This window comes from Deefgea piscis (assembly GCF_013284055.1).
GTDB classification, from domain to species: domain Bacteria; phylum Pseudomonadota; class Gammaproteobacteria; order Burkholderiales; family Chitinibacteraceae; genus Deefgea; species Deefgea piscis.
The window spans coordinates 572,486-687,828 of record NZ_CP054143.1 but is presented as its reverse complement, the minus strand read 5'-3'; the positions used below and the strand labels follow the sequence as shown (position 1 = coordinate 687,828).

Here is a 115,343-nt window from a genome sequence, read left to right as displayed (position 1 = left end):
GCCGCCATATAGCGCACATTGGCTTCGAGGCTGGCTTTAGCCAATCCCATTACATTGTAATTGGGGATCGCACGTTCAGCACCAAGATACGACATCGTCACTAACGATGCTTTTTCATTGAGCATTGGACGCGCAGCTTTAGCCAGTGCAGCAAAGCTGTACGAGCTGATATCGTGAGCGATTTTAAAGTTTTCACGTGTCACGGCATCCAGATAGTCGCCTTTTAATGCATCGCGTGGCGCAAAGCCAATTGAGTGCACCAGACCATCAAACGTTGGCCAATATTCAGCCAATGCTGGAAATAGCGCTTCGATTTGCTCATCACTACCCACATCACAGGGCAGAACGATGGTTGAGTCAAAGTCAGCAGCTAAACGAACAACACGATCTTTTAGATCTTCACCCACGTAGGTGAAAGCCAGTTCAGCACCTTCACGGCGGCAAGCTTGGGCAATGCCGTAGGCGATAGAGCGATCTGAAAGTAGACCGCAAATTAAGATTTTTTTATTAGCGAGAAACCCCATGGGGTGACATCCTTGCTTGTGCGAATTTCGCGATTATATGATGAAATTGCTGTTTTGGCTTCAGTTGAGTGCATATGGCAGATTTAATTGCGTCAATAGCGGACCATTGGCGTCAATTAAATGCAATCCCAGCGGTAAACTGGCAATTTGCGCGACAACGAGTACTTCTGAGCCGCCGGCTGGGCTGGGGGCTGCGAGCATGATCTTGCCGCTGGCTTGGCCATCCGAATCCGAGCTATACACGTCCTGTCCAGCAAGCACATCGCGGCTATCAACATGCATGCGATAGGTTCTGCGTTTAGTTTTGCCTAAGTATTGCATTCTGGCGACAATTTCTTGGCCTGGGTAGCAGCCCTTCTTAAAGTTAACGCCACCAATTAATTCCATATTGGCCATTTGTGGCACAAATTCTTCTTGGGTGGCTGCGGTGACCCATGGGCTACCGGCACGAATTTCGGTGAGCTGCCAAACGCTTGTTCCTGCTGCTTGTGCGCCCTTGCTGATCAATTCAGTCCAAAGTGTCGCCATTGCTTCGGGTGAAGCCATAATTTGAAAGCGATCACCCTCAAGTCCGATGATACTGGCATTGGCGTGATGTTGTACTGTCATTGCTGCCGGTACGCTGCCAAAGAGCGCAGCAATTTGTGCGCTAGCTGCAGGACCGGCCACACCGATTTGTACCCAGTCGGTATTGGCATCGCTAGCCTTGGTTTTGCTACGCATAATAAACATGCTTAAGCGTTTTTGAATGCTGGCTTGTAGCTCGGCGGCGATTTGTAATACATAGTCGTCTTGCTGACGTGAAACTAAAAAGCTCGCGAGCATGCGACCTTTTGGTGTTGAGTAACTCGAGTACTGCGCGGAGTTAACATCTAGCGCTCGAACGTCACTTGAGAGTTGGCCTTGCAAAAACGCTTGGCTGTCTTCGCCACTAAAGCGAATTAAACCGTATTGGCTGAGTGGACAGATGACCCAATTTTGTTCCAGTGCAGCTAATTCAGTCTCAGTCTGTGTAAAGTGGGTAACGAGGTGTGCTTCGAATTGGGCGCCGGCTTGCTGTAAAAATGCTGTCCATGTCATGTGTTTTTCCTTATTGAGGATGCGGCAGGTTGGCTAGGCCGCATATCCAATTGATATTAAGTGATTAGTTTTCAGGTTTAGGCGCATCGGTTTCGGCGATGGTGCTTCGTTCTTCATGATTGGGGCGTAGCGCGCCACGACTGTTTAATTCTGGTGCGGCTAATTGGCCGGAAATACTGAGCTGATTATTGGCCATCATTGCGCCCGCGGCGAGTTGCGTGCCAATTGATCCGCTGATTTTTTGTTGTGAAATGCGTAATTCGCCATTGGCCCGAAATTTACCCGACTGGAGTATTAGGTTGTAGAGGGAGACACTCTTGTCATTGATGGCAATACTCCCAGATAAACTACTAAAATTGGTTTGTCCGCCACGGCGTAATGTCGTTGGATTTTGCGATTTGAGTGGTGTGATCAAATCAAAGTTATGCAAAGTACCATCTTGAATAATAAAGCGGCTTTGGATTTGTGGTTGTTTAAATAATTGTTGCTCAGTGGCGCCTTGATATTTAAAGCTAGCATCGGCATTCATGCGACCGGTGCTGCGTGTAATTGGACTATATAAACTCATTAGTGGCTCGACAGAGATATTCTTGGCAAAAATGTGTCCGGTGAGTTGCCAGTCTGATTGCCAGTTAAGTTGTGCTGAGCCGGTAACGAGGCCACCATAAAGATCTGCTCGAATATCTGAAATGGTCCAGCCATTGGCGTTGGCAGTACCGATGAGTTTAAGAAAATCAAATTTAACTGGCTGACCTAAAGGTAGCTCCCAGTTTCGGGCGTTAAATTGTACTTTGAATTGCCCCGGCTCTGTGGGTTGGACTTGAATTTCTGCGCGGTCTTGATCGGTGCGAATAACCAGATCTTCGATATTGCCATTGGATCGAAAGCGTAATTCACCATCAATTGGGCCAACAGTACGGCGATCGAGCTTGATTGAGACTTTTTCTAGCGCCAGTCGATCGACTCGAAAGCCATTGTGATCGTCAGTTTTGATTCGATTTGGCAGATCAAGCGCGAAGGAACGAGATAAAACAGCGTTGCGAATTAGCACATTTCGCATCGATTTACCCCAATTTAAAAGATTGTAGCTAGTGACTGGAATAATAATCTCTGCAATTTGGGCTGTCTCAGGCCGTTCGATCACCACATCACGTAAAATAAATACCGGCGTAGGCTGATAACTAAATTCGATATGCGCAATCTGCGTCTTGCCGCCATTCATTTGAGAGAGCTTTGTTTCTAAACTGTTTTTGAAGGCGTCATAGGGCATAATCAACGGCAGGGAAGCGGCAAAGCCAAGAAATAGAGTGCTGCCGATGAGGATTTTTTTTGGGCTAGTCATCATTTTATCGATTATTTTATTAGGATGTTCTTGACTAAACGGTCGAGAGTGTCTATTATACGCCCCATACCAATTCCTCGATAGCTCAGTTGGTAGAGCAACGGACTGTTAATCCGTGTGTCCCTGGTTCGAGCCCAGGTCGAGGAGCCAAGAATTCTGTGGTTTTTTGCCTTTCGTAGCAATTCACCCGTAACGATCTTATCGATCAATTCCTCGATAGCTCAGTTGGTAGAGCAACGGACTGTTAATCCGTGTGTCCCTGGTTCGAGCCCAGGTCGAGGAGCCAAATTAAAAGGGCTAGCTGAAAAGCTAGCCCTTTTTTTATCAATTTAATTTCTTCTCATTTGTGCTTTTTCACGATTATGCTGTCTCTATTACCCCTCATATCAAGAAGGATGTAGAGATGTCTGCTGAAGAGCATGCCATTGACTTACCCCAGCCTGAAGTACCTGCTCATTCTGTTAGCTTTTTTTCGCGCTATCGTTTAATTATTTTCGGCTTGAGTGGTTTTTTTTTGGTGCTGATTTTTTTAATGATCGGCATTGCGCTGGGTATGGCGAAAAAAAACTTCGAAAAAAGTTTTTACCTCACCCAAATTGAAAAATTAAAAGATGCACTATCGGGCTCTCTGGAGAAACGAACAGAATTAGAGCGCGACATTACCGAGCTAAAAGTCGAGCTGCGCGCTAAAAAAGACCATATTGCTGAGTTAGAAGACAAGCTTGCTGAGCAAGAGCACGCTAAGCGCCGACAGGAATTAAAAGCTAAAGATGAAGGTAGTGCGGCGCTCACAACAGAAGCTCATCTTGCTGAGAGTACTGCAGATCAACAAAGTGAAAATTATTTACGTTTAAAAGCGGGTGATTGCTTGGTTGAAGGCAGTGCCGGGGCAACGGCAGCAAATTGGCGGGAATGTTTGAAAAAAGGAAAAAAAGTCAGTACAGAGAAACCATCAGCAGCGCATTAATTGAGCAGCGCAGCAAAAAAGCCCACGCAATGGCGTGGGCTTTTTCATGGCTAAGCGCTAATTAGAGCACTTTGGCAATCGCATCTGCGACATAGTCGATGTTTTTATTATTCAGCGCGGCCAAGCAGATCCGGCCCGTCGATACGGCATAGATACCGTATTCAGTTTGGAGCTTTTCAACTTGAGCGACTGTCAAACCGGTGTACGAGAACATACCGCGTTGTTCAGTGACAAAACTGAAGTCTTGCGCAACACCGCGTGCCGCCAGTTTTTCAACTAAGCCTGAGCGCATGCTGCGAATACGCACGCGCATGCCACCGAGTTCTTCTTCCCACATGCTACGCAATTCTGGGCTGGCTAGCACTGCCGCAACCACTGCACCGCCGTGGATAGGTGGGTTTGAATAGTTGGTACGAATCACGCGTTTTACTTGCGAGAGCACACGGCCAGATTCTTCTTTGCTTGACGTGATGATCGACAGCGCGCCAACACGTTCACCGTATAAAGAGAAGCTTTTTGAGAAAGAGCTCGAAATCAAAAATTGCAGACCTGAAGTAGCAAAAGCATTGACTGCAACTGAGTCTTCAGCAATCCCTTCTGCAAAACCTTGGTAAGCCATGTCAAGGAAAGGCACTAAGCCGCGTTCACGACACACTTCAACCACTTCAGTCCATTGTGCATCTGATAAATCAGCGCCAGTTGGGTTATGGCAGCAAGCATGTAAGATAATCACCGAGCCCGGTTGCAAGGTGAGTAGATTTGCTTTCATTGCCGCAAAATCAACGCCACGTGTTGCTGCATCATAGTAAGGATAGTCAGCAACTTTAAAGCCAGCGGCTTCAAAAATAGCGCGGTGATTTTCCCAGCTTGGATTGCTGATATATACAGTGGCATTAGGATTGAGGCGATATAAGAAATCACCACCAATGCGCAGTGCACCGGTGCCGCCAAGTGCTTGTGCAGTCACAACACGACCTGCAGCAGTTAATTCGCTGTCGGTACCAAATAGCAAGTTTTGCACGCCGGCATTGTAGGCTGGATTGCCTTCAATTGCCTGATAGCCGCGTGGTGGTTGCGTTTCAAGGCGGGCTTTCTCTGCCGCTTTTACTGCAGCCAATAAAGGAATTTTGCCTTCGTCATTAAAATAAACGCCGACCCCAAGGTTGACTTTAAAGTCACGGGTATCGGCATTAAAAGATTCATTCAGACCCAAAATTGGATCGCGTGGCGCCATTTCAACGGCGGCAAAAATCGAGGACGACATGCAGTGCTCCATTCAAATAAAGAGAAAAGGCCAGTTCTGCCTTAAATTGCTATCAATTTAAAGGTGATTTTAGCATGACTCTGGCAAGTGGGGCTGTCGACATCGGTGGAATAATCTCGATTTTCTTTCGAGATCAGTATTAATATGATATTTAGTATTTCGTCCGATTTAATATTGCAGAAAGAATAAAAAGAGGGGACTTGCTGGTATGAGCGCGCAGTTACAAAGGTCGAAACATATCCCATTTCATTTGCATCTTGGTTATTTCTTTGTCGGCTTAATGGTGTTATTTGCTGCGGTAACAACTTGGTTCTTTCAAAGCTCAACAGAAAAAATATTAATGCTCAATGCGCAAAATAGAGTGAACAATTTTGCGCGAGTGGCGACCGATCACTTGGATAATCTCTATCGTAATGCCGCCGTGACGGCAGAATTAATGGCCGATCAACGCATTGTCCATGCAACAACGCTGGAGCAAAGACTGGAAAGCATGCCGTATTTATTGACTGCATTGCGAACACGGCCGGCTTTGGCTGCGGTATATGTGGGCTATCAAAATGGCGACTTTTTTTTATTACGGCCTTGGCGCAATGAGGTTGCACTGATTCAACGATTTAATCCACCTAAAAATACGGCGTGGGTAGTGCAAAGTATTGAAGTTACTGATGATCATGCTGTTGGGCGTTATTTATTTTTTGATCAGAAATTTCGTTTAATTGAAAATCGAATTAATCCTGATTATCAATTTGATCCGCGAACGCGCCCTTGGTTTAAGGCGGCTATATCGACAATTGGCGTGCAAAGCAGTTTGCCTTATGTTTTTTATGCCACCGATAAAGCAGGGGTGACGATTTCCACTGCGGCAAACCAGCAAACTGCCGTTGTCGGGGTGGATGTTCGCTTAGAAACGATTGAAGAAGTCCTATCGTATTATCAGGAAACGCCGGGATCAAAATTTCTATTGATGACGGCAGAGCAAGGGGTGATGCTGACCCAAGATGGGCTACCTCAAATGAAACAAGCAGAGCAAGGGCAATTGCGGCTGCCATTGCTGACGGAATTTGATGGTCATTTGCTAAGCCAATTAAAAGAGGACCATTTTAAGCGTGCCCCTGGCCAAAGCACGACGATGACGGTGGATAATGAGCATTGGGAGGCCTCCAAGCAATCCATTACGGTGCTTGGCGGTGTGCCGTTGCAATTATGGTTAGCTTCGCCGCATTCAGAATTACTTGGCCCAGCAATTGAAATTCGCAATCATGCTTTATTGATTTCTGCCCTACTTTTAGCCTTTGGTGTGAGTTTGGCTTTGTGGTTAGCGCGTATGGCGTCGCGACCATTAATTCAGCTCAATAGCGAAGCACAAAGAATTGCGCGCTTTGATTTTAGTGAGCCCATTCAGGTGGATGCGCGGATCACTGAGATTATTGCGCTAGCTAAATCGATGGATCAAATGAAGGGCACGATTGAAGACTTTTTACATCTATCTAATGCATTGGCTGCGGAAACGAATTTCCAGCGTTTACTGGTGTTGATTGTCAGTGAGATGCGTAAAGCCGCTTTAGCGCCTTGCGGTATTTTATATTTAGCGGAGCCCAAGCAAGGCACACTGGAAGTAGTACAAGCTCAATATAACGATCAAATTCGTGAAGCCTTTGGCGAATTGGCCACCCTTAAACTCGATGCCGATCAGACGCATCCGGTATTGCAATTATTGCAGCAACAAGCCAGCTCTATGCTTTTGACTCGCGAGCAGGTGCAACTGTATTTTAATTTTGTGATTACTGAGCCCGCCGCTTATCAATTGGTTTGCGTGCCGCTTAAAGATAAAACGGGGCAATTGCTTGGGGTGTTGGCGTTATTGCTGAACGCCGAGACCGCAATAAGTGCCAAACGCTTGTCGTTTGTGACTGCTCTGTCTGGCACCGCGGCAGTAGCGCTCAATACGCAGCGTTTAATCGAAGAGCAAAAAGTATTACTTGAAGCGTTTATTCAATTAATTGCTGGTGCGATTGATGCCAAAAGTCCGTATACCGGCGGCCATTGCCAGCGCGTTCCTGAGCTCACCAAAATGCTGGCTAATGCGGCATGTGAAACTCAAAATGGCCCATATGCAGATTTCAATTTAAGTGAAACCGAGCGCGAAGCTTTGCATATTGCGTGTTGGTTGCACGATTGTGGCAAGGTGACGACACCAGAATATGTGGTTGATAAAGCGACTAAATTAGAAACGCTCTACGATAGGCTGCATGAAGTGCGGATGCGCTTTGAAGTCTTAAAGCGCGACGCGCAAATTCAGGCGCTACAAGCACAAATTGACGGTGAAGATCCGCAACAATTAGCACCGCAATTGGCCCAAACATTGGCACAGCTTGACGATGACTTTGCTTTTATCGCCCAATGTAATCAGGGCGGTGAATTTATGGCCGAGGATAAAATCACGCGATTAAATGCCATTGCCAAGCGCCAATGGCTACGTACTTTGGACGATAGAATCGGTATTTCGCATGAAGAAAAAAGTCGTAAAGCGCGTGAGCCAGCCGCTGAACTGCCGGTTGTTGAGTCGCTATTGGCCGATAAAGTTGAGCATCAATTTAGCCGCTCGCTGCGCGAGCAAATGCCAGACATTAACCCTTGGGGTTTTCAGCTCAATGTGCCTGAACTCTTATACAACCGAGGTGAAATTTATAATCTATCGGTAGCGCGTGGCACCTTAAGCGAAGAAGAGCGCTATAAAATCAACGAGCACATTGTGCAAACCATCATTATGTTAGAAAAACTGCCGTTTCCTCGGCATTTGCAGCAAGTGCCAGAAATTGCCGGTGGTCATCATGAAAAAATGGATGGTACGGGTTATCCACGCAAACTCACGCAACAACAAATGAGCCCATTGGCGCGAATGATGGCGATTGCCGATATTTTTGAAGCGCTCACGGCGGTGGATCGACCGTATAAAAAAGGTAAATTACTCTCGGAAGCGATCCGCATTATGCATAGCATGGTGGAAAATCAGCATATTGATCGTGAGTTATTCCAATTGTTTTTATCGTCGGGGGTGTATTTGAAATACGCCAAACAATTTATGCAAGCTGAGCAAATTGACATGGTAGCGATAGAAGTTTATTTGCCAACGCCAGCGAGTGCGGCGTTATAAACAAGAGGGTATTTGTTTGCAATGCTTTAATATAAAAGCCAAGCAGCAAATACCCTGTGTATATTTTAAACGCTACGGCGAGAGAATTGCCGTGGTCTAAATCCCAGTAAACCCAGTACGGCAAAATACACGACGATGCCTACGACGACTAAGCCTGAGAGGCGCAGTAATCGTAATGGCATATTACCCTGCGCCCATTCTGGCATAATTTGCATTACGCCAAATAAAGCCAATGCCATTAAGCTCACTGCAATAATCAGTTTCAACAAAAAGCCCAGCCAGCCCGCTTCAGGTTGATATAAATCTTGTTTTCTTAACTGGTAATACAGCAAACCGGCGTTGGCGATGGCCGCCAAACTAATCGATAACGCGAGGCCGGCATGTTGCAAATAAGGCACTAAAATCAGGTTTAAGCCTTGGGTCACAATTAAAGAAAACACCGCAATCTTAACTGGGGTTTTAATATTTTTACGTGCGTAAAATGCCGGTGCTAAGGGCTTAATCAAAATCAAACCGGGAATACCGACTGCATACGCCATTAACGCCAATTGCGTCATCTGCGCATCATGAGCAGTAAATTTACCGTATTGAAATAATGAAATCGTTAGCGGCTCGGCAATCACCGCCAAAGCGACTGCTGAGGGTAGCGCCAATAAGAGCGCCAATCGTAAACCCCAATCGAGAAGTTTGGAATATTCCACGCTGTCGTTATTGGCCAAGGTTTTAGATAGCGACGGCAATAAAATCGTCCCGAGCGCCACGCCCAATAAGCCGGTAGGCAGCTCCATTAAGCGATCGGCGTAGTAAATCCACGACATCGAACCCACGACCAGCAATGACGCCAAGCTTTGATTAATAATTTGTGAAATCTGGCTGACCGAAACACCCAAAATCGCCGGACCCATTTGCTTAACCACGCGCCAAACGCCGGGGTCTTTAAAATCCAATCTCGGCCGAACCAACATGCCAATTTTTTTGAGATAAGGCAGTTGATACGCCAGCTGAGCAACGCCCCCCACCAGCAAGGCCCAAGCGAGTGCCATAATCGGCGGATTAAAATAGGGGGCAAAAAACAACGCAAAAATAATAAATGAAATATTCAATAGCGTGGGTGTAAAGGCCGGAACAGAGAAATGATTCCACGTATTGAGCACTGCGCCGGCGAGTGACGACAATGAAATCAGCAAAATATAAGGAAAGGTAATGCGCAATAAATCGGTGGTAACGGCAAATTGATTGGCATTATTGGTTAAACCATTGGCGGTAGTCCAAATAATCCATGGTGCAGCCAAAATCCCGATTAAGGTGATCGCCGCTAAAATTAAAGTTAATAAACCGGCCACATGCGCAATAAATATTTTTGCCGCTTCATCACCTTCGCGAGTTTTTTTATCGGCCAGTATTGGCACAAACGCTTGTGAGAATGCGCCTTCGGCGAAGATACGTCGCAGTAAATTTGGTAAGCGAAAGGCAACCACCCACGCATCCATCATGGCGCCTGCACCAAAAATAGTGGCCATAATCGCGTCACGGGCAAAGCCGAGAACTCGCGAAACCATCGTCATCGAGCTGACTGCGGCCAGTGCTTTGAGTAGATTCATTGTTATTTTTCCGTCCCTGGTAGCGCGTATGATAACGCCTACTTGCACTTGCCGTGAAGAAGGCATAAAATTGCCCCCTTTCTAGGGTGTGTGTGCTGCCGAAAGTCCGTGTCTCCGGCGAAGCAGTAGACCCGTTTATACCTTTGGAGAATTACCATGGCAAATACCGCACAAGCACGCAAACGCGCTCGTCAAGCTGAAGCTGCACGTTTACACAACGGCGCGCAACGTTCAGAATTCCGTACTGCAGTTAAAAAAGTATTGAAAGCGATCGCGGCTGGCGACAAAGCGGCTGCTGCAGCTGTTTACCAAGAATCTGTTAGCACTATCGACAGCTTGGCTGACAAAAAGATCTACCATAAGAACAAAGCAGCTCGTCATAAGAGCCGTTTGTCTGCTGCGATCAAAGCAATGGCTGCTGCCTAAGCTTTGTAAGTAACAGGTTCTAAAGCAAAAAAACCCGTGTAAACGGGTTTTTTTGTGTCTGCTGTTTGCGCACCGCTGCGTTGGTACGCCTTATATTTGCGCTGTGTTAGGAATGAAAGCGCGGTGATGACAGGCGAAAGCTTTGCATAATCCGCCAATATGCCGCTTCATCGAGAATAATCAGTTGTCCATCAGCGGCTTCATCTGCAGCGATATCAATGGCAATGCGCACAAACCGGCCGGTTTCTTGCCAGATGGCAGCGGCGATGCGCTCTACAAACCAATCGGCGCTTTCTCCGAGCTTGATTTCTGCTTCGTGTCCCACTTCGAGTAATAAAATCTCATGCCCTAGCGATTGCTTATTCGCCCATGATGGCGTGCACCATGCTCGTTGAATTGCGCCAAGGGTATAGTCGGCTTCACGGCAGGTGACAGGAGAGACGCTGAGCTGTAAACGATAGGTCTTGGACATGATCACATCCTAAGCAAGCGAGTAAGCTGTTAGCTTACATGACATTCGGGTCGTTGTAGACTGATTTCTTGCGTCCTATTTCTGCCTCTCGTCGTTTAATTTCATGTGCTAGGCTAAAGCCTGCGTTGGATGAAGTGAAATTGACAATGATTGACAGTGAAGAATTAAATCCGCGGCCTCAAATCTTGATTGTTGATGATTCTCGCATCGTCCGTGCGACGGTGCGTAAGCATTTAAGCGCGCATTTTGATTTATTTGAGGCGGCCGATGGTGAAGCGGGCTGGAAGCTGCTATTGGCTGAGCCGAAGATTAATTTATTGATTTCAGATTTAACCATGCCCGAGCTCGATGGCTTGGGTTTATTAGCACGCGTACGCAGCTCAGGCGATGCACATTTGCATTATTTGCCAGTGATTATTATTTCGGGTGAAGAAGATGAAGCGACTAAATTGCGCTGTGTTGAATGTGGCGCCAATGATTTTATAAGCAAATCCACCGATCGCACCGAAATGTTGGCGCGGGTTCAGGCCAATCTTGAATTGGCCGCAGCGCGTCAAGAACTGGCCGCAGCGCGGGGCATGCAAGTTCATAGCGCGAATGATCAATTGACTGGTGTCGCGAGTTCTTATTTATTAAATTTACAGTTGGAACAAGCACTGGCCTTTGCGCTGCGGCATCATAGCCAAGTGAGCGTCTTGCTATTAGAGGTAAATCATTTTCAGTTGTTGACCGACAAGTTGGGCGGGCGCGTTTGCGATCAAATGTTGGCCATGTTAGCCAAATTACTGGAAAGCACTTTACGCAAAGAAGATACCTTGGCGCATTTAACTGGCGCACTGTTTGCGATTATTTCCCCAGCCACGCCATTAACTGAAGCGCGCATTGTGGCCGAGCGTTTGCGTCTTCGGGTTGCGAATGCGCGAATAAATTATCGTGAGCAAGTGTTACGAGTGACGGCGAGTATTGCGGTAGCGAACTCTTGGCATGATGATGAGCATTCTTGTGAGCGGATTTTACAAATCGCACAAGATCGCCTGTATGCGACGCCAATAGAAAATCACGTCTTTATGCCCGAGACGACTGGCGTGCCTCACACGCCGCTGATCGCCGAGGCCTTGGTGATGTTGCACAAAGGCATGCTGACGGAGCTGCGACCACACCTGCGCGCTTTGCTTAAAAATTTACAGCCATTATTAGCCCAAGCCAATCAAGATTTGGCCTTGGGTTGGGATCTTTCGCAAATTGATGCCGCGGAAAACCCACCCCATAACGATGGGTATTGAGCGCAGTCCTTTATCTAAAAAGGGTCGGCATTCAATACCTATTCAGCCTGCCTTAGGCGCTTTATGGCGCTGCTGCTGATGCAATAAATAAAGAATTACCAATTTGAGTCTTGGCCATATGTTTGGCGCTTGAGGCATGGCTGGCTACTTCGTGGTGGCTTTGATAATCGCTAGCGACAATCTCTACTGCACCTAAAGACATCGAAACCAGTGGGTGACGCTGCAATTGATGTTGTCGGTTGTGCGCCACATAGCTTTGCGCTTGCCAGTGCGCCGGTTTAAAAAATGCGGCTAGTTGCCGCTGAAAATCACTGAGTATTTGCTCGCAATGCGAGCGCCAATGCGGCGATCGCAATAATAAAATAAAATCATCACCACCGACATGCCCAACAAAATCAAGCTGAGGATCAACGCTATTTTGTAACAGTTGGCCGCAAAACTGCAGAAGCTCATCGCCTCGGGCGTAACCATAAATGTCGTTATAAGGTTTGAAATGATCGAGGTCGACGTACACCACGGTGAAGTTGCATTCGGTTTGTAAATATTGGCTGATCGCGTCTTGAATGGGCACATTGCCGGGTAAGCCAGTTAAAGGGTTGGCATGGCGTGCCGCGCTAATTTGCAACTCAGTCATTGCGCGAATTAAATCCCGGCCAGTGCCCATACCTAAATAACGCCCTTGCTCGGTAATGATAAAACCATCATTGAGATCGCCACGCTCACAGCAAGTCAGTAAACGCGCGAGCTCGGTTAGACTCGTTGCTTGCTCAACAATTAAAGGGTGGCAATCCATTTGAGTACTGCAACTGCGCGCGCCAAACAGTTCACGGCTATACGGTCGAGAAAACAATTCGAGTAAATCACTGCGTTTAATCAGCCCGATGGGGCGTTCATTGTCGACCACCGGAATCGCGCTTAAATCGGCTTGCTGCGTCAAGCGTCGCCAAACGGTTTCGTTGCTATCGGTTTGGCTGGCGCTGGGTACGATTTGCAGTAAAGCACCCGCGTGGCTACTGCCTTGGCCGATTTGTAGTGGTGTTTCGGTTTGGCTTTTGGGGAAATCTAGCAAGGGCTTGGGTTTGGTTTCGGGACGGCCGATTAAAAACCCTTGGATTAAATTAATCCCTAATCGCTGAATCACCGCCAGTTCGGCATGATTTTCAATGCCTTCGGCAATCACGTTGCAGACGGTACTGAGTGCGATATGTTGGATGGAGCGAACAAATTGGCGTTTTTGTCGATCGCGACTAATGCCTTGAATAAAGTATTTATCAATTTTAACAAAATCAGGTTTGAGTTCCGACCAGAGCCGCAAGCTAGCATATCCCTCTCCCAAATCATCTAGCGCAATTTGAAAACCCAGGTCTCGATAGTGTTGCAATGTATGAGCCATGAGGGCGTAATCGCGAGTGGCTTGCGTTTCGGTGAGCTCAATAACGACTCGGCTAGGGTCTAATCCCACGGCGTGCATAAAATCGAGCATTGCATCGGCGCGAAAGGTGGCGTGCATTAGGCTAAGTGGACAAACATTGAGAAATAACTTTCCAGGCAGCTGCTGCTCGATAAAAGCTTGAATAATGACTTGGTGGCAAGCCCTGTCTAATTGAGGAAGACATTGGCTTTGCTCTGCGGCTTGAAACAGTTGTTGTGGTTCATGCAAGGGATGGCCGCTTGGCCCACGAATCAATCCTTCAAAGCCATAGGCTGTGGCTTGATTGAGTGCGGCAATCGGCTGAAAGACTGCGCTAAGCTGTTGCTGTTGAATGATGTCGGCGAGTTCGGCGCAATAGCGCTCATTGCTGCTGTGGCGGATCATACAAACTCAATGGTTTGGTGTGAGGCGGTAAGGTAACAGTGAAAGATGAATGTTTTGTTACAAAATACGGCATCGGCATATTTATTGCGGTTTTTTGAAACAGCACATCGTTTGGCGCAAGAAAAAGCCCAAGCATGCATGCTTGGGCTAACCGCAAATAGAAAAAACGATTTAACGCGTAAAGCGCTGGGTAATCGGCATTCGCCAATCTTTACCAAACGAGCGCTGGGTAATGCGGGGGCCAACTGGTGCTTGGCGACGTTTGTACTCGTTGATTTTGAGTAAACGCACCACCTTATTCACATCGGCTTCGGAATAGCCTTGCGCAATAATTTCGGCGATGCTCAGATTATCTTCAACGTAGGCGGCCAAAATGGCATCAAGCACTTCGTACTCAGGCAGGCTGTCTTGGTCTTTTTGATCTGGGCGCAGTTCGGCTGAAGGAGGGCGAGTAATAATGCGTTCAGGAATCACCACGCCTTGCGTGTTACGCCAGTTGGATAGGCGATACACCAGCGTTTTGGCAATATCTTTTAATACCGCAAAGCCGCCGGCCATGTCGCCATACAAGGTGGCATAACCGGTAGTCATTTCTGATTTATTACCCGTAGTAAGTACCAGCTTGCCGCCTTTATTAGACATAGCCATCAACAGCATACCCCTGATACGGCTTTGCAAGTTTTCTTCGGTGGTATCCATTTCGCGGCCAGCAAATTCGTCTTTTAATCCGGCCATCATACTTTCGTACATCGGCCAAATTTCGATTTCTGAATATTGGCAGCCGAGAATTTCAATCATTTCGCGGGAATCATTCACCGAAATATCAGCGGTATAGCGCGATGGCATCATCACCGCGTGGACTTTATCAGCGCCCAGTGCATCCACGGCAATGGCCAAAGTGAGTGCCGAATCAATGCCACCCGAGAGACCGAGTAGCACGCCAGGGAAGCGATTTTTGCCAATATAATCTTGTACGCCTAGCACCAAAGCGCCGTAAATACTGGCTTCGATCGACTCATCAGCAGCAATCGATGCGGTTTGAATATCACCATTGATAAAATCGCAGTAGCCAATTTGGCTGTGATACGCCGGTAATTGCAGGGCCAATTCACCGGATTTATTTAGCGCAAAGGAGTGGCCGTCAAAAACCAGCTCGTCTTGGCCGCCAACTAAATTGCAATACACAATCGGTAAGTCGTTTTCTTCTACGCGTTGCTGGGCAATCTCGCGGCGCGTGCTTTGTTTGGCTTGGTGGTACGGCGAGGCATTCAGCACCAATAACACCTCGGCACCTTCGTCTTTGGCGGCGGCAGCTGGCTCGGTATCCCATAAGTCTTCGCAAATGGCGATACCGACTTGAACGCCATTTTGTTCAAATACGAATGGCGTGCAGCCTGGCGTGAAGTAACGCACTTCGTCAAAAACCGCGTTATTTGGCAAGAGTAATTTGTCGTAACGGCCAAGAAAATTGCCATCGCGAATGGCGCATGCTGAGTTAAAAATTTCGTCGCCACTCCTTGATGGGTAGCCCAGTACCAAGGTAATGCCGTCAAGCTCATCAATGAAACGCGCAATTTTTTCGCGACATTGCTGTAAAAACGCTGGGCGCAGTAATAAATCTTCCGGTGGATAGCCAGTGAGGGCTAATTCCGGGGTGAGCAAAATATCAGCACCAGCAGCGGCAGCTTCGCGAGCCGCAGCAAAAATAAGCTCGGTGTTGCCATCAATATCACCAACAATAGGGTTGATTTGAGCAAGGGCGATTTTCATGAGCAGCAAATTGGGCAAGGTAAAAACGCTATTTTAGCGGGATGCTGGTCAGTGTGGGCGCAAATTGCGATGGGATGCGTCGCGTGTATTGATTTCTACCGAGATCAGCTGTCGATGAGGCGGCTGCTCAATTGGTTTTGGGTGAAGGGTTTGTTTCGTTGTTTGTCAGTGAGTGCTTGCTATTTCATAAGCGAAACGCTAAAAAAACGAAAGAAGAGAATGAATTAGCCGATGCAGTGGGTGCATCAAGCCATTCATTTTCAATTTGCTTGAGTGAGTTGATGATGCCATTTGATGAAGTATTCCCAACGCATTTTAATACCTTATCGCGTAATCCATTCCCCCATGTGCTGATCGAACAAGCCTTGTTGCAATTGGGCGGCGGCGGTATCGAGGGTAGTAAATTTGCCAAGCAGACGCTAACGGCGGCGGGATGGCGACACGCCAGCGTCGTGTCGTATGGCAAATATCCAGAAGAGGCCGCCACTGCCTTTAATAAAATCAGGCTGGTGCTGGCGGACGATCCCAATGCCGAACAATTAATGCAGCGACTCGCGGTGGCTTAATTAGCGCGACGATAAGCCCGCAAAAAAACGTTCACTGCACTATTCACATGCAGCTCAATCTGGTTTGAACTGGGATTGCTGACCGAGAGTTGCATTTGTCGTGTGATGCCGGCATCGCTGAGCGCTAATAATTGTTCAGCAGCCAATCTGGCATCATCGATCTGTAGTATTTCATCTTGATTTAATTGGGCCAAATACTCACTCAGCCGTTGCACCACCTGCGCCGGCCCTGATGACTCGATTAATTGTCCGAGCGCCGGGAACTGCATTACTTCTGCTAATACAATCCGAAACAATGCCGCTTGCTCTTCTTGTAATAAACTACTCAGCCATTGATGAGCAAAGCGGTTTAATACCGCTTCAATCGGTGCGTCCAGTAATTGGGTTAGCGCAGGCAAGTGTGTTTCGCCGCCGCACTCGCCAGCAATCAAGGCGACAAATAGCGCTTCTTTGCTGTCGAAATAATTATAAATCGTGCCTTTGGCAACGCCGGCTGCTTTAGCGATTTTTTCTACGCTGCTGCTGGCAAAACCCAATTCAATAAAGATGCGTCGCGCGCCGTCGAGGATTTGCTGACGTTTGGCTTGATTTAGCGGGCTGGAACTTGGCATATCGATACCCAAAATAAATATTCATTGGTCATTGACCGAACCGTTCGGTCAGTTTAGCATTTCTTCGCTTGGCCTCAATGAATTTCACTTTCGCGCTGCTTGTATTTGTCGTTGAAATGCATTTCTACTGACTTAGGGAACTGCCGCCTGTATGCGTCACTGTTTAAATTTGCTCTTGCTGAGTCTGCTCGGCACCGTTAGTGGTTGTGCCGTTACCTTGCCGCAGCCTGAGTCTGCGCAGCTGGCGCCCAAAGCGAGCGCTTGGCAGACGCCATTGCCGACCACCAGCCACCTCGCCGAGCAGCAAGTGTGGTGGCAATCTTGGCAAGATCCGGTACTCAACACCTTACTCAATGCTGCGCAACAAGCGAACCCCACTTTAGAACTGGCCGAAGCGCGGATTCGTGAAGCGCGCGCCAAAGCCTACGCCACTAAAGCCTATTTATGGCCCACCGTGGGCGCAACGGCGAGTGGCTCGCGCAGTCACAACACGATGATCGCCCCTGCGCAGCCCATCAATGCGGGCAGCGTTGGACTCGATGCCAGCTGGGAGATCGATCTATGGGGTGGGGTGCGCACGGCAGAAAAAAATCTACTGGCCAATTTATCGGCCAGAACCATCGAATGGCAAGATGCGCGAGCGAGCGTGGCGGCCGAAGTCGCCAATGCCTATGTGGCATTACGCGCATATCAAGCTTTGGCTGAGATTGTGGCGCTGGATTTAAAGTCGCGAAATCACAGTTTGCAATTAACGCAGGAAAAAGAACAAGTCGGCCTTGCTAGCCCAGTGGACGTGGCTTTACTCGATGCCAGTAGCGCTGATGCCTTGGCGCAGTGGGTCGAAACGCAAGAAGGCATTGGCATGGCCAAGCAAGCCTTAGTGGCTTTAACCGGTTGGTCTGCCCAGCAAGTGAACGCTCAGCTTGAGCAAGGCGCACCGCGCTTGCCGCAGCCGGTGGGTTTTGCGATGAATGCTGTGCCAGCGATTGTGATTACGCAACGCTTCGACATTCGCGTGGCTGCTGAAAACGTCAATATGGCGGCGGCCGAAGTCGGGATTAGTAAAGTGGCACAATTGCCGTCGCTGAGTTTGTTTGGTGTGATTAGCTTGGGTCAGCAAGAGGTCGGCAGTCTGTCGATCAATGGCAATGCTTGGTCGTTTGGCCCCACATTGAAACTGCCCATATTTAACGCTGGACGCTTAAAGTCCGAAGAAGCCGCCGCGGTGGCGCGCTACGATCAGGCGCTAGCGGCTTATCAGCAAAAGGTGCGGTTTGCGGTACGTGAAGTTGAGCAGACCTTGCAGCAGCTCGATGGCAATCAACGCCGCATTGCCGCCATGCAGCGATCGGTGGCGGGTTATCAGCAGCAGCAAGATGCTAGCAACGCCATGTGGCAAGCCGGCAGTGCCAGCTTATTGGATTTGGAAGTCTCGCGGCGTTTTTTACTGGGCGCACAAGTGAAACAAATGGCTTTGCAGCGCGATCAATTGTCCTTATGGATTGCGCTCTACAAAGCGGTGGGTGGTCAATGGCCAGTCGATGGCATTCGTGAAGAAGCGATCGTCAAGTAGGGTATTGCTTGCAAATTCAATCTAGATAATGAGTATGAACTTATACTGGAGTAGGGTAATGAAGGATGTATTAAAGCGATTCCCAGTGCGACGTGGCATGGTATTGAGTATCAGCATGTTTGCGCTGCTCGCGGGTTTGACATTGACCGCTGCGATGGTGCGTGCCGATTCAGCCGACAAAAAAACCGTGGGTAGTAAACCGGTATTGACGGTGCGGATGATTCAACCCAAATCGATGGAGTGGGCGCAAACGATTGCCGCTAATGGCAATGTTTTGCCATGGCAAGAGTCATCCATTGGTACTGAATTGGGCGGCTTACGCTTAACTCAACTGAATGCCGCCATTGGTGATCGGGTCAAAAAAGGCCAAGTACTCGCTCGATACAATGATGCAACGATTCAGGCCGAAGTAGCCCAAGCCAAAGCCGCGTTAGCTGAAACCGAGGCCGCATTAGGCGAAGCACAGCAAAATGCCAATCGGGTGCGGCAACTGGGCAATACCGGCGCCATGTCAGAACAACAAAAAACCGAAGCTTTTACTAAAGAAATGATGGCCAAAGCGCGAGTGCAATCGGCTAAAGCGCAAGTGGCCAGTGCGCAAGTTCGCTTGAGTCAAACGCGCATTGTGGCACCCGATGATGGGGTGATCTCGGCACGCAGCGCTAGCTTGGGGGCGGTGAGCCAGCCAGGGCAAGAGTTGTTTCGTTTAGTACGGCAAGCTCGCTTGGAATGGCAGGCAGAGGTAACGGCTGCTGAAAGTAACCGCATTAAAGCCGGGCAAACGGTGTCTTTGCTGCTACCTACGGGCAAAACGGTGCAAGGTACGGTACGAAATATTGCGCCCACGATTGATATGAAAACCCGCAATGTGCTGGTGTATGTCGATCTAAAAACAGCGGCCGATCCTTTGGCTGAAGCCAAACCTGGGATGTTTGCGAAAGGCCAGATTGCGATTGGCCAAACTCGGGCCTTGGCGCTACCGGGCAGTGCGATCTTATTACGCGATGGTTTTGCCAATGTGTTTGTGTTGCAAGCCGATCATAAAGTGAAGCAAGTGCGTGTGAAATTGGGGCGTCAGGCTGACGGCATGATGGAAGTCGAAGGTTTGGCTCCGAATACCTCGGTGGTGGCCAGCGGTGCCGGCTTTTTAGCTGATGGTGATGTGGTACGGGTTGTTAAGTAAGCCAAGCCAGTGAGATTAAGCGCCTTAATCGATTGGCAGTATGTCGCCAATTTATATTGTGTCTTGTCTATTAGGTATTAGCTTGTAGACTTTAATTTGAAAGCTTTTCGTTGATATACCCAGGGATGCACAATGAATTTTTCTGCTTGGTCGATTAAAAATCCGATACCGGCCATTATGCTATTTGTACTGCTTTCATTGGGCGGTTTGTGGTCGTTTAGCCAAATGAAGGTGCAAGACTTTCCAGATATCGAATTGCCGATGGTAACGGTGACTGCGGTTTTGGAGGGCGCAGCCCCCGCTCAGCTAGAAACCGAGGTGGCGCGAAAGCTAGAAAATTCAGTCTCAGCCTTGCAAGGCGTGAAACACGTGTACAGTAATATCAGCGATGGCGTGGTTGGCATGACCGTCGAGTTTGAGCTGGAAAAACCCATTAATGAAGCCGTTGACGATGTGCGAGACGCGGTTTCCAATGTGCGTAGTGATTTACCGGCGGATTTAAAAGATCCGATTATTGGTAAGGTCGAGTTTTCTGGCGTGCCATTTCTGGTGTATACCGTTGCCGATCCACAGCTTGATGAAGAGCAGCTGTCTTGGTTGGTCGACAACAAAATCACGCGCGTGATTCGGGCGATTCCTGGCGTGGGGAAGGTTTCTCGCGTTGGCGGGGTCACGCGGCAAGTGCAAATTGAGCTCGATCCAGCGCGCATGGCTGCGCTTGGCGTGAGTAGTAGCGATATTTCACGGCAATTGGCGCGAACGCAAAAAGACGCTTCTGGTGGCCGTGCCGATTTGGGTGGCTCAGAGCAAGCTTTACGCACCATTATTGCGGCCACGACGGCGGCCGAGTTGGCACAAACCGAGCTGTCTTTACCTGATGGCCGTCGGATTCGTCTCGATCAAATTGCCAGCATCCACGACACCATTGCCGAGCGCCGTTCTATCGCTCAGCTCGATGGCCAGCCGGTAGTTGGCTTTGAAATCACCCGTGCGCGCGGCGCCAGTGAGACCGAAGTGGCTGCTGCAGTTAAAAAGGCCCTCGCGCAATTACAGCTTGAGCATCCTGCCCTGATACTCAACCCCGCTTATGATATGGCGGCCCCAGTGCAAGACGAGTTTGATGGCTCGATGGGCTTATTGTATGAAGGCGCGTTGCTGGCCGTGATTGTTGTATGGTTCTTTTTGCGTGATTGGCGCGCGACTTTAGTTTCGGCCGCCGCTTTGCCCCTATCGATTTTGCCGACTTTTATCGGCATGTATTTATTCGGCTTTACCCTTAATACCGTGACCTTATTGTCGCTGGCCTTGGTGGTCGGGATTTTGGTCGACGATGCGATTGTTGAAATTGAAAACATCGTGCGCCATTTGCGCATGGGTAAATCGCCGTACCAAGCGGCGATGGAAGCGGCCGATGAAATTGGTCTAGCGGTGGTGGCGACAACGTTTGCTTTGGTGGCGGTGTTTTTGCCAACAGCGTTTATGAGCGGTATTCCGGGTAAATTCTTTAAACCCTTTGGCTGGACCGCTGCGCTAGCGGTGATGGCATCGTTGGTCGTTGCCCGTTTACTCACGCCAATGATGGCGGCGTATTTACTTAAACCGATGCCGCATGCTGAGCAAGAAGGGCGTTTAAAATTGGCGTATCTGCGCTGCGCGGCGTGGTGCTTGCGACATCGTAAAATCACCGCGATTTGCTCGATTGTGTTTTTTATTGCGTCTTTAGCTTTGGTGCCATTATTGCCAACGGGTTTTGTTCCGCCAGATGATCGCTCGCAAACCTTGGTCAAAATCGAGTTACCGCCCGGCGCCACATTGAACGACACTTATTTAGCCGCCGATCAAGCGCGAAAAATCTTAGCCCCATTGCCGTTTATTACCCGAATTTATACCGCAGTAGGCGATGGCAAGGCCGGATCTGACCCTTTTGCTGGTGGCAGTAGCGGCGTGAATAAAGCCAGCTTAACGTTGACGTTGGTGTCACGCTCTGAGCGCGCGAAAAAAACCGTGCTGGAGCAAGAGTTGCGTGAGTTATTGCGAGTGATTCCTGGGGCGAGGGTCACGGTCGGGCTAGGGCAAAATGGTGAAAAGCTACAAATGATTATTAAGTCGGACGATCCTGAAGCTTTAGCTGTTGCTGCCAAAGCGGTGGAAAAAGACTTACGCACTTTAAACGGCATTGGTGCGGTTACGTCGAGCGCCAGTTTGGTTCGCCCTGAATTAATTATCCGTCCTGATATGAGTAAAGCCGCCGAGATGGGCGTCACCGCGTTGGCGATTGCCGACACCATTCGGGTGGCGACAGTGGGCGACTTTGATACGGCGCTGGCCAAGCTCAATCTACCCGAACGACAAATACCGATTGTGGTGCGCTTACCGGATTCATTTCGTAGCGATCTTGAGCAAATCAAGCGTTTGCGTGTGCCGTCCACGCAGGGTGATGTGATGCTCGGGCAGGTGGCCACGGTGGAGATTGGTAGCGGCCCCAGTGTGATTAGCCGTTACGATAGAGCGCGTAATGTGATTTTTGACGTTGAACTCAATGGCCGAACTTTAGGTGAAGCCAGTGCGGAGGCCGATCAGTTACCGAGCTTAAAAAACCTGCCAGCTGGGGTCACCCGAGCGGTGTTTGGCGATGCGGAAGAAATGAAAAAACTGTTTGCCAGCTTTGGTTTGGCGATGCTCACAGGGGTGTTGTGTATTTATATGGTGCTGGTGCTGTTGTTCCGCGATTTTATGCAGCCAGTGACTATTTTAGCGGCGCTGCCTTTATCGATTGGTGGTGCTTTTGTGGCCTTATTGCTGACCCACAGTTCGTTTTCAATGCCGACCTTAATTGGCTTGATTATGTTGATGGGGGTCGCGACTAAAAATTCGATTTTATTGGTTGAATACGCCATTGTTGCCCGTCGAGAAGGGATGGCGCGCTTTGATGCCTTGATGGATGCAGGGCGTAAACGCGCGCGGCCGATTGTGATGACGACGATTGCGATGGGCGCGGGGATGTTGCCGATTGCGATGGGTTGGGGCGTGGATTCGAGTTTTCGTGCCCCGATGGCGATTGCCGTCATTGGCGGCTTAATTACCTCGACCTTTTTGAGCTTATTGGTGATTCCGGTGGTGTTTACTTTTGTCGATGATTTTGTGCAATGGATGAGTAGCAAGCGTAAAAAAGTGCAGCATTAAACCTCGGCAATTCAAAAAGAACGGCGCATTGCGCCGTTTTTTTATATTGAGGCTCTAGGGACACTTTTAAGTTTTAGGTTCAGTACCAAGGCTGACGGTTGCCCCACTTGGAATGCCTTCTTGCTGCCAGCGATCAAATTCGGCCATGATGGTGTCGTGGGTTTTTTGGCTGATGTCCGGTAGGGTGCCACCTAAGATGGCTTTGGCCTGTGTAAATCCTAATTCAACCGCATCGCGGATTTTTTGCAATTTGGCTGGATCGTCGCCCATGGCAAATTTGGCAAACCCCAAAATGCGCTCGGCGACTTTTTTGACGCCAAATTCACCGTCTTCAGCCAAATCTGCTTGGGCTTTATCAATGGTGGTTTGATCGACACTGAGTTTTTGTTCGCCACGAACGACTTTGGCTAAATTCAAACCTTGCCCTTCAATAAGCGGCCGAATCAAGCTCATTAATTCATCGACTTTACGATTTGATTCTTCGAGCATGGCTGATAGATTTTCGGGGAGTGCGCGTGGCTTGCTATAGGTGAGTGATTCATTGCCACTGGTACTTAGACTCACCGTTTCTTGTGCGTTTTCTGTATTCGATTCATTCCGAGCGTTGTTGTTTTGCGGCAGCTGCGGGCGGTTAGCTAGCGGCGGTATGCTGCTCAGACTAGAGACGCTGATGGACATAATGAATCTCCTCAATAAGACACAATCTGTGTTTTATATCGACAGCGGACGCAAAACACGTAGTGAAATGTTTACTTTTTGGGTGCAGACGGTTAGTTTTCGCTTAATGCTCACCTCATAAATTGTTTTGTTCTTGTCATCTTTCTTTGAATGTATCTAGTATTTATTTTACAGTTATTGTTTTTTTATGAAAGCATGGTGAAAATTAGAATGATGCTTTTCGAGCTGATTGATGCACTACATTTTGAGGCCTACGCCATTGCAACTGAGGATGACCCTGGGTTGAAGCGATGGCGTGTTAGATTTTATTGCTAGGTAGATGATTGAAATGGCCTTAAACCAGTTAAAACCCGATGATTTTGATTTTTTTCGCGAATTTTTAGATGCGTTGCCGCTGCAATGCTTTGTTAAAAATGCGCACGGCCAAATTATCTTGAGCAATACCGCTTATCAAAATGCGAGCGCTGAAGCGGTGGTGCCGCTAAAAGTGATAGAACTTGGCGAGAATGAGACATGCAGGCAACTGGTGTCGCTAACACCGTTCGCGCAAGCGAATGAAAAAATAGCTACGCATGAAGAAACACGCTGGAATAGCCAGTTGGGTCGCTATCAAACGGATTATGTGATTCAAAAAACCATTGCTGATGAGGCGGGGCAGCCTTTATATATTGTCGGCTCGATTTTAGATATTTCCGAGCAAAAGCAATTTCAGCTGCAAATTGATACCGAATTAAAGCTACTGGAAATGCACGCTGCGGATGTCCCTTTTATGCAGTTATTAACGCAATTTGTGCATAGTTTTGAGTCTAATTTTCCCGGCGTTTTGTGCTCTATTTTATTGCTCGATGATCAGGGCGAACGTTTATTGCATACCATTGCCCCGAGTTTACCCGAGGCGTATTGCCAAGCGATTCATGGTGTGGCGATTGGCCCAAATATTGGCTCTTGTGGCACAGCGGCGTATACCGGGCAAGACACCATTGTCGCCGATATTGCGAGTGATCCTTTATGGCGTAATTTTGCTGAGCTGGCCTTGTCGCATGATTTACGCTCGTGTTGGTCTATCCCGATTTTATCTACCAAAGGCCGTGTTCTGGGGACGTTTGCCAATTACCATCGCTACCCGTGTTCGCCTTCGAGTAAGGAATTACAAGCCATTAAGCGCGGCGCTTATTTGGTGGGCTTAGTGATTGAGCATGAATTGGCGGAAACTCAATTATCCAAAGACAAAATGATTTTGCAAGAGTCGGTACAGCACACGCAGACCATTCTCGACAATATGGCTGATGGGGTGATTACGATCGATATCACCGGGCGGATTGAAAGTTTTAACTCGGCGGCGAGCCGTATTTTTGGCTATTCGCCTGAAGAAGTGTTGTTTAAAAATGTTTCGATGTTGATGCCAGAGCCGCATGCCGGCCTGCATGACGGTTATTTATTGCATCATCAATCAACAGGTAACGCCAGTATTGTCGGCGTGCCGCGTGAGGTAGAAGGCTTACGTAAAGATGGTAGTTTGTTTCCGATGCGCTTATCGGTGTCCAAAATTTTGCGGGCTGGTCAGCCGATTTTTATTGGCCTAGTGAGCGACAATACTTTAGATCATCAGCGGCGAGAAGAAATCTATCGTTTGGCTTTTTTTGATGCTTTAACGGGCCTGCCTAATCGTCGTTTATTAATGGATCAAATCAAAAAAGCCATGCTGACTTCAGCCCGCAGTGGTTTACATGGCGCGGTGATGTTTCTCGATCTCGATCACTTTAAACATTTGAATGACAATTATGGTCATCATATGGGGGATTTATTACTGCAACAGGTGTCGGCACGCTTGCAATCTTGTGTTAGAGAAAATGACAGCGTGGCGCGTTTGGGCGGTGATGAGTTTGTGGTCTTGCTCGAAACGTTAAGTGAGCAAGCAGAACAAGCATTCGAGCAAGCAAAAACAGTCGCCAATAAAATTTTGGAGCGCCTGCGCCAGCCGTATGATTTATCTGGGCATACCCATGTGAGTACGCCTAGTATTGGTGTGGCTTTATTTTTGGCTGAGCAAATCTCCATTGATGATTTACTGAAACACGCTGATGTGGCGATGTATCAGGCCAAGGCCGCCGGTCGAAATACCGTCTTATTTTATAATTCGGCGTTGCAAGGTGTGACGCAAGCGCATTAATTGCCGCTGAAATGATCATGACGCACATCGATCGCGGCGGCTGCCGCGTTGATGTGATTGATCGATGCGGTGTTTTTACGCTTGGATGATAAATACCGTTGGCCGTTTATGGATTTGTGGTTCAGGTTTTTTCTTCCATTGACCGATTTCTAGCGTCAAAATTTCTTGGCTTGGCAAACTAATATCGCAGGCCACAGTTAATCGTGTATGGGCTTTGAGATTGTCGCGTAAGGCTTGAAACAGCGCGCCATTGCGGTATGGGGTTTCAATAAATAACTCTGCCTGACTTTCTTTGCTTGAGCTCGCTTCCAGTTGCCGAATGGCCTGCACTCGTCCCGTGGCATCAGAGGGCAAGTAGCCATTAAAGCGAAATTTTTGCCCATTGGCCCCTGAGGCCATTAACGCCATCAATAACGAGGATGGTCCAACCAGCGGTACCACTTGGATGCCGCGTTGATGGGCCAGTTGTACTAGCCGTGCGCCGGGATCGGCAACGCCCGGACAACCCGCTTCTGACATTAAGCCCACATCAAAACCATCGAGTAACGGCTGTAATAGCGCTGTGACTTCATGCTCTTTGGTGTGCTCAGATAACTCACTCATGCTCAAGCTACGTAGCTCATGAGGCGTGCCGAGCATTTTTAAATGCGCGCGGGTTGTTTTGGCATTTTCAACGACAAAATGCGTCAGCCGTTTGGCGGTTTCAATCACGTCGAGCGGCAAAATATCGTTGATGGTATCGCCACCCATTGGCGCGGGGATTAAATACAAGATGCCCGTCATGGTCATTTATCCAAATAAGGAGTGAGTACATTATTAATGGGTATGTCTGGCTAATTCTTTATTTAAAAGAGCTAGCTAAATATACCCAGTGGTGTTTGGTTTTGATTACAAAATTGGATAGCTTTCGCGATTGAGCATGCTAACGAGCTCGATTAAAGGCAAACCAATAATCGCCGCTGGATCGGTGCTGTTAATCGCGGCGATCATCACAATCCCGAGACCTTCGGTTTTGGCGCTGCCGGCGCAGTTGTAAGGCTGCTCACGGCGTAAATAGGTTTCGATTTGTGCATCACTGTAATCGCGCATGGTCACCGTGGTGATGTCGACATGGCTTTGCACTTGTTGGGTTGCCGTATTGTAAAGGCAGAGCGCAGTATGAAACGCAATGCTTTGTCCACGCATGGCCGCCAATTGCACAACGGCACGCTCATGATTACCGGGCTTGCCTAATTGCACACCGTTAAGTAGCGCCACTTGGTCTGAGCCAATAATTAAACTATTTGGATATTGATCGGCCAGCACCTTGGCTTTGGCAATGGCCAAACGCTCGCTGGTTTGGGCCGCAGTCTCACCGATCAGTGGCGATTCATCCAGATTGGGGGCCGCAGTGACAAACGGTAGACCCAAGCGTTCTAAAAGTTCTTTTCGATACAGCGATGTAGACGCCAGAACCAGTTGGCGTGACTCGCAGGAGGTAGAAGTGGTTCGCATATGAATTTCACCGTGCTTAAAAGCGCAAAATACTTTGACAGAGGATAGTAGGAGATTATATCATGCGCGGTTTCCGGTTCTACGCGGCAACCCCATGACGGTGATTCACAGCGCGGAATTTGCGCAAGAAGGTCGAGAACTCAAAGGTTCTATCCCACTTTCGCAGCTCTCACGTTTGAGTGACCTGTTGGCAGATACATCAGGCGAAATCGCTTGGCATATCGAAAGTGGCGTAGATGATCGTACGCAACGCCCTTGGCTTTATTTAGAAGTAAAAGGTGATTTGCAACTGATTTGCCAGCGCTGCCTATTGGGTATGCCTTGGTCATTTCATAACGAAACCGTGTTGACCCAGTTTGCTACTGAGGAAGAAATCGATGAAGCGGAAGCCTTCGATGAGGACCTTGATGGCATTTTGATCGATCCGGAGCTGGATATTGAAGCACTGGTCGAAGACGAATTGTTACTCGCTTTGCCAGTGGCACCAGTACACGATGTGTGTGGTGGTGACGATGCACTGGCCAAATTGGCGAGTAAAAAACCGAATCCGTTTGCAGTCCTGGCTCAGTTGAAAACCAGGAAAGCGGAATAAACAACTGAGTTATTAGGAGTATTTCACATGGCAGTTCAGCAAAATAAAAAATCACCTTCGAAACGTGGCATGCACCGCGCTCATGACTTCTTGTCAGCACCAGCTTTGTCTGTAGATGCTGCAACTGGTGAAGTTCATCGCCCGCACCACATTTCTCCAAACGGCTTTTACAATGGCCGTCGTGTGATCAAAGCTAAGGGCGAATAATCGCCGCCTTGCTGTTTTAGCTAAGCGGGTTAATTTTTAGCCATGCTGGCTAGCTTTACGGCGCAAGTGAGTGTCTCTCTGAGAATAACTCCCTTGCGCCGTTCGTCATTTTAGGTGTTTGAATGGATATCACTGTCGCAGTAGATGCAATGGGCGGCGATCACGGCGCGCACATTACAGTGCCAGCCGCATTGCGCTTTTTGCGAGACAATCCCGATGTCAATATCGTTTTAGTCGGTTTAGCCGATGCGATTGCGGCTGAATTAGCGGCTCAGCATGCCGCAACGAGTCCGCGTTTGCGAATTCATCCTGCCACCGAGGTGGTGACGATGGATGAGTCCCCGCAATCGGCAATGAAAAATAAAAAAGATTCATCGATGCGTGTCGCCATTAATTTGGTGAAGTCCGGTGAGGCCAATGCGTGTGTGTCAGCGGGTAATACCGGCGCATTGATGGCGACGGCACGGTTTGTATTAAAAACGATCCCAGGTATTGATCGCCCCGCGATTGCAAAGCTGATGCCCACAATGAAGGGACAAACGGCAATGCTCGATTTGGGCGCGAATGTGGATTCAACGCCTTTGCAGCTCACGCAATTTGCCATTATGGGTTCGGCGATGTTTTCGGCGCTCAAGCATGTTGATGCACCCACCGTAGGTTTGCTCAATATTGGTTCGGAAGACATCAAAGGCAATGAAGCGGTGAAAGAAGCGGCTGAAATGCTGCGTAAAACCCGTTTGAATTTCCAAGGTAATATCGAAGGTGATGATATTTACCGCGGTACAGTAGATGTGGTGGCTTGTGATGGATTTACCGGTAATGTGGCATTAAAAACTTCAGAAGGTTTAGTCAAAATGATTACCACCTTCTTGAAGGAAGAGTTTACTCGTAATATTCTGACACGTTGTGTGGCATTACTGGCCTTACCATTAATGAATCGTTTTAAAAAGCGACTAGATCCACGTCGTTTTAATGGTGCGTCATTTCTTGGCTTGCGTGGCATTGTGGTAAAAAGCCATGGCGGAGCGGATGAAATTGCGTTTTACTGGGCATTGTCTCAGGCCGTTGAGGAAGCACGCTCCGGCATGATTCAACGCATTACAGAGCAGGTGCAACAAGAGTTGGTGCATCTTAACGCTGCGGTAGAAGCTGCCGAGTCCTGATCTAATTCAGAGGTGTTCATGTATTCCCGTATTGCAGGAACTGGCTCTTATTTGCCAGAAAAAATTCTTACTAATGCCGAGCTGGCGCAACGTGTCGACACCACTGATGAATGGATCGTTTCACGCACCGGTATCCGTCAGCGTCATATTGCTGCAGAAGATCAGCGGACTTCTGATTTGGCGTTGATTGCGGTTGAACGTGCGCTTGAAGCGGCGGGTGTTGATAAAAGCGAAGTCGATTTATTGATTGTCGCAACGACGACGCCAGACAGTATTTTTCCGTCAACGGCGTGTACTTTGCAAAACAAACTCGGGGTACATGGCTTCCCTGCCTTTGATATACAGGCCGTCTGTGCTGGGTTTATTTATGCCTTAAGTACTGCGGATCAATTTGTAAAAAGCGGCGCAGCCAAATGTGCGGTTGTCGTTGGCGCTGAAACCGTCAGCAATCTCATTAATTGGGAAGATCGTGGCACGTGTATTTTGTTTGGCGATGGTGCCGGTGCTGTGGTGCTGACTGCATCAGAAGAGCCTGGTATTTTAGCGACACAACTGCATGCAGATGGTCGTTATAGTGGTATTTTAAAAACCGATGCACGCCCAAAACAAGGCGAGTTAGTCGGTGATCCTTATGTGTATATGGAAGGCAATGCGGTGTTTAAATTCGCCGTTAAAGCCTTGGCAGAAGTCGCTGAAAGCACATTGGCAAAAGCCGGTTTGCAAAAAAGTGATGTGGATTGGTTGGTACCACATCAAGCCAATATTCGCATTATTGAATCAACGGCCAAGCACTTACATATGTCGATGGACAATGTGATTGTGACGGTGGATATGCACGGCAACACTTCGGCAGCATCGATTCCATTGGCTTTGGATGCGGGCGTTCGCAGCGGCAAGATTCAACGCGGCCAAACCTTGTTGATGGAAGGGATTGGTGGTGGCTTTGCTTGGGGCTCGGCGCTGGTTAAATATTGATTTTAATGGTTTGTAAACGGCGCTTAGAAGCGCCGTTTTACTGTTGGATGGTTTGAAAGGGGTGGTAATATGTCTTTAGCATTTGTGTTTCCAGGTCAAGGCTCGCAATCCATCGGCATGATGAATGGTTGGGCTGATTTAGCCGTGGTGAAGGCCACATTTGACGAAGCTTCTAGCGTGCTCGGTTTTGATTTATGGGCGATGGCCAATGAAGGCCCACTCGAAGCGATCAATGCCACAGTGAATACGCAGCCATTGATGTTGACCGCCGGTGTTGCCGTTTGGCGTGCATGGCAGTCGCAAGGTGGCGCTATGCCTGCGGTAATGGCTGGGCATAGCTTGGGTGAATATACCGCCTTAGTGGCTGCTGAAGCTTTGAGTTTTGGCGATGCTTTGCAATTGGTGCGCTTACGTGCAGAAGCAATGCAAGAAGCCGTTCCAGCGGGCACCGGCGCAATGGCTGCAGTGCTTGGCTTGAGCGATGAATTGATTATTGAAGCTTGCGCCGAAGCCGCGCAGGGCGACGTGGTGCAGGCGGTGAATTTTAATTCACCCGGTCAAGTGGTGATTGCTGGTAGCAAAGCAGCGGTAGAGCGTGCCTGCGAAGGCTGTAAAGCCCGTGGCGCTAAACGTGCGATGCTGTTATCGGTTTCGGTGCCATCGCATTGCGATTTGATGAAACCTGCTGCAGAAAAATTAGCCGCTAAATTGGCTGTGGTAGAAATTCATACACCTATCGTTCCTGTCTTGCACAATGCTGACGTTGCCGCGTATAACAATGCCGAGCAGATCCGTGAGGCTTTAGTTCGCCAGTTGTATCAGCCAGTACGTTGGGTTGAAACCATTCAAAAAATGGCTGCCGATGGCGTGACTGTTGTTGCTGAATGTGGCCCGGGTAAAGTGCTTGCTGGTTTAACCAAACGCATTTCAAGTGATCTGCAAGGCGTCGCTTTAGTCGACGTAGCCAGTATGGATCAATTAAAATCAGCCGTGTAATCTGCTGATTTATTACGGGTATATGCTGCAATACGTTTGTGGCTATATCTTAGCAATGTATACCTAGATTAGGGGTGAGGAATGAGTTTGCAAGGTAAAGTTGCGCTAGTGACTGGCGCTTCACGCGGGATCGGTCAAGCGATTGCTTTAGAGCTGGCAGCGCAAGGCGCAACCGTGATTGGTACGGCCACCAGCGATTCAGGCGCAACAGCGATTGCCGATTATCTGCAAGCAGCAGGTGCCGCAGGTTCTGGTTTACGTTTGCAAGTGACCGAAGACGGTGCTTGTGAAGCCATCGTGGCACAAATTGAAAAAGAATTTGGCCCGATTGCGATTTTGGTCAATAACGCCGGGATTACCCGTGATAACTTATTGATGCGCATGAAGGATGAAGAATGGGATGCCATTATGGATACCAATCTGAAGCCAGTTTACAAATTATCTAAAGCCGTGATGCGCGGCATGATGAAAGCGCGTTGGGGACGGATTATCAATATTGCGTCGGTAGTAGGCGCGACTGGCAACGCCGGTCAAACCAATTATTCGGCAGCCAAAGCGGCGTTATTTGGTTTTACCAAATCGCTAGCTAAAGAAATCGGTAGTCGTGGTGTGACAGTGAATGCCGTCGCACCAGGCTTTATTGATACCGATATGACCCGTAATTTACCTGATGAGCAAAAAGCCCACCTAGTTGCTAATATTGCACTGGGACGTTTGGGTGATCCAAAAGACATCGCCGATGCGGTTGGATTCTTGGCGTCAGATAAGGCTGGTTATATTACGGGTAATACCATTCATGTGAATGGTGGCATGTTTATGAATTAATCGAGTAAAATAGCAGCGATACTGCATTTTGCTAGATTGACCAATTTTTGTAGTCTTTATTAACGATGTGAATTGCAGGTATTTTTGCAATAAAACATCACCAAACTGTTTGCTTCACCATTTTTTTGGTAGAATGCGGACGTTTTTTTCGAAATTTGCTTTTTAATAGGCTTGGGATAAATCCATGGAAAACATCGAACAGCGCGTGAAGAAGATTGTTGCTGAGCAACTGGGCGTGCCAGAAACTGACGTTAAGATTGATTCATCATTCGTAAACGACCTCGGCGCCGACTCTCTCGACACCGTTGAACTCGTTATGGCGCTTGAAGAAGAATTTGAGTGCGAAATCCCTGACGAAGATGCAGAAAAGATCACTACTGTTCAGCAAGCAGTTGACTACGTCAGCGCTCATTTGAGCAAGTAAGAAGGAACATCCAACCTCCGCTGCGGCACTACAGTGTCGTCGCGGGGGTTTTTTCATATTTAGCGCGATGAAGCAGTGTTTAAGATCGTGTTTTAAGGCTAGGCGCGGCATAGTTTTAAAACACGCTCTTGAATTGGTTTATGGCGCAACCGGCACAGTCCGGTTTTAAGCGGAGTCACCCCGTGTCTAAACGCAGAGTAGTTGTCACCGGCTTGGGCCAAGTTTCCCCAGTTGGCAATGATGTTGCCACTGGCTGGGCCAACCTGCTTGCTGGTCAATCCGGTATTGATTTAATCACCCGTTTTGACCCGAGCGATATGGGTTGCCATATCGCCGGCCAAGTAAAAGATTTTGATATTAGCCAGTACGTGAGCCCGAAAGATGCGCGCCGAATGGATGACTTCATTCATTACGGTATCGCTGCTGCAATGCAAGCGATTAACGACGCTGGCTTGGATGATGTGAGCGATCTGGATAAAACCCGCGTTGGTGTGAATATCGGTTCGGGTATTGGTGGCTTGCAGCTGATTGAGCAAACCAATGCAGCTTATCTGGAAGGCGGCACGCGTAAAATCGGTCCGTTCTTTATTCCTGGTTCATTGATCAATATGATCGCTGGCCATGTTTCCATTATGAAAGGCTATCAAGGCCCGAGTTATGGCATCGTTTCTGCGTGTACCACTGGTGCCCATAGTATCGGTGATGCGGCGCGGATTATTCAGTACGGCGATGCTGATGTGATGGTTGCGGGCGGTGCTGAAGGCACAATTTGCAAAATGGCCATCGGTGGCTTTGGCGCAATGAAGGCGCTTTCAACGCGCAATGACGATCCAAAAACCGCGTCACGCCCTTGGGATAAAGGCCGTGATGGTTTCGTGATGGGTGAAGGCGCTGGGGTCTTGGTACTCGAAGAGTACGAGCACGCTAAAAAGCGTGGCGCAACCATTTATGCCGAACTCGTTGGTTTTGGCATGAGCTCGGACGCGCATCACATCACCGCTCCAAGCGCTGAAGGCCCTGCACGTGGCGTTGCCAATGCATTGCGCGATGCCGGTGTGAATCCGGATCAAGTGCAATACGTGAATGCACACGGCACATCAACACCGCTGGGTGATGCCAATGAAACCAATGCCTTGAAGATTGCTTTTGGTGATCATGCGAAGAAATTAGTTGTTAACTCAACCAAATCAATGACTGGCCATTTATTGGGCGGCGCGGGTGGCGTTGAAGCGATTTACTCGATCTTGGCCTTGCACCATCAAGTGTCACCACCGACGATTAACTTGCATGAGCAAGATTTTGAATCCGGTTGCGACCTTGATTATTGCGCTAATACCGCGCGTGATATGAAGATTGAAGTGGCGATTTCCAATTCATTTGGCTTTGGCGGCACCAACGGTACGCTGGTGTTCAAAAAGATTTAAGCGACTCGCATCTATAGAATAGCCACCCTCGGGTGGCTTTTTTTGCGCTGTCGCGACCGAACATCTGTTGGCAAAAAACACAGTACGAGCTAGCAATTTCTCTTTATGATGGTTTTTTTGGGGTGAAGAAATTCGATGCTACATACGCTGGCCATTGCCAATTATCGCTCGCTACGTGATTTGATCATGCCGCTGGCCCAACTGAATGTGATTAGTGGCGCCAATGGCAGTGGCAAATCCAGTTTGTATCGCGCTTTGCGGTTAACTGCTGAAGCCGCCGAAGGGCGCTTGATTGCGCATTTAGCGCAAGAGGGGGGCTTTGCATCCACCTTATGGGCGGGGCCAGAAAAAATCAGCCCAGCGATGCGGCGCGGTGAGGTGACGATTCAAGGGACGATTCGCCAAACAACGGTGGCGTTGAAGCTGGGTTTTGCCGGTGATGATTTTTCGTACGCCATTGATTTGGGCCTGCCAATGCCAAGCCTGTCGTTGTTTTGCGCCGATCCAGAAATCAAGCGCGAACAGATTTGGGCGGGGCAGCTACAGCGCGATGCGACACTACTACTGGATCGGCGCGGCGCGGTGGCGCGCACTCGTGATGGCCGTGCTTGGCAAGTGCTCAATCAGCATGTGCCAACGTACGATAGTGTTTTTATGCAATGCGCAGATCCGATTAATGCGCCCGAAGTGTTGCAATTACGCGAAGCGATGCGCCGCTGGCGCTTTTATGATCATCTACGCACCGATGCCAGCGCACCTGCGCGGCAGCCGCAAATCGGCACTTACACCCCGATTTTGGCCAACGATGGCGCTAATTTAGCCGCCGCTTTGCAAACCATCATTGAAATTGGTGAGCCCGAAACGTTGGCTGCAGCGATTGATGATGCTTTTCCAGGTTCACGAATTCAAATCGACGTGCAACAAGGCCGATTTAGCGTCTTGCTGTGGCAGCATGGTTTACTGCGGCCATTATCTGCCAGTGAGTTTTCCGATGGCACTTTGCGTTATTTACTCTTGGTCGCGGCTTTGTTGAGCCCACGGCCACCGGAGTTATTGGTGCTCAATGAGCCAGAAACGAGTTTACATCCGGATCTATTACCGGCCTTGGCCCGCTTAATTGCTGCAGCGGCAACGCGTAGCCAGGTGATTGTGGTGAGCCATGCCAGCCGCCTAGTCGCAGCGCTGGAGCGTGAAGTTGATTGCAACTCGATTATTTTGCAAAAAGACTGCGGTGAAACATTGATTGCTGGGCAGCATCACTTAGATAAGCCAGCTTGGTCGTGGCTGAGTCGATAGGTATTGCTAGCTATGCTTTATTAAATATGCTCTAGATGGCAATACCTGCGTTTCATGTTTTGTGCTTGAATTGAAAATATTAAAATTATTGGCCCAATGATTCGGCACGGCATTGGCCGTTTCGCGGGCAGTGTTGTGACTTAATTTGGCATAGATTCGATGATGATTGCTTGTGAATTGCGGCGTTGAACGGTGATGCAAACCGTGTGTGAACAATCGCACAAAGCCTGTTGCAGTCGGGAAGGGGCTTTTAAGATGGCGACATTGCAGGTGCAAAAGCACTTTCCAGCTTAAATTGATCCAAGGAATTCATCATGAAACGACTTTTGCTAACGGTACTTTTTGCGATTACAAGCACGGCTGCGATGGCCAGTAGCGTAGGCCACGAGATGCGTGAAGGCGCGCGTGAAGTTCGCCAAGCCAAAATTGAAGGTGCGCGCGAAGTGATGAGCGAGCGACGCGAAGCGGCGCGCGACTATTACAACGCCAGAACACCGTATGAGCGCCGCCAAGCGATTCGCGAAGGTGCGCGTGAAGTTCGCCAAGCGACACGCAAAGCCGAACGCGAAGTGCGCCAAGAAAAGCGCGAAGCTCGCCGTGAAATTCGCCGTGCCTATTACAAGTAATCGATTAAATAACAGACCCTAGCCAATAAACCATCACCGCAGCTGTATCAGCGCGGTGATTTTTTTATGGCTGCACGCTGGATGAATCACTTGAAATGAGTTGCTTGAGTGAAAAACCTTGTGCGGCAGCACTGGCTTTGGCGAGTGCCAAGTCAGCCGAGCTCAAGGTCGGCGTACGCGATAAAATCCATAAATACTTGCGATTCGGATTACCTACAACCGCCCAGCGATAATCAGGATCAAGGCCAATCACCCAGTAATCACTCTTAAATGGCCAAAAGAAACTGACTTTTAACTGGGCATTACCGGTGTTGGCGACGACTTGGGCGCGGCCTTTGGCTTGGTCAAATTCGCCATTGGCGATGCGGCAGCGGTTAATCACTTGGATATCGCCATTATCTTGCAGCGTGTAATTGGCCGTCACCTCACCGACGCATTGATTTTGAAAATACATCGGAAAACGGGCGATTTCATGCCAAGTGCCCAGATAACGCGCCACATCCAGCTGCGGCACACTGCGAACCGGCGTGCTTTCGGCGTAGGCGCTGCTGAACAAGCTGCATAAAAAAATCAGTAAAAGTTTTGGCATCAGGGTTCTCGGTGGTGTGAGTGTGCTGGGCTCTTGTTACAATAGCGCCATGTCAGAATTTAACTATTTTACCCATAGATTGCCACAAGCTCCGGATTTAGCCGGCTTGTTGGCGCATTCTCGTGCGCATTTTCCCGCGCTATTGCAATCATCGCAAACGCAAGGTTGGGATATTTTATTTGCCTTGCCTAGCGAAATCCGCTGCTATGGCGCCGATGAAGGCGCGGCTTTAGTGCGTGATTTAGCTGCGCTACCACAAGGGCCAACGATAGAGTCTGAGTTGCCATTTCATGGCGGCTGGTTCTTTTATGCCGGGTATGAGCTGCTAGAGATTTTTGAGCCTAGCGTAGCGACTCGTACCCTCGGGCAGTATGCTGATTTTCCTTTGGGCGCTTTAATTCGTTGCCCCGCTGCGGTATTGCTGCACCGTGAAACGCAAGTGGCGACCTTGCTCGCTGAAACCGCCGCAGATTTAGCGCAACTGCAAGCTTTGCTTGCGCAAGCGCCGGTGTGGCAGTCACAAGCGGTGGAGGTGGCAGCAATTTCGGAGGATGAACCACAGCAATTTATCGCCGGCGCTGAGCGCGCCAAGCAATATATTGTCGATGGCGATGTGTTTCAGGTGAATTTATCGCGCGGTTGGGATGTGACGTTAGCGCAAGGTCAGGCCACCGATGTTTATGCGGCATTACGCACCGCCAATCCTGCGCCATTTTCGGCGTATTTAGATTTGGGCGACGCCGGACAAATCATCAGCTCATCGCCAGAGCGCTTGGTGCAAGTCAAAGACGGCATTGTACAAACGCGGCCGATTGCGGGGACCTTTGCCCGATCGAGCGATCCAATCGAAGACGAAAAACTTAAACAACGATTATTAAACACCCCCAAAGAGCGCGCCGAACACATTATGTTGGTCGATTTAGAGCGCAATGACTTGGGGCGGATTGCCGTACCGGGCACGGTGCACGTCGATGAATTAATGGCGGTGGCGACGTATTCTTTTGTGCATCACATTGAATCAAATATCCGCGCGGTATTGCGATCGGGCCTCAATACTGCCGACGTGCTGCGCGCCTTGTTTCCGGGGGGCACCATTACCGGCTGCCCTAAAGTGCGCTGCATGCAAATTATTCGCGAGCTCGAAGATCGGCCTCGTTTAGCCTACACCGGCAGCTTGGGCTACATCAATCGCGACGGCAGTATGGACAGCAATATTTTAATTCGTACTTTTGTGCAACGCGCCGACCAGCTGTATTTCCGCGCTGGTGCCGGTATCGTGGCCGATTCTGATGCTGAGCGTGAATTGCAAGAAACGCGGCATAAAGCGCGTGGTTTATTGCGCGCCCTTGGTGTAGCGGGATGATGGCGTTGCTAGCAGGAAGATCCCAATGCGGTTAGTTAATGGCGTTTTGGCGGACAACTTGAATTTGCGCGATAGGGCGATTCAGTTTGGAGACGGCGTATTTCGCACACTGAAAGTGCGTGCGGGGCAGTTGGAGTTTTGGCCGCAGCAATACGCCAAATTAGTCCAAGACTGCGCACGCATTGGCATTACTGCGCCCAGCGAGGCAACGCTATTGGCCGATATCGCCCAACTTGCACCGTTTGATCACAGCTTAAAAATCATCATCACGCGTGGTGAATCAGCACGCGGTTATGCGCTGCCGGCTGATATCAAACCTAATCGAATTGTGCAATTGGCGGCATTGCCTGCGTATGCTGAGCGCTTATATCTTGCGGGCGCCAAACTGGTGTTGTGTGCGACTCGGGCCAGCTGGCAACCGGCGTTGGCGGGGATAAAACATCTGAATCGCTTAGAAAACGTCTTGGCACGGCAAGAATGGTCCGATCCGGCGGTGTTTGATGGGGTGATGCTCGATCGGGATGGCTGGGTGGTGGAAGGCGTGATGAGCAATTTATTTGCTTTGATCGATGGCGTATGGTGCACGCCCATATTAAATGAATCCGGTGTCTCTGGGGTATATCGCTCTATCCTGTTGAATGATATCGCTTGTGATGAAATACCCATAGTTGAATGCAAAATCAGCTTGGCTCAGCTGTATGCTGCTGAGGCCGTATTTATGTGCAATAGTTTGGCCGCTTGCGTGCCAGTACAACAAATGGGTGAGCAATCGTGGCCGCTTCTTTCTGGCGAGATCGCTGCGCGGCTGGGCCAACGAGCTACGTCGTCATTACTATTCATTGGAAATCAATCGGCATGATGAAGTTTGTTTTGTTCAGCAGCGTGTTATGGCTCGCTAGTTTGGTGCCAGCTCAAGAGTATTATCAAGGTGATCCAGATCAATTACGTGCGCTCGAGGCGCAGCGTTGCGCCAAAATTACGCAAGAGCAGCGACTGATTCAGCGCCGTTTGGGTGGGCCTAATCAGCCGTATGCGGTGCAAAGAATGAAAGACAAGCAACAAGTCTTACAAGCGGACTTTGCTAAATACTGTAGTAAATAATCCTTGCCGTAAGTCGGCGTAGCGTTGTTGTTCAGCGGCGTTTTTTGCTGAATGCCAAGCGCTGGTCTATAGCTGAAATAGACCTGCTTTTGGAGCATCGTAATGGATAGCAAACTGCAAGCTCAGTTGGCCGAATATCTTGGCGAGAATAACTTGCCGCACTTATTGATCGAGCAACATCCACGCATTATGGAAAAAAACACGCTGCTGTGGGGGAGCCCTGAGCTAGCGAATTTTTTAGATGAAATATTATTTGATTCTCGTGGTGATCGAGAAGGTTTTCCCCCCAATGTGGCGCATGAGCTGTTTGTGATTCAAGGTATTCATTCGCAAGCGATGGGGCTGGATAATCAAACGGCGATTTGGGGTTATGACGCATCGTTCAGAACCGAAGACAGTTTTCGCAAATAAGTCTTTACGCCGCACTGTGATTCACTTAATCGCGCCCAATTGGGCGCTATTTTTTTACTTTGCTGATGCGCTGGTAAGACAGTAGCTGGCGTTCGTGTTATCAAGTGCGAATGAAATTCAACCGTGAACGAGAACCAGCATGTCTTTACTTTCTGTGTTGTTAGCGCAGTCGATTGTGCAAAGAACCATGTCGATTTTGCCGCAAAACATCAATGTGATGGATGAGCAGGGCATTATTTTGGGCAGTGGTGACCCAAAGCGTTTAGGCGAGCGACATGAAGGCGCGGTGTTGGCGATTAGTCAGGAGCGAACGGTTGAAATTGACGAGCTGGCGGTGAATCGACTGCAGGGCGTGCGCCCGGGGGTGAATCTGCCGCTGCATCACGATGGTAAAGTGATTGGTGCGATTGGCATTACCGGTCAGCCCGATGAGGTGCGTCAATTTGGTGAGTTGGTGCGAATGACGGCAGAAATGATGCTCGATCAACGACAATTACTGCAAACCATTGAGCGTGATAGCCGTATGAGTGAAGAGCTGGTATTGCAGCTGATTGAGCGCACTAGCGCACCGGATGAGCCATTGCAGCAATGGGCGGCACGGCTGGATGTCGACTTACTTAAACCACGGGTAGCACTGGTGATACAAACCAGTGGCATGGCATTAAATGAAGAGTCGGGGCTAGAAGCATTACAAATTTTGCAGCGGCGTTTGAGCCAAGATCGGCGCGGGCAGTTAACGGCGCGGCGCTCATTAAATGAATTTGTCGTGCTCTACCCCGCACTGGATCGGCGCGGCCAGTGGGATGCCAGCGCTTTAAGTTTGGAATTAAACCGTTGGTTAGAAGATATCCAGCGCGATGGTGTGGCGCAGATTCATGCTGCGCTTGGGCATTATTTTAGTCAGGACGGCAGCATTGCTTTGTCGTATCAAACCGCGCGGGCCACTTTATTGCAGCCGCAAGCTAAGCGCCCTTTACTACAGGCGTTTGAACAACGCCGCTTGCCGGTTTTATTGTCGCCTTTGGCCAGTGGCTGGCAAGCTGAATTATTTCGCCTGCCAGTGAGCCGCTTGGCAGAGCATGATAAAGATCACTTGCTCTATCACACCTTGCTGCGCTGGTTTGAGCACGATTTGCATTACGCGAAAACCGCTGCTGCTTTACATATTCACCGCAATACTCTGGATTATCGCTTGCAAAAAATTGCTGAAATAACGCAGTTAAATTTGGATAAATTAGAAGAGCGAATGCAGCTATATATCGCCGTGCAACTGGATCAGTTACCGCATTAAATCATTTTAAGCGCCTTGTTGATGCCATGACCTCATGTTGCGGCGAAAGTGACGGTTGCTGCAAATAGCCATCAAAAACAACTGGGTTTACGTAAAAATTGTTAAAACGCCTAAAAATTAACCATAAATTGATTTTATGTTAGGGCGATTTCACAATGACTTCAGCTTTAAATCGGCAGAAAATGTAGTCCTTACTGAAGCGCTACATCCGGTTTAAAGGAGTCTTGTTATGGAATTAGTCAGCACACTGGGCGCGATTGTCGCCTTGGCCGTGGCCATTGGCCTGATCCTAAAGAAAGTTTCGCCGACTTACGGCATGGTCGCCGGGGCTTTAATTGGCGGTTTGGTTGGCGGTGCTGATTTGGTGTACACCGTCGAATTGATGATGGGCGGCGCTAAAAATATTATTCCGGCGGTATTACGGATTTTGGCCGCTGGGGTGCTGGCTGGCGTGCTGATCGAATCGGGTGGCGCTGCGCGCATTGCCGATACCATCGTCGGTAAATTGGGTGAAGTGCGCGCTTTATTGGCGTTGGCAGTCGCGACCATGATTCTGACTTCGGTTGGGGTGTTTGTGGATGTGGCGGTGATTACCGTGGCACCGATTGCCTTATTGATTGCAGAGCGGGCCAATATTTCGCGTTTTGCGGTGCTGCTAGCGATGATTGGTGGCGGTAAGGCCGGCAATGTGATGTCGCCCAATCCCAATACCATTGCCGCAGCCGATGCGTTTCACCAATCGCTCACCTCGGTCATGATGGGTGGGGTGATTCCAGGCTTGGTGGGTTTATTCGTTGCCTATCTATTGGCGCGTCGTTTAAGCAATTTTGGCTCGGCGGTCCACGCCAGCGAAGTGCACGACAAAGATCACAACAAAGTGCTGCCAAGTTTTGGCGCCGCCATCGTGGCACCGAGTGTGGCCATTGGTTTGCTGGCACTACGTCCTTTATTTGATATCAAAGTTGATCCATTGATTGCGCTGCCAGTCGGCGGGATTGCCGGTACTTTGGCCATGGGCAAAATTCGCCAATTAAATCACTACAGCACTGCCGGTTTGCAAAGAATGTTGCCGGTGGCGGTGATGCTGCTCGGTACCGGGACTTTGGCCGGGATTGTCGCTAATTCGGAACTCAATAATGTGTTGATTGATGGCATTGCCAACCTAGGTTTACCGGCTTATGTGTTGGCGCCAGTGGCAGGTATTTTGATGTCGATGGCCACTGCGTCGACCACGGCAGGTACGGCGGTGGCTTCGCAAGTCTTTGCTGCAACGCTGACTACTTTAGGCGTAGCGCCTTTGGGTTCTGCGGTGATGATTCACTCAGGGGCGACGGTCTTGGATAGCTTGCCACACGGTAGTTTCTTCCATGCAACGGCCGGTGCGGTTGGTATGCAAATGAAAGAGCGTCTAAAAATGATTCCTTATGAAGCCGCCATTGGTATGGGTATTACCGTCACTGCGACATTGATTTATGGGGTATTTAATCTAGGTTAATGCTGCATAAGCCTTGCATGGTTATACCCATTGTATTTAGACGCTATTCAGATTAGGTGTTGATGGTTTTAAGTGCCTGTGGCACGGCTGTTTACAGTCGCAGTCCGCGACGGGGACCCCATTTTCTTTGTCTCGCCAAAGAAAATGGGGGAAAAGAAAGGCGCCCCGAGCGCGCATCGGTCCCCGATGCCCTCGATCGATCGTGAGCCAAACGATAAAGCTGTTTGTCTCTGACTCACTCGGTGCGCTTGGACGGGTTTTTAAGCCCCAGCCCGACGAGCGTGGCACAGCACCAACATCAAATCTGAACAGTATTTATTGAGACTAAGTTGAAGTAACAGATACGGCGTCGGGTACGACGCTGTGGAGAAATTGAAATGCGTAAAATTGTCATTGCCCCTGATTCATTTAAAGAAACGTTAAGTGCCCAAGCTGTGGCGCACATTATTGCCCAAGCTTTTCGTTCGCAATTGCCCGATGTTGAATTGGTAGAAATTCCGGTTGCCGACGGCGGCGAGGGCACATTGGACGCGCTGATTGATTCATCTAACGGCAGCCGTCATCAATGCACGGTGCACGGTCCTTTGGGTGAGCCGGTGAATGCCACTTGGGGTTTGATGGGCGACGGCATTACCGCTGTGATTGAAATGGCCGCCGCCAGTGGTTTGGCCTTAGTCCCCGCCGCGCAACGTAATCCTTTAATCACATCCAGTAAGGGAACAGGACAACTCATTCGTGCCGCATTAGATGCTGGCGCTCGGCGCTTTATTTTGGCCATTGGTGGCTCGGCGACCAATGACGGCGGTGCCGGCATGATGCGCGCTTTGGGGGTGCAGTTTTTAAATGAACAAGGCCAAGCCCTACCAGCGGGTGGCGCCAGTTTGGCGCATTTGGCCAATATTGATTTAAGTTTGCTCGATCCGCGTTTGGCTGAATGTCAGTTTGAAGTCGCGTGCGATGTGGATAATCCATTGACTGGAGAGAATGGCGCATCCAGTATTTTTGGCCCGCAAAAAGGCGCAACCCCAGAGATGGTGCAAACTTTGGATGCGGCATTGGCGCGGTTTGCACAGGTGATTCGTGAGCAAGTCGGCCGTGATGTTGAGATGATTGCCGGGGCCGGTGCCGCTGGTGGTATGGGCGCAGCCGCGTTGGCGTTTTTCAATAGCCAATTGCGACGTGGGATTGATATTGTGCTCGACGCCGCTAAATTGGCCGATCAGTTGCAAGACGCTGATTTAGTGATTACGGGCGAAGGCCGTTTGGATGGGCAAACCATTTTTGGTAAAACGCCAATTGGCGTGGCGCAACTGGCCAAGCAATTTAATCTGCCGGTCATTGCTATTGGCGGTTGCTTGCGTGAAGACGTAGATATTGTGCATGAATATGGCATTGATGCCGTGTTTGATTGCGTACATAAAGCCATGCCGCTAGAAGAAGCCCTCGCAGGCGCGAGCGACAATTTGTATCGGGTGGCGCGCAATGTGGCGGCGATTGTCGCGATGCAACGCCGATTGGTTTAATTCACCGCGCCACGTATTAGCGAGTGCTGCTTGCAAAAAATACCGCCAAATTTGGCGGTATTTTTTTGGCCTGCGCCGCGACTTTGGTAGGTTTTAATGGGCTTTGTTGTTGCAGTGCATCATAAATTTGTTCTAATGTTACTTTTGATGTTATTTTTTTGAAATTTTGGCGCAATATATTGAGGGGTAAAATCGCCACTGCGATCAGTGTGATGATGGATTCAACTAGACGGAAAACCAGATGAAGACGATAGAAAACCCGACTCCTATTTTGGCTGGCTATAAGGCGCTGGTGGTAGGAGTCGCTAACGAAGACTCGATTGCTTATGGTTGCGCGCAGGCTTTTCGCGCCGTTGGCGCTGATGTGGCGATTACTTATTTGAATGAAAAAGCCAAGCCGCATGTTGAGCCACTGGCGCAAGCCCTTGGCGCTGCGATTTTTGCACCATTGGATGTGTCTAAACCCGGTGAATTAGAAGCGTTGTTTGCGCAGATCGAACAAGAATGGGGCAAGATCGATATCTTGGTGCATTCGATTGCGTCGGCCAAAAAAGAAGATATCAAAGGCGGTTTGCTCGATTGCTCGGCCGATGGCTTTGCATTGGCAATGGATATTTCGGTGCATTCTTTGATTCGCATGGCCAAATTGGCGGCGCCTTTAATGACCGATGGCGGCACGATATTTGCCATGACCTACCACGGCGCATGCAAAGTTGTGCCCAACTATAACGTGATGGGCCCAGTAAAAGCCGCACTTGAGGCGTCATGCCGCTATCTGGCGTATGAATTGGGCCCCAAAGGAATTCGCGTGCATTCGATCTCACCGGGGCCACTAAAAACCCGTGCGGCTTCTGGACTAAAAGACTTTGATTTACTGCTCAATGAGGCGGCAGAGCGCGCGCCAGTGGGTGAGTTAGTTGACATTATGGATGTCGGTTATACCTGCGCTTATCTGGCAACACCCTATGCCCGTCGCCTGACTGGCGAAACGATTTATGTCGATGGTGGCGTCAATATCATGGCTTGAGTCGGGCTCGCCCAGTTCAATGCATCGTGATCGGTCGAAAATTCAATCATTGTGGAGTAGTGAGATGTCGAAAGTGGCTAGTCAGAGTTCCCGTCGTCGTGCGACCAGCAGCGTGACCCAGCCTGCTGCGCCCGAGCCGCAGTTGCCATGCGCGCAAAATCCTTGGTTTGAATATTGGCTGGATGCGATGCAGCGAACGGTGTTGTTTGCTGATTTACTGCGCCAGCGTCGTGAACAAAACGAAGCGCAAAAAGCCAAGGCCGTGCCGCATGTGCTGAGTTTTGACGCTGAATTAGTGTTGGATGCGCGCACTTTTGCCACGGCGGTGAATTATTTATTGGTGCGGGTTAAGCCCACTGCGGCGCAGGTCATCGACCCCAAAAAACGCCCCTTTGTGGTGGTCGATCCTCGGGCGGGGCATGGCCCGGGCATTGGTGGTTTTAAAGCTGATAGTGAAATTGGCGTGGCCATGGCGGCAGGGCATCCTTGTTATTTTGTTGGCTTTACGCCCGACCCGATGCCCGGCCAAACGATAGAAGACATCATGCATGCCGAGGCGAAATTTCTTGAAAAAGTCATTGAGCTGCATCCGGATGCCGAAGGCAAGCCGTGCATTATTGGCAATTGCCAAGCGGGCTGGGCAGTGATGATGCTGGCGGCGACGCGACCTGAATTATGTGGCCCGGTGATTGTGCCCGGTGCGCCATTGTCGTACTGGGCCGGCGTTGAGGGTGAAAACCCAATGCGCTATACCGGCGGTTTAAGCGGCGGCAGTTGGATTACCGCACTCACCAGTGATTTGGGGGGGGGATTTTTGATGGCGGTAACTTGGTGAAGAATTTTGAAAACCTCAATCCGGCCAATACCTTGTGGGGCAAAAATTATGATATTTGGTCCAATATCGATCATGGTGGTGCGCGCTTTTTAGAGTTTGAAAAATGGTGGGGCGGGCATGTCAATTTAAATGGCGAAGAAATTCAATGGATTGTTGATCAACTGTTTATTGGCAATCGTCTCTCAAGCGGGCAGATTGTGACGCAAGCTGGCGAGCAAATTGATTTACGCAATATTCATTCGCCGATCATTTGTTTTTGCTCGAAAGGCGACAACATTACTCCGCCACAGCAGGCGTTGGGCTGGATTAATGATGTGTATGCCAGTGATGACGAGCTTCGCTTATGTGGGCAAACCATTGTGTATGCGGTGCACGACCATGTGGGGCATTTAGGTATTTTTGTTTCAGGCAGCGTGGCGAAAAAAGAGCATCAAGAGTTTGCCAGCAATATCGATCTGATTGATGTTTTGCCGCCGGGTTTGTATGAAGCGGTACTCACGCCCAAAACCGCCGAGGTGGTCAACCCAGAATGGGTTGAAGGCGACTGGATTGTACGTTTTGAGCCGCGCACTTTGGCCGATATTCGCCAGATTGTTCAGCCTAATTTAGATGACGCATTGCGCTTTGCCACGGTGGCACGAGTATCAGAAATCAATTTAGAGGGGTATCGACGTTGGGTTCAGCCTTGGATTAAGTTGGCGGTTAATACCCCATTAAATCAATACTTAAAATCATGTTCTGCGGCGCTGGCGCCGGCTTCAGTTTTTTCGAATCAAAATCCAATGCTGTCGCTGTTGCCGCAATGCGCGGAGTGGGTTCGCCAGCATCGCCAGCCGGTGGCTGCGGATAATCCATTTTTAAAATGGCAAAATCTGTTTTCAGAACAGCTGATGAGCGCGCTCAATGCTTACCGAGATCAGCGCGATCGCGCGATGGAGCAGTTGTTTATCTCGATTTATGGCTCGCCGATTTTGCAGCAGATGCTCGGCATCACCGAGGCATCTTGTCCTGCGATCTCCGCGATTTCGCCAGAGCGCCAAGCTTTTATCCAGCAGCGCATCGCTCACTTTAACGCCAATATGGCCGAAGGCGGTTTGCGTGAAGCCGTGATGCGCGCCTTGCTGTATATCGGCATGGCCGGTGACGGCGTGGATGAGCGGGCTTTTAATGCTTTGCGCTTAATTCGTTCGCAAAATGAGGCGCTGCCATTGAGTGAGTTCAAGCAAAAGCTGCGTGAACAGTATTTTTCATTGCGCCTAGATCAAGATCGCGCTTTGGCGACGATGGTCGATATGTTGCCTGCGGATTTAGCCAAAAGGCAGGCGGCATTGGATGTGATTCGGCGCATTGTACAGGCCGCAGGTGAGATGAGCGCGGCGGCAACGGCGCGCTTACATGAGATTGAAGCTTTGTTTGTGGTAGAAAAAAAACCAGTTCATTCATTGCAATAAGCGATTGCTTCTTGCAAGCGGTTTTGGCCTAGCTTTAGGCCAAAATCCGCAGCAAGGCAGCGGGTAAACCCAATATCAATCGACCCTAGAGGCAACAATATGGCGCATGAAAAATATCAAAACTTGATCGCGCGCAGTCAAGCGCTGAGCCCTGTGGCCACGGCGGTGGTGCATCCTTGCGATGAAAGCTCGCTGCGCGGCGCGGTTGAGGCGGCTGAAGCCGGGATTTTGCTGCCGATTTTAGTTGGCCCACGGGGCAAGATTGAGGCGGTGGCCGCGGAGTTTAAATTAGATATCTCGGGTTTTACGCTGGTTGACGTTGCGCATAGCCAAGCCGCAGCCGAAACGGCTGTTCAATTGGTGCATCAAGGTAAGGCCAGAATGCTGATGAAAGGCAGCTTGCATACCGATGAATTGATGGCGGCAGTGGTGCGTACCGCGACGGGTTTGCGCACCGCAAGGCGAATTAGCCATGCATTTATTATGGATGTGCCGAGTTTGGATCACGCCATCATCATTACCGATGCCGCGATTAATATTTTGCCGACGCTTAAAGACAAAGTGCACATTGTACAAAACGCCATCGATTTGGCGCATGCCTTGGGATTTGGTACCCCAAAAGTGGCGATTTTATCGGCAATGGAAACCGTTAACCCTGATATTCCGTCAACGGTTGAAGCTGCGGCGCTGTGCAAAATGGCCGACCGCCAGCAAATTACCGGTGGGATTTTAGATGGGCCATTAGCGCTCGACAATGCCATCAATCTACAGGCAGCACAAATCAAAAAGATCGACTCTCCAGTCGCCGGTATGGCCGATATTTTGGTGGCGCCAGATTTGGAGTCGGGCAATATGCTGGCCAAAAGCTTGACCTTTATGGCGGGGGCGGATGCCGCTGGCATTGTGCTTGGCGCGCGCGTGCCGATTATTTTGACCAGCCGAGCCGATTCTTTATTGACGCGCTTGGCGTCTTGCGCGGTGGCCGCTTTGGTAGCCGAATCGCAGCGGCTCAGTTTAAAGCAAACGCTGGCCGAGTCGCCGCGAGTCAATGTAAAGCAAACGGTGGCGGTATGAGCGAGGCCATTTTAGTTTTGAATGCAGGCTCTTCCAGCCTTAAATTTTCGCTATTTTTGCAGCAAGAAGAGGCGCTCAATGTTGGTTTAACCGGCCAACTTGAGGGGCTGTATACTGCGCCGCGATTTAAAGTGAAAGATGCCTTAGGGGCGTTGATTGCTGAAAAGCAATGGCTTGAAGGGGAGTCACTTGGCCATGAAGGCGCGATCGCCTATTTGGCGGATTTTTTGCGTGAGCAATTGGGGCCGCATCATTTAGTGGCGGTTGGGCATCGGGTGGTGCATGGTGGCATGCGCTATACCGCGCCCGTGGCGCTTAATGCGGCGATTGTGCAAGATTTAGGCGGCCTCACGGCGTTGGCACCATTGCATCAGCCGCATAATCTCAAGCCGATTTCGATCTTGTTGGCGCAGCATGCCGATTTACTACAAGTGGCTTGTTTTGATACGGCATTCCATTGCACGCAAGCGGCGGTAGAACAAAGCTTTGCGTTGCCGCAGCAAATCACTGAATTGGGGGTGCGGCGCTATGGTTTTCATGGTTTGTCTTATGAATATATTACGAGCGTGTTGCCACAATACGCTGCGCAGGCGCGCCGCGTGGTGGTGCTGCATTTAGGCAATGGCGCTAGTCTGTGTGCGATTCAAGATGGAAAAAGTGTCGCCAGTTCTATGGGTTTTACCGCCGTTGATGGCCTGCCCATGGGAACGCGCTGCGGTAATTTAGACCCCGGTGTGGTGCTCTATCTGATTGATGAATTAAAAATGGACGTGCGCGCCATCGAAAAACTGCTGTATCAACAGTCCGGTTTGTTGGGGGTTTCTGGCATATCGAGTGATATGCGCACCTTGCTCGATTCCGATGATCCTCAGGCCAAGTTTGCGGTGGATTTATTTGTGTATCGGATTGCGCGCGAATTGGGCGCGCTGGCGGCAACCATGGGCGGTGTCGATGCCTTGGTCTTTACCGCCGGCATTGGCGAGCATGCCCCGCTGATACGGCAGCGTGTTTGCCAAGCGGCGGCGTGGCTGGGGCTGGATTTGGATGAGGCCGCCAATCAAGCTGGTGCTGCCCGCATTAGCCGCGCAGATAGTGCAGTGAGTGCATGGTTGATTCCAACGCATGAAGAATGGATGATTGCCCAACACACTCGGCAGATTTTACACCGCACTCGCGCTCATGCCGCGTCGGTGCTGACGCACTGAGTTTATTCGTGATTACGGCGCAGTAGTTTGCTCAATTGCGGGTCAATGATTTGCCATTGATTCGCTAATTGGGCAATCACTCGATTTCTTTGCATTTTTTTAAAGCTGCTTTGAATTTGCGAGGCGCTAATGGCTGTGCTTCCGGTTTGTTCCGCGAGCCAAAGCCGGTATTTCAGCTCATAAAATTGCTGCCGACCTTCGGCAATCCCCAGCAATAACAATCGATCTAAACGCGCCAAATCTTCCCAACCCAGTGCCGCAATACTCACTTGCTGTTGCCGCTGCAATTGTCGCTCTAACACTTCCGGTAGTGATTTCACCGGATCGAGCACCAATTCTTCAATCATGGCGCGCATTGCTGCGGGTGAGCGCTGGAGTTTTTCAAAGGCAGGCATGATGCTGGCGCGATCAATTTGCCCCCAAGTAATCCCCGCATAGTTGTCGCTCATGGCGCTGGATTTGCCGATGTTTTGCGTGAGTTGCTTATACAAATTGAGTAAGTGATCTAGATAGCCAGCGCCCATCTCGGGGAGAGTGAGGCAGGCACTATGCTGGGCCAGCAAGCTTGGATACGCGGCGTGGTGTCGTTGCTGGCAGGCGAAAATGATTTTAATGAACTGACCATGCGGCGGCATGGCGTGGAAGATTTCTTCCAGCAAGACCATGCCGCGCTCTTTTTGCAGCAGCAAATCCGCGTCATCAATTAATAGTGCCACTGGTTTTTTCTGGCTATGCAGCTGAGCCAATAAAGCGGCAATTGGGCTGGCACTTTCTTTGGCTGGGTTTTTACGCAATAGGCTTTGTAATTGATGGCTAAGCCAATGCTCATTCATCGCAAAATCGGTCAGTGTTTCGCGTAGGCGCAGCTCAAGAAACTTGCTGGGGACTTGAGCACAAGAAAAATACTGAGTGCGCCAACCTTGTTTTTCTAGCCATGGCACGAGGTCATGCTGCAAAAAATGGCTCTTGCCGCCAGCACGCGGTGCCAGCAAGGTGATGCAGTCAGCCAACTCGTTTTCCCAAAGTTGAAATAGCATTGCAGCCAGCGATTGGCGCGGATAGTGCCATGGGTTTGGATTAGAAATTTTTATGCTCCAATGAATAATTATGCATTAAAGAAATAAATCAATTATGTACGCATAAAAATTTTATGTATTGGTATTAAGTCAATGTTAATACAGTTAATTTTTATTTATGGTATTGATTTTATGCATCGACATTGCGCGCTATGCCCTTGGTTTAAAAATATTAATTATGGGTATTTTGTTGGTTTTATTCATTTTCATTGGGCGTAGCATGAAGTCATTGAATTTTGCTGAATGACTTAACCGAGGAATGCCAGATGTTGAATGAAATTTTAACCCCCGATAGCATCGTATTTAAAACCTCATGCCCAGATTGGCAAACAGCAGTTCGTGAATCATGCGCCCCTTTATTAGCACGAGGAACAATTGAGCCAGCCTATATCGATGCCATTATTGCGAATGTCATTGAATTGGGCCCTTATATTGTGATTGCCCCTGATGTGGCAATTCCACATGCCCGCCCAGAAGCCGGTGCATTAGCGATGGGGATGTCTTTATTAAAACTCACTGAACCGGTGGCCTTTGGTAGCGAGCCCGATGAGCAAGCCAGAATGCTATTTGCATTTTCGGCCATTGATAGCCGCAGCCATCAGCGCGCTTTAAAACAACTCGCCGATTTAATTATGGATGAAGAAAAATTTGCGGCTTTAGCCGCGGCCGATTCAGTAGATGCCGTATTGGCATTAATTAATAGCGTTTCAAATTAAGGAGTATCACCATGAAAATTATGATCGTTTGTGGCAATGGTTTGGGTAGCAGCATGATGCTGGAAATGACGGTGAATTCAGTGCTTAAAGAAATGGGCGTGAATGCTGAAGTGGGTCATACCGATTTATTTTCGGCCAAAGGTGAAGTGGCTGATTTATTTGTCGGTTCACACGAAATCATGAGCCAGCTCGATGATGGTAGCCGCCAATTAGCCGGGGTGCGCAATATTATGGATAAAGCCGAAGTGCGCGCCGCGCTTGAATTAAAACTCAATCAATAAATCTAGGCCAAGCTGATGATTAAATTTCTACTCGATGTTTTATCTGACCCCGCGATTTTGATTGGTATTTTTGCCTTGTCGGGCTTATTGCTGCAAAAAGCCAAAATCTCCGACGTGATTGGCGGAACGATTAAAACCATTCTGGGTTTTGTGATTTTAGGTGCCGGTGCGCAAATCTTAATTGGTTCGCTCGATGTGTTTCGCCAAGTCTTTGATCACGCCTATGGATTAAAGGGCACGATTCCGAATAATGAAGGCATTACCGCGCTGGCATTAAAAGAAGTTGGCTCGCAAACCGCCTATGTGATGATTTTGGGGATGGTGTTTAATTTGTTGTTGGCGCGCTTTACGCCACTCAAATACATCTTTTTAACCGGTCATCACACCTTATTTATGGCGTGTTTGATTGTGGCGGTGCTCAGCACTGGCGGTTATAGCAGCTGGAGTGTGGTGTTATTTGGGGGTGCATATTGGGCTGCTTGATGGTGGTGATGCCGGCCTTGCTGCAACCTTTAACGCGCAAAGTCACTGGCAGTGACAACTTTGCCTTGGGTCATTTTGGTTCATTTGGTTATTTGGCGGCCGGTTGGATCGGTCAGCTAGTGGGCAAAAATGGTCGCTCGACTGAAGACATTAAAGTCCCTGATTCACTGCGGTTTTTGCGTGATACCTCGATTTCAATGGCCTTAACTATGGCGGTGTTATTCTTTGTTGTTTCAATGGCCGCTGGTAGTGATTACATCGAGCAAAATTTATCTGGTGGCGTGAACTTCATCGTATATGGCTTTAAGCAAGCACTGACGTTCTCTGCAGGCGTATACATCATCTTAGCGGGGGTGCGTTTATTGATCTCGGAAATCGTACCGGCCTTTAAAGGCATCTCGGATAAATTAATTCCGAATGCCAAACCGGCGCTCGATTGCCCAGCGATCTTTCCATTTGCCCCTAATGCGGTGGTGATTGGTTTCTTGTTTAGCTTTATCGGCGGCTTGTTGGCGATGTTTATTACGCCAGCTATCGGTTTGGCGGTGATTGTTCCAGGCTTGATCCCGCACTTTTTTACCGGTGCTACGGCAGGCGTTTATGGCAATGCCACCGGTGGACTACGTGGCGCAATCGTTGGCTCATTTGTGAATGGTTTGTTGATTAGCTTCTTGCCGGCCTTGTTATTGGGCAGCTTAGGTGCATTAGGCTTTGCCGGTACCACTTTTGGCGATACTGATTTTGGTGTTGTGGGTTTATTGCTGACTGGTTTTATGTTTATCAGCAATTAAGCAACGCTTGAGCATGAAAAAAGCCCTGATGATTGCATCAGGGCTTTTTGTATTGGGCTTGGAGGAGAGAGGGGGATTCGAACCCCCGATAGTATCGCTACTACGCCTGATTTCGAGTCAGGTACATTCAACCACTCTGCCACCTCTCCAGCAAGAGGGCGAATTTTACGCGCGCAAACTTAATTTGCCAAGTCGCTTGCTTGGCCGCTATCTCTGTGGCGTGAGCGAAATTGAGTTGCTGGTTAATTTGCTTTAAGGCTGATCGGTTGAGTGATTGTCAGCATTGTGTAAGTTTGTCTATGTGGTTTTTGTGTGGTTTGTGCCATTATTTGTAAGGTAGCTGCATTTTCTTGGTGAGCAGCGGCGAAGAAATATTTTTATTTTCTGAATAAAATTCAGAGGTGTTTTTTTGTGCAACGCTTGAATTGACGCTGCTTGGCGGCGTTTTTTTGGGCGCGGGCTTGCAGGTACATTTCACAGATGTGCTTGAATAATTTGTTGTTTTTCAAATATCTTGGCACAATGCGTCCAACTTAACGATCAACAGGCTAGGCATGAAGAGATTCTTAACTGCGCTCTCAGCGTGTTTACTTTTGGGCTGTGGCAACCTTTCGTCAACAGCACAACGTGTATTACCATGGGCGGAGTCAAAAGAATTGACCGTGCTGGTACAAAATGGACCAACCACTTTATACGTGGATGCCGAAGGGCGTTATGCGGGGATTGAATACGATTTAGTCACCCGTTTTGCCGAGGCGCATGGTTTAAAAGTTCGCTTTATTATGGCCGCGACGTATGGCGAAGTGGTGCAGCGTTTAAAGCGTAAAGAAGCGCATATGGCCGTCGGTGTGCATCGTGATATCGATGGTGAGGGCTTGGTGTTTGGTCCGGGCTATCAAACGGTGAAACCGGTTCTGGTTTATCCCGCAGTGCGCAATGAAAGCAATGTTTTGCGTCAGATCGAACAAGGTCAAGGCACGCTCAGTACCTTGCCGCAATACACCGCTTCACTGCAGCAACATAAAATTAAGTTTCCAAATTTACTCTGGAACACCGTTGATCAAGTCGATAACGAAGATTTGATTGAATTGGTGGCGTCCGGCAAACTCGATTACGCCGTCGTGGATTCGCATGCGGCCGATATTGCCCAAAATTATTATCCCAATGTGGCGATCTCCAAGTCTTTTGGCGACAGTGCTCAGCAATTATCGTGGGCCATGATGGAAGGCGACAGCCAACTGCCGACCATGGTGTCAGCGTTTTTCCGCCAAGCGATGGCCGATGGCTCATTAGGCCGGTTGCAAGACCGTTACTACGGCCACATCAACCGAGTCGATCCAGTCGATGCGCTGACTTATCTGAGTCGTATCAAATCGACGTTGCCACAATTTAAAGCGACCTTCTTAAAAGCGGAAGCTGAAACCGGCATTGATTGGCGCTTATTGGCCGCTTTAGCCTACCAAGAATCGCATTGGGACAACGCCTCCGTTTCACCGACTGGCGTGCGCGGCATTATGATGCTGACCAACGATACTGCGTCTTTACTTGGCGTAAATCGTCTTGACCCACAAGAAAGCATCTTGGGCGGCGCGCGTTATGTGCAACTGATGCGTAAAGGCATTCCTGAGCGTGTGCCAGAGCCGGATCGCACTTGGCAAGCTTTGGCCGCGTATAATATTGGCTTGGGCCATGTTGAGGATGCGCGCACCTTGGCGCAGCGTTTAGATAAAAATCCAGATAGCTGGACTGATCTAAAAGGCGTTTTACCTTTGCTGCGTAAAGCCGAGCATTTTAGTACCTTAAAATACGGTTATGCGCGCGGCGGTGCACCGGTGATTTATGTTGAAAGACTGAAAACCTATTACGATATTTTGGTGCGTTTTGAGCAGCCGAGCAAAATCACTGCGCCAGAATTCTCGACTACGGTGATGGTCGACAATCCGGGTAATCTGACCTTAGACATCAATAGCAAGCTCAGTCAGGCTAAACCGCGCCAAGTTGCCGCCTTGTAATTTGTTGCTGTTTGCCGCATTAATTTCCAAAAAATTCAGCCCGCCGTATAGCTTTTGAAAGATGGCTTTGGGGCTGTATTGCTGCGCATTTCCGGTACAATAGTATCTTTGCTTTTCGCCGGATCTGCGCCCATGAAAGTTCGCACTCGTTTTGCCCCTTCTCCAACTGGCCTCTTACACATTGGCGGTGTTCGCACTGCGCTGTTTTCTTGGGCTTTTGCCAAAAAACACGGTGGCCAATTTGTTTTGCGGATTGAAGACACCGATCTAGAGCGCTCAACGCCAGAATCGGTTGCCGCCATTATGGATGGCATGCATTGGGTGGGTTTGGACTACGACGAAGGCCCGTTTTACCAAATGCAAAGAATGGATCGCTACAAAACCGTGATCCAGCATTTACTCGATTCAGGCCATGCTTATTACTGCTATTGCAGTAAAGAAGAGCTCGAAGCGCAACGTGCAGAAGCCGAAAGCCGGGGTGAAAAACCACGTTACAACCGTGCTTGGCGACCAGAAACTGGCAAAACCTTGCCAGCGATTCCGAGCGATATCACCCCAGTCGTGCGTTTTAAAACCCCAATGGGCGGCTCGGTGGTGTGGTACGACCAAGTGAAAGGTCGCATCGAAATCAGCCATGATGAACTGGATGATTTGATCTTGGCGCGCCCGGATGGCACGCCAACGTATAACTTCTGCGTGGTGGTTGACGATTGGGATATGCAAATTACCCACGTTATTCGCGGTGACGACCATGTGAACAACACCCCACGGCAAATTGTGATTTACCAAGCGCTAGATGCAACGGTACCTTTGTTTGCCCATTTACCAATGATTCATAACGATCAAGGCGTTAAATTGTCGAAGCGCCGCGATGCGGTGTCGGTGGTTGATTACGATAAGCAAGGTATTTTGCCTGAAGCGCTGCTCAATTATTTGGCACGCTTGGGTTGGGGCCATGGCGACGATGAGATTTTCTCGTTAACGCAATTTATTGAATGGTTCGATTTAAAAGACGTCAGCGGCAGCCCAAGCCGGATGGACCGCGATAAATTGCTGTGGACCAATGCCCAATACATCAAAGCGGCCGATCCAGCGCAACTCGCGGCGCGCGTTGCTGGCTTTTTGGCCGATAAAGGTGTGTCAACGGAAGGCGGCCCAGCGCTCGCTGACGTGTGCGCCTTGCTGAAAGATCGTTGCCAAACCTTAGTTGAAATGGCCGATCAAGCTGAATATTTCTATCGTGCTTTAACGCCAACACAAGAAATCGCCGATAAACATCTGACGCCGACCGATGAAGAACGCTTGAAGCTATTTGCTGAGGCAGCGGCATCGTTGGCAACATGGGACGCGGCAAGTTTGGGCGCGTTGATTAAAGAGTTTGTGAAGCAACAAGGCGTAAAAATGCCGCAAGTAGGCATGCCAATTCGCGCCAAAGTCTGCGGCATCACCAATACGCCATCGGTGGACGCGGTATTAGCGCTGCTTGGCCGTGAGGAAGTGCTGCGCCGTTTAGTGGCTTAAACTTGCAATGATTTGCTAACTGAGTGTCAAAAGGCCAAGCCCATCTTGGCCTTTTTTTTTGCAGATTAAACAATCGCCATGGGCCGATTGCCAAAGGATATTTTGATGTCTAGTGCTGTTTCGCCGATTCCATTACAGGAACAAATCGGCCAATTGCTGATGGTGGGTTTTGATGGTTTGGTGGTGAATCAAGAGATTGAAAGTCTGATTCGCCAGCAGCGCATTGGCGGCGTGATTTTGTTTCGCCGCAATATTGAATCGCCGGCACAAGTCGCTGCGCTATGTCGTCGACTGCAAGAGATTAACGCCGAAGTCTCGGCAATTCCGCTGTTGATTGGGATTGACCAAGAGGGCGGCATGGTGATGCGGATTGAAAATGGCGTTACGCCGCTGCCATCTGCTATGGCGTACCCGATTGGTGGTAGCGCTGCCGATTGCGCCGCCTTGCATCAGATTGGCGCCGATGAATTGCGGCAGATGGGCATCAATATTAATTTTGCCCCTGATTTGGATATTAATAATAACCGCCAAAATCCAGTGATTGGCGTGCGCTCGTTTGGTGAAAACGTGGCCACAGTCAATGAATATGGTTTGGCGGCGATGCGCGGCATTCAGGCTGCGGGCGTTGCGGCAACGGCCAAGCATTTCCCGGGGCACGGCGATACCGCTGCCGATTCGCATTACGGCTTGCCGTTGGTCGCGCAGGATCAAGCGCGTTTGTTTGAGGTTGAGCTCGCGCCATTTCGCGCGGCGATTGCCGCTGGCGTCGATGCGATTATGACCGCGCACGTGGTTTTCCCTGCGTTTGAACCCGATCCCAATACACCAGCAACCTTGTCGCACGCGGTGTTGACGGGTTTGCTGCGCGATGAAATGGGCTTTGACGGTGTGGTATTTACCGATTGCCTTGAAATGGGCGCGATTGCCGCCGGTGTTGGCACGGTGGCGGGCGCAGTGCAGGCGATTCATGCAGGCGCTGATATTGTGCTGGTGTCGCATACCGTGGCTTGGCAGCGTGCAACGGTGCAAGCCTTGCAAGCCGATGTGCAAAACGGCAGTCTTTCAGTGAAAAGACTTGAGCAATCATTGGCGCGAATTGCGCGGCTTAAGCAGACTGCAGCAGTACAACAGTGGCAAAGCGCGTCGATTCATTCGCTGCGTAGTGCTCAATCGCTTGAGCTGGCGGCGAAGATTCAGCAGCAGGCCGTGTTGGGTGAGGGGCGAGCGTTGGATGCCGCGAAATCGACATTATTGATTACCGTTGAGATTCAAACTCGCACCGAAATCGACGAAGTCGCTTTGGGGCAATCCCAAGCGGCACGCGGCACTTTGCTACCGTTGTTATTGGCAGCAGGGATGGCAGTAAAGGAAGTCATTATTTCGCCGCAAGCTACGCAGGCAGAGCAAGCTGCAGTGTTGGCCATGCTGGCCGATGCTGAGCAAGTGGTGTTGCAAACATATAATGCGTGCTTATCAATCGGGCAGCGCGATTTAGTCGCGAGTTTGCCAGCAGAAAAGCTGTGGTTGATTGCCGGTCGTTTGCCGTATGACATGGACTTAGCACCCGCAGCGGCTGCGACGTATGCCGCATTTGGTAATCGCCCAGCCGCTCTGGCGGCAATAGCCAAACGCTTGATATAAGTGTGGTGTTGAATCTGTAATATTCTAGGTATTGCCTTCTAGGGCTTTAAAGTAGTGTGCTGCACCACAATACCCATTGCGGTGCAGCCGCTATGTCTATCCATCATAGATGGACTGTTTTCTCAAGCTATGCCGCTTTGCTATTGCCCATCAGGCGTTTGCTTACTTTTCATTGGTTATTTCTTTCTGTTTTCCTGTTTTATTTGTAATCTTAAATCGGAAATATCTGCAAGCTTTCTTACCAATCTCTGCGTGTATGTACTAGATTGTAAAAGTGAAAGCGCCGCCGCTCTGTATGCAAATGGCATTGCTTTCTCAGCGCAATTAGCAATTGATTGTCTATTTATTTCCCCAATCGCCACATCTTCGTGCAGGACGAGTGTTAGCTGCACGACGACTAGGCTCCCGCTAGCCACGAATGGCACTGGGTTGGGGCAGGCCATTAGGAGACTTCCATGCTCGTCGATCCAGCCATCATTCCCGCCAATGAAACCCAGCGTATTGCAGCACTGCGTCGCTACGATATTCTGGATACGCCGCCCGATGGCACGTTTGATAGTGTGACTAAATTGGCGGCCAAACTATTTGGCGTGCCGATTGCGATTGTGAGCTTGGTTGATACGGATCGGATTTGGTTTAAATCGCACTATGGTGTTGATGTACCGCAAATCGATCGCGACCCTGGTCTATGCGCTTCTGGGATTCTGGGCGACACGCCTTATGTTTTGACGAATGCAATCAAAGATCCCCGCTCGTTGAGTAACCCGCTGGTGGCGGGGGAGTTTGGCCTGCGTTTTTACGTCGGCGTACCGTTAAAAACGCACGACAATTACAACCTTGGCATGTTGTGCTGTTTGGGCACTCAGCCGCGCGAAGTCACCGAAGCTGAATTAGAAGATTTGGCTTGTCTGGGGCAATTGGTGATGGACCAAATGGAAATCCGTCTTGGTGCTCGGCGTATTGATGATTTGAACCATCAGATTCTGCTGGCGCAGGAGCGCACCAAGTTGGCCGTCCGTGCTGGTAATGTCGGTGTATGGGGGCTGGAGCTAGCGAGCCAGCGTTTTGATTGGGATGAGCAGATGCACAATCTGTATGAACAGCGCCCCAATCGTTTTGCTTATTCCCCAGCCGAATGGCTGGAGCTCATCGTGCCGCAGGATAGAGCGCGGGTGCAAAGCGCTTGGGAAGCAACGGTGAACGAAGGTACGCCATTTGAGCAGGAATTTCGCGTGTCGACCATTAGCGGCTCACCTCGTTATTTAAAAGGATTAGCGCAGGCTTTTAAAGATCAAGCGGGTTGTGTTACGCGGATCTTAGGCACTAACTGGGATGTGACGGCCGAGCGCCTGGCCTCTGAAACTTTGCGTCAAGCAAAAGAAGCCGCCGAAGCCGCCGAGCGTGCCAAAAGTAGTTTTTTGGCCAATATGAGCCACGAATTACGCACGCCGCTCAATGCCGTAATCGGTTTTGCCGAGGTCATGAAGCACGACCATAGCCTATCCAAAGTCAACAAGGAATACGTCAACATCATCAACCACAGTGGTAGTCATCTGCTGTCGCTGATCAATGAAGTGCTGGACATGGCCAAGGTTGAGTCGGGCCGGATGGAACTGCTGGAAAACGATCTCAACCTGCCGATCTTTTTAAAAACCGTGTCGTCAATGATTGGCATGCGCGCCGAAAAGAAAGACCTGCAATTTATCAAAGAATTTGCCAGCGACTTACCTGATTTTATCCGAACCGACGAACTTAAATTCCGTCAGATTTTGCTAAATCTACTGAGTAATGCCATTAAATTTACGACGCAGGGCGAAGTGCGGCTGCTCGCCGGCTTTACTGCCGGGGCAACGCCCGATTTTGGCAGCGTATTTGTAGAAGTGAGCGATACGGGCCCTGGCATGAGCGCTGAAGAGATGGACAAATTATTCACTCCGTTTCAGCAAGGTCAGGCAGGACGACAGTCGCAAGAAGGCACGGGTTTGGGGCTGGTGCTGAGCCAAAAATTTGTGGAGCTGATGGGAGGAACGATGACTGTGCGCTCGACCCCCGGCGCGGGCAGCTCTTTCGGTTTTAATATTCAAGTGCAGGTTGTTCAGTCAGAGGCCATGCAGGAAAGTCTGCGCGAAGTGATCGGGCTAGCACCTGATCAGCCGCGCGTTAAAGTATTGATCGTTGACGATGTATTTTTGATTCGCTCGGTGATTGAAAACCTGCTCGGCGCCATCGGTTTTGATGTACGCAGCGCTGATTGCGGTCAGGAAGCCATTGCGTTATTTAGTAGTTTTCAGCCCGATTTTATCTGGACCGATCTCGTGATGCCCGGCATGAATGGTGATGAAGCCACCCGCGCAATTCGGCAGCTTCCAGGCGGCGACAAAGTAAAAATTGTCTGCATGACCGCCAGCGTGCTGGCCGAAGAGCGTGCCAATATTCTGGATAGTGGCGTGGACGATGTGCTGTTTAAACCAATACGCGAATCGCTGCTGCTGTCGACAATGCAGCGCTTATTGGGTATCAAATACATCTACAGTGATGAAATTCTCAGCGATGGCGATACGATGTCCGACGAAGAGTTGCTCGACAGTGCCAATCTGTCCTATATGGAAATACCGTGGCGTAAAGCCTTTCACGCTGCCACCCTGAGCGGCGAGACTGATCAGGTGCAAACGATGATTCAGACCTTGGCAGCGACCGATCAGGATTTGGCGATGGCCTTGCAAACGCAGCTTGACGAGCTGAATCTGGAACGGCTTGAGTTGTTTGCTCGGCTACAACTCAAACCGCTGGTTGTGGAATGAACGATCAAACCTTGGTTAGCGATTGGGGTAATGAGTCTTTAATTGATGTGCAGATTCTGGCCGTCGACGATAACCCCAATAACTTGAAATTGCTGCGCTCTATTCTGTCAGAAAAAGGCGTGCGTTTCCGGCTGGCTAACAATGGTGAAATGGCTTTGAAATCGGTGCAGGTCAGCCTGCCAGATTTAATTTTGCTCGACATCAATATGCCGGGAATGGATGGTTACGAAACTTGCCAGCAGCTCAAAAAAGATCCCGTGACGCACGATATTCCGGTCATTTTTCTGAGTTCGATTTCGGAAGGCGCAGACATCGTTAAAGCCTACCAGAGTGGCGGGGTTGATTTTGTTAGCAAGCCGTTTCTGGCCGAAGTGCTGTTGGCGCGTGTCACCACCCACATCAAGCTGTCACGAGTGCGTCGGGCATTGCTCAATGAAAACACTGAGCGCAAACGTGCCGAGGCGGCTGCTGATGAAGCCAATCGGATGAAAAGTAATTTTTTGGCCAATATGAGCCACGAAATTCGTACGCCGATGAACGCGATTATTGGTCTCACCTTTTTGGCGCTACGCACCGAGCTTGATGCGCAGCAGCAGGATTATCTGCATAAAATCCAAAGCTCAAGCCACCATTTATTAGGGCTGTTAAATGATATTTTGGATTTTTCCAAGATTGAGGCGGGGCATTTAGCGATTGAGTCGATCCATTTTGAGCTTGGCAAGTTGCTGGACGATATGCTGGTGGTGACCCGAGATAAAGCCAAGGAGAAAGGCTTGGCGATCAGCTGTGAACTCTCTCCCGAGCTACCGCAATCACTGATTGGTGATCCATTACGTCTAGCGCAAATTTTAATCAATTACGTCAATAATGCGATCAAATTCACCCATGCCGGATCGGTCTCTGTGAAAGTGAAACTTCTGGAACGCAAGGAAAGTACCGCCAAACTGTACTTTGAAGTTCAGGATACCGGTATTGGATTGAGCGCCGAACAGATAGGACGGCTGTTTTGCAGCTTTAGTCAGGCCGATGCATCGACTACACGTAAATACGGCGGAACCGGTCTGGGTTTGGCGATTTCAAAAAGTTTGGCTGAACTCATGGGCGGAAGCGTCGGAGTGGAAAGTACAGAAGGGAAGGGCTCTTGCTTCTGGTTTACTGCGAGCATAGGTATTGCCATGCAGCAGTCTGAATTAAATGCCTGTAGAGTTATACCTAGTGCAAATCGATATAGCAATATTCTTGCCGAACTCAGCCGCCATAAAGGCACCCGCTTGTTGTTGGTGGAAGATAACGAACTGAATCAGATGGTTGCCACTGAGTTATTGCGCACTGCAGGTTTTGTCATTGACGTTGCTGAGCATGGTGGCATTGCGATTGAGAAATTGCAGGCTTGCGCGCCAGAATCCCCGTATGCCTTGATTTTGATGGACATGCAAATGCCGGTTATGGATGGCATCGAAACCACACAACATATTCGACAAAATTCAAACTGGTGCCATATTCCGATTGTGGCGATGACCGCCAATACGATGCAAGGTGATAGTGAGCGATGCTTGGCGGCTGGTATGGTCGATTTTGTCGGTAAACCAATCGAACCGGAGACATTGTGGTCAACGCTGCTGCGCTGGCTACCCGAAAAGGGACCCGAGCAATTATTTAGTGCTCCGTTCGCCGCGCTAACTCAGGATTCTATGCTAGATCTGGCGCTGCCCGCACGAATAGAAGGATTGAACATCAAGTCGGGTTTGCGCAGAGTGAACCAAAATACGCAGCTGTATCGCACTCTGCTTAAAACCTTCATTCAATCGCAGGCCGATATTCCTGATTTAATTCGTTCGGCGCTGGATCTGGGGGACGTCAAATCGGCCGAGCGTATGGCGCACACACTGAAAGGTGCTGCCGCCAATATTAGTGCGGAAGGGGTTCAGGCCATTGCAGAACAGCTAGAAATGGCGATTCGCTTAACGCTGCCCCGAGCGCGAATCGACGAAGAAATTACTGCGACCGCAGTGGTACTGAAATCCTTGTTGTTGCAACTGCAGCAGCTCGTTGGCGCAGATAGCCCCACTGCAGCGAGTCATTTTGTCGCGCTGCCTGCTGAGGAAATGTTGTTGGTTTACCAAAATTTGCTGGAATTACTGCAAACCTACGATGCCAGCGCCACCGATTACATTTTGACGTTTGACGCCGCGCTGCGTAGCGGCTTGGGTGCAAACTTTACCGTCATTCAGCATGCAATTGAGAACAGCGATTTTGCCAAAGCATTAACTTTACTGGAAGATATTCTCGCCACTGAATCGTCGTGATGGTTCATTGCTAAAGGTGCTGCATTTGCAGCGTTGAATTGGACATAAAAACGCCCCAAAAAGATGGACGGGTGTCCAATTTTTGGGGCGTAGTTTACTTGCTGGCGTTTGGTTTTGACTGCGGTTTATTGCACTTTAGACACTTGACCAAAACGTGGGTTTTTCTGGTCAGCGTTGCTGGTTCTAACCCAAACGCTGCCAGCGACCGCTGGTTTTTTATTAGCATCGTAAACCAGCCATTGTTTGCCATCGGTTGAATACTGAATTTGTACATTTGGAATTTCAGTATTGGCATTTAACACGCCATTCACGATTTTAGCGCCGACTTTTGGCAAACGATATTGAATGTGATGCGCATCGAGTTTTTCTAAGCCACGTGCGCCAACGGCATTCACAAAACGATTGTAATCATTGTCGAGTGCTTGTTGATCCACATGTTTGCTTTCGCTCGAATAAACCGTGTTGGCGGTAAAGTTTTCCCAGCTTGGTTTATTCCACGCCCGTTCGGCAATCGCAAAAATTCTTGGATAAATCATGTATTCAGCTTGCGCATCGGTTCTTTGCGTTTCTGACCATAAATGACCCGAGATCCCTTTAATGCTTGGTGCTGTGGCGGGTGAGGTAATGCTCATTGCCTTGCCATCGCGATCGACGCTGGTTTCAGCGTTTTGCGCTAAATTACCCGGCGCAAAAGAGAAAATCTTTTTCAATGGGTTCGCCCGCGCCGCCCAGTAATAGCCACGTTCTGCAGGATCGATTTCATTGGGCATATCGAGGTATAAATAATCTGGATTGGATAAAACAATATCAAATCCTTTTTGATTAAATTTAGAAACAACCTCAGTGCCGCCCCAGAATAAAGTATCCCAAACGTTAACGGTTGGTTTAACCGTCATTTCGCTGGCACTCTTTAAATGCGACAAACCATCTTGCCAGCTTTGGAATGAACTAATTTTGTGTGGCACGAGCTCTTTATTAATCTCTTTACCAAACCAAGTGGTTAATTCATCAAATGAGCCGACAGTGCCGTTTTTAACCAAAGCTTGGCAAGCAGGTGATTTCTCATAAGGGAAATTTTGTGCTTTTTTATCAATAATGCCTTGGCCCGGTTTAGCCTCGGCTGCGCTGGCATAACCACCACCAAGCATAATGTTTTTCGCTTCATCGCCACCGTAATGCCAAGTGCTTAATTGCACACCGGCTTCGGTATACATGGCATTGACTTCAGCAATGACTTTTTTCGCAAAGTCTTTTGATGACGGCAGGCAGACATTCATAAAGCCTTTCTTGTCATAAAACTGAACGGTGGTCACTTGCGACGTGTCGCTTGGATCTAATAAACGATATTGTTCGGCCGCTTTTTTATTGCCAGCTTTCATTAGATTATTGTAGCGCGCTTCCATGGAAACCACGGCGGCGCGTGAGTGGCCGGGCATGTCGATTTCTGGAATCACTTCAATATTGCGGGCTTTAGCGTATTTTAAGATTTCAATAAAATCAGCACGAGTATAAAAACCATCGGATTTTTGTGGCTCAGTACCATGGCCCAATTGCGGCAATAATTGAGTTTGTTCATTGCTTGAATTCAAGCCGCGCTGTGCGCCAACACTGGTTAATTCATCCAAGCCATTGATTTGTAAACGCCAGCCTTCATCATCACTTAAATGCAAATGCAGTTTGTTTAATTTTAATTGGCTCATTTGGTCAATTAAACTCAAAACATGCTGTTTAGATTTAAAATTACGTGCCGTATCGAGCATCATGCCACGATATTCGTAGCGTGGTGCATCATTCACCACCATCGCAGAGAGATTGTCTTTCGATTGAATATCGATCAGCGAGAGTAATGAATTAAAACCATTCATGGCACCCGCGGCATCAAAACCATGCACTTGTGCTACGCCGTCTTGAATGATTAATGTATAACCACCGTCTTTTTTCGCTTCAGGCAATTGGATTTTGCTTGGATCAATTGCAATATTGACCAGCAAAGCTTGGTCTTTATTTTTGGCGAGGAGTTTATATTTTTTAAGTGCTTGGGCAAAAACGTCTTTGCTATCCGCAGGCACCTGATTTAAGAACAAACCATGTTGGATTGAAACGCTATTTGCTTTGGTGATTTTTTGTTCAATCGGCGCGGGAATAATTCGATCTTTAGCGGCAGCAGCATCGATTTTTGCGGTGTAAACGTCATAGCGTTTTAGGCTATCTAAAATCAGATTTTGATCTGAGCTGGCACGCTTGCCTTGGGCGGTGGTCAGCGGCGTCGCAAATTGAGTAACGTCTTCGGTATCGGTGTTTTTGATGGTTTTGGTTTGGCCATTGGCGCTCACCATCCAGCGTGGGAAGGTATCAAAATCACTAACGTGCCAATATTCACTGATTAAATTAATTTGGATGCTTTTGCCGGCAGCAATCCCTGCAAATTTATCGGTTGGCGTTAAACGGTTTAAATCACCGGTGATGTGTTCAATTTTAAATTGATCGCCAACCACACTTAAAATTCTTCTTGGTGACGGGATGATGATTGAGAAATCTTTGTCGTTTAATGTTTTGCCGATATTGCTCAATGTAATGGTAGAGCGGTAGCAGGTGGCCCAATCAGCACCAAGTTGCTGACAGGTGTTTTCAGCTTCTGCGCCTTTAATTTCTACATGCACTTGTAATTGTTTGGCTAAAGTTTCTGCGCTAGGGCTGGCAACGGACAAACCTGAAAATAAAGCGCCGACGAGTACTGAAATTATTTTAACTTGAGGTTGCATATCGATTCCATTTAAAACTAATTAATAAAATTCTTATGACGCAAGCAATAAACCAGGGGCAACGAAAGCAATTAAAATCTCGTAGTAAGCCTTGGCTTATTGAGTTGAATTCATTGAATTTTTATTATTTTTTTTTGTGTGTGAATCTTCATTGTAAGGTTGCTTCGACGAAAATTAACAGCCATCGCTCGATGGTGATAATTGCCTAGTCAATTAATGATTTTTACGATATGCGCGATGTAATGCGTTGGAATTGAGTGATTTGTAATTAAATGCGGATGATTAACTGGATAAGCTTTGTTGTTTATCAATAAGGCTCATTTGTCTTTATTTTTTCAATAGTCTGTCTCGTTATAAAGTTGCGAATTGATATTTTTATATATTTTAAATAATTTGGCATTAATGAGGTTAATTAGCTCGAATATCCATATGGAATAATATGCCGCAGGGTTTTAATTAAATACCACAGTAGTGGGCTGGTATTACGCAGGGAATGATGCCTTGTGCCACCCGTGGCTCACCGCGTTGTATATTTAATTCAGGGTTTTGCCATTGGATGTATTTCTGGCCTCGCCGATCTAGTTGAAGCGGCGAGGCGTATGTTTACTCGGCGTTTAAAGTTTGAATTGTTGCACTGCTTGGCTGAGTCGGTTCGATAGGTTTTGCAAATCTTTGGCAGCATGCGCGTTCGATTGCACGTCGAGCGCGCTGGCCTCGGCCATTTGCGCGATTTGCTCGACACTGCGGGCAATCTCGGTAGTGGCCACGCTTTGTTCGCGTATTGCACTACTAATGCTATCGACCACGTCGCGAACTTGCTCAGCCCCTTGGCGAATCTCATCAATGGCCACGCCAGCTTCATTGGCAAAAGCAACGCCGGTATTGGCTTGCTCTACGCCACTTTCCATTTGCGTGATGGCTTGGCGAGTACCGCTTTGAATTTGACCCACCATCTTGGCGATTTCGACGGTGGATTGGCTGGTGCGCTCGGCCAATTTACGCACTTCATCGGCCACCACGGCAAAACCACGGCCTTGCTCGCCAGCGCGTGCTGCTTCAATCGCGGCATTGAGCGCCAATAAATTAGTCTGATCGGCAATGTCTTTAATGGTGCTAACAATCGATGAGATTTCTTGCGATTGCCGACCGAGCTCTTCGATTTTGCTCGATGAATCTTTGACCAAATTGGCGATTTTATGCACTTCACTGGTGGCGCTATGGATCACTTGGGCGCCGCGAGTTGATTGTTGGCCCGCTTGGCGCGCTAGCTCGCTGGCTTCGTCGGTATTGGCGGTGACATGGTCGATTGAGACCGACATTTCTTCTACCGCCGCCGCCATCGACGCCGCTGATTCGCTTTGTTGTTGGGCGCGTAATGCCACGTCGCTCGAGTTTTGCCCTAAATGATTGGCGGCATTGTCAATCTGCGCGGCGCTGGCGTGCACTTCACCAATCACGCTGCGTAGGGCTTGCTGCATATCGCGCATTGCGGCGATTAAGCTGCTTTGATCCCGCGGGTCGCAATGAATCGTTTGTTGTAATTGCCCTTGTGCCACATTGCGCGCCAGATCAACTGCCACTTGTGGCTCACCGCCGAGTAAGCGAAATAGATAAGCCCCCAGTGCCCATAATACATAGCCAATCAACATCAAACTAATGAAGCAGACCGGTAATAAGATTTGCAATACCGACATGAAGTGCTCATGGATATCATCCAAATAAATCCCGGTACCAATCACCCAGCCCCAAGGCTGAAAGCTAGTGACATAGGAGATTTTATCTACTGGCGCGTCGCTACCGGCTTTGGGCCATTGGTATTCAACAAAGCCCGCACCTTGGCTGCGCACCACATTGGCCATTTCAACAAATAGTGCTTTGCCATTGGGGTCTTTGGTATTGCTGAGGTTTTTGCCATCGAGCTCGGGTTTGAGCGGATGCATCAGCATGGTAGGAGTGGTGTCGTTGATCCAGAAATATTCTTGGCCATCGTAGCGAATCGCTTTCACGGCCAGCAATGCGGCCGCTTTGGCGCTGGCTTGATCCATTTTGCCTTGGCGACTGAGGGCCTCATAGTGCGCCACAATCGTTTGTGCTGATTCAGCTAGATTACGGACTTTGTCTTTACGATCGTCCAGCATTTCGCCGCGTAATTGCAGCAGCATCATACAAACCAGCAAGATCACAGTGATGACGGTGATCGCCGCGGCAAAGACTAAACGCGCGCGCAATGAGAAAGGCGTAGCTCGAGCCATATTGTTTATCCCCTGTAGCAATATTATTGTTTTCTGATGTTTTAGCTATTGTGCGGATATGCTCACTAGCTTGCAATTTCTTACTGTAAACTGTTGCGTCATGCGGGAAATTACGGGGTAACGCACGAATGGCAATGACATATTGTAGGTTGGCTAGCGGCGCTGCTGATGATGGCTTTAGTGCGTTGCGTATATCTATATTGATAGGGTATTGCTTAGTAGGCCATTATTTAAATGGCTTACTAAGCAATACCTACTATTAGCTAGCATTGTTTTGATCGAGCATTGATCCAACTAGGGCTTCGCCGCCGCCGGCTTAGCCCGGTTAGTTGAGCACGGCCTCGGTTTCGGCAGCAAAGGCGATGGCTAGACCGCCTGCGCCGATATTGACGCCAGCGGTGGTGCTCATTTCACACAGCAGCAATTGCACCTTGGCGTGCGCGCAGGCGCGTTGTAATTGTTGATACGCTGGCATATCGCTGATCACGCTAGGGTCGCCGCCATAACTCACACAAATGGTGTTGGCGACTAAGCCTTGCTCGATTTGCTTTTCGGCCATGGCAAAGAGTTTTTCAACGCCGGTTTGAAAACCATGAATGCGGCCGACAGGGCTGGTTTCGCCGCGATAGCCGCGGATCACCGGCTTGATGTCGAGCGCACTGCCAAAGGCGTAGGATAAAAATCCGACGCTTTTATCGCCTTTGCGGCGTGCTTGATGGCGCAGTTGGCCAAGATCGGCCGGCATTAAAAAGCTTTGTACGCTGCGACTAAGCCGCTCAATGTGCTGAGTGATGGTCGAGCGGCTGGCTTGTTCACCAATCAGTTGGGCGATTTCAGCGACGATCAGCCCTTGGCCGCAAAATAAATTGGCGCTATCAAAAACGCGAACGGCAAAGGGTTTGCTCAGATTGGCTGCTTCGCGAATCGGCCGGTATTCAGTCAGGATGCTGCGAGCGGCTTGGGTGCAGTGATTATAAATTTGGCTGCGCGATTGCATCACCGTCAAACAGAATACCGAATCAAATTCTAAGATCAGTCGGCTTTTGAATAATTCACGGATTTGCTCGACCGAGAAGGGTTTGGATTCAAAGTCCGACGTACCTAGTTCGGCTTGGCGGCGATAAAAACTACGCGTGGCGACGGGATCGCGGTGGTCAATAAACTGACTATCGCTGCCTTGAATGGTGATCGGCAAGATGACGATTTGATGCTGGTCTAAAAATTCGCGCGGTAAATCGCAGCAAGAGTCTGTTACTAAGCCTACTCGCATGGTGTTCTCCAAGAGGGGGTTTCACCGTCTAATGCGGTGTTGTGCTGGGTAAAACGTGCTGTGTGGGTGTGCTGAAGCTGACATATTAAAAAATGCTAATGTAATTTATCATTCATTTTTAATCGGGATTAATAGGGAAAATACTGATTCAGCAATTAAATAGTCAGACTTGAGTAATTTTTAAGGGCGAAATAGCGCGACAGACGCCGTCGGCGTGCAGGGGGCATGCGGAGAGCGTTGGTAGTGATTTAGTTTTATTGATGGGTATTACGATGCAGCCTATGACTATCAGTACCGAGCGGCCAATACGCCGCGATTATGGTTTTTTTTATATTCAATCGTTTGCATGACTGAGCCATTGCCGACGGTAGCGTTCGGGCGAGAGGCCGGTGTGTTGGCGAAACATCGCAATAAACGCCGAAGGGTGGCTGTAGCCTAATTGCCACGCAATATCTTGAATCGCATGGTGTTCTTTGAGCGCGGCTTGTGCGCGTAACAGCCGCAGGCGATTACGCCATTGAATAAAGCTCAGTCCGAGCTCGCGCTGAAACTGTCGAGCCAGCGTGCGCTCGGTGCTATGCACGTGTTGCGCCCATTGCGCCAGCGTGGTGGTGTCGCCCGGGTGGACGAATAAAGCATCGAGAATCGGGCGCAATTGTCTGTGCGCGGTGTCGGGTAAATAGCTGGTGTGCCGATCGGCGCTGATCAGTCGTTCCAACAGCAAAGTGGCTTGAGCTTGCTCGTTGGCAGGGCGGGTATCGCAGATTTGCCGAGCCGCATAGTCATCAAATAGCGCTCGAATCAATGGGGTTTGGCTGATTAAGCACGCGGTTTGCGGCAGTTGCTGCGCCCATTCATCGCCAAGATACGCTGAGGTATAACTGAGCGCTTGGCGTATATAAGCGGTATGCGGTATTTGGGCCGGTACCCAGACTAAATAATCCGCCGGGGCGATTAAATGCTGCTCGTGGGGTGGCAAGCCGAGGGTGATTTCGATTAGCCCCAGATTAATGCGATTAATTTGTCCCCAAGGATGGCGATGCAATGCGTAGCCAGTGTGGGCTTCGACCGCTTCGTGGCGCAGCTGCAAGAGTTTGGGGGCGTCAAGCAACAGATCGCTAGGGTTGTACGGTGGCGAAGGCGCTGGATCTGGCGGCATAAATGGTCCGAAATGCACGATACGTTTGTCGGGTTTACATTATAGCCATTGAATCAGACAGGATTACACTGCGTCATCAATACCACGTGAGTGAATCAGCGCTGCTGTGGCGTATTGTGGTTTGCATGAGGTGAGGATGAACTGGCTTTTTCCATTGGTGGCCGTGGCGATTTGGGCGGGTAATACCGTGGTTTCTAAAGCGGCGGCAGGGGTGATTGATCCGGCGGCGATTTCGTTTTATCGCTGGCTGATCGCCGGGCTGATTTTAACGCCGGTCATGGCGCCTAAACTCTGGCGGCAACGGCAGGCGATTTGGCCCTATTGGCCCAAGTTTGCCGTATTGGCTTTGCTGGGCATGGTGCTGTATCAATGCTTGGCGTATTTTGCGGCGCACAGTACCACGGCGACCAATATGGGCGTGATTTGTGCTTTGATCCCCTTATTGGGTTTGGTGCTCAACTGGGCGTTTTTTCGCTTTAGGCCCAATGGCAGGGCGATGCTAGGCGTGGGTTTGTCCTTGCTTGGCGTTTTATATTTGCTCGGTCAAGGCCAGCCAAATCGTTTATTGGCCGGAGGGATTAACCGTGGCGATGGCTTGATGTTGATCGGTGCGCTGGCGTATGCGCTGTATGGCATTTTGTTAAAGCGCTGGGCCTTGCCGTTTTCGCCGTGGTTGAATTTATATTTGCAGATTGGATTTGGCGTGCTGTTTTTGATTCCCGTGGCGCTGAGCGCGCAGAGTTTGGCGATTGCGCCGGCGGCGATCAGCATGGTGTTGTTTGCTGGGATTGCCTCGTCGATTGTGGCCGCTTATTGCTGGATGCAGGGCATTGCTCGCATGGGGAGCGAAAAAACGGCGATTTTTATGAATCTACTGCCCTTATTGACCGCCTTGATTGCGGTGCTGGTGTTGGGCGAAACCTTGCATGGTTATCATTATCTTGGGGCCGGATTGATTTTATTCGGGGTATTTTTAGTGCAATTTCGTCAGCCTACCGGGGCAAGTTAAATTAATTACGCTTGCTGACGATACGCTGTGATTTTGCATCACGCAAAGGCGGTGGTTTTGTAGGAAAGTACTGCGAAACTTTATGATTGCTCGTTATATAATGCTTTGCAGCGCATGGGCGCAGTAGTTGAGATTGAATACAAAGGAATGACGTGTTGCGAAAATTATTAGCGGCCATGGTTTCAATGGCACTAGCTACAGTGGTATGGGCTGAAGATGCCCCTTTGCCGTTTGATGATCCTGCTGCTGCAGTGCCGATTGTGCGTAAAGCCCCAGTCAAAAAAGAAGTTTCGACGCCAGCCAAGGTCAGCCAGCAAACAGCGAGCCCAACTCGCTATAGCAAAAATAAGCCATCTAGTCGCAGTAAAGCGGTGAAAAAATCAACGCGCTCATCGGCCAAATCAGCTCAAGTTAAATCGAGCAAAAAATCTGCGCTTAAAAGTAGTAAAACCAATCAGCGTAAAGCAACCCCATCTAAAGCTAAAAATACCAGCGCCAAAGCCAAACCAGCTCGCACTAAAACCACCAAGAAATAAACACCATTGATAAGTACTCGGCGTGAATACGCCGAGGCTGGCTAGACGCGATATTTGCTGGGCGCGACGTGACTGGCTATTGCATCGCGATCGTTTGCTGGAACAGCAACGTTGCTAGAGCATGGCACTGTGTTGCTGCTCTTGGGCGCACTGATGCAGCAATTGATCTAAGGCAGGGTGATTGATTTTTTTGGGGGCGTAGATGACGTAGTAATCGGCATACTGTCCATCAAGATGACCTAGGCTTTGCAGCTGCTCACTAGGTATTGTCTCAGGCGTAATAACAGGAGCAGGGTAGAGGCCAATACCCGCAATACCAAACGCTTGCATCAAAGCGCTATCGGCAAATTCACCGACAATATCTGGCACGATTTGCTGTGCCGAAAACCAAATATCCAATTGAATTCTCAGCGTGCTATCGCGAGTAGGTAGCAGCATCGGCGCGCCATTGAGGCAGGCCGGAAAATTCTCACCATATCGTGCTGCCAGCGCTGGGCTGGCTAAAATCATCACTGGGCATTGCGCCAATCGTTGGCTTTCGAGGCGTAATGCGCCGTGCGCTGCGGGGCGATCGGCCAATACGACATCGAGCTGGTGCAAAGCCAGCTTGGCCATCAGCTCATCGGGCGAGCCTTCGGTACAGCATAGCCGTGTGTGGTCATTGTGCGTCTTGGCCAAAAGTTGCTGGGCAACGGTTTTAGGCAGTGCATCGGCCACCCCAATATTAAACCGTTGTCTGGGCGTGCTATCGCTAGACAGGGCTTGCTGCATTTGCTCGCCAAGCATAAAAATCTGATCAGCAAACGGCAGTACGCTGCGTGCAGCTTCAGTTAATTCCAATTGCCGGCCCACTTGGGTAAATAGCGACTTACCCATTTGCGCTTCTAGGCGTGCTAATTGGCTGCTAATGGTCTGCGGCGTCATCTCAAGTTTACGCGCAGCGGCACTAATACTGCCTTCTTGGCTCACCACCCAAAAATAATACAAATGCCGGTAATTGATTAAATCATGCATGAGCGAGTGTCGAAAAAAACTGATGATGCCGCAATGTAAGCCTGATGTTGGATTCTGTAAAGCCAGTTTAAAATTACGACATAATTAATTGCGATGAGAGCAAACCATGCTGACTGGATTGGGCCTAGTGACCGTTGTCTTACTGGCGGCCTTGTTTTGGTATTACGTGATTTACAACCCCGCAGCACAAACCGATTGGGAGCGCCTGCCGACATTGACGCAATATCGGCAACAGCACCCGCAATGCGCTCGTGGCGAACAAACCTTGTGCTGCCATTGCGGCTCGGCCGAGCATTTGGATTTGGGCTTATTGCAATACACCGATTGGCGGCGGCAGATCATGTGCCGGCAATGCAAAAATCGCTTATGGCGGGAGTCGGACTAATGCGTATTTTGCTATTTCTGATCAGCCTTACGTTGATTTATTTTTTTTGCCTCTTTCATTTGTTTGCTGCTCACCTGCCGTGGGCACGCAACAAGCTGCATCACTTAATAAATAAAAAAAGTTATCAGTTGCTGTATTCGGAGTGGGTTAATGGCGAATGTATTGGCTGCTTTCAGTGTGGTGCCATTGAGCAAGTGGATTTAGATCGGGGGCCATCGACGGTGCGTCGCCACCGCATTGCGTGCGCACGCTGTAAAACGTTGTTATGGCGGCAACAGGAGTCAATCAATAGCTCGAAAGTCACTGATTCAGGTGGTCTTTGAGTCGTTATTTTCGACTTAGTTCGATTTATTTTACGGGTAATTGTATCGAGAAAAGTTGAAGGTTAATCAGTTATGCTCTGATTTTGTCGATAGAAAATATACGTTAAGGTGAATGCACTACCTCACTCACAGCAGCTAGCGCACAGCATCATCGTGAAGTGATTCACATGGCTGTGGTGTGATCTGCGGTGCAATTGGGTAGATATTGAGTTTGGACTAACCAGCAGGAGATCGAGCAATGCGACCACTTATTTTGACTCACAAGCTTTCGATTGATGACACGATGCACAGTTATATTTTGCATCGCTTACGCCTCGCTCTAGATCGAACCTTAAGCCGGATTGGCGCAATTACCGTGCGCTTAAGCGATGAAAATGGTCCCAAAGGGGGCGATGATAAATCGGTACAAGTGAAGTTAATCTTGCCCGGGCATGAATCGGTGATTGTCCACGAGCGCGGTAGTGATTTACGCGCGGTGGTGGATAAAGCAATTCATCGTGCAGCGCAAACCCTGCAGCGTTTAAACGCCAAACGTCAAAAAATAACCCGTAGCGTGGCGAGCCGAAAATTACTCGCCACTGAAATGCAATATGCCGAAGAGGCCAACCATATGCTGGCTACACCAGCCTAAATTGAATGCGCGAATCGCGAGAAGTTAGATGACTTCTCGCGCAGCGAAATGGCTTGATTTATTGCGCCATGATGACGATTAAATTCACCTCACATACCAGTAAGATGTCACCATAAAGGAAGAAGAATGAGTTTTAGTTTAATGTTGATGGCCGTATTCATTGCCGCTGTAACGGTTTACTATTTTGCCCGCACAGCCAAGCGCAAGGAACCAATTCCGATTCGGATTGGTCTAAGCGCCAAACAACACAGGAGATAATGGATGAAAAGAACGCTATTACTGATTGGCACCAATATTGCCATCATGGTGGTCTTAGGTATTTTTGTTAGTATTTTTGGTTTAAATCGTTTTATGAGCGCCAACGGCTTAAATTTGCCGATGTTGCTGATGTTTGCTGCGGTAATGGGGTTTGGTGGGGCGTTTATTTCGCTGGCCATGTCCAAAACCATGGCCAAATGGAGTACCGGCGCCCAAATTATCGCCCAGCCACGTAATGCCGATGAGCAATGGCTGTTTGATACCGTCGCTAAACTGGCACAGCGCGCCCAGATCGCCATGCCTGAAGTGGCGATTTATGAAGGCGAACCCAATGCCTTTGCCACCGGCCCAAGTAAAAATAATTCGCTGGTTGCCGTATCAACAGGCTTGCTGTACAGCATGACGCATCGTGAAATCGAAGCGGTGCTGGCACACGAAGTAGCGCACGTTAAAAACGGCGATATGGTGACGCTCACCTTGATCCAAGGCGTGGTGAATACCTTTGTATTCTTCTTCGCACGCATTGTCGGCTATCTGGTTGACTCGTTCTTAAAGCGCGACAACGAAGAATCTTCTGGCCCGGGCATTGGTTATTACATTACCGTCGTGGTGTGCGATATCGTATTTGGTATTTTGGCCAGCGTGATCGTGATGTATTTCTCGCGCCAACGCGAGTTTCGTGCTGACGCTGGTGCTGCCCAATTATTGGGTGAATCAGCACCAATGGTCGATGCCTTGCGCCGCCTAGGTGGCATGGAGCCTAATGCCTTGCCAAGCAATATGGCCTCATCAGGCATTGCCGATAAAGCAGGATGGTCAGCGATGTTCAGCTCGCACCCGCCGATGGCAGATCGCATCGCCGCTTTGCAAGCCCTGCGCTAATGGGTATTTAAATGTAAGCCATATCAAATATGAGCTACAGCGCAATACATCAAAACGCCGACTTAAAGTCGGCGTTTTTTATGGTTTTTTAATTCGCGCAATGTGGCTGATTTCTATCGTTGCTAGTGGGCAGCTGCCGCTTAGTTTTTATGGGGTATTTTTTCAACATCAGCGGCTTTTTGGCATTGCTGGCTGAGCGTTCACGCTGGTGCTGGGTAAATTAATTGATCGACTTGGTATTAAAATACGGTTTTCGGTTTGCCCGTCTTGCCCCCCACCCGTAGAATTGCGGGTAATTCATTTTTTACGTCGCAGCATTGGTGCGGCGTTGGTTTTTTTCGGAGCTGCCTGTGTCTTTATTACCTTTATTAAATTCTCGCTTTGCAGCGGCCTTGGTTGCGGTCGGTGCGCCTGATGCACAGCCCTTGGTGCAAGCCGCCAGCCGACCTGAGTTTGGCGATTATCAAATGAACGGGGTGATGGGCGCAGCCAAAGTGCTCAAGCTTAATCCACGTGAGTTAGCGCAAAAAATTATTGATGCAGTGGATTTGGCGGGCATCGCCAGCTCGCTTGAAATCGCCGGCCCGGGTTTTATTAATATCAAATTGGATAATGCGTTTTTGGCTGATCGCGTGGCGCGCGCGCTGCAAGATGCGCATCTTGGTGTTGAGCAAAGCCCAGCACAGCATGTGATGGTTGAATATTCATCAGTGAATTTGGCCAAAGAAATGCACGTCGGCCATTTGCGCTCGACGATTATTGGTGACGCTTTGGCGCGCGTGCAAGCCTACGTTGGCATGAATGTGACGCGACAAAATCACGTTGGCGACTGGGGTACGCAGTTTGGGATGTTGGTGGCGTTTTTGATCGAGCAGCAGCAAGAAGGCAATGCCGATATCGCGCTCAAAGATCTAGAGGGTTTTTATCGCCGCGCTAAAGCGCGTTTTGATGAAGACGAAACCTTTGCCAATACCGCGCGGGATTATGTGGTGAAACTGCAAGGTGGCGACGCGGAAGTGCGGGCATTGTGGGCGCGCTTTGTTGAAGTGTCCTTATCGCATTGCAACGCCGTTTACCAAAAACTCAATGTGTTGCTTGATGATGGCGATGTGCGCGGCGAGAGTTTTTATAACGCTGATTTGCCGATTATCGTCGATGAATTGCGTCAGCAAGGCTTGTTGGTGGAGAGCGAAGGCGCGCAAGTGGTGTTTTTGGATGAATTCAAAAACAAAGACGGCGAGCCGCAAGCCAGCATTATTCAAAAGAAAGACGGCGGTTATTTATATTCAACCACCGATTTGGGCGCGATCCGTTTCCGGGTTCGCGAGCTAAAAATCGATCGTTGCTTGTACGTGGTGGATGCGCGCCAAGCGTTGCATTTCCAGCAATTGTTTACCATCGCCAAAAAAGCGCATTTCGCGCCAGACTCGGTGTCGTTAGAGCATATTGCCTTTGGCACCATGATGGGCGAAGACGGTAAACCGTTTAAAACCCGCTCTGGCGACGTGGTGAAATTAGTCGATTTACTCGACGAAGCACAGCAACGTGCGTTTGATCTGGTGTCGGAAAAAAATCCTAATTTGGATGAAGCCACACGCCGTGAGATCGCCAATGCAGTCGGTATCGGTGCTTTGAAATATGCCGATTTGTCGAAAAGCCGCACCACCGATTACATCTTTAACTGGAACTCAATGCTCAGCTTTGAGGGCAATACCGCGCCGTATCTGCAATATGCCTATACCCGTGTGAAGAGTATTTTCCGCAAAGTGGCGCAATACGACCAAAACGCGGCGATTGTGTTGACCGAGCCGGCTGAGCACGCCTTGGCGTTGGAATTAGCGCGCTTTAGCGATGTGGTGCATGCGGTGGCTAAAGACAGCCAGCCGCATTTGTTGTGCGCATATTTGTATAGCGTGGCGACGATGTTCTCGCGCTTTTATGAAAACTGCCCAGTTAATCAAGATGGCGTGACCAATGCATCGCGTTTGAAAGTATGTGATTTAACCGCCAAGGTATTGGCAACAGGTTTGGATTTACTTGGGATTAAAGTCTTGGAAACCATGTAATTGCAATATCATGTTAACGGCATAAATTGCGACTTAAATTGCATTAAACTTACTATTGTTGCTGTAATTTGAGAAAATACCCTGAAGCGGCCTTAGGCCGCTTTTTTATTGTTAAACCTTGGCGTGGTGATCAGCATGAATTTAAAAGATGCCGTGGTATTACAACGCATTACCGCCTTAAGTTATCGCGGAGCGGTGAGCGGACAGTTTGCTGGCATGGTTGCCGCGACTGCTTTACTTGCTTTGCATTTTGATACGCATTCACGTGGTTTTTTGCTGCTGTGGTGGCTCTGTGTTTGTGGGTTTGCACTGTATCGTTTGTCGGTATTTCGGCGTTATCGGCAACATGCGGCGCAGCGTGATGATGCGTACTGGCAAAAAGTTCATTTGCAGGGCGTGACGATAACCAGCGTGTTGTGGGCCATCGGTGGCACCTATTTGATGTTATCTAGTCCGATTCTGCTTTCGGTGTTAACGGCATTGATTTTTTCTGGTCTCACGGTCGGCTCGATGCCCGTGTTGGCGCCGATGCTTAATGCGATGCGAATTTATGCGTTTTTTATGACGCTGCCGATTTGGCTGAATGCGATTTTTGATCCAACGTCGATGAATATGACGCTGGGGATTATGTTTATCTTTTTGTTTATTACCTTGCTTAAAAGTGCTGCAAATTATCGCGATACCATTGTTGAAAGTTTAGAGCTGGAATTAGCGCAAACGCGGTTAGCTGAAGATTTGGCGGTAGCGCGTAATCAAGCCGAGCAAGCTAATCGCGCCAAGACTGAATTTATCGCCAATGTGAGCCATGAAATTCGCACCCCCATGAATGGCATTGTTGGGATGGCGCATTTATTAGCGCAAACCCCGTTAACACCGATGCAACAAGAAAAAGTCGATGTCATTAATCAATCGGCCGATTTGTTATTGGCGCTGGTGAATGACGTATTGGATTTATCCAAAATTGAAGCCAATCGTTTAGATATTGTGGCGCAAACGGTGCATTTGCCGCAGGTACTGGCGGAGGTTGAACAGATGTTTTGCCTGCGCGCCAAAAGCCAAGGTTTACGGTGGCGACTGGATTACCAAGGCGCGGCAGATTTAACGTTATTGGGCGATGCGCTGCGTTTGCGACAGGTTTTGGTCAATTTATTAGGTAATGCGCTGAAGTTTACTGAGCAAGGTGAAGTCACTTTGCAAGTGCATACCCATAGCGAGGCGAGCCATTGCCGGATTGAAATTGCCGTTCAGGATAGTGGCATTGGCATTCCCGCCGAGCAACTGCCGTTTATTTTTGACGCCTTTGTTCAAGCCGATGGCTCGTCAACACGGGCTTATGGTGGTACGGGCTTGGGCTTAACCATTGCACGGCGCTTGGTGCGAGGCATGGGCGGTGAGCTGGAGGCCCGCGGCAATGCTGAAGGTGGCACAACGTTTCAGTTTGATTTGCTATGGCCTTATGCACCAACCACTGAAGTCGTCATTGAGAAACCACAGCCACTCGAAGCCATTCGTCCACTGCAGGTGCTATTGGCCGAAGATAATCCAACCAATCGTTTGGTGGCAACGCGCTTATTAGAAAAACAAGGCCATACCGTCATCAGCGCTGAAAACGGTCAATGGGTGCTGGAGATTTTGGCGCGCCAAGCGGTGGATGTGGTGTTGATGGATATGCAAATGCCCGAAATGGACGGTCTTGAAGCGACACGGCGCATCCGTCAGCAAGAATTAACCCTAGCTCAGCGGTTGCCAATTATTGCCTTAACGGCCAATGCAATGGAAGAAGATCGCCTGCGCTGTCTTGAGGCAGGGATGGATGATTTCTTGGCCAAACCACTCAAGCCTGAGTTGCTCGATCAGGCTTTGCGTGAGTGGGTGATATCGCTTAAACCAGCGCTGATTCAGGATTAAAAATAAGCTTTAAGCTGCAGCGCAATAAAGCCTTCGACTTGAAACGTTTTCACCGTGGGGACAATAAATAAGTTCACCCCAAAATGGTAAGGCGTTTCCAGCGAGGCCAAAAAGCCGCCAGCAGGAACGATGGGATAGCCTTTTTCGGTATTGTGATAACCGGTTAATAAGCCAGCGGCAGCGCCGAGCGAGAGATTGCCTGCGTTGCTAAACTGCCACTGCAGTGGCGTCCAACCGAGCTGAGCGTAAACCGATGTTTGCCGAATTGAGTTGCGGTAAGCGCCGAGCATCCAATGCCAGCGCCCATTGCTGCGCTCAATCCCTAAGCCGGGATTACGTTCATTCAGATTATCGTCAATCACCGCTTGCCGATTAAAATGGCGGGTGAGTACCGGCGTTACGATCCATGTTTTCCACGCTTGCTCGGTATTCATCGCCTGCAAAAAATCGGGGGTATGCGCGCCAAAAGCGCCTGAGTTGAGTTGTTCATCCGCCGCTTGCGCCGAAGCGATGCCAGTCAGCGTCATGATGAGTAGGGGTATTGCTAGCTGGCTGATTGTTTTCATAAAGTAGAGAGATATACCCGAGGATCTAGGGTGGTTTGGTTTTCCGCTGCGTGATTCGTGCCTTGCCTTTGGCCTAAATCCGCACAGAAAACCCAACGTCAACCAGCCCTAATCATGACCAAAAGCGCGTTCGCGAAGTTGTTTCAGTTCATCACGTAATTGCGCCGCTTTTTCAAATTCCAAATTCTGTGCGGCTTTGAGCATATCTTTTTCTAAGCGTTTGAGCTCTTTTGCCAATTGCTTTTGATCCATTTCGGCCACAATGCGGGTTTTTTTCTCTTCCAATCTGGCGGCGACCGCTTCTTCGGCGTTGTACACCCCGTCGATAATGTCCTTAATGCGTTTGACTACGCCGCGCGGGGTGATGCCGTGTTCGACGTTGTAGGCAATTTGTTTTTCGCGGCGGCGCTGCGTTTCGCCGATGGCTTTTTCCATGGAATTGGTGATCCGATCGCCGTATAAAATCGCTTTACCGTTTAGATTTCGCGCTGCGCGGCCAATGGTTTGAATCAGGCTGCGCTCGCTACGCAAAAAGCCTTCTTTATCGGCATCCAAAATCGCCACTAAAGAGACCTCGGGAATATCCAAGCCTTCCCTTAATAAGTTAATCCCGATGAGCACGTCAAACACGCCAAGGCGCAGATCCCGCAAGATTTCAACGCGCTCCACGGTATCAATATCCGAGTGTAAATAACGCACTTTAACGCCATGTTCGGACAAATACTCCGTGAGTTGCTCCGACATTTTTTTAGTCAGCGTGGTGACCAATACCCGCTCGCCAATGGCAGTGCGGATGTTAATTTCAGACAATAAATCATCAACTTGCGTGCCCACTGGACGCACTTCAATCAGCGGATCGACTAGCCCAGTTGGTCGCACCAGTTGCTCGACCACTTGGCCTTGATGCTCAGCTTCATACGCCGCTGGCGTGGCTGAAACAAAAATCGTTTGCGGCATTAAGCGCTCAAATTCTTCAAATTTGAGCGGGCGATTATCCAGCGCAGACGGCATGCGAAAGCCGTAATCAACCAGGTTTTCTTTGCGGGAACGATCGCCCTTATACATCGCGCCAATTTGGCCGATCATCACATGGCTTTCGTCTAAGATCATTAAGCTGTTTTTTGGCAAATAGTCGAGCAAAGTCGGTGGCGCTGATCCTGCTGGTTTACCGGAAAAATGCCTTGAGTAATTCTCGATGCCTTTGCAAAAGCCCATTTCACCGAGCATTTCTAAATCAAAACGCGTGCGTTGCTCGAGCCGCTGCGCTTCGACTAGCTTGTGTTCTTGGTAATAAAACGCTAAACGATCACGCAGCTCTTCTTTAATGGTTTCAATCGCCACCAGCACTTTTTCGCGCGGGGTAACGTAATGGCTCGATGGGAAAATCGTATAACGCCCCATGCGTTGCTTTACATGGCCGGTGAGTGGGTCGAACAGGCTAATACGCTCGATTTCATCGTCGAACATCGACACGCGCACCGCTAAATCGGCGCTCTCGGCCGGGAATATATCAATTACATCGCCGCGAACGCGAAAATGCCCACGGGCAAATTCAATCTCATTACGATCGTATTGCATGGTGGTGAGGCGTTTGATGATGTCGCGCTGGCCGATTTTTTCGCCCTCAGACAGATGCAAAATCATCGCGTGATAATCGGATGGATCGCCAATCCCGTAAATCGCCGATACGGTGGCGACGATAATACAATCGGGGCGCTCGAGCATTGCCTTGGTGGCTGACAGCCGCATTTGTTCGATATGCTCGTTAATCGCGCTGTCTTTTTCGATAAACAGATCGCGGCTGGGCACATAAGCTTCGGGCTGATAGTAGTCGTAATACGAAACGAAATATTCGACGGCGTTTTCAGGGAAAAACTCGCGCATTTCGGAATACAACTGCGCGGCGAGGGTTTTATTGGGCGCCATAATAATTGCCGGCCGCCCAGTGCGCGCAATCACGTTCGCCATGGTAAAGGTTTTACCTGAGCCCGTTACGCCGAGTAAAGTTTGGTACTTGAGCCCATCGTCCAAGCCTTCGATGAGTTGTTCGATGGCTTTGGGTTGATCCCCTGCAGGCGGGAATGGCTGAAATAACTTATACGGCGAATTGGGGTATTCAACAAACATGGCGAACCTGATATCGAGCAAGACGTTACATTGTGGGCTGATGTGGCTTAGGGCTCAAGTTAGAATCTGAATTTTGCTGGCAATGCTTCATTTTCTGCGCTGACTTGCATGCCGGCATGGCTTAGTTTTGACTGGTGTTGATCGATTGCGACTTATTGCCTTGTCATTTGTAGGGTGACTCACATTTATTATTGGCGCGATGGCGGTACAATAGAAACAAGTGAAAGGAGCCCATCATGAAAAAGCGCTTTAAATTTGTGTTGTGTATGGCCAGTCTGTTGCTGGCGACTTCGGTATTAGCGGCGGTAAGTCGTGATGATGCCGCTGCGGCTGCGCAGAAAAAAACCAATGGCGCTCGAGTGATGTCGGCAGAGAAATTTATTGAAGGCGATAAAGCCGTTTGGCGAGTCAAGGTGCTGACTAGCTCTGGTGAAGTACGGACAGTTTTTGTTGATGAGGCCAGCGGCGCAGTGCATTAATGGCTTGACCACAGCATGCGATGGCATGAGGAACAACATCAGCAATCGAAGCGAATCCGCTTCGATTTTTTTATGCCGCTTCACGGTGGGTGGCAGAGAAAATGTCAGCAAAAAAATATACAACAGCGGCAAGAACTGGGTAAAAAATGCTCGTAAAGTTTAGAGCTGTTGGCGATTAGAGAGGGTTAAATGACAGGATTAACGCAGTAATTGCAGTGCCAAACTAGGTAGGTTGTTGGCTTGAGCCAGCATGGCGGTTCCGGCTTGAGTTAGAATTTGCTGCCGAGTTAGGCTCGCTGTTTCTTGGGCAAAATCAGTATCGATGATTCGTGAGCGAGCTGCGCTGAGGTTTTCTCCTGACGTTTGTAGCATCTCTCCTATTGTAGCCAGCCTAGACATGCTGGCCCCAACACGCCCGCGCTCACCATTGACGTATTCAATGGCTTGATCTAGATGCGCTATGGCTAGCGTCGCTTGTTTATTGAGGTCCAAATCACCTAGACCTAGATTCGTGGCGCTCACGCCGCCGATTTGTACCGTCAGTGTTTGATTGCGTTCTGCACCAATTTGCAATGACCATTCTTGTAAACCCGCGCCACCACTAATATCGCTTGGCCATTCGATGGAAAATCCCTTCAATGGCTGATCAGAAAATTGAGTGCCACGGTCTGTCAGAATATCCTTGGCATTTTGGATGGCTTTATTATCGGCATCAAATCCGCCGATTGCGCCGGTGTCGGTATTGGTGAGGTTCATTTTGCTAATAAATGTGCCGGCATTGGCGTTAAATGCGGTATTAAATCCGGCAAGAGTGGCAAAGGCCCCTGAGCTAGCATTGGTTAAGGCTTGGTCTAGCGTACTGCCACTATTGCTACTCAAATAGACCATAATGTCTTTGACGCCTTCGCCGCCGGCCATTTTAATGCGTTCATGCATAAAGCGTAGCGCGGCATAACCTGCGGAATAACCGGCACTGGCGCTCACATCATCGGCATTGAATGCCGCCAGAATAGTTGCTAAACCAGCCCCGCCGTTATAGTCATTAACGATGCGTTCGTCTGCTCCGTGAATTAATTCCGCAGCGCCTTCTTTGAACCATTTTGGCAGCGGCACAAAATTCATTGATCGCCCCATGACCGCATGAACCATTTCATGCGCAATGATGCGGTCATTGTAAAACGGCTCTGAACCGCCATCCGGAAGATTTGGCGGTACAAAATCCGCCATATCAATATTGAGATACTGCTTATCGACTTTGCCTCCCGCTCCGCCAACGCCAGATACTGATGCTAGGGTGCCATTCTTACCGTCGCTGGTTTTGAGGTTGACAATTAATTTTGCGCCATCGCCAATAATGCCAAATTGATCTTTGATTTTGGTCTCTGCTTCTTCTAACCAGCCTAAACGAAGCCCATCAATCACTGAACGGATATTGATGTCGCCGCCAATGCTGCTAGCACTTTGCGCAAATATTTTTTTTCCGTTGAATTCACTCTGCTCAGAAATCCGCGTGAGTTCACTTAACAGTTGATTGGATTCAGCCTGAAGAGCGTCTTTATCTGTCGTGGATAAAGTCCCATTGGCAGCTTGCACTGCCAGCTCACGCAAGCGTTGTAGTGTATTGGTTGCTGTCGTCATTGCCCCGTCGGCAACTTGCAGTAAAGAAACGCCATCATTCACATTGCGGTGAGCTTGGCGATCGCCGCGAATCAGCGACTCCATTCGCGAGCCAATTGCTAAGCCTGCGGCATCATCTTTGGCGCTATTGACGCGAAGCCCTGATGAAAGACGTGCCAAAACTTGGTTCATTCCATTGCTGGACGTCTCCAAGTTTCTTTGCGTATTCAATGACATCAGGTTGCTTGCGATTTGCACTCTGCTTCCTTTGCTTGCAATCGTAGTTTGCGTAAACTTTTATCGGAATACATGGCTAAAACTTTAATTGTTTTTATGTTTGCTGTAAGTTTGCGTTGGGGTTTTCGTTTTGATCTAATTTTGTGAGCAAAAAAAACCCCGCCACAAGGACGGGGTGTTCAACTCTCGTAATCGAATTAGCTTAATGTATTAAATTGCGCTTTGGCGTAATTGCTCAAGAATCGCTGGATTTTCTAGTGTTGAAGTATCCGCAGTGATTTCTTGGCCTTTGGCGATGTCACGCAACAGACGACGCATGATTTTACCTGAGCGGGTTTTCGGTAGATTGTCACCGAAACGAATTTCATCCGGTTGGGCGATCTTACCGATTTCATGTGCGACCCATTCACGTAGCTCTTTGGCGATGCGTTTGGCGTCGTCGCCTTCTGGGCGCTGACCTTTGAGCACCACATAAGCCACCACAGCTTCGCCTTTAATATCGTGTGGTTTACCCACTACGGCAGCTTCAGCAACCAATGGATTGGCGGCGAGAGCCGATTCAATTTCCATGGTGCCAAGGCGGTGACCAGAAACGTTCAGTACGTCGTCAATGCGGCCCATGATCCAGATGTAGCCGTTTTCGTCGTAATGCGCTGAGTCGCCAGCGAGGTACAATTTACCGTTGTAGTCTTCTGGGAAATAGGTTTTGGCAAAACGCTCAGAGTCGCCCCAGATATTACGTACCATCGATGGCCATGGCTTGCTAATCACCAAGAAGCCGCCTTTGCCGGTTGATACTGGCGCGCCAGATTCATCGACGATATCGGCCATAATGCCTGGAATTGGCAAGGTGCAAGAGCCCGGTTTGATCGCAACTGCGCCTGGCAACGGTGCAATCATATTGCAACCGGTTTCGGTTTGCCACCAAGTATCAACGATAGGGCAGCGGCCACCACCGATGGTTTCGTAGTACCACATCCATGCATCTGGATTGATCGGCTCACCTACCGTGCCCAATAGGCGCAATGATGAAAGATCATATTGTTTTGGCAAATCGCCACCGAGTTTGATCAATGAACGAATCGCAGTCGGTGCGGTGTAGAACGTGGTGACTTCGTGTTTTTCAATCATTTGCCAGAAGCGTGATGCATCTGGATACGTCGGAACACCTTCAAACACCACTTGTGTTGCGCCAATGCCCAGTGGGCCGTAGGCGATATAGCTGTGACCCGTAATCCAGCCCACGTCGGCAGTGCACCAATAAACGTCGGTTTCTTTGTAATCGAATACCCATTTCATCGTCACTTGCGTGCCGAGCAGGTAACCGGCTGATGAGTGTTGCACGCCTTTTGGCTTACCGGTTGAGCCTGAGGTGTAAAGGATAAACAGTGGGTGTTCCGATTCAACCCATTCTGGTTCGCACACGTCAGCTTGGTCTTGAACCAATTTGTGCCACCAAACATTACGCTCAGCATTCCAGTGTTCTGGTTTATTGCTAGTGCGTTGGAAAACAATGACTTTTTCGACTGAATCGCAGCCACCTAAGCCCAAGGCTTCGTCGACCATTGATTTAAGTGGCGTTGGTTTGCCACCACGTATTGATTCATTGGCCGTAATCACCAGTTTGGCTGCGGCATCTTGGATGCGATCACGCAATGCGCCGGCGGAGAAGCCACCGAATACCACCGAGTGAATCGCGCCGATACGAGCGCAAGCTTGCATGGCAATCACGGCTTCAACGGTGTGTGGCATATAGATGACAACGCGGTCACCTTTGACCACACCAAGGCTTTTCAGGCCATTGGCAAATTGGCAAACGCGGTGATACAGCTCACGGTAAGTTACGCGAGTCACTGAGCCATCGTCGGCTTCAAAAATAATCGCGACTTTATTGGCTTTGCTTTCTAAATGGCGATCAAGGCAGTTGTACGACACATTAATCAAGCCATCTTCAAACCATTTAAAAAACGGTGGATTGTCTTGATTTAAAATTTGAGTAAAGGGTTTTTTCCAGCTCAGTAGATTGCGGCCTAAATCAGCCCAAAAGCCTTCATAGTCGGCTGTGGCTTTCTCGCACAGCGCGTTGTAGCCTTCCATGCCTGAGACCGTCGCATTGGTGCGAAATTCATCAGAGGGTTGGAATAAACGGTTTTCTTTTAATACTGAATCGATACCACTCATGAGTGAACCCCTTAGGAAAGAAACTGAGTTGGAAATAATCTGAGATCAAATTTATGGGATTACAGTGCTGAAAGCTAATTGTCTTTTTTGATGCGGTAAATCAGTCAGGCTGATGTGCTGGGCAATGAGTTGAATTACTTGGTGTTTTCGCCCTTAATCCCGTGGACAGATTGAGAGCAAGAACGCGTAATGTGAGTCAATCGGTGTTGGCTTTGAGTTTTAAGAAAATCAGCGCGGCAATCACGGCGTCGTTGAGCGGGTTGTGGCGAGGGAGCGTGGGAATATCTAACTCGGTGAGTATTGTCTCTAAGCTCAAATCCACATCCGGTCGATAAGCACTGACTTTTTTGTCGTAATACAAGCTCGATACTTCAATGCCTTGATTGGGTAGCGTTATACCTAGCCATGGCTTGAGCTGTCGATTAATCACCGCTAAATCAAATTCAAGGTAATACCCAACAATGGGTCGGCTGCCGATGAAATGCAGTAATTGGCTCAGCGCTTCGTGGAGTGTTAAACCTTGGGCGACGTCTTGCTGGCGTAGGCCATGAATCGGAATCGTTTTGGGATCAATCGCGCCGCTGGGCTTAACGAGCCACTGCTGGCTGCTGGATCTTAAAATGCAATTGCCGCGAATAATCACCGCAGCAATGGAGAGGATTTCGGCCTGCTTTGGATTGAGGCTGGTGGTTTCGCAATCAATACTGACCCATTCATTATGCGGTGGTTTGGCAAATAAAAACTCAAACTGTGGATCGCGTAAACGTCGCTTGGCCTGCCAGTATTTGAATGTTTGGATCATAGCGTATTCAATTTAAATTGATGGGCAATGGTCTGTTTAAAGCGCTTCACTACGGTGAGCGTATCTTTGAGTAGGTCGCGCTCGAGTGTTGTGAGCTGGGCCAGTTCAATGCCGTAGTCGAGTAATTTGCCTTGCTGTGCTTTGATTAAGCCATATTTCAATTGCAAACTTTGCAGGTAGGCCAGTGACTCTCGAATGTCGCTAGCTAGCGTTGGCGAGAGGATTTCTTTTTGTTTGAGTATTTCTATTCTTCGGTAGGTATTGCGCTCTGAGAGCTTCGCCTTCAAGGCTAAGCTGCGTATACCATGCACTAAAGTAAAGATGCCGCCCTTTTTTAAATCGAGTAAGCCCCCCTTGCTACGCAATTGGGAGAAAAACCCCAGCGGCGTATCAAACTGTTCGATTGGCAAAGCAAAGTGCGCCAGTAGGCTGTCATTTTCAACCAGGCTTTGATAAAGGTAATCGCGTAATCGGGCAAACAGCGCTTTATTGCCATACACCGGATAGGCATCGAGCCAAATTGCCAGATGTAGCATGTTTTCACGATGCGTTTGTACCTGCCATTCATCGAGTAAAATTTTAAATTCACTTTCACTACGCCGCCAATACGGATTGTTGACCATGATTTGCCCAGGGCAGGGCGGGTAACCAAAGCGAATCAGCGCTTGATTAAATGCCGCGCAGATGGCGGCTAAATCGGGGTGGCTAAAGCCATCAGCGATAATCAAGGCATTGTCTTGATCGTTGGCCAGAATTTGTTCGCCGCGTCCTTCTGAGCCCAAGCACAGCAAACAGACATTGGCGCTGATCTCTGCTGGCGCGAGCAGTTGCCAAGTTTTGGCGAGTAATTTGCGGTGTAGCTCACGCATCGTATCGGCAATCAGCGTGACTTTAACGCCTTGACGCTGTTGCTGGCGTATCAATTGATCGACGTGCGACCACGCTTGTGCCAATTCATCAATCGACACCGCGCGCTCAATTTGACTTTGAATTAAGTGTGAATGCTGCGTGAGAAAAGCCAGCAAATCGACTTGCTCTAAAATCCCCAGTGCCCCATCTGCGCGGCGCACAATCACCCGGCTAATGGTGTGCTTAGTCATTAACAGCATGGCGGCATGGATCGGTTCGTCATCGGCCACGCTATGCAAACGATAGTGAGCATAGTTGGCGATCGCGGTGCTGCGCGCTGGCAATTCGCTGATCACAAAGTCGCGTAAATCTCGTTGAGTAAAGATGCCAATGTGCTCGGCATTTTTAATCAGCACCGCAGTGCAGTGCTCACTTTGCATGCGCTGGGCGGCATCTAGGATGCTGGCATCGGCGCTCAGCCATTTCACTGGCTGAATATAGGCGGCCGTAACGGGGGCCAGTAGCAAAGCTTGTAATTCATTTTCTTCGGGGGCTTGATGCGCTAAGGACGTCATCCGTACGGCAATATCTTGATAAAAATAGGCGCCAAACTGTGGGTTGCTACGGATGAGCTCTAAAATTAATTCGCGTGGAATGCTAAAGACAATGCTGTCGTCAATCGCCACCCATTGCTGTTGGGCGGTTTCATTGAGCAGCGCTTTACTGTTAATGGTTTCTAGCTCGCTGTAGACGGTTAATACCTCGCTGTTTTCTTCTTCAGCAATCAGTCCTTTATTTAAAATCAGCAGTGCATGATGGGGGGCGCCAGCCGCAATAACGGTGTGGCCACTGGCAAAGTATTGAATATCGAGCGCGTTTTCAAAGCGTTCGCGTTCACTGGGCTTTAGGCTGCGATAAGGGAGAGCAGAAAACTCAAATAGCGTCGACATAATGTACCTTGCATCAAAAACGCCCTACATCGCGAAGCGTGTAGGGCGTGTTGCGATGTATCTACTCTTAATGCTTATCAGTTGCGCCTTCTGCGCCAATACCTGTCATAGAGCGGATAAATTGTGGCATGAATTTAGCTTTTTCTTCTGCCGCTTGCTTGCTGGTATCGAGTACTGAAACCAACCAAATCACAATGAAGGCCAGCGTCATTGAGAAGATTGTTGGGTTTTTGTACGGGAACCATTCGCTGCCTTTTTCGTGACCGAGCACTTCAACCCAAACCGATGGGCCAAGGATAATCAGTGCCAGCGCGCTGATTAAGCCAACAAAACCACCCACCACTGCGCCACGGGTTGTCAGACCTTTCCAGAACATCGACAAGAACAGCACTGGGAAGTTAGCCGATGCCGCAATCGAGAACGCTAGACCGACCATGAACGCGATGTTTTGCTTTTCAAAGGCAATCCCCAAGAACATCGCCAATACGCCAAGCGCGATGGTAGTGATTTTTGAAACGCGAATCTCATCGGCTTCATTGGCTTTGCCTTTCTTGATGACCGAGGCGTAAATATCATGCGAAACCGCTGATGCGCCCGACAAGGTCAAACCGGCTACCACTGCCAGAATGGTTGCAAAAGCGACGGCCGAGATAAAGCCTAGGAAGTAATCACCACCGACTGCGTCAGACAAGTGAATCGCCGCCATATTCGAGCCGCCAATCAAGGCGCCAGAGACTTCTTTAAATTTCATCCCCGCTTCGCCCGACAACAGCACAATCGCACCAAAGCCAATGATGAAGGTCAAAATATAGAAGTAACCGATAAAGCCAGTCGCATAAAACACGGATTTACGGGCTTCTTTGGCGTTCGATACGGTAAAGAAACGCATCAAGATGTGTGGCAAACCTGCAGTACCAAACATCAAGGCCATACCCAGAGAAATCGCATCGATAGGATTCGATACCAAGCCACCTGGTGCCATGATATTGGCTTTAGCAGCAGCAACCGCAGCTTTTGAAGCCGCAGCAGCACTAGCAACCGCCGCAGAGGCGTTCGGTGCATTGCTAGCAACCGCCGCCGCCGCTGCTTCTGCCGCAACGTTGGCCTTGAGTGCCAAGGCTTCAGCGCCTGCATGTTTTACCGCAACAGCTTGTTGGAATAGCGTTTCAAAGCTAAAGCCAACGTGTTTCATGACCATAAAGGCCATAAATGATGCGCCTGACAGCAACAAGATGGCTTTAATGATTTGCACCCAAGTGGTGGCTAACATGCCGCCGAAGGTGACATACATAATCATCAAAATACCGACCAAGATGACGGCATAGGTGTAATCCATGCCAAATAGCACTTGAATCAATTTACCTGCGCCGACCATTTGTGCGATCAAATACAGCGCCACCACAACTAAAGTGCCGGTTGCCGCAAAAATACGCACGGGTATTTGCGATAAGCGATACGAAGCCACGTCAGCAAAGGTGTATTTACCCAAGTTACGCAAGCGTTCGGCAATCAGGAAGGTAATCAAAGGCCAGCCGACCAAAAAGCCGATCGAGTAAATCAAGCCATCGTAACCAACACCAAACACCATCGCGGAAATACCGAGGAACGATGCAGCCGACATATAGTCACCCGCAATCGCCAAACCGTTTTGAAAACCGCTAATCCCTCCGCCCGCCGCGTAGAAATCTTTGGCTGATTTAGTGCGGCGTGCTGCCCAGTAGGTAATACCTAAGGTAAAGGCAACGAAAATCAAGAACATCACAATCGCAGGAATATTGAGGTCGTGACGTTTTTCGACTGCGCCGTCAATACTGCCAGCAGCCCAAGCCGGTAGGCTGCTGGCGAGCATCAAGCTAGCGAGTGACAGGCGTTGCAAAGTAGATTTGATCATTTTTTCGCGTCCTCAACGACTTCACGGGTCAATTGGTCGAATTCTGTGTTGGCTCGACGTACATAAATACCGGTAATCACAAACACTGACAAAATAATCATGATGCCAATTGGGATACCAATCGTGGTGACGCCACCAGAAAGTGATTGACCTAGGGTTGCGGGTGAGAATGCAATCACCAAAATAAAACCGTAATAAATCACCAGCATCACAAAAGAGAGAAGCCAAGAGAGACCGGATTTTTTCCGTACTAACTCTTGAAATTTGGGGTTCTGCTGAATGCGTTCAATCGTATGATCTTGCATGCGTTGCCTCCTCGGATAAATCAATCGTCAAACCCAGATGGGTGTTGTGCCGCTAATTTATGTGAGAGTGGCTAACTTAAGCTAATTGCATTTTTTGATGCTCTAAATCAGTTCGACTTATGTTGCATTGCGTACACCTTACGAAAGTGTTTGTAATTGCTGATTTTAAAGCTACATAACTAGTGTAATTAGTTCACAAAAAGGCAAGGAGTAGGTGATAATCGGCAGATGGAAATCTATCAACTTCGCACATTTGTTACCGTGGCGCAGCAGGGGCATCTCACGCAAGCCGCTGAATTGCTGCATTTATCCCAGCCGGCAGTGACGGCGCAGATTAAGGCGTTGGAAGAAGAATTTGGCGTGGCGTTATTTGAACGCTACCCCGGCGGCGTTCAATTGACTGAGGCGGGGAAATTAATCCTGCCTGATGCACAGCAGATCTTGGCGCAAGCCCGCAGCCTGCTCTATCGAGCTAAAGCGTTGCAAAATGAACCCAAAGGTAAAGTCAGAATTGGTACGATAGGCGTGCCAGGACGTTTAAAGCTCGGCCCTTGGTTAGCGCAATTGCGAGAAAGTTATCCTTTATTGACTGTGCAGACCACGCATGGGATTTCGGTTGGGGTCTTGAACGAAGTTCGCAAAAAAATGTTGGATGCTGGATTTTATTTAGGACGAAATCCGTACCAAAATGTTAACACTGTGCCATTGAGCGAAATTGGTTTTTGCGTGGCATTGCCGCCGACCATGGCGCATTTGCAAGATGCAGATTGGAAGACTTTGGGCTCGGCTTTGTGGTTGGGTCTATCGCAATTCACTAGTTTGGCCGATATTTCGCAAGAGCTGTGGCGCAGTCAAAATATTGCCCCTAAATTAGTCGGTGAATTTGATGAAGAGGCCACGCTGCTCGAATTGATTAAATCTGGTGTTGGCATTGCGATTTTGGCTGAGCGTACGGCGCATCGCTATGCGGCGGATGGCTCGATTGTGTTGTGGCGCAATGGTGAGGTGGCTACGCGCGCTTTATTGCAGTTTATTTATTCCAGCGATCGAGAAAAAGACCCCATGATTGATATGCTGATCAAAGCTTTGCGTACCACATGGCAGGAAGAATCGGCGTGTCTTATCCAATAATGGGTATTGAGCTAGGGTCTAATTAGGCCTTAGCTTTGGGGTATATACCGTCTATTTTTAGCGCTAACACCCTGCGAGTTGTGAGTTGCTTGTTCCGCTGATCAAAAACAAAAACCCCGCTGAGGTAGCGGGGTTCTCGAGTATGGCGTCACTGCCCTGAATTACTTCAGTTTAGTTTCTTTGTAGATCACATGTTTACGAACAACAGGATCGAACTTCTTGATTTCCATTTTTTCTGGCATGGTACGTTTGTTCTTGGTCGTGGTGTAGAAATGACCAGTACCAGCAGAAGATTCTAGCTTGATTTTATCACGCATGATTTATAGTCCTTAGCTTACAGTTCGCCGCGCGCGCGCAGATCTGCCAAAACCACATCGATGCCGTTCTTATCGATGGTGCGCAGAGCTGCGGTCGAAACGCGCAAGCGGATAAAGCAGTTTTCGCTCTCAACCCAAAACCGGCGGGATTGCAGGTTCGGTAGGAAGCGGCGTTTAGTTCTGTTATTGGCGTGGGAAACATTATTCCCTGTCATTGGGCCTTTGCCCGTGACTACACATACTCGTGCCATGATTCTGTCCTGACGTTCGGAACTGGAAAAGTCCACGTTTATATCACAAAGTGAAGATTCGATTCAAGTCCATTAATGAAAAAACTCCAGACTTTAGTCGCTGAAGTGACTGATTTACAACATAATGCATCGCGAAAATGCTCAGGCGACATTATTCACTGATTGGTGGCGCAAGTACAGTCCGGTTGCCATTTGTTTCCATAGAACTGACTAATCCGGCACTTTCCATTTGCTCAATCAAGCGAGCTGCGCGGTTGTAGCCAATACGCAGTTGCCGCTGTACCGATGAAATCGATGCACGGCGGCTTTTAAGTACAAAAGCCACCGCCTCATCATACAATGCGTCGCCTTCACCAGCATCTGCATTCCCGCTACTGCCTGCGGCGGCTTCAGCATCAAAGCCACCGTTTAAAATGCCATCAATATAATTGGGTTCACCTAAAGATTTTAGGTAATCAACCACATGGTGGACTTCATCATCGGCGACAAATGCGCCGTGAATTCGGAGTGGATAGCCTGAACCGGGTGGTAAAAATAACATATCACCTTGGCCGAGCAAGGCTTCGGCCCCCATTTGATCCAAAATGGTTCGACTATCGATTTTACTTGAAACTTGAAACGCCAATCGAGTTGGAATATTGGCCTTGATTAAACCGGTAATCACGTCGACCGACGGGCGCTGGGTCGCCAAAATCAAATGTATCCCGGCAGCACGGGCTTTTTGCGCTAAGCGGGCAATGAGCTCTTCGATTTTCTTGCCTGCGACCATCATTAAATCGGCAAATTCATCAACCACGACGACGATAAACGGTAAATGTTCCAGCCGCTCAGGATCATCGGGTGTGAGACTAAACGGATTAGTGAGGTGCTTGCCGGCTTTTTCAGCGTCTTTGATCTTTTGATTGTAACCCGCTAGATTGCGCACGCCCATCGCACTGAGTAAGCGGTAACGTTTTTCCATTTCAGCAACACACCAATTGAGCGCATTGGCAGCGAGCTTCATATCGGTCACCACTGGCGCCAGTAAATGCGGAATGCCTTCGTAGATGGATAACTCCAGCATTTTGGGGTCGATCATAATAAAGCGCACTTCGTCTGGCGTAGCTTTATAGACCAATGACAAAATCATCGCATTTACGCCGACCGATTTGCCCGATCCCGTCGTACCGGCAACCAACATATGCGGTGCTTTACCCAGATCGGTGACAATCGGTTTGCCGGTAATGTCTTTACCGAGCGCGATCGTTAATTTGCTACCCATGTCGTGATACGGCTCGCTGGATAAAATCTCAGAAAGACGAATCATTTGCCGTGTTGGATTAGGTAACTCCAAGCCCATATAGGTTTTGCCGGGAATGGTTTCCACTACACGAATTGATACCAAGCCCAGTGCTCGCGCCAAATCTTTCATTAAATTCACGATTTGTGAGCCTTTTACGCCAACAGCAGGCTCAATCTCATATCGGGTAATCACGGGGCCAGGGTAAGCGGCGACAATTTTCACCTCGACATTAAAATCGGCCAATTTGCGTTCAATCAGCCGCGAGGTAAATTCCAGCGTTTCTTTGCTAATGGTTTCTTGCGACTGCTGTGCAGGAGCAAGCAAACCCAGCGCGGGGAGTGATTCATCGGTTTTGTTGCTGATATTGGCGCGTTTGATGGGGGCTGGCGGCAGATCATCTTCAGCAAATAACAAGGGCTGCGCGGCTTGCTTAGCCACTTCGACTTGTTGTTTTTCGAGTTCTTTCTTTTCTCGCACAATGCGCTTTTCAACTTGCCGCGCAACGGGGATATCCAGTTGTGCTGGCTCGATAATCAGTGGCTCTTTGCCCGCCTGTTTTTGTTTGGCGGCGACCACTTGTTCATTGCGAACTTTTTTGGTTTCGCGGCCGATACGCCGATCTTTTGCCGCTTGAATGGCATTGAGTACGTTGAAAAAACTGTTTTCAACCACAGTACCGATGTTTTCCATCACATTGAACCAAGACAGCCCGGTAAATAATGAAACACCAAAACCAAACAGGGTAATTAAAAATAAGGTGGCACCGCTAAAGCCAAGGCTAAGCGACATCCAGCTGGCCACAGTTAAACCCAACATGCCGCCTGGCACATAAGGCAACGGGGCAGTTAGGGAATGCAGTCGTAAAGCTTCAAAAGCACTACTGGCGACGAGCATCAGGAAAAAACCGCTACACGCTAAAAAAACCACCGGACGTGATGATTCGGCGACACGATCAATGCGGCGATAGCCCCATAAAATGGCGGCCAAGCAAAATACCGTCCACCACCAAGCCGAAAAACCAAAGGTATACAGCAGCACATCCGATAACCAAGCACCAAAACTGCCACCACGATTATAAATTCGGGCTTCAGTGGCGCTATGCGACCAGCCTGGATCGGCCTGATGGTAGCTAGAGAGCACGAGGACTAAGTAGGCGAGCAAAACGACTAAAATTAACCACCAAGATTCGCGCAGCAAATTGGCCATGCCTGGCGGTAAGGCGGCACGGGTCGAAACATTGGCGACGTTTTTCTTGCGAAATAAGGGCATATATATATCAAGGAACAAGAAGCTGAGGCGATTATAAGGGCAAGCTTGCGCTTTGAGTGCTGTAAATGAATCGCATTGTGTTGGCAATCATCACAATTGAAACATTTAAATTAAAAAACGTTTCTGCCAAGTTAGGTAATGTTGATAGCAGGTTTCACAAAAGATTTCTTTATTCTCAAAGTCAGCCGGATAAAGCGCCGGAAAAACATGGTAGTGAATGACAGGATTGGGGCTGGTAAAAATGGCGAATATTTTTTGCAATAAGCTTTCATTGGCCCGCCACTCAAAACTGATTTGTGCTTCATGATGTAAAAACACCGGCACAATCGGCGTGTTGGTGGCGAAGGCGACTGAAAACGCGCCAAACTGAAAACGCTCGGCCAATAGCCTGCCGTGACAACCGCCTTCAGGATAAATGGCGATATTATCACCGGCGTTGACAGCCTCAATCAGCTCAGCCAAAGCCGCTTGCCGTGAGGCCTTATCTTCTCGGCGTACAAATAAAGTGCCTGCCGCAGTGGCAATTTTGCCAACTAAAAACCAATCGCGAACTTCAATTTTGGCTAAGCTGCGCACCTTAAAGAAGGAAGGGATGCCAACGTCTTCGAGTGCCGAAGGATGGTTGGCGATCAAAATATACTGCTCAGGTAAGGGCGCGTGCTGGTGTATGCGCAGCTGCACGCCTAAGGCGCGAACAAAGCAGCGACACCATGCTTGAAATAAACGCGGATAAATGGCGTGAATGAGGGCGTGTGGTAATGCGGCAAGCAACAGCATCAGTAATGTAAATAGCAGTAAATCCAACACCGCAATGCTGCGTATCAGGACGCGAATCAGCCAAAGCATGGCATACCTTAAATCAATAACTGGATTTAACTATAGGTGATAGTAAGGTATGGGTAAAAGGCGTGTTTTGATTGCTGAGGATGAGTTTGCTTGATTGATGGGTATATCTTGCTAGGTCTTTTCTAATAGCAATTAGCGAGATATACCTATTGGATGTATCAATCAATGATGCAAGAAACCAGAGAGTTTATTCTCAAGTAAACGGGGATTTTCGCCATTGGCGATGGTGACCAGCCCTTCGGCAACCATTTCGCGGCGACGTACTTCGAGCAAAATATAGTGCTTTAATTTATTGGCCACGGGTAAGAAAAACATATTGGCGGCGCCAACGCCATAAATTGTTGCCACAAAAGCCACGGCAATGCCGGCACCTAATTTGGACGGATCAGATAGATTTTCCATCACATGAATCAGGCCTAAAACGGCACCTAAAATGCCAAACGTCGGAGAATAACCGCCAGCAGCTTCCCAAATTTTAGCTGCGGCGCGAGCTTGATCTTCGTAGGCGTCAATATCGAGCTCCATTGCACGGCGTATGGTTTCCGGTTCGGCACCATCGACGACCATTTGTAAGCCACGGCGCACAAAGGGATCTTTTTCGCTATTAAAAAAAGCTTCTAATGCCAGCAATCCACCACGACGAGCTTGTGTTGCCCAGTTCACTAAGGTTGCCAGTAGCTTTTTGAAATCCATTGTCGGCGGGAAGAAAATCCAGCGCAGCATTTTGATGCCAGCAATAAAGTGGCGCATTTGCGTTTGTAGCATGACCGCACCAATGGTGCCGCCCATCACAATTAAAAAGGCAGTAAATTGCAGCAATGAGCTGATATGGCCGCCTTCTAGCCATTGGCCGAGAACAATGGCAACAAGCCCTAAAATAACGCCAAGTACGCTGATTTTATCCATTAGCCCAGCCAATCCTTTAATTTGCCGCGCAGGCGGGCAATTGCCTGGCTATGCAGCTGGCAAACGCGTGATTCTGAAACGCCGAGTACCGCGCCGATTTCTTTTAAATTGAGTTCTTCGTCGTAATACAGTGCCATCAACAGCTTTTCTCGCTCGGGTAGCAAGGCAATGCCGGCAATCAGTTGATCGCGAAAATGGGCATCGGTGAGCACTTGTGCCGGGTTATTGTGCGTGTCCGCCGCATATTGATCGAGTTGATCATTATCGCCATCTTGTTCGAAATCTTCATAATGCAATAACTGATGGCCACGCGCATCGCCAAGCATGTCTTGGTATTCAGTGAGCGGCAGATTCATTTTTTGCGCAATTTCAGACTCTAGCGCAGCACGGCCTAAAACTTGCTCTAACTGCACTGTAGCGCGTTCAATTTCACGCATATTGCGCCGTGCTTGGCGTGGTAACCAATCGGCATTGCGCAATTCATCGAGCATGGCACCGCGAATGCGTTGACTGGCAAAGGTTTCAAATTGCACACCCGCATCAGGATCAAAATTGCGCGCTGCTTCCATTAAGCCAATTAAACCGACTTGAATTAAATCATCGACGTCCACGCTGGCCGGCAGCCGGCTCATCATGTGATAGGCGATTTTACGCACCAAAGGCGCGTGCTTTTCAACACGAAGATCTTCGCTGCTATTTTGGGTGCGACGATAAAGAGAGAGCGCGCGATGGGCTGACATGGCATTCAATTAAGTGGCGTCTTGCTTAGTGTAGCTCACTACGGTGTGTTTACGGTAAGCAGAGACGATTCTAGTTGCAATAAAATAGTGTTTAAAGCGCGATTAAAGCCAATTACAGCTTGCTCGGGGCTGGCGTCAACAATGGCTTCGGTTTGCGTGAACGCAAAAATACGCGGTGTATTGTGCTCGATTTGGCTTAAAGCATAACGAATGCTCAGGCTAACTCGGGGCTGCGCAGGGTTGGTTACATCCACAAACAGCTGCTGTAATTCACCCTCCAAGCGCCAGCTTGGCAATAGGCTAGAGCCTACCGGCAAGATGGCGGTAAACAAACCGCTCGCTGCCAAGGCTTGTCGCGTCAAGTTGCTTATTTGCTGGGCTGGCGGCGCGAGAAAACCATTGTAGGGGTCGAGTACAAATCGCTGCGCGCTTTCGCGATAAATCAATGATGTGCTGCGGTAGGGCGAGAGTGCATGTAAATCTGCGACTTGCAAACTGCCTTTAAAGTGCGGAGTCGCCAAGCGGTCTGTGCTGGTTTGGCTGGTTGGCAAATTCGACAGTAAAAAATCCTTACGCGGCGGCGTGGTGCTGCTACAGCCGAATAACAAGGCACTGATACAGCAAAGAGTCAGGATAGTTTTCATGGTTTTGGCGGTGTATACACTGGCGGCGGGTTAGAGAATAGCAGCTGGCTGGGCTGTTGCTCGGCTGTGTTGAGTAATTGCTGCAGGCTCAAACTGGCGCTGCTGAGTTGTTCAATCAAGGCGTCTACATCGGCTTCGCGATTGCTGCTCAGACGATCGAGGCGTTGGCTCACCCGGTCAATCCGTTGTAGCGTGCTGGCGATTTGTGGGTCGGTAGCGATTTTTTTAGCGCTTTCAGCGGCAATGGCTAAATCGGCAGGCGCACTGCGCCAACCGGGTTGCTTTAAAATTTCTTGCAAAGCTTGATTACTTTGCCGTGCTTCAAGCAGTAAAGCTTGGGTTTCTTTGGCCATACTGGCCATTGGCAATTGGGCGACATGATCTAAAACGGTATTCATTTTCTCGCTCATGCTCAATAAAGGCAGTGGCGCGAGTTTTTGCTCTGCGGTGAGCAGTAATTGATCGAGTCTGGCCATGGTTTGTTCAATATCGACGTGCTGCATTTTGGCGATTAAATTTTGCGTGGCAGTGACAATTTGATTGACGGTGCTGGGGCTGGACGGGATATATAGTTGTTCTGGCGTCCATGCAATCGGTAAGGGTCGGCCGGCGTTGGCGCCCATATAGTCGATTTCTAAATAACTGGTGCCAGTGACGCCTTGCGGGGCGATTTTAACGCGTAAGCCCTTGGAAATTTCAGCATTGAGTGCCGCTTGCGTCGGGGCTGGCAGACCTTTGCCGCTCATCATTTCGGTATTTAACCGCGACTCGATCAAGACGTATTGATAGCGCTGCGCGCTCGGGAGTGCTTGTTGGTAACGCGTATAAGTAAACGTAATCGCGCTGACTTCGCCAACGACCACGCCGCGATAGCGCACTTTGGAGCCAATATCTAAGCCTTGTACCGACTCATTAAAGTAGGTTTCGAGCATGAATTGCTGGCGAAACCATTTGCCACTGCCCAGCGCGATCATTAGTCCCGCTGCGAGGGTAATGGCAACGAGAATAAATAGGCCTAAGCGAAAATTAGATCTTTGTTCCATGGTTTAGCCTTGATGGGTTGGCTCGCTGGCGGCGCAATCGGGTGGCGCGATCACTTGGCCACGGTTAAAAAAGCGACTGACGCGTGCATCGCTCGATTGTGCCAGCGCCTGCGGTGTATCAATGGCGATAATGCCTTGTGTTGATTGATCTAACATAATGGCGCGATCAGCAATGGCATAAATACTGGCCAATTCATGGCTCACTAACACACAGGTCACGTGTTGGGTTTCGGCGATGCGGCGAATTAGTGCATCCAGCTCGGCCGAGGTGAGCGGATCTAAACCGGCAGAGGGCTCGTCTAAAAATAATATTTCCGGATCCAGAGCCATGGCCCGCGCAATCGCTGCGCGTTTTTGCATCCCGCCCGATAGTGCGGCGGGGGCATAGTCAGCAAAAGCTTCTAGCCCAACGAGGCGTAATTTAAGGCGAGCAATGATTTCAATCGCGTGTGCATCAAGTTGGCTAAAGCTTTGCAAAGGCAGCATTACATTGTCGAGTACGCTCATTGAGCCAAATAAAGCGCCGGCTTGAAACATTGCGCCAAAATGACGCAGTATTGCCTCGCGATCCGCACCCGTAGTGCCCACCAGCTCATTACCTGCTATGCGTATACTGCCAGCTTGTGGCGAATAAAGACCAATCAGGTGTTTGAGTAAGGTGGATTTACCACAACCTGAGCCGCCTAAAATCGCCACCACTTCACCGCGTTCAATGCTGAAGGTGACGTCTTTTAAAATGGTTTTGCTGCCATAGCCGCAACTTAAACCTTGCACTTCAATTAAGGCGCTCATTTTACCAGCCCATATGGTAAGCCACTACGGCAAATAAACCATCGGCGATGACCAATAACACCAAAATTTGTACCACCGCTTGGGTGGTGGCGGCGCCGACGGCACTCGCGCCATTCCCCGTCGAAAGACCCCGAAAACAACCGACGGCGGCGACAATAAAGCCAAAAATAGCCGCTTTACTCAGACCCGACAGCAAATCGATTAAGTCCACTTGCCCGGCAATTTGCGAATAATACGTAGCAAACGGAATTCCAAAGCCTTTCATGACTAAAGCACCGCCAAATAGACCGATAACTTCAGCAAATAAGGTCAGCAGTGGCGCCATCAATACGCCAGCTAATAAACGCGGCAAGACTAAAAAGCGAATGGGATCAAAACCAAAAGTGACTAGAGCATTGATTTCTTCGTTCACCTTCATTGTGCCTAGTTCGGCGGCAAAAGCGGCGCCCGTGCGGCCAGCCAGTAAAATGGCGGTAATTAACGGCCCGAGTTCACGAACTAATGACAGGCCGAGCAAATTGGCGACAAAGAGCTCAGCACCAAATTGCCGCATCGGAATCGCCGATTGAAACGCGAGGATGACGCCAAATAAGATGGAGATTAAGGCGATAATCGGCACGGCATTTGCACCGACGAGTTCGCATTGCAAGAAAAATTCGCGCCAACGAAAGCGTCTCAGCGAGTGCAGGCTATGCCATAGCGCAGCGCAAATCCCACCTAAAAAGCTGATCTGCTGATAAAAATCGGCGCTGCTGCGCCGAACTTGTGATCCCAGCTGGGCGATGGGTGCAATAGATTGTTTGGGCGCAGGCTTTAAGAGTGGCAATTCTGGAGATAGGGCACTGAGTAAACGTTGCCCTTGTGCTGGTAAGCCTAAAATCTGCGCGCCGCGTTGCTGTAATTCAAATAATAACGCGGCTCCTGCGCCATCAATGATTTGTACGGCACTGGCATCAATCTCAATCTCTGCCCATTGCTGTTGCTGAATACGCTGCCATAGCGCTGCGGTGGTTGATAAGGTTAAATCACCGCAAAGTTCAAAGTGAGTGGCTGTGGTGCTAGGGCGTAATTGGGCTTCAATAGGGCGCATGATCGATTCGATTGGCCAGTAAACGCGATGACTCGATTAAACGATATATAAAGCTGGCCATATTGCCTTGTGCTTGGCGTGGTGGCGCCCAGCGTAATAAGGCATCCGCCAGCTGGCGAATTGCCGCGCTGGCCTCGGCATCGGGAAAGGCTTCTAGCACCGGCCGACCAAGGCGTGTGGCGCGGTTAAGCCATTCATCTTCTGGGACATAGCCAATCAATTTGAGTTGAATTTCTTCCCCCAAATATTGCTGGGCCACCACGCGAACCCGGTCAAACAAAGTCATGGCTTCGCCTAAGCTGGCGACGCGATTGACCAGCACTCGAAAATCACGACGAGCATATTCAGTCGCCAATTGCTTAATGGTGGCATAAGCATCGGTGAGCGATTCTGCTCGGTTCGATAGCACAATGACGACATCATCGGCGGCAAGCGATAGGCTAGGTACACCTTGCGCCACCGCAGGGCGTGTGTCGAGTAAGAGATAGTCTAGCGATTCGGTCAGTTGCGCAAATTCACTCGCTAACCTGCGTTGCTCATTGTCGTTGAGCTGGGCGAGTAAATGCGGCGGGGCGGCAATCGGTAAAATACCAAAGCCGTATTGGCTTTCGATTAAGGTATCGAGCAGGCGTGCTTCACGCCGTATCACCTGTTCCAACTCAAAGCGAGGCGTTAAATGCAAGCGATGCGCAATATTGTGTAAACCGGTAAATTCATCCAATACCACGACCTGTCTTTGTCGATCGGCCAAGGCGGCGGCTAAATTAATCACCAAGCTGGTGGTACCGGCATCGCCACGGCCACCCGATAAACTAATGGTGCGGCAGCTGGGCGTGGCAACAAGTTGCCGTAAACCTGCGGCTTGGTCTGGCCAGCGTTTAGGCACGATGTGGTCCTAATGGGGAATAACTGAATGGCAAATTCATCGTGGTGAAGTGGCAAGGCTAAAATCAGTCGGAATATCTTGGGTACTCATAAAGAGTGGATATTCGTCTTTATGCAATTGAAATACGCTATTTTCTTGTGGGTTGCGAAAAGCGCGATCAACCAGATAGGCCAAATTTGCCCGATGCAGATCTTCCGGAACACGCTGGCCATTGGTCACAAAGTGCAGTGGCAATTTATGGCGAATCGCCACATCAAGGCAACCCCCCAGCGCCATGGTTTCATCCAGCTTGGTTAAAATGCAACCGACTAAATGGCTGTTTTTATAGCGTCGAGCCACATCATCGAGTGTGCTCGCTTGCGCATTGGCCGACAATAACAACACTGTGCCGACATTATCATGCCCAAACATCGCTAATTGTTCACCGATGCGCTGATCGCGCTGCCCCATGCCCACGGTATCGATCAGTACTAAATGTCGATCGGTGAGCTCGCCGAGCGTGAGTTGTAAATCGGTTTCATCTTTGACTTCATGCACCGGCACACCCAAAATTCGGCCATAAATTCGCAGTTGATCGTGAGCGCCAATTCGGTAGCTATCGGTGGTCAATAAGGCGACCGATTGTGGGCCGTAGGTGAGCGCACAACGCGCAGCCAGCTTGGCAACGGTGGTGGTTTTGCCAACGCCAGTTGGGCCGATTAAGGCATACACGCCGCCACGTTCAACGATATCGTCTTTGGCGCTAACGGTGGGTAAATTATGGGTGAGCGCGGCTTTGACCCACTTCATTCCGGTATCCAAACTCATCGCCGCCGGCATTTTATCAATGAGCTGACGCGACAGTGCGGCGCAAAATCCAGCGCCGAGTAGTTGGCGCAAAATTTCTAATTTTTCAGGGGCGTGTTTGGATAATTCACCCCACGCCATTCCCGCCATTTGGCTTTCTAACAAGCCGCGTAGCATACGAATTTCACGCGCAATATCTTGCATTGCCGCTTGATCGGCAACAGGCACGGCGTTTTTAGCGGACGCATCGTCAAAACTGAACGTCGGCAATGGTTTTTCCGCCACCACTGGACGACGTGGTGGGATTGGACGGCGTTCTGCTTCGTGACTTAACTCCGGTTCGCGTGGTGCAGATGGCGCGGGTTTGTCTTGTACTCGCGGCTGTGGCGCGATTGTTTCGGGCCGATTGATGTAATCGGTAAATGGTACTTCATTGGGGGTTTCATTGCGTAGGGTGCTGGCTTTGGGCGCACGGTTACTGCGCAACACCGACGGAATTTCATAAGGTACATCGTCGAGCGTTGGCTCTTGTTCATCGTCTGGAATAGCGTATGAACGCGCCAAGGCTTTGGAGAGGTGCGGTGTGACTGGGGTTTGTTGCGCGGAGCTCATTAAGCGCGCGCCATTTTGCGCCGCGCGCGTTGCCGGTTTGGGCGCTGCTGCGACGGTTTGAATGCTTGTGAGTGCGGCGACGTCTGCGTCGGCCACCGCCATGATTTCGATCCCGCCACCCGCGACTTGCCGGTTGGACAGAATCAACGCATCTGGGCCAAGTTCATCGCGAACTTGGCGCAGCGCGTCACGGGTGGTAGCACCAAAGAATTTTTTAACCAGCATAAGAAACGATGATCACCGCATTTGCGCTTTAAAGTGCATCAACAAAGTTAGCCTCAAAAAAATAAGCTCGCAACGAGGGGCAATATCTAGCTTATTTTTGCCTCTGGTGCGCGCCAGAAAAGGGGTCGAGCAATGATTATCACTGTTCCTGTGCTTCTGCACAATTGAATAGCGTGCTGACGACAAGGGATTGTTGGCGTTTTGCCGAGACATCACGCCGTGGTTTTATGCACCTAAGACGTTAATAATGCGTAAAGTTTTGCTGTCAGGAATCTCGGTATGCGCGATGACGCGTAATCCGGGAATTGAACGGCGTAAAAAGCGCGATAACATCGGTCTTAATTGAGCTGGGGTAATTAAAACGGGATTAATGCCTTGCATTTCCAGTTGTTCGGTCATTGCTGCAGCTTGTTTGAGTAAGCGTTCGGCAAGGCCGGGCTCTAAGCCGCCTTGGGATTTGCCACTGGCTGCGGAGAGTAAAATGCTTTCTAGTTGTGGTTCTAATGCGACAACTTGTAGCTCTTGTTCCCCAGCAAATAATTGATGAACAATCGAGCGGCCCAATGCGACCCGCACTGTCGAGGTTAAGTCGTCGATATCTGCAGTCCGTAATATCTGTTCGCTCAGCGTTTCGATAATGGTGCGTAAATCCCGAATATGTAGTCCATCCTCGAGTAGCGCTTGCAATATTTTTTGCAGCGTACCAATTGGCACCACTTTAGGGACTAGCTCTTCAATCAACTTGGGCGATTCTTTGGCAAAGTGATCGACCAGCGCTTGGGTTTCTTCGCGGCCGAGTAATTCAGCGGCATTCGATTGCAAAATATTTGAGATATGCGTGCCGATAACGGTTGATGCATCGACCACAGTGTAGCCCATCGCTTGTGCTTGATCGCGTAAGCTGGTGTCAACCCACGTCGCAGGCAGACCAAAAGTCGGGTCGGTGGTGGCTGGGCCAGGTAAAGAGCCGGCGGCATTGCCCGGATTAATCGCCAGCCATTGCCCGACAAACGCTTCGCCAGCGCCAACGTCGACGCCTTTGAGCTGAATCCGGTATTGATTGGGGCGAAGTTCGAGATTGTCGCGAATATGCACTGCCGGCACTAAAAATCCTAATTCCTGGGCGATTTTTTTTCTAATCCCGCGAATGCGGCGCAATAGTTCACCATCTTGGTTGCGATCGACCAAAGGAATCAGCCGATAACCAACTTCCAGCCCTACCGGATCGACTGTTTGCACATCATTCCAACTGACTTCTTGTAATGGCGCATCCACCGGTGGCGGAGGGGCTGCACCTGCTGGCAGTGCGCCACCTGTGGCGGTGGCGGTCGCCGCTTTGAGGATATTTTGTTCGGCAAACCAAGCTAAACCGCCGGCCAGTGCCGCCATCATTAAAAACGCAATGTGCGGCATGCCCGGAATAATACCGAGGATGGCTAACACGCCTGCTGTAACGTAGAGCACCTGCGGGCGAGCAAACAATTGACCCAAAATTTGATCAGATAAATCTTGGTCAGTACCGACCCGAGAAACGACGATACCGGCGGCTACCGAAATAATCAGCGCCGGCACTTGCGCCACCAAACCGTCACCGATGGTGAGTAGGGTGTAGGTTTTGGCCGCATCGGCAAACAACATATCATGTTGCAACATACCAACCAGCAAGCCACCAACGAGGTTAATCACCATCACTAAAATACCCGCGACAGCGTCTCCTCGAACAAACTTACTAGCACCATCCATCGAGCCGAAAAAATTGGCTTCGTCAGAAATTTGCGCGCGTCGAGTTCGGGCTTCTTCTTCACCAATCAAACCGGCATTCAAATCGGCGTCAATCGCCATTTGTTTACCGGGCATGGCATCTAAGGTAAAGCGCGCTGACACCTCGGCAATACGCCCAGCACCTTTGGTAATCACGACAAAGTTAATAATGGTCAGAATAATAAACGCCACAATCCCGACAGCGATATTGTCGCCAATCAGCACGTGACCAAAAGATTCAATAACTTTACCGGCAGCATCGCCGCCAGCATGACCTTCGGTGAGGACCAGCTTGGTCGACGCCACATTGAGTGACAAACGCAGTAACGTGGTCATCAACAGTACGGTCGGAAAGCTAGAGAATTCCAGCGGTTTATGGGTATATAAGCTGACCATCAACACGATGATCGAAAGTGCAATATTGAAAGTAAAAAAGAAGTCGAGCACGGCCGGTGGTAAGGGGAGGATCATCATCCCCAAAACCATTAAGACCAACGCAGGCATGGCCAGTGCGGTGAGTTTGCTACGCCACATCTAAGATACCTAGTGTATGTATTTTAATAAGCATTATGTTATCTATTGCTTGCAGTTATATACCCTGTTTTTCTGACTCAGGGTCGAGTTCGGCAGGAACGGGTAAATCGGTATTGAGTGTTGGCGCTAAGCCGCCTTCTTTTTGATATTGATTGAGCTGGTAGATGTAGGCTAAAACCTCAGCAGCGGCAGTATACAACGCAGCGGGAATTTCTTCGCCCAATTGGGCGTGGTGATACAGTGCGCGCGCAAAAGGTGGCGTGCGTACAACGGTGACTTTGTGCTCCTTGGCCAATTCAATAATGCGCTCGGCCAATAAAAAAGACCCTTTAGCCACCACTTTGGGCGCGCGCATGGCTTCATCGTATTGAATCGCGACCGCGTAGTGCGTTGGGTTGGTGACCACTACATTGGCCTTGGGGATCTCGGCCATCATGCGTTTACGCGCCGCTTCTCTTTGTAATTGGCGAATACGCCCTTTGACATGCGGATCGCCTTCAGACTCTTTACTTTCTTGGCGAACGTCCTCTTTAGTCATTCTGAGGCCTTTGTAATAATCCCAAAGTTGATACGGCACATCGATTAAGACAATGATCGCCATCCCGCTAACCGTCATTAGCAAGGTGTATTTGAGCATCTGCCACAGCATATAAAAGCCAACATCCGGTGGCATGGCAATCAAACTAATAAATTGCTCTTTTTCATCCCATAAAATCCAGCCTGCAATGCCACCGATTAATCCCGATTTTAAAATCGTCTTGAGCGTTTCAATAATGGTACGCATCGAGAAAATCCGGCCAATACCCGCGATGGGACTGAGTTTTTCAAAGTTGGGGCCCAGTGCTTCAGTACTAAAGATCCAGCCACCAATGGCAATGGGGATCATGATGGCCACTAAGGCGCAGGCAGCAAAAATAGGCAATAAGGCAATCAGTGCTATGCGCATTGCCGCCATTAAGGCTTCGGGCATTTGCTTGGCGCTGATTAAATCTGTGCGATCAAAGCTGAGGTTGTCGACCATGATTTCGCGGATTGAATGAAAAATATCCGGTGCGAGCGTAAACACCGCAACTAGCCCTGCCATGAGGGTTGCAAAAGTGGTGAGCTCGTGTGAACGCGGGACCTGCCCCTTTTTTCGCGCATCTTCAATGCGCTTGGGGGAGGCCGGTTCGGTTTTTTCTAGGTCTGAATCTTCTGCCATGGCGCAAGTTTACCTGCAGTTTTCAGTGGCTGGCATTGTCTTTGCTTATTACTAGGCAAAGTCTTCTTATTGGGTGTAATTATGGCAACAACTTCTGCTGTGCCAGTGCAAGTTCAAGCTCCTGTGAGCCGTGCAGTTGAGTCGCGTACTGCGCGCGAAGCGAGTCAAGCAAGTGACTTTAAAGATGAATTTAAGCGTGAATTAGGCCGAGATCGGGCAGAAGCGTCTGCGCCAACGCCGAATAATAAAGTTGCAGCAAAATCGGACAAAAAAGAAGAGACCCCTGCGAGCGAATCACCGCAAACGCAAGCGGCAGTACTTGATCCTTGGTTAGCCATGCTACAAAACACCTTAGTTGCGCCTACGAGCACGAGCGTTGCGCTGACTGAGGAAGCGGCGCCACTGAGTGATATTGCCACTGATCCTGAAGCGGAAAATCCAGCAGTATTCAATCCATTGACTGCCCTGATGGTAAAAAATCCAGCAAGCAGTAGCGAAAATACCGATAGCGCCAAACTGGGCACTGATAAGCAACCCAATCAAGCCGCATCTTCTGCACTAGCGGCAATGCCACAGCCTAAAGTGGATGTCGCTGAAACGGCAAACCTTGCCGTCGATACGGCAAAATTAAACGCCACTGAAATGATCGAAACCCCATTAGAGTTAATACCCAATACCGACTTTAAAACGCAATTAACTGCGCTGCATGAGCAGCGAAGCCTTGCTGCGAACAATCCGGTGAGTAGCGCTTTGCCGAATAAGGAAATCGCGGTGCCAGTGCATCACTTGGCTGAACCAGTTGGGCAAATGCGCTGGGGTGATGCATTGGCTCAGCGAGTTGGGCTGATGCTAGGCCGGCAAGAGCAACAAATTCAAATGCAATTGAACCCCGCGCATTTGGGGCCAATGGAAGTGCAGTTGAGTGTGGCGCAAGATCAAGCGAGTGTGGTGTTTAGTTCGCAAAATGCGGCGGTTCGCGATGCGCTGGCTGCGGCCATGCCGCGCTTGACCGCTTTATTGGCTGAACAAGGTTTTACCTTAAGTAATGTGCAGGTGGCTTCAGATACTTTGCAGCAGCATCAACAACAGCAAGCACAACAAAACCAATCACAATGGGGGGGGATGAACCAAGGTCAGCAGCAAGCCCAGAATGGTCGAGAGCTGGGATTAACTTACGGAATAGCGGCGGGCATGGTCGATGAAAATCCGCTGGAATCATCGATGGTGCGACTACCTATTCAAAAAGGGGGCTTGAATTTATTTGTCTGATTTCATATCCTCTGCCGCAATAATGCTTGCTTAGCGCTTGTTTTATAGTATCTTTCGCTATATTGGCAAAGTTTTACGCCCTAGCTACGCTGGGGTATAGTTATTTCAAGTTGATCATGAAAGATTGTCTGTTCATGAGCTTTCATTTTTAAGGATGTAATATGTCGGATGCAAAAGCAGAAGCAAAAGCAGAAGCCGCTCCAAAATCTAAAAAAAATATTCTGCTTATTATCGTTGCTGCTGTATTAGTTTTAATTTTAATTTTGGGTGGTGCACTGGCCTTTTTCTTATTGAAAAGCCCGGCTGAAGGTAATGCCGAAGAAGCAACCGCAGAAGCTGCAGCGCATGGGGAAGAAAAGAAAAAGGAAAAGAAAAAAGAAAAGAAACCCGATGAACACGCTAAACCCGTATTTGCTAAATTACAAGATCAGCCATTTACAGTTAATTTAAGCGGAGAGCCCGAGTCGGTATTGCAAGTTGAAATTATGGTTGAACTCGCAGAAGAGGCTGATAAAGAACGAATTACCTCCGTGCAGCCTAAAATATTAGATGTGGTGAATCGTTTATTGCGAGCAAAAACTTTAGAAGAAGTTAAAACCCCGCAGGGCCAAGAAGAATTAGCGAGACAAATTAGAGAAAAAATTAATGCAATTTTAGAAGTTGAAGCAAAAGACGAGGGCGTATTAAGCGTTAATTTTACTAAGTATTTTTATCAGTAGATTGTTAAAAATTAGAACATCAGAGTTATAAAAAGAGATAATGGCTGACGATATTCTTTCTCAAGAAGAGGTCGATGCGCTTCTGCGCGGTGTGACTGGTGAAGAGGACGATGGTGCCGATGACGTCGATCAGTCGGCTGTCCGCAATTATGATATTGGTCGACAAGAGCGCATTGTGCGTGGGCGGATGCCGACGCTGGAAATTATCAATGAAAGGTTTGCCCGTAACTTACGTATTGCCTTGTATAATTTTATGCGCCGCAATGCTGAAATTAGCGTTGGCCCTATTCGGGTGCAAAAATACAGCGAATTTATTCGCAATTTGGTGGTGCCAACCAATTTGAATATGGTTCAAATGAAGCCATTGCGTGGTACTGGCTTATTTATTTTTGATCCAAATTTTGTTTTTTTAGTGGTGGATAATTTATTTGGCTCTGATGGTCGTTACCACGTCAGGGTTGAGGGGCGAGACTTTACTCCGACTGAGCAAAGGATTATTCAGCGCTTGCTTGAGGTTGTGTTTGAAGAATATCAAAAAGCGTGGAAGCCGGTTTTTGAGTGTGAATTTAGCTATATGCGCTCAGAAATGAATACGCAATTTGCCAATATTGCGACACCGACGGAAGTCGTGGTGGCGTATACCTTTAAAATTGAATTGGGCGCTGGCGGCGGTGATTTTCACATTTGCTTACCGTATTCAATGATCGAACCGATTCGAGATATGTTGTATAGCTCGATGCAAACGGATCGAATCGAATCGGATAATCGCTGGTCATCGTTACTACGCAAACAATTACATCATGCGGATGTCAATCTGGTGGCAACCTTGGGTAACGCTAAAATTACTTTGGGCGATATTTTGAATTTAAAAACGGGTGATGTGATTTCTTTGGATATTCCAGAAGCCATTATTGCATCCGTGGATAGCGTGCCAGTGCTTGAGTGTAAGTATGGTATTCTTAACGGTCAATATGCATTAAAAGTCGACAAGGTACTGGGCTCAGCTGAGGCTTTGAACGGCGTGCAAGACGAAGAGAATAGCGGAGAAGGTAATGGCTGAAGAAACCACGGGTGCAGCAGAAAATCCTGATGATATTATGGACGATTGGGCGGCGGCTCTCGCTGAGCAAGAGGTAACTGACGCCGCTAGTGATACTGCCAGTACAGTACAAGCGGCTGATATTTTTCAGCGTTTTGATACTGCCGCTGCACCGAGCAATACGCCGAATAATATTGATATGATTTTAGATATTCCGGTCAATTTGACGGTGGAATTAGGGCGCACTAAGATCGCAATTCGTAGTTTATTACAGCTGGCACAAGGCTCCGTGGTTGAGCTCGATGGGATGGCGGGTGAGCCGATGGATGTGTTGGTCAATGGTTGTTTGATTGCTCAGGGTGAGGTTGTGGTGGTGAATGATAAATTTGGTATTCGACTCACTGATATTATTACCCCTGCAGAGCGCATTCGTCGCTTGCATAAATAATCCAATCATATGAATCTAATTCGATTGCTTTGCGGCAGCCTTGTGGGGCTGCCGTTCTCCGTTATGGCTGCAACGGCAGCGCAAACTGCACCGGGACCAGGTGTTGGGCAGCTGATTCAAGTGATTTTGGCTTTGTTGCTGGTGCTGGCGTGTATTGTTGGCGGTGCTTGGCTGATGCGCCGTTATGCCTTAGTGCCGGGGGCTGGCAATACGCATTTGCGGGTTGTTTCTGGGGTGATGGTGGGCACCAAAGAGCGGGTGGTGATTGTTGAGGTTGAAGGTACTTGGTTGGTTGTTGGCGTCACTCACCAGCAAGTCAATTTGCTGCATACGCTAGATAAGCCCGCTGATGTGGTGACAACACCAGCAACCCCTGCATTTGCACAATGGCTGCAAGCGGCAATGGCTAAACGGAATACCTCATCATGAAGAAAATCATCCTACTCGCTGGGGTATTGCTTAGTCCTGTATTGTTGGCTGCCGAGCCTGCGGGTATACCCTTTATGAGTTCCTCACAAACGGCGGCGGGAACGGCGTATTCTTTGCCGATTCAAACCTTGCTGTTTATGACTGCGCTGGGCTTTATTCCGGCGATGTTGTTGATGATGACGTCGTTTACGCGAATTATCATTGTGCTGTCGTTGTTGCGACAAGCCTTGGGTACGATGCAAAGTCCACCCAATCAAGTGATTGTCGGTTTGTCGCTGTTTTTGACGCTGTTTATTATGGCGCCGACTTTTGACAAAATTTACGCCACGGCTTATCAGCCTTTTTCGGAACAAAAAATCACCTTTAATCAAGCCTTAGAACAGGGCGCCGTGCCGCTTAAAGATTTTATGCTCAAGCAAACACGGCAAAAGGATTTGGCGTTTTTTATTGAGGTGTCCGGCGCAAAAGCACCCAATGGACCAGAAGACGTGAGTTTGCGGGTGTTGGTGCCGGCCTTTGTGACTAGTGAGTTGAAAACTGCTTTTCAGATTGGCTTTTTGGTCATTATTCCATTTTTAATTATTGATTTAGTCATTGCCAGTATTTTGATGGCGATGGGGATGATGATGGTGTCGCCGGTGATTATTTCTTTGCCATTTAAAATTATGCTGTTTGTACTGGTTGATGGCTGGACGCTCTTGATGGGCTCCTTGGTGCAAAGTTTTTATATTCCGAGTTAATTCATGACACCAGAAACGGTAGTGACTTTATTACAAAGAGCGATGGAATTAATGATTTTGCTCGGTGCGCCAGTGTTACTCACTGCGCTCATTGCCGGTTTGATTGTGAGTATTTTTCAGGCGGCAACACAGATTAATGAGGCGACGCTTTCTTTTATCCCTAAAATCCTCGCTTGTTTTTTGGTGCTGGTGCTCGCTTTGCCGTGGATGATTGAAACGATGAGCGATTACACTATCCGTCTGTACCAAAGCATTCCTCAGTTGATTGGATGATTACGGTTACTCAAGTCCAAATTGAAATTTGGCTGGCATTATTCTGGTGGCCATTCTTGCGTATTTTGGGTCTGTTATTGGCGGATCCATTTTTTTCTAGTCGCGCGATCCCGATTAAAGTGCGTGTTGGCTTGGCATTGTTACTCACCGTGCTGGTCGCGCCCTTATTGCCGACAATGCCAAGCGTTGCCGTAGGTTCTCCCGAAGGCGTGCTGATTGCATTGCGTGAGCTATTGATCGGCTTATCAATGGGTTTTGTGATGCGGCTTATTTTTAGTGCGGTGGAGTTAGCTGGGCATTTGTCAGGTTTGCAAATGGGTTTAGGTTTTGCCACTTTTTATTCGCCGCAAAGCGCGACCAATAGCTTGGTAATTTCTCAGTTAATGAGTTTATTTATGCTGCTGGCTTTTTTGTCCATTAGCGGCCATTTAATGGTGTTGCAGGTATTAATTGACAGTATGGTGCAGTTGCCAGTTGGTGGCTTGCCGGTTTCAGCCAGTGGTTTTAAACAAATTGCCAATTTAGGGGCGATTGTGTTTCGCACGGCGGTACTGTTGTCGTTGCCGGTGTTGGCCGCGTTATTGATTACCAATTTAGCCATTGGCGTGATGACGCGGGCTGCGCCGCAGTTAAATGTGTTTGCAGTTGGTTTTCCACTGACTTTGGCCGTGGGTTTTGCGGCAATGTATTTTTCTTTACCGATGCTGGTGCCGCATATTGATCAAGCGTTAGCCAGTTATACCCGCTATATCGGGCAAATATTGACCGCGTTTAGCCAGAAGTAATCGTTGCGATTGATAAATGCAATTCCCGACTGGTTTGCTCGGGTATTGGCCTCAGGGTATAATCAACTTATCCAATTAATTCTTTTGAAGTGAGATTCCGATGAGCGTGGTCATTGCCGATGTGCAAAACACAGTGGATACCCGCAATATTGCGATTAATAAAGTAGGGATCAAATCGATTCGCCATCCTGTGCAAGTCGCGGATCGCGCTGATGGGGTGCAACATACGATTGCTACTTTTGATATGTATGTCTTTTTGCCGCAGCACTTTAAAGGCACGCATATGTCGCGCTTTGTTGAGATTTTAAATAGTCACAACAAAGAAATCTCAGTGGAATCATTCGAAGCCATTTTGCGTCAAATGTGTGAGCGTTTAGAAGCTGAAGCGGGTTATTTAGAAATGCGCTTCCCGTTTTTTATCAATAAAACGGCGCCGGTTTCTGGTGTAAAAAGCTTGCTTGACTATGATGTTTCGCTGATTGGTGAGCTAAAAGATGGCGTATTTACACAAACACTCAAAGTGCTGGTACCGGTGACGAGTCTTTGCCCTTGCTCGAAAAAAATCTCTGAGTATGGTGCGCATAATCAGCGTTCACACGTGACCATTAGTGCTACTTTGGGTCAGCATGTGTGGATTGAAGAAATCGTTGAGATGGTAGAGAAGCAAGCCTCTTGCGAGTTGTATGGTTTATTAAAACGCCCGGATGAAAAATACGTGACTGAACGTGCGTATGATAATCCGAAGTTTGTCGAAGACATGGTGCGCGATGTGGCAGCAAGTTTGAATAACGAGCCGCGGATTGTTGCCTATGTGGTTGAATCGGAAAACTTTGAATCGATTCATAATCATTCGGCCTATGCCTTGATTGAGCACGATAAGCGCGCTTAAATTGCATGCGTTAAAATATTAAAAGAGGCGCCATTGGCGCCTTTTTTTGAGGTTGCTGATGTACATCTTATTAATTGGATATTTGTTCGTCATTGTGATGTTTGCCGCCGTGGTGGGGGCAAGCAATTGGGTGCTTGGGTTGTTTTTCTTTATTACATTGGCAGTGCTGCCAACTTGGCTGATTTTTTGGCTGAAACGCAGTGTGCAAAAGAAAAAAGCCGAAACCAAACTCGAACAACAAAATTTAGAGCAAGAATAAGCTGTTAAGCCATTGTTTGCTTGTTGTTGAATATGGTGATACGAATATGGGTATTTGATCGCAAGCCTTTTTTAATATGCTTTACGATCAAATACCCATTATGTAGGTCGATTAAGTAATTGACCTTTGCAGTAGTTAAATCCACTGATTCGCTAAGTTATTCCAGCCAAATCAAGCTGGCCATGCGGCCGGTAATACCATCGCGGCGATACGAAAAATAATGCTCGCTATCGCTAAAAGTACATTCTCCCCCGCCATAAATGGCCGTAATTCCGAGCGCATTAAGGCGTTGGCGTGCCAATAAATACATATCAGCCAGCCATTTTCCATTGGCGTTGGCGGTAAATGCGGCAGCAGCAGCGGCATCATGCTCGATAAAAGCGGCCCTCACTTCGTCGCCCACTTCAAAAGCACTCGGCCCAATTGCGGGCCCTAACCACGCCATTAAGGTATTACTGGGAACCGCCATGGCATGTACGGTGTTTTCAATCACCCCATCACAAAGTCCGCGCCAACCGGCATGTGCCGCTGCAACCACACTGCCTTGCTGATCACAAAGCAACACCGGCAAACAATCGGCGGTCATCACGACACAAACTGCGCCTTTACTGCGGCTAATGCTGGCATCGGCTTCGATCGGCGCATGAATTTCTGCGGCATCGACCACGATGGTGCTATGGGTTTGCTTAAGCCAAGCAGCAGGGTGGGGTAATTGTTGCCGATTGGCCATGACGGCCTTAATGTCATCGCCAACATGGTCACCCAGATTGAAGCTGGCATAAGGCGCCACACTCACACCGCCATGCCGAGTGGTTTGTTTGGCCTGCACATTGGCTGGAGCGGGCCAAATCGGATTTAATAAATAGGTATTATTCACGGACATAAATAAGTTCACAGTCATGATCGTCTTCGCCTTCATCATCGTCGTCGAAATCGTCTTGGCTTAATCCAACATCCGCGCGCAAGGTACCAATCAGCTGTTCCAAATCAAATGGAACTGCCGCTTTCCACGTCATGGTTTTACCACTCTCAGGATGGAC

At 49.0% G+C, this 115,343-nt stretch carries 98 protein-coding genes, 3 tRNA genes and 2 pseudogenes (2 of these 103 running past the window's edge); 59 read left to right on the top strand and 44 right to left on the bottom strand.

The window, feature by feature from the left end:
• The 3 genes from HQN60_RS03255 to HQN60_RS03245 form a co-directional block, all read right to left on the bottom strand.
• Nucleotides 1-524, bottom strand: partial view of an enoyl-ACP reductase FabI gene (locus HQN60_RS03255; protein WP_173532328.1) — the 5' portion only. Its footprint begins 262 nt before the window's first position; only the first 524 of its 786 coding nucleotides appear in the window; the start codon lies at nt 522-524; its stop codon lies off the left edge, out of view.
• A gap of 60 nt (nt 525-584) precedes the next feature.
• Nucleotides 585-1,604: a CAF17-like 4Fe-4S cluster assembly/insertion protein YgfZ gene (gene ygfZ, locus HQN60_RS03250; protein WP_173532327.1), complete on the bottom strand. Its 1,020-nt coding sequence runs from the start codon at nt 1,602-1,604 to the stop codon at nt 585-587.
• Between the two features lie 64 nt (nt 1,605-1,668).
• Complete coding sequence (locus HQN60_RS03245; RefSeq protein WP_173532326.1) at nt 1,669-2,949, bottom strand: AsmA family protein; 1,281 nt, start codon at nt 2,947-2,949, stop codon at nt 1,669-1,671.
• Nucleotides 2,950-3,020: 71 nt separating this feature from the next.
• Here HQN60_RS03245 and HQN60_RS03240 point away from each other — a divergent pair.
• From HQN60_RS03240 to HQN60_RS03230, 3 genes are all read left to right on the top strand, one after another.
• Nucleotides 3,021-3,096 (top strand) — tRNA-Asn (locus HQN60_RS03240).
• Between the two features lie 60 nt (nt 3,097-3,156).
• Nucleotides 3,157-3,232, top strand: a tRNA-Asn gene (locus HQN60_RS03235).
• Nucleotides 3,233-3,292: 60 nt separating this feature from the next.
• Complete coding sequence (locus HQN60_RS03230; protein ID WP_173532325.1) at nt 3,293-3,913, top strand: hypothetical protein; 621 nt, start codon at nt 3,293-3,295, stop codon at nt 3,911-3,913.
• A gap of 61 nt (nt 3,914-3,974) precedes the next feature.
• Here the strand turns inward: HQN60_RS03230 and HQN60_RS03225 are convergent, their stop codons facing one another.
• The gene (locus HQN60_RS03225; RefSeq protein WP_173532324.1) at nt 3,975-5,177 is read right to left on the bottom strand and encodes an amino acid aminotransferase; all 1,203 of its coding nucleotides are present in this window, start codon (nt 5,175-5,177) and stop codon (nt 3,975-3,977) included.
• A gap of 208 nt (nt 5,178-5,385) precedes the next feature.
• On the opposite strand from HQN60_RS03225, the gene HQN60_RS03220 reads away from it, so the two are divergent.
• Nucleotides 5,386-8,331: an HD domain-containing phosphohydrolase gene (locus HQN60_RS03220; protein WP_173532323.1), complete on the top strand. Its 2,946-nt coding sequence runs from the start codon at nt 5,386-5,388 to the stop codon at nt 8,329-8,331.
• Between the two features lie 65 nt (nt 8,332-8,396).
• Here HQN60_RS03220 and murJ read toward each other — a convergent pair whose 3' ends face one another.
• Nucleotides 8,397-9,932, bottom strand: coding sequence for a murein biosynthesis integral membrane protein MurJ (gene murJ, locus HQN60_RS03215; protein WP_173532322.1), 1,536 nt, complete (start codon nt 9,930-9,932; stop codon nt 8,397-8,399).
• A gap of 156 nt (nt 9,933-10,088) precedes the next feature.
• Here murJ and rpsT point away from each other — a divergent pair, with 156 nt between their 5' ends.
• Nucleotides 10,089-10,358 (top strand): 30S ribosomal protein S20, encoded by a 270-nt coding sequence (gene rpsT, locus HQN60_RS03210; protein ID WP_173532321.1) that lies wholly within the window; start codon nt 10,089-10,091, stop codon nt 10,356-10,358.
• A gap of 106 nt (nt 10,359-10,464) precedes the next feature.
• On the opposite strand, the gene HQN60_RS03205 is transcribed toward rpsT, so the two are convergent.
• Complete coding sequence (locus tag HQN60_RS03205) at nt 10,465-10,830, bottom strand: hypothetical protein (protein WP_173532320.1); 366 nt, start codon at nt 10,828-10,830, stop codon at nt 10,465-10,467.
• A gap of 146 nt (nt 10,831-10,976) precedes the next feature.
• On the opposite strand from HQN60_RS03205, the gene HQN60_RS03200 reads away from it, so the two are divergent.
• The gene (locus HQN60_RS03200; RefSeq protein WP_173532319.1) at nt 10,977-12,113 is read left to right on the top strand and encodes a diguanylate cyclase domain-containing protein; all 1,137 of its coding nucleotides are present in this window, start codon (nt 10,977-10,979) and stop codon (nt 12,111-12,113) included.
• Between the two features lie 61 nt (nt 12,114-12,174).
• On the opposite strand, the gene HQN60_RS03195 is transcribed toward HQN60_RS03200, so the two are convergent.
• Both HQN60_RS03195 and HQN60_RS03190 read right to left on the bottom strand, forming a co-directional pair.
• Nucleotides 12,175-13,929, bottom strand: coding sequence for a GGDEF domain-containing protein (locus HQN60_RS03195; protein ID WP_173532318.1), 1,755 nt, complete (start codon nt 13,927-13,929; stop codon nt 12,175-12,177).
• Between the two features lie 171 nt (nt 13,930-14,100).
• Nucleotides 14,101-15,699 (bottom strand): NAD+ synthase, encoded by a 1,599-nt coding sequence (locus HQN60_RS03190; RefSeq protein ID WP_173532317.1) that lies wholly within the window; start codon nt 15,697-15,699, stop codon nt 14,101-14,103.
• A gap of 281 nt (nt 15,700-15,980) precedes the next feature.
• Between HQN60_RS03190 and HQN60_RS03185 the strand changes: the two genes are divergently transcribed.
• The gene (locus HQN60_RS03185) at nt 15,981-16,265 is read left to right on the top strand and encodes a hypothetical protein (RefSeq protein WP_217390215.1); all 285 of its coding nucleotides are present in this window, start codon (nt 15,981-15,983) and stop codon (nt 16,263-16,265) included.
• On the opposite strand, the gene HQN60_RS03180 is transcribed toward HQN60_RS03185, so the two are convergent.
• Nucleotides 16,262-16,876 carry a TetR/AcrR family transcriptional regulator gene (locus HQN60_RS03180; protein WP_173532316.1) on the bottom strand — a complete coding sequence of 205 codons (615 nt, stop codon included), beginning with the start codon at nt 16,874-16,876 and terminating at the stop codon, nt 16,262-16,264. The two genes, HQN60_RS03185 and HQN60_RS03180, sit on opposite strands and share 4 nt — an antisense overlap.
• Nucleotides 16,877-17,027: 151 nt before the next feature.
• On the opposite strand from HQN60_RS03180, the gene HQN60_RS03175 reads away from it, so the two are divergent.
• The 3 genes from HQN60_RS03175 (at nt 17,028) to HQN60_RS03165 (ending at nt 22,815) form a co-directional block, all read left to right on the top strand.
• The gene (locus HQN60_RS03175; RefSeq protein WP_173532315.1) at nt 17,028-18,449 is read left to right on the top strand and encodes an efflux transporter outer membrane subunit; all 1,422 of its coding nucleotides are present in this window, start codon (nt 17,028-17,030) and stop codon (nt 18,447-18,449) included.
• A 58-nt stretch (nt 18,450-18,507) separates the two neighbouring features.
• Complete coding sequence (locus tag HQN60_RS03170; RefSeq protein ID WP_217390214.1) at nt 18,508-19,632, top strand: efflux RND transporter periplasmic adaptor subunit; 1,125 nt, start codon at nt 18,508-18,510, stop codon at nt 19,630-19,632.
• A 132-nt stretch (nt 19,633-19,764) separates the two neighbouring features.
• Complete coding sequence (locus tag HQN60_RS03165) at nt 19,765-22,815, top strand: efflux RND transporter permease subunit (RefSeq protein ID WP_173532314.1); 3,051 nt, start codon at nt 19,765-19,767, stop codon at nt 22,813-22,815.
• Nucleotides 22,816-22,881: 66 nt separating this feature from the next.
• On the opposite strand, the gene HQN60_RS03160 is transcribed toward HQN60_RS03165, so the two are convergent.
• Nucleotides 22,882-23,493: a hypothetical protein gene (locus HQN60_RS03160; protein ID WP_173532313.1), complete on the bottom strand. Its 612-nt coding sequence runs from the start codon at nt 23,491-23,493 to the stop codon at nt 22,882-22,884.
• Between the two features lie 328 nt (nt 23,494-23,821).
• Between HQN60_RS03160 and HQN60_RS03155 the strand changes: the two genes are divergently transcribed.
• Nucleotides 23,822-25,663, top strand: a complete 1,842-nt coding sequence (locus tag HQN60_RS03155; RefSeq protein WP_173532312.1) for a diguanylate cyclase domain-containing protein — start codon at nt 23,822-23,824, stop codon at nt 25,661-25,663.
• A 75-nt stretch (nt 25,664-25,738) separates the two neighbouring features.
• On the opposite strand, the gene HQN60_RS03150 is transcribed toward HQN60_RS03155, so the two are convergent.
• Together HQN60_RS03150 and HQN60_RS03145 are read right to left on the bottom strand one after the other, a co-directional pair.
• On the bottom strand, nt 25,739-26,446 hold the full coding sequence (locus HQN60_RS03150; protein WP_173534575.1) for an SAM-dependent methyltransferase: 708 nt from the start codon (nt 26,444-26,446) through the stop codon (nt 25,739-25,741).
• A gap of 105 nt (nt 26,447-26,551) precedes the next feature.
• On the bottom strand, nt 26,552-27,157 hold the full coding sequence (locus HQN60_RS03145) for a Maf family protein (RefSeq protein WP_173532311.1): 606 nt from the start codon (nt 27,155-27,157) through the stop codon (nt 26,552-26,554).
• Between the two features lie 94 nt (nt 27,158-27,251).
• Between HQN60_RS03145 and HQN60_RS03140 the strand changes: the two genes are divergently transcribed.
• The 10 genes from HQN60_RS03140 to HQN60_RS03095 all read left to right on the top strand — a co-directional run bounded on the left by HQN60_RS03140 (nt 27,252) and on the right by HQN60_RS03095 (nt 35,685).
• Complete coding sequence (locus HQN60_RS03140) at nt 27,252-27,749, top strand: YceD family protein (protein ID WP_173532310.1); 498 nt, start codon at nt 27,252-27,254, stop codon at nt 27,747-27,749.
• Nucleotides 27,750-27,776: 27 nt separating this feature from the next.
• A complete protein-coding gene (gene rpmF / locus HQN60_RS03135; RefSeq protein ID WP_173532309.1) occupies nt 27,777-27,956 on the top strand; it encodes a 50S ribosomal protein L32 in 180 nt (59 codons plus the stop codon).
• A gap of 122 nt (nt 27,957-28,078) precedes the next feature.
• Entirely contained in the window at nt 28,079-29,119 is a 1,041-nt protein-coding gene (plsX, locus tag HQN60_RS03130) for a phosphate acyltransferase PlsX (protein WP_173532308.1), read from the top strand.
• Between the two features lie 18 nt (nt 29,120-29,137).
• Complete coding sequence (locus tag HQN60_RS03125) at nt 29,138-30,094, top strand: beta-ketoacyl-ACP synthase III (RefSeq protein WP_173532307.1); 957 nt, start codon at nt 29,138-29,140, stop codon at nt 30,092-30,094.
• Between the two features lie 69 nt (nt 30,095-30,163).
• The gene (fabD, locus tag HQN60_RS03120; RefSeq protein ID WP_173532306.1) at nt 30,164-31,090 is read left to right on the top strand and encodes an ACP S-malonyltransferase; all 927 of its coding nucleotides are present in this window, start codon (nt 30,164-30,166) and stop codon (nt 31,088-31,090) included.
• 81 nt (nt 31,091-31,171) lie between these two features.
• Complete coding sequence (gene fabG, locus HQN60_RS03115) at nt 31,172-31,915, top strand: 3-oxoacyl-ACP reductase FabG (protein WP_173532305.1); 744 nt, start codon at nt 31,172-31,174, stop codon at nt 31,913-31,915.
• A gap of 184 nt (nt 31,916-32,099) precedes the next feature.
• Nucleotides 32,100-32,339 carry an acyl carrier protein gene (gene acpP / locus HQN60_RS03110; protein WP_173532304.1) on the top strand — a complete coding sequence of 80 codons (240 nt, stop codon included), beginning with the start codon at nt 32,100-32,102 and terminating at the stop codon, nt 32,337-32,339.
• A 182-nt stretch (nt 32,340-32,521) separates the two neighbouring features.
• On the top strand, nt 32,522-33,763 hold the full coding sequence (gene fabF, locus HQN60_RS03105) for a beta-ketoacyl-ACP synthase II (protein ID WP_173532303.1): 1,242 nt from the start codon (nt 32,522-32,524) through the stop codon (nt 33,761-33,763).
• Between the two features lie 135 nt (nt 33,764-33,898).
• Nucleotides 33,899-35,059 carry an AAA family ATPase gene (locus HQN60_RS03100; protein WP_173532302.1) on the top strand — a complete coding sequence of 387 codons (1,161 nt, stop codon included), beginning with the start codon at nt 33,899-33,901 and terminating at the stop codon, nt 35,057-35,059.
• Between the two features lie 314 nt (nt 35,060-35,373).
• On the top strand, nt 35,374-35,685 hold the full coding sequence (locus HQN60_RS03095) for a hypothetical protein (RefSeq protein ID WP_173532301.1): 312 nt from the start codon (nt 35,374-35,376) through the stop codon (nt 35,683-35,685).
• A 64-nt stretch (nt 35,686-35,749) separates the two neighbouring features.
• On the opposite strand, the gene HQN60_RS03090 is transcribed toward HQN60_RS03095, so the two are convergent.
• On the bottom strand, nt 35,750-36,274 hold the full coding sequence (locus tag HQN60_RS03090; protein ID WP_173532300.1) for a lipocalin family protein: 525 nt from the start codon (nt 36,272-36,274) through the stop codon (nt 35,750-35,752).
• A 49-nt stretch (nt 36,275-36,323) separates the two neighbouring features.
• On the opposite strand from HQN60_RS03090, the gene HQN60_RS03085 reads away from it, so the two are divergent.
• The 11 genes and pseudogenes from HQN60_RS03085 to HQN60_RS03035 all read left to right on the top strand — a co-directional run bounded on the left by HQN60_RS03085 (nt 36,324) and on the right by HQN60_RS03035 (nt 49,050).
• Nucleotides 36,324-37,637 carry an aminodeoxychorismate synthase component I gene (locus HQN60_RS03085; protein ID WP_173532299.1) on the top strand — a complete coding sequence of 438 codons (1,314 nt, stop codon included), beginning with the start codon at nt 36,324-36,326 and terminating at the stop codon, nt 37,635-37,637.
• Between the two features lie 25 nt (nt 37,638-37,662).
• Nucleotides 37,663-38,496 carry an aminodeoxychorismate lyase gene (gene pabC, locus HQN60_RS03080; RefSeq protein WP_173532298.1) on the top strand — a complete coding sequence of 278 codons (834 nt, stop codon included), beginning with the start codon at nt 37,663-37,665 and terminating at the stop codon, nt 38,494-38,496.
• Nucleotides 38,493-38,738: a hypothetical protein gene (locus HQN60_RS03075; RefSeq protein WP_173532297.1), complete on the top strand. Its 246-nt coding sequence runs from the start codon at nt 38,493-38,495 to the stop codon at nt 38,736-38,738. The genes pabC and HQN60_RS03075 overlap by 4 nt, the downstream gene beginning before the upstream one ends.
• A gap of 102 nt (nt 38,739-38,840) precedes the next feature.
• Nucleotides 38,841-39,149 carry a hypothetical protein gene (locus HQN60_RS03070; RefSeq protein WP_173532296.1) on the top strand — a complete coding sequence of 103 codons (309 nt, stop codon included), beginning with the start codon at nt 38,841-38,843 and terminating at the stop codon, nt 39,147-39,149.
• 139 nt (nt 39,150-39,288) lie between these two features.
• On the top strand, nt 39,289-40,440 hold the full coding sequence (locus tag HQN60_RS03065; RefSeq protein ID WP_173532295.1) for a sugar diacid recognition domain-containing protein: 1,152 nt from the start codon (nt 39,289-39,291) through the stop codon (nt 40,438-40,440).
• 229 nt (nt 40,441-40,669) lie between these two features.
• On the top strand, nt 40,670-41,935 hold the full coding sequence (locus HQN60_RS03060) for a GntP family permease (RefSeq protein WP_173532294.1): 1,266 nt from the start codon (nt 40,670-40,672) through the stop codon (nt 41,933-41,935).
• 377 nt (nt 41,936-42,312) lie between these two features.
• Nucleotides 42,313-43,458, top strand: coding sequence for a glycerate kinase (locus tag HQN60_RS03055; RefSeq protein ID WP_173532293.1), 1,146 nt, complete (start codon nt 42,313-42,315; stop codon nt 43,456-43,458).
• Nucleotides 43,459-43,699: 241 nt separating this feature from the next.
• Nucleotides 43,700-44,485, top strand: a complete 786-nt coding sequence (gene fabI, locus HQN60_RS03050) for an enoyl-ACP reductase FabI (protein WP_173532292.1) — start codon at nt 43,700-43,702, stop codon at nt 44,483-44,485.
• Nucleotides 44,454-46,771 (top strand): annotated as a pseudogene (locus HQN60_RS16430) (DUF3141 domain-containing protein). Before fabI ends, HQN60_RS16430 begins: the two are co-directional and overlap by 32 nt.
• Before the next feature lie 99 nt (nt 46,772-46,870).
• Nucleotides 46,871-47,845, top strand: coding sequence for a phosphate acetyltransferase (locus HQN60_RS03040; RefSeq protein ID WP_173532291.1), 975 nt, complete (start codon nt 46,871-46,873; stop codon nt 47,843-47,845).
• Nucleotides 47,842-49,050, top strand: coding sequence for an acetate/propionate family kinase (locus tag HQN60_RS03035; protein WP_173532290.1), 1,209 nt, complete (start codon nt 47,842-47,844; stop codon nt 49,048-49,050). Before HQN60_RS03040 ends, HQN60_RS03035 begins: the two co-directional genes overlap by 4 nt.
• Nucleotides 49,051-49,052: 2 nt before the next feature.
• Here HQN60_RS03035 and HQN60_RS03030 read toward each other — a convergent pair whose 3' ends face one another.
• Complete coding sequence (locus tag HQN60_RS03030) at nt 49,053-50,087, bottom strand: hypothetical protein (protein WP_173532289.1); 1,035 nt, start codon at nt 50,085-50,087, stop codon at nt 49,053-49,055.
• 305 nt (nt 50,088-50,392) lie between these two features.
• Here HQN60_RS03030 and HQN60_RS03025 point away from each other — a divergent pair, with 305 nt between their 5' ends.
• From HQN60_RS03025 to ulaA, 3 genes and pseudogenes are all read left to right on the top strand, one after another.
• Nucleotides 50,393-50,842, top strand: coding sequence for a PTS sugar transporter subunit IIA (locus HQN60_RS03025; RefSeq protein ID WP_173532288.1), 450 nt, complete (start codon nt 50,393-50,395; stop codon nt 50,840-50,842).
• A gap of 11 nt (nt 50,843-50,853) precedes the next feature.
• Nucleotides 50,854-51,123, top strand: coding sequence for a PTS sugar transporter subunit IIB (locus HQN60_RS03020; RefSeq protein WP_173532287.1), 270 nt, complete (start codon nt 50,854-50,856; stop codon nt 51,121-51,123).
• A gap of 15 nt (nt 51,124-51,138) precedes the next feature.
• A pseudogene (gene ulaA / locus HQN60_RS16425) lies at nt 51,139-52,397 on the top strand (PTS ascorbate transporter subunit IIC).
• 59 nt (nt 52,398-52,456) lie between these two features.
• On the opposite strand, the gene HQN60_RS03010 reads toward ulaA, so the two are convergent.
• Nucleotides 52,457-52,546: transfer RNA gene (locus tag HQN60_RS03010), tRNA-Ser, on the bottom strand.
• Nucleotides 52,547-52,951: 405 nt separating this feature from the next.
• Here HQN60_RS03010 and mltF point away from each other — a divergent pair.
• The 5 genes from mltF (at nt 52,952) to HQN60_RS02985 (ending at nt 62,678) form a co-directional block, all read left to right on the top strand.
• Entirely contained in the window at nt 52,952-54,409 is a 1,458-nt protein-coding gene (mltF, locus tag HQN60_RS03005) for a membrane-bound lytic murein transglycosylase MltF (protein ID WP_173532286.1), read from the top strand.
• A gap of 132 nt (nt 54,410-54,541) precedes the next feature.
• Entirely contained in the window at nt 54,542-55,930 is a 1,389-nt protein-coding gene (gltX, locus tag HQN60_RS03000) for a glutamate--tRNA ligase (protein ID WP_173532285.1), read from the top strand.
• A gap of 105 nt (nt 55,931-56,035) precedes the next feature.
• Nucleotides 56,036-57,571, top strand: a complete 1,536-nt coding sequence (nagZ, locus tag HQN60_RS02995; RefSeq protein WP_173532284.1) for a beta-N-acetylhexosaminidase — start codon at nt 56,036-56,038, stop codon at nt 57,569-57,571.
• Between the two features lie 455 nt (nt 57,572-58,026).
• Complete coding sequence (locus HQN60_RS02990) at nt 58,027-60,372, top strand: ATP-binding protein (protein WP_173532283.1); 2,346 nt, start codon at nt 58,027-58,029, stop codon at nt 60,370-60,372.
• The gene (locus HQN60_RS02985) at nt 60,369-62,678 is read left to right on the top strand and encodes a response regulator (RefSeq protein ID WP_173532282.1); all 2,310 of its coding nucleotides are present in this window, start codon (nt 60,369-60,371) and stop codon (nt 62,676-62,678) included. The genes HQN60_RS02990 and HQN60_RS02985 overlap by 4 nt, the downstream gene beginning before the upstream one ends.
• A gap of 125 nt (nt 62,679-62,803) precedes the next feature.
• Here the strand turns inward: HQN60_RS02985 and HQN60_RS02980 are convergent, their stop codons facing one another.
• The 4 genes from HQN60_RS02980 to HQN60_RS02965 all read right to left on the bottom strand — a co-directional run bounded on the left by HQN60_RS02980 (nt 62,804) and on the right by HQN60_RS02965 (nt 70,121).
• Nucleotides 62,804-65,440: a family 20 glycosylhydrolase gene (locus tag HQN60_RS02980; protein WP_173532281.1), complete on the bottom strand. Its 2,637-nt coding sequence runs from the start codon at nt 65,438-65,440 to the stop codon at nt 62,804-62,806.
• Nucleotides 65,441-66,054: 614 nt separating this feature from the next.
• Nucleotides 66,055-67,692: a methyl-accepting chemotaxis protein gene (locus HQN60_RS02975; protein ID WP_173532280.1), complete on the bottom strand. Its 1,638-nt coding sequence runs from the start codon at nt 67,690-67,692 to the stop codon at nt 66,055-66,057.
• 325 nt (nt 67,693-68,017) lie between these two features.
• Nucleotides 68,018-68,962 (bottom strand): DegV family protein, encoded by a 945-nt coding sequence (locus tag HQN60_RS02970; RefSeq protein ID WP_173532279.1) that lies wholly within the window; start codon nt 68,960-68,962, stop codon nt 68,018-68,020.
• A 334-nt stretch (nt 68,963-69,296) separates the two neighbouring features.
• A complete protein-coding gene (locus HQN60_RS02965; protein ID WP_173532278.1) occupies nt 69,297-70,121 on the bottom strand; it encodes an AraC family transcriptional regulator in 825 nt (274 codons plus the stop codon).
• Nucleotides 70,122-70,257: 136 nt separating this feature from the next.
• Here HQN60_RS02965 and HQN60_RS02960 point away from each other — a divergent pair, with 136 nt between their 5' ends.
• On the top strand, nt 70,258-71,130 hold the full coding sequence (locus HQN60_RS02960) for a DMT family transporter (RefSeq protein WP_173532277.1): 873 nt from the start codon (nt 70,258-70,260) through the stop codon (nt 71,128-71,130).
• Between the two features lie 155 nt (nt 71,131-71,285).
• Nucleotides 71,286-71,666 (top strand): hypothetical protein, encoded by a 381-nt coding sequence (locus HQN60_RS02955; protein ID WP_173532276.1) that lies wholly within the window; start codon nt 71,286-71,288, stop codon nt 71,664-71,666.
• Nucleotides 71,667-71,780: 114 nt separating this feature from the next.
• Here HQN60_RS02955 and HQN60_RS02950 read toward each other — a convergent pair whose 3' ends face one another.
• Nucleotides 71,781-72,680, bottom strand: coding sequence for a LysR family transcriptional regulator (locus tag HQN60_RS02950; protein WP_173532275.1), 900 nt, complete (start codon nt 72,678-72,680; stop codon nt 71,781-71,783).
• Nucleotides 72,681-72,786: 106 nt separating this feature from the next.
• Here HQN60_RS02950 and HQN60_RS02945 point away from each other — a divergent pair, with 106 nt between their 5' ends.
• The 5 genes from HQN60_RS02945 to HQN60_RS02925 all read left to right on the top strand — a co-directional run bounded on the left by HQN60_RS02945 (nt 72,787) and on the right by HQN60_RS02925 (nt 79,133).
• Nucleotides 72,787-73,065 (top strand): hypothetical protein, encoded by a 279-nt coding sequence (locus HQN60_RS02945; protein WP_173532274.1) that lies wholly within the window; start codon nt 72,787-72,789, stop codon nt 73,063-73,065.
• A 561-nt stretch (nt 73,066-73,626) separates the two neighbouring features.
• Nucleotides 73,627-74,019 carry an HPF/RaiA family ribosome-associated protein gene (locus HQN60_RS02940; protein WP_173532273.1) on the top strand — a complete coding sequence of 131 codons (393 nt, stop codon included), beginning with the start codon at nt 73,627-73,629 and terminating at the stop codon, nt 74,017-74,019.
• Between the two features lie 261 nt (nt 74,020-74,280).
• Entirely contained in the window at nt 74,281-75,159 is an 879-nt protein-coding gene (gene htpX, locus HQN60_RS02935; protein ID WP_173532272.1) for a protease HtpX, read from the top strand.
• A 350-nt stretch (nt 75,160-75,509) separates the two neighbouring features.
• On the top strand, nt 75,510-77,225 hold the full coding sequence (gene argS / locus HQN60_RS02930) for an arginine--tRNA ligase (protein ID WP_173532271.1): 1,716 nt from the start codon (nt 75,510-75,512) through the stop codon (nt 77,223-77,225).
• Between the two features lie 135 nt (nt 77,226-77,360).
• Nucleotides 77,361-79,133 carry a response regulator gene (locus HQN60_RS02925; protein WP_173532270.1) on the top strand — a complete coding sequence of 591 codons (1,773 nt, stop codon included), beginning with the start codon at nt 77,361-77,363 and terminating at the stop codon, nt 79,131-79,133.
• Here the strand turns inward: HQN60_RS02925 and HQN60_RS02920 are convergent.
• A complete protein-coding gene (locus tag HQN60_RS02920; RefSeq protein WP_173532269.1) occupies nt 79,130-79,699 on the bottom strand; it encodes a hypothetical protein in 570 nt (189 codons plus the stop codon). The genes HQN60_RS02925 and HQN60_RS02920 overlap by 4 nt on opposite strands.
• Before the next feature lie 108 nt (nt 79,700-79,807).
• On the bottom strand, nt 79,808-81,826 hold the full coding sequence (gene uvrB, locus HQN60_RS02915; protein ID WP_173532268.1) for an excinuclease ABC subunit UvrB: 2,019 nt from the start codon (nt 81,824-81,826) through the stop codon (nt 79,808-79,810).
• A gap of 236 nt (nt 81,827-82,062) precedes the next feature.
• Between uvrB and HQN60_RS02910 the strand changes: the two genes are divergently transcribed.
• Nucleotides 82,063-82,305, top strand: coding sequence for a PepSY domain-containing protein (locus HQN60_RS02910; RefSeq protein ID WP_173532267.1), 243 nt, complete (start codon nt 82,063-82,065; stop codon nt 82,303-82,305).
• Between the two features lie 198 nt (nt 82,306-82,503).
• Here the strand turns inward: HQN60_RS02910 and HQN60_RS02905 are convergent, their stop codons facing one another.
• The 6 genes from HQN60_RS02905 to HQN60_RS02880 all read right to left on the bottom strand — a co-directional run bounded on the left by HQN60_RS02905 (nt 82,504) and on the right by HQN60_RS02880 (nt 91,137).
• Nucleotides 82,504-84,180, bottom strand: coding sequence for a flagellinolysin (locus HQN60_RS02905; RefSeq protein ID WP_217390204.1), 1,677 nt, complete (start codon nt 84,178-84,180; stop codon nt 82,504-82,506).
• A 189-nt stretch (nt 84,181-84,369) separates the two neighbouring features.
• The gene (acs, locus tag HQN60_RS02900) at nt 84,370-86,340 is read right to left on the bottom strand and encodes an acetate--CoA ligase (protein ID WP_173532266.1); all 1,971 of its coding nucleotides are present in this window, start codon (nt 86,338-86,340) and stop codon (nt 84,370-84,372) included.
• A 196-nt stretch (nt 86,341-86,536) separates the two neighbouring features.
• Nucleotides 86,537-87,142 carry a 3'-5' exonuclease gene (locus tag HQN60_RS02895; protein ID WP_173532265.1) on the bottom strand — a complete coding sequence of 202 codons (606 nt, stop codon included), beginning with the start codon at nt 87,140-87,142 and terminating at the stop codon, nt 86,537-86,539.
• On the bottom strand, nt 87,139-88,941 hold the full coding sequence (locus tag HQN60_RS02890) for a DUF294 nucleotidyltransferase-like domain-containing protein (RefSeq protein WP_173532264.1): 1,803 nt from the start codon (nt 88,939-88,941) through the stop codon (nt 87,139-87,141). The genes HQN60_RS02895 and HQN60_RS02890 overlap by 4 nt, the downstream gene beginning before the upstream one ends.
• 67 nt (nt 88,942-89,008) lie before the next feature.
• Entirely contained in the window at nt 89,009-90,790 is a 1,782-nt protein-coding gene (locus HQN60_RS02885; protein ID WP_173534573.1) for a cation acetate symporter, read from the bottom strand.
• A 38-nt stretch (nt 90,791-90,828) separates the two neighbouring features.
• A complete protein-coding gene (locus HQN60_RS02880; protein WP_173532263.1) occupies nt 90,829-91,137 on the bottom strand; it encodes a DUF485 domain-containing protein in 309 nt (102 codons plus the stop codon).
• Between the two features lie 228 nt (nt 91,138-91,365).
• On the opposite strand from HQN60_RS02880, the gene HQN60_RS02875 reads away from it, so the two are divergent.
• Nucleotides 91,366-92,268: a LysR family transcriptional regulator gene (locus HQN60_RS02875; RefSeq protein ID WP_173532262.1), complete on the top strand. Its 903-nt coding sequence runs from the start codon at nt 91,366-91,368 to the stop codon at nt 92,266-92,268.
• 161 nt (nt 92,269-92,429) lie between these two features.
• On the opposite strand, the gene rpmG is transcribed toward HQN60_RS02875, so the two are convergent.
• From rpmG to flhB, 14 genes are all read right to left on the bottom strand, one after another.
• The gene (gene rpmG / locus HQN60_RS02870) at nt 92,430-92,585 is read right to left on the bottom strand and encodes a 50S ribosomal protein L33 (protein WP_027469283.1); all 156 of its coding nucleotides are present in this window, start codon (nt 92,583-92,585) and stop codon (nt 92,430-92,432) included.
• Between the two features lie 17 nt (nt 92,586-92,602).
• Nucleotides 92,603-92,836: a 50S ribosomal protein L28 gene (gene rpmB, locus HQN60_RS02865; protein WP_173532261.1), complete on the bottom strand. Its 234-nt coding sequence runs from the start codon at nt 92,834-92,836 to the stop codon at nt 92,603-92,605.
• Nucleotides 92,837-92,987: 151 nt separating this feature from the next.
• Nucleotides 92,988-95,387 (bottom strand): DNA translocase FtsK, encoded by a 2,400-nt coding sequence (locus tag HQN60_RS02860; RefSeq protein WP_173532260.1) that lies wholly within the window; start codon nt 95,385-95,387, stop codon nt 92,988-92,990.
• 105 nt (nt 95,388-95,492) lie between these two features.
• A complete protein-coding gene (locus HQN60_RS02855; protein ID WP_173532259.1) occupies nt 95,493-96,233 on the bottom strand; it encodes a lysophospholipid acyltransferase family protein in 741 nt (246 codons plus the stop codon).
• Nucleotides 96,234-96,395: 162 nt separating this feature from the next.
• Nucleotides 96,396-97,139 (bottom strand): flagellar motor protein, encoded by a 744-nt coding sequence (locus HQN60_RS02850; RefSeq protein ID WP_173532258.1) that lies wholly within the window; start codon nt 97,137-97,139, stop codon nt 96,396-96,398.
• Nucleotides 97,139-97,879: an RNA polymerase sigma factor FliA gene (locus tag HQN60_RS02845; RefSeq protein WP_173532257.1), complete on the bottom strand. Its 741-nt coding sequence runs from the start codon at nt 97,877-97,879 to the stop codon at nt 97,139-97,141. Before HQN60_RS02845 ends, HQN60_RS02850 begins: the two co-directional genes overlap by 1 nt.
• 38 nt (nt 97,880-97,917) lie before the next feature.
• Complete coding sequence (locus HQN60_RS02840) at nt 97,918-98,523, bottom strand: ABC-type transport auxiliary lipoprotein family protein (RefSeq protein WP_173532256.1); 606 nt, start codon at nt 98,521-98,523, stop codon at nt 97,918-97,920.
• Entirely contained in the window at nt 98,520-99,566 is a 1,047-nt protein-coding gene (locus HQN60_RS02835; protein ID WP_173532255.1) for an MlaD family protein, read from the bottom strand. Before HQN60_RS02835 ends, HQN60_RS02840 begins: the two co-directional genes overlap by 4 nt.
• Nucleotides 99,567-99,569: 3 nt before the next feature.
• Nucleotides 99,570-100,358: an ABC transporter ATP-binding protein gene (locus HQN60_RS02830; RefSeq protein WP_173532254.1), complete on the bottom strand. Its 789-nt coding sequence runs from the start codon at nt 100,356-100,358 to the stop codon at nt 99,570-99,572.
• A 1-nt stretch (nt 100,359) separates the two neighbouring features.
• Nucleotides 100,360-101,448 (bottom strand): ABC transporter permease, encoded by a 1,089-nt coding sequence (locus HQN60_RS02825; RefSeq protein ID WP_173532253.1) that lies wholly within the window; start codon nt 101,446-101,448, stop codon nt 100,360-100,362.
• Nucleotides 101,435-102,334 (bottom strand): MinD/ParA family ATP-binding protein, encoded by a 900-nt coding sequence (locus HQN60_RS02820; protein WP_173532252.1) that lies wholly within the window; start codon nt 102,332-102,334, stop codon nt 101,435-101,437. The genes HQN60_RS02825 and HQN60_RS02820 overlap by 14 nt, the downstream gene beginning before the upstream one ends.
• Before the next feature lie 36 nt (nt 102,335-102,370).
• On the bottom strand, nt 102,371-103,957 hold the full coding sequence (gene flhF / locus HQN60_RS02815; RefSeq protein ID WP_173532251.1) for a flagellar biosynthesis GTPase FlhF: 1,587 nt from the start codon (nt 103,955-103,957) through the stop codon (nt 102,371-102,373).
• A gap of 225 nt (nt 103,958-104,182) precedes the next feature.
• The gene (gene flhA, locus HQN60_RS02810) at nt 104,183-106,252 is read right to left on the bottom strand and encodes a flagellar biosynthesis protein FlhA (RefSeq protein ID WP_173532250.1); all 2,070 of its coding nucleotides are present in this window, start codon (nt 106,250-106,252) and stop codon (nt 104,183-104,185) included.
• A gap of 55 nt (nt 106,253-106,307) precedes the next feature.
• A complete protein-coding gene (gene flhB, locus HQN60_RS02805) occupies nt 106,308-107,453 on the bottom strand; it encodes a flagellar biosynthesis protein FlhB (RefSeq protein WP_173532249.1) in 1,146 nt (381 codons plus the stop codon).
• 81 nt (nt 107,454-107,534) lie between these two features.
• On the opposite strand from flhB, the gene HQN60_RS02800 reads away from it, so the two are divergent.
• From HQN60_RS02800 to HQN60_RS02755, 10 genes are all read left to right on the top strand, one after another.
• Nucleotides 107,535-108,722: a flagellar hook-length control protein FliK gene (locus tag HQN60_RS02800; protein ID WP_173532248.1), complete on the top strand. Its 1,188-nt coding sequence runs from the start codon at nt 107,535-107,537 to the stop codon at nt 108,720-108,722.
• Nucleotides 108,723-108,883: 161 nt separating this feature from the next.
• Nucleotides 108,884-109,441, top strand: a complete 558-nt coding sequence (locus HQN60_RS02795) for a flagellar basal body-associated FliL family protein (protein WP_173532247.1) — start codon at nt 108,884-108,886, stop codon at nt 109,439-109,441.
• A gap of 40 nt (nt 109,442-109,481) precedes the next feature.
• Nucleotides 109,482-110,501 (top strand): flagellar motor switch protein FliM, encoded by a 1,020-nt coding sequence (fliM, locus tag HQN60_RS02790; protein ID WP_173532246.1) that lies wholly within the window; start codon nt 109,482-109,484, stop codon nt 110,499-110,501.
• Nucleotides 110,494-110,928, top strand: a complete 435-nt coding sequence (fliN, locus tag HQN60_RS02785) for a flagellar motor switch protein FliN (protein WP_173532245.1) — start codon at nt 110,494-110,496, stop codon at nt 110,926-110,928. The genes fliM and fliN overlap by 8 nt, the downstream gene beginning before the upstream one ends.
• A gap of 63 nt (nt 110,929-110,991) precedes the next feature.
• The gene (gene fliO, locus HQN60_RS02780) at nt 110,992-111,357 is read left to right on the top strand and encodes a flagellar biosynthetic protein FliO (RefSeq protein WP_173532244.1); all 366 of its coding nucleotides are present in this window, start codon (nt 110,992-110,994) and stop codon (nt 111,355-111,357) included.
• Nucleotides 111,354-112,097 carry a flagellar type III secretion system pore protein FliP gene (gene fliP, locus HQN60_RS02775; protein ID WP_173532243.1) on the top strand — a complete coding sequence of 248 codons (744 nt, stop codon included), beginning with the start codon at nt 111,354-111,356 and terminating at the stop codon, nt 112,095-112,097. Before fliO ends, fliP begins: the two co-directional genes overlap by 4 nt.
• Before the next feature lie 3 nt (nt 112,098-112,100).
• Nucleotides 112,101-112,370 carry a flagellar biosynthesis protein FliQ gene (gene fliQ, locus HQN60_RS02770; RefSeq protein ID WP_173532242.1) on the top strand — a complete coding sequence of 90 codons (270 nt, stop codon included), beginning with the start codon at nt 112,101-112,103 and terminating at the stop codon, nt 112,368-112,370.
• Nucleotides 112,367-113,155: a flagellar biosynthetic protein FliR gene (gene fliR / locus HQN60_RS02765; RefSeq protein ID WP_173532241.1), complete on the top strand. Its 789-nt coding sequence runs from the start codon at nt 112,367-112,369 to the stop codon at nt 113,153-113,155. Before fliQ ends, fliR begins: the two co-directional genes overlap by 4 nt.
• Before the next feature lie 100 nt (nt 113,156-113,255).
• Nucleotides 113,256-114,044, top strand: a complete 789-nt coding sequence (folE2, locus tag HQN60_RS02760) for a GTP cyclohydrolase FolE2 (RefSeq protein WP_173532240.1) — start codon at nt 113,256-113,258, stop codon at nt 114,042-114,044.
• A 58-nt stretch (nt 114,045-114,102) separates the two neighbouring features.
• Nucleotides 114,103-114,303: a hypothetical protein gene (locus tag HQN60_RS02755; RefSeq protein WP_173532239.1), complete on the top strand. Its 201-nt coding sequence runs from the start codon at nt 114,103-114,105 to the stop codon at nt 114,301-114,303.
• A gap of 157 nt (nt 114,304-114,460) precedes the next feature.
• On the opposite strand, the gene pgeF is transcribed toward HQN60_RS02755, so the two are convergent.
• Nucleotides 114,461-115,204, bottom strand: a complete 744-nt coding sequence (gene pgeF / locus HQN60_RS02750; protein WP_254456670.1) for a peptidoglycan editing factor PgeF — start codon at nt 115,202-115,204, stop codon at nt 114,461-114,463.
• A protein-coding gene (rluD, locus tag HQN60_RS02745) for a 23S rRNA pseudouridine(1911/1915/1917) synthase RluD (protein WP_373281539.1) crosses the window boundary here: on the bottom strand, nt 115,173-115,343 show its final stretch. 885 nt of this gene lie beyond the right edge of the window; 171 of the gene's 1,056 nt are visible here — the last part of the coding sequence; its start codon lies off the right edge, out of view; the stop codon is at nt 115,173-115,175. The genes pgeF and rluD overlap by 32 nt, the downstream gene beginning before the upstream one ends.

What these genes read in the sequence shown, in the direction of transcription:
- HQN60_RS03175 (WP_173532315.1), top strand. Translation starts at nt 17,028, where the DNA reads ATGCGTCACTGTTTAAATTTGCTCTTGCTGAGTCTGCTCGGCACCGTT.
- fliM (WP_173532246.1), top strand. Translation starts at nt 109,482, where the DNA reads ATGGCTGACGATATTCTTTCTCAAGAAGAGGTCGATGCGCTTCTGCGC.
- HQN60_RS03225 (WP_173532324.1), bottom strand. Translation starts at nt 5,177, where the DNA reads ATGTCGTCCTCGATTTTTGCCGCCGTTGAAATGGCGCCACGCGATCCA.
- fliP (WP_173532243.1), top strand. Translation starts at nt 111,354, where the DNA reads ATGAAGAAAATCATCCTACTCGCTGGGGTATTGCTTAGTCCTGTATTG.
- HQN60_RS03035 (WP_173532290.1), top strand. Translation starts at nt 47,842, where the DNA reads ATGAGCGAGGCCATTTTAGTTTTGAATGCAGGCTCTTCCAGCCTTAAA.
- HQN60_RS02910 (WP_173532267.1), top strand. Translation starts at nt 82,063, where the DNA reads ATGAAAAAGCGCTTTAAATTTGTGTTGTGTATGGCCAGTCTGTTGCTG.
- murJ (WP_173532322.1), bottom strand. Translation starts at nt 9,932, where the DNA reads ATGAATCTACTCAAAGCACTGGCCGCAGTCAGCTCGATGACGATGGTT.
- HQN60_RS03180 (WP_173532316.1), bottom strand. Translation starts at nt 16,876, where the DNA reads ATGCCAAGTTCCAGCCCGCTAAATCAAGCCAAACGTCAGCAAATCCTC.
- HQN60_RS02895 (WP_173532265.1), bottom strand. Translation starts at nt 87,142, where the DNA reads ATGATCCAAACATTCAAATACTGGCAGGCCAAGCGACGTTTACGCGAT.
- rpsT (WP_173532321.1), top strand. Translation starts at nt 10,089, where the DNA reads ATGGCAAATACCGCACAAGCACGCAAACGCGCTCGTCAAGCTGAAGCT.
- HQN60_RS03100 (WP_173532302.1), top strand. Translation starts at nt 33,899, where the DNA reads ATGCTACATACGCTGGCCATTGCCAATTATCGCTCGCTACGTGATTTG.
- fliQ (WP_173532242.1), top strand. Translation starts at nt 112,101, where the DNA reads ATGACACCAGAAACGGTAGTGACTTTATTACAAAGAGCGATGGAATTA.
- HQN60_RS02855 (WP_173532259.1), bottom strand. Translation starts at nt 96,233, where the DNA reads ATGCTTTGGCTGATTCGCGTCCTGATACGCAGCATTGCGGTGTTGGAT.
- HQN60_RS02825 (WP_173532253.1), bottom strand. Translation starts at nt 101,448, where the DNA reads ATGCGCCCTATTGAAGCCCAATTACGCCCTAGCACCACAGCCACTCAC.
- HQN60_RS02925 (WP_173532270.1), top strand. Translation starts at nt 77,361, where the DNA reads ATGAATTTAAAAGATGCCGTGGTATTACAACGCATTACCGCCTTAAGT.
- HQN60_RS02975 (WP_173532280.1), bottom strand. Translation starts at nt 67,692, where the DNA reads ATGGCTCGAGCTACGCCTTTCTCATTGCGCGCGCGTTTAGTCTTTGCC.
- HQN60_RS02835 (WP_173532255.1), bottom strand. Translation starts at nt 99,566, where the DNA reads ATGGAACAAAGATCTAATTTTCGCTTAGGCCTATTTATTCTCGTTGCC.
- HQN60_RS02845 (WP_173532257.1), bottom strand. Translation starts at nt 97,879, where the DNA reads ATGTCAGCCCATCGCGCGCTCTCTCTTTATCGTCGCACCCAAAATAGC.
- HQN60_RS03060 (WP_173532294.1), top strand. Translation starts at nt 40,670, where the DNA reads ATGGAATTAGTCAGCACACTGGGCGCGATTGTCGCCTTGGCCGTGGCC.
- HQN60_RS03020 (WP_173532287.1), top strand. Translation starts at nt 50,854, where the DNA reads ATGAAAATTATGATCGTTTGTGGCAATGGTTTGGGTAGCAGCATGATG.
- HQN60_RS03190 (WP_173532317.1), bottom strand. Translation starts at nt 15,699, where the DNA reads ATGAAAATCGCCCTTGCTCAAATCAACCCTATTGTTGGTGATATTGAT.
- HQN60_RS03160 (WP_173532313.1), bottom strand. Translation starts at nt 23,493, where the DNA reads ATGTCCATCAGCGTCTCTAGTCTGAGCAGCATACCGCCGCTAGCTAAC.
- HQN60_RS02980 (WP_173532281.1), bottom strand. Translation starts at nt 65,440, where the DNA reads ATGCAACCTCAAGTTAAAATAATTTCAGTACTCGTCGGCGCTTTATTT.
- pabC (WP_173532298.1), top strand. Translation starts at nt 37,663, where the DNA reads ATGCGGTTAGTTAATGGCGTTTTGGCGGACAACTTGAATTTGCGCGAT.
- acs (WP_173532266.1), bottom strand. Translation starts at nt 86,340, where the DNA reads ATGAGTGGTATCGATTCAGTATTAAAAGAAAACCGTTTATTCCAACCC.
- HQN60_RS03155 (WP_173532312.1), top strand. Translation starts at nt 23,822, where the DNA reads ATGGCCTTAAACCAGTTAAAACCCGATGATTTTGATTTTTTTCGCGAA.
- gltX (WP_173532285.1), top strand. Translation starts at nt 54,542, where the DNA reads ATGAAAGTTCGCACTCGTTTTGCCCCTTCTCCAACTGGCCTCTTACAC.
- HQN60_RS03185 (WP_217390215.1), top strand. Translation starts at nt 15,981, where the DNA reads ATGATGCCATTTGATGAAGTATTCCCAACGCATTTTAATACCTTATCG.
- fabI (WP_173532292.1), top strand. Translation starts at nt 43,700, where the DNA reads ATGAAGACGATAGAAAACCCGACTCCTATTTTGGCTGGCTATAAGGCG.
- uvrB (WP_173532268.1), bottom strand. Translation starts at nt 81,826, where the DNA reads ATGTTTGTTGAATACCCCAATTCGCCGTATAAGTTATTTCAGCCATTC.
- plsX (WP_173532308.1), top strand. Translation starts at nt 28,079, where the DNA reads ATGGATATCACTGTCGCAGTAGATGCAATGGGCGGCGATCACGGCGCG.
- HQN60_RS02890 (WP_173532264.1), bottom strand. Translation starts at nt 88,941, where the DNA reads ATGTCGACGCTATTTGAGTTTTCTGCTCTCCCTTATCGCAGCCTAAAG.
- HQN60_RS03200 (WP_173532319.1), top strand. Translation starts at nt 10,977, where the DNA reads ATGATTGACAGTGAAGAATTAAATCCGCGGCCTCAAATCTTGATTGTT.
- HQN60_RS02960 (WP_173532277.1), top strand. Translation starts at nt 70,258, where the DNA reads ATGAACTGGCTTTTTCCATTGGTGGCCGTGGCGATTTGGGCGGGTAAT.
- HQN60_RS03140 (WP_173532310.1), top strand. Translation starts at nt 27,252, where the DNA reads ATGACGGTGATTCACAGCGCGGAATTTGCGCAAGAAGGTCGAGAACTC.
- HQN60_RS03095 (WP_173532301.1), top strand. Translation starts at nt 35,374, where the DNA reads ATGAAACGACTTTTGCTAACGGTACTTTTTGCGATTACAAGCACGGCT.
- HQN60_RS03075 (WP_173532297.1), top strand. Translation starts at nt 38,493, where the DNA reads ATGATGAAGTTTGTTTTGTTCAGCAGCGTGTTATGGCTCGCTAGTTTG.
- HQN60_RS02755 (WP_173532239.1), top strand. Translation starts at nt 114,103, where the DNA reads ATGTACATCTTATTAATTGGATATTTGTTCGTCATTGTGATGTTTGCC.
- rpmF (WP_173532309.1), top strand. Translation starts at nt 27,777, where the DNA reads ATGGCAGTTCAGCAAAATAAAAAATCACCTTCGAAACGTGGCATGCAC.
- HQN60_RS02875 (WP_173532262.1), top strand. Translation starts at nt 91,366, where the DNA reads ATGGAAATCTATCAACTTCGCACATTTGTTACCGTGGCGCAGCAGGGG.
- HQN60_RS03165 (WP_173532314.1), top strand. Translation starts at nt 19,765, where the DNA reads ATGAATTTTTCTGCTTGGTCGATTAAAAATCCGATACCGGCCATTATG.
- HQN60_RS03220 (WP_173532323.1), top strand. Translation starts at nt 5,386, where the DNA reads ATGAGCGCGCAGTTACAAAGGTCGAAACATATCCCATTTCATTTGCAT.
- pgeF (WP_254456670.1), bottom strand. Translation starts at nt 115,204, where the DNA reads ATGACTGTGAACTTATTTATGTCCGTGAATAATACCTATTTATTAAAT.
- HQN60_RS02920 (WP_173532269.1), bottom strand. Translation starts at nt 79,699, where the DNA reads ATGAAAACAATCAGCCAGCTAGCAATACCCCTACTCATCATGACGCTG.
- fliO (WP_173532244.1), top strand. Translation starts at nt 110,992, where the DNA reads ATGGCTGCAACGGCAGCGCAAACTGCACCGGGACCAGGTGTTGGGCAG.
- fliN (WP_173532245.1), top strand. Translation starts at nt 110,494, where the DNA reads ATGGCTGAAGAAACCACGGGTGCAGCAGAAAATCCTGATGATATTATG.
- HQN60_RS03065 (WP_173532295.1), top strand. Translation starts at nt 39,289, where the DNA reads ATGTCTTTACTTTCTGTGTTGTTAGCGCAGTCGATTGTGCAAAGAACC.
- HQN60_RS03090 (WP_173532300.1), bottom strand. Translation starts at nt 36,274, where the DNA reads ATGCCAAAACTTTTACTGATTTTTTTATGCAGCTTGTTCAGCAGCGCC.
- fabG (WP_173532305.1), top strand. Translation starts at nt 31,172, where the DNA reads ATGAGTTTGCAAGGTAAAGTTGCGCTAGTGACTGGCGCTTCACGCGGG.
- HQN60_RS02970 (WP_173532279.1), bottom strand. Translation starts at nt 68,962, where the DNA reads ATGCGAGTAGGCTTAGTAACAGACTCTTGCTGCGATTTACCGCGCGAA.
- rpmB (WP_173532261.1), bottom strand. Translation starts at nt 92,836, where the DNA reads ATGGCACGAGTATGTGTAGTCACGGGCAAAGGCCCAATGACAGGGAAT.
- HQN60_RS03170 (WP_217390214.1), top strand. Translation starts at nt 18,508, where the DNA reads ATGAAGGATGTATTAAAGCGATTCCCAGTGCGACGTGGCATGGTATTG.
- HQN60_RS02990 (WP_173532283.1), top strand. Translation starts at nt 58,027, where the DNA reads ATGCTCGTCGATCCAGCCATCATTCCCGCCAATGAAACCCAGCGTATT.
- HQN60_RS02830 (WP_173532254.1), bottom strand. Translation starts at nt 100,358, where the DNA reads ATGAGCGCCTTAATTGAAGTGCAAGGTTTAAGTTGCGGCTATGGCAGC.
- fliR (WP_173532241.1), top strand. Translation starts at nt 112,367, where the DNA reads ATGATTACGGTTACTCAAGTCCAAATTGAAATTTGGCTGGCATTATTC.
- HQN60_RS03025 (WP_173532288.1), top strand. Translation starts at nt 50,393, where the DNA reads ATGTTGAATGAAATTTTAACCCCCGATAGCATCGTATTTAAAACCTCA.
- acpP (WP_173532304.1), top strand. Translation starts at nt 32,100, where the DNA reads ATGGAAAACATCGAACAGCGCGTGAAGAAGATTGTTGCTGAGCAACTG.
- HQN60_RS02795 (WP_173532247.1), top strand. Translation starts at nt 108,884, where the DNA reads ATGTCGGATGCAAAAGCAGAAGCAAAAGCAGAAGCCGCTCCAAAATCT.
- HQN60_RS02950 (WP_173532275.1), bottom strand. Translation starts at nt 72,680, where the DNA reads ATGCATGATTTAATCAATTACCGGCATTTGTATTATTTTTGGGTGGTG.
- HQN60_RS03085 (WP_173532299.1), top strand. Translation starts at nt 36,324, where the DNA reads ATGTCAGAATTTAACTATTTTACCCATAGATTGCCACAAGCTCCGGAT.
- fabD (WP_173532306.1), top strand. Translation starts at nt 30,164, where the DNA reads ATGTCTTTAGCATTTGTGTTTCCAGGTCAAGGCTCGCAATCCATCGGC.
- flhB (WP_173532249.1), bottom strand. Translation starts at nt 107,453, where the DNA reads ATGGCAGAAGATTCAGACCTAGAAAAAACCGAACCGGCCTCCCCCAAG.
- HQN60_RS03145 (WP_173532311.1), bottom strand. Translation starts at nt 27,157, where the DNA reads ATGCGAACCACTTCTACCTCCTGCGAGTCACGCCAACTGGTTCTGGCG.
- HQN60_RS02945 (WP_173532274.1), top strand. Translation starts at nt 72,787, where the DNA reads ATGCTGACTGGATTGGGCCTAGTGACCGTTGTCTTACTGGCGGCCTTG.
- HQN60_RS03055 (WP_173532293.1), top strand. Translation starts at nt 42,313, where the DNA reads ATGCGTAAAATTGTCATTGCCCCTGATTCATTTAAAGAAACGTTAAGT.
- HQN60_RS02985 (WP_173532282.1), top strand. Translation starts at nt 60,369, where the DNA reads ATGAACGATCAAACCTTGGTTAGCGATTGGGGTAATGAGTCTTTAATT.
- nagZ (WP_173532284.1), top strand. Translation starts at nt 56,036, where the DNA reads ATGTCTAGTGCTGTTTCGCCGATTCCATTACAGGAACAAATCGGCCAA.
- HQN60_RS03245 (WP_173532326.1), bottom strand. Translation starts at nt 2,949, where the DNA reads ATGATGACTAGCCCAAAAAAAATCCTCATCGGCAGCACTCTATTTCTT.
- flhA (WP_173532250.1), bottom strand. Translation starts at nt 106,252, where the DNA reads ATGTGGCGTAGCAAACTCACCGCACTGGCCATGCCTGCGTTGGTCTTA.
- HQN60_RS02965 (WP_173532278.1), bottom strand. Translation starts at nt 70,121, where the DNA reads ATGCCGCCAGATCCAGCGCCTTCGCCACCGTACAACCCTAGCGATCTG.
- HQN60_RS02800 (WP_173532248.1), top strand. Translation starts at nt 107,535, where the DNA reads ATGGCAACAACTTCTGCTGTGCCAGTGCAAGTTCAAGCTCCTGTGAGC.
- HQN60_RS03125 (WP_173532307.1), top strand. Translation starts at nt 29,138, where the DNA reads ATGTATTCCCGTATTGCAGGAACTGGCTCTTATTTGCCAGAAAAAATT.
- mltF (WP_173532286.1), top strand. Translation starts at nt 52,952, where the DNA reads ATGAAGAGATTCTTAACTGCGCTCTCAGCGTGTTTACTTTTGGGCTGT.
- HQN60_RS02850 (WP_173532258.1), bottom strand. Translation starts at nt 97,139, where the DNA reads ATGGATAAAATCAGCGTACTTGGCGTTATTTTAGGGCTTGTTGCCATT.
- HQN60_RS02840 (WP_173532256.1), bottom strand. Translation starts at nt 98,523, where the DNA reads ATGAAAACTATCCTGACTCTTTGCTGTATCAGTGCCTTGTTATTCGGC.
- rpmG (WP_027469283.1), bottom strand. Translation starts at nt 92,585, where the DNA reads ATGCGTGATAAAATCAAGCTAGAATCTTCTGCTGGTACTGGTCATTTC.
- HQN60_RS03070 (WP_173532296.1), top strand. Translation starts at nt 38,841, where the DNA reads ATGGATAGCAAACTGCAAGCTCAGTTGGCCGAATATCTTGGCGAGAAT.
- htpX (WP_173532272.1), top strand. Translation starts at nt 74,281, where the DNA reads ATGAAAAGAACGCTATTACTGATTGGCACCAATATTGCCATCATGGTG.
- HQN60_RS03030 (WP_173532289.1), bottom strand. Translation starts at nt 50,087, where the DNA reads ATGCTATTTCAACTTTGGGAAAACGAGTTGGCTGACTGCATCACCTTG.
- HQN60_RS02880 (WP_173532263.1), bottom strand. Translation starts at nt 91,137, where the DNA reads ATGCAAGATCATACGATTGAACGCATTCAGCAGAACCCCAAATTTCAA.
- HQN60_RS03205 (WP_173532320.1), bottom strand. Translation starts at nt 10,830, where the DNA reads ATGTCCAAGACCTATCGTTTACAGCTCAGCGTCTCTCCTGTCACCTGC.
- HQN60_RS03150 (WP_173534575.1), bottom strand. Translation starts at nt 26,446, where the DNA reads ATGACGGGCATCTTGTATTTAATCCCCGCGCCAATGGGTGGCGATACC.
- ygfZ (WP_173532327.1), bottom strand. Translation starts at nt 1,604, where the DNA reads ATGACATGGACAGCATTTTTACAGCAAGCCGGCGCCCAATTCGAAGCA.
- HQN60_RS02885 (WP_173534573.1), bottom strand. Translation starts at nt 90,790, where the DNA reads ATGCTCGCCAGCAGCCTACCGGCTTGGGCTGCTGGCAGTATTGACGGC.
- HQN60_RS03195 (WP_173532318.1), bottom strand. Translation starts at nt 13,929, where the DNA reads ATGATCCGCCACAGCAGCAATGAGCGCTATTGCGCCGAACTCGCCGAC.
- HQN60_RS03040 (WP_173532291.1), top strand. Translation starts at nt 46,871, where the DNA reads ATGGCGCATGAAAAATATCAAAACTTGATCGCGCGCAGTCAAGCGCTG.
- HQN60_RS02940 (WP_173532273.1), top strand. Translation starts at nt 73,627, where the DNA reads ATGCGACCACTTATTTTGACTCACAAGCTTTCGATTGATGACACGATG.
- folE2 (WP_173532240.1), top strand. Translation starts at nt 113,256, where the DNA reads ATGAGCGTGGTCATTGCCGATGTGCAAAACACAGTGGATACCCGCAAT.
- HQN60_RS02860 (WP_173532260.1), bottom strand. Translation starts at nt 95,387, where the DNA reads ATGCCCTTATTTCGCAAGAAAAACGTCGCCAATGTTTCGACCCGTGCC.
- flhF (WP_173532251.1), bottom strand. Translation starts at nt 103,957, where the DNA reads ATGCTGGTTAAAAAATTCTTTGGTGCTACCACCCGTGACGCGCTGCGC.